General features: G+C 71.8%; 85 protein-coding genes and 2 pseudogenes (1 of these 87 running past the window's edge). 60 read left to right on the forward strand and 27 right to left on the reverse strand.

The window, feature by feature from the left end:
• The 7 genes in view from F8568_RS21475 to F8568_RS21505 are tightly spaced (at most 36 nt apart) and all read left to right on the forward strand, a layout consistent with a single transcriptional unit that may run on beyond the window.
• Nucleotides 1-1,016 carry the 3' portion of a branched-chain amino acid ABC transporter permease gene (locus tag F8568_RS21475; protein WP_151595516.1) on the forward strand. The gene continues 268 nt to the left of window position 1, outside the view, so 1,016 of the gene's 1,284 nt are visible here — the last part of the coding sequence; its start codon lies off the left edge, out of view; the stop codon is at nucleotides 1,014-1,016.
• Entirely contained in the window at nucleotides 1,013-2,341 is a 1,329-nt protein-coding gene (locus F8568_RS21480) for an ABC transporter substrate-binding protein (protein ID WP_151595518.1), read from the forward strand. Before F8568_RS21475 ends, F8568_RS21480 begins: the two co-directional genes overlap by 4 nt.
• Nucleotides 2,338-2,511, forward strand: coding sequence for a hypothetical protein (locus tag F8568_RS21485; protein WP_160573699.1), 174 nt, complete (start codon nucleotides 2,338-2,340; stop codon nucleotides 2,509-2,511). Before F8568_RS21480 ends, F8568_RS21485 begins: the two co-directional genes overlap by 4 nt.
• Nucleotides 2,508-3,836 carry an amidase gene (locus F8568_RS21490; RefSeq protein WP_151595520.1) on the forward strand — a complete coding sequence of 443 codons (1,329 nt, stop codon included), beginning with the start codon at nucleotides 2,508-2,510 and terminating at the stop codon, nucleotides 3,834-3,836. Before F8568_RS21485 ends, F8568_RS21490 begins: the two co-directional genes overlap by 4 nt.
• A 36-nt stretch (nucleotides 3,837-3,872) precedes the next feature.
• Nucleotides 3,873-4,820 carry an LLM class flavin-dependent oxidoreductase gene (locus tag F8568_RS21495; protein WP_160573700.1) on the forward strand — a complete coding sequence of 316 codons (948 nt, stop codon included), beginning with the start codon at nucleotides 3,873-3,875 and terminating at the stop codon, nucleotides 4,818-4,820.
• Nucleotides 4,813-6,039, forward strand: coding sequence for a CaiB/BaiF CoA transferase family protein (locus F8568_RS21500; RefSeq protein ID WP_151595524.1), 1,227 nt, complete (start codon nucleotides 4,813-4,815; stop codon nucleotides 6,037-6,039). Before F8568_RS21495 ends, F8568_RS21500 begins: the two co-directional genes overlap by 8 nt.
• Nucleotides 6,040-6,050: 11 nt before the next feature.
• Nucleotides 6,051-7,682 carry an acyl-CoA synthetase gene (locus F8568_RS21505; protein WP_151595526.1) on the forward strand — a complete coding sequence of 544 codons (1,632 nt, stop codon included), beginning with the start codon at nucleotides 6,051-6,053 and terminating at the stop codon, nucleotides 7,680-7,682.
• Nucleotides 7,683-7,719: 37 nt separating this feature from the next.
• Here the strand turns inward: F8568_RS21505 and F8568_RS21510 are convergent, their stop codons facing one another.
• Nucleotides 7,720-8,940, reverse strand: a complete 1,221-nt coding sequence (locus tag F8568_RS21510; protein WP_151595528.1) for an acyl-CoA dehydrogenase family protein — start codon at nucleotides 8,938-8,940, stop codon at nucleotides 7,720-7,722.
• A gap of 86 nt (nucleotides 8,941-9,026) precedes the next feature.
• Here F8568_RS21510 and F8568_RS21515 point away from each other — a divergent pair, with 86 nt between their 5' ends.
• Together F8568_RS21515 and F8568_RS21520 are read left to right on the forward strand one after the other, a co-directional pair.
• The gene (locus tag F8568_RS21515) at nucleotides 9,027-10,193 is read left to right on the forward strand and encodes an acyl-CoA dehydrogenase family protein (RefSeq protein ID WP_151595530.1); all 1,167 of its coding nucleotides are present in this window, start codon (nucleotides 9,027-9,029) and stop codon (nucleotides 10,191-10,193) included.
• Nucleotides 10,194-10,207: 14 nt separating this feature from the next.
• Nucleotides 10,208-11,323, forward strand: coding sequence for an acyl-CoA dehydrogenase family protein (locus F8568_RS21520; protein ID WP_151595532.1), 1,116 nt, complete (start codon nucleotides 10,208-10,210; stop codon nucleotides 11,321-11,323).
• Nucleotides 11,324-11,414: 91 nt separating this feature from the next.
• On the opposite strand, the gene F8568_RS21525 is transcribed toward F8568_RS21520, so the two are convergent.
• Both F8568_RS21525 and F8568_RS21530 read right to left on the reverse strand, forming a co-directional pair.
• Complete coding sequence (locus tag F8568_RS21525) at nucleotides 11,415-12,548, reverse strand: CaiB/BaiF CoA transferase family protein (protein WP_151595534.1); 1,134 nt, start codon at nucleotides 12,546-12,548, stop codon at nucleotides 11,415-11,417.
• 24 nt (nucleotides 12,549-12,572) lie between these two features.
• Complete coding sequence (locus F8568_RS21530; protein ID WP_151595536.1) at nucleotides 12,573-13,430, reverse strand: cyclase family protein; 858 nt, start codon at nucleotides 13,428-13,430, stop codon at nucleotides 12,573-12,575.
• Nucleotides 13,431-13,582: 152 nt separating this feature from the next.
• On the opposite strand from F8568_RS21530, the gene F8568_RS21535 reads away from it, so the two are divergent.
• The 5 genes from F8568_RS21535 to F8568_RS21555 all read left to right on the forward strand — a co-directional run bounded on the left by F8568_RS21535 (nucleotide 13,583) and on the right by F8568_RS21555 (nucleotide 17,645).
• Entirely contained in the window at nucleotides 13,583-14,773 is a 1,191-nt protein-coding gene (locus F8568_RS21535; protein WP_151595538.1) for a thiolase C-terminal domain-containing protein, read from the forward strand.
• A 2-nt stretch (nucleotides 14,774-14,775) separates the two neighbouring features.
• On the forward strand, nucleotides 14,776-15,237 hold the full coding sequence (locus F8568_RS21540) for a Zn-ribbon domain-containing OB-fold protein (RefSeq protein WP_151595540.1): 462 nt from the start codon (nucleotides 14,776-14,778) through the stop codon (nucleotides 15,235-15,237).
• Nucleotides 15,234-16,049, forward strand: coding sequence for an enoyl-CoA hydratase/isomerase family protein (locus F8568_RS21545; protein WP_151595542.1), 816 nt, complete (start codon nucleotides 15,234-15,236; stop codon nucleotides 16,047-16,049). Before F8568_RS21540 ends, F8568_RS21545 begins: the two co-directional genes overlap by 4 nt.
• A 79-nt stretch (nucleotides 16,050-16,128) precedes the next feature.
• Nucleotides 16,129-16,785, forward strand: a complete 657-nt coding sequence (locus F8568_RS21550) for a TetR/AcrR family transcriptional regulator (RefSeq protein ID WP_151595544.1) — start codon at nucleotides 16,129-16,131, stop codon at nucleotides 16,783-16,785.
• Nucleotides 16,782-17,645, forward strand: coding sequence for a PaaX family transcriptional regulator (locus tag F8568_RS21555; protein ID WP_151595546.1), 864 nt, complete (start codon nucleotides 16,782-16,784; stop codon nucleotides 17,643-17,645). Before F8568_RS21550 ends, F8568_RS21555 begins: the two co-directional genes overlap by 4 nt.
• A 9-nt stretch (nucleotides 17,646-17,654) precedes the next feature.
• On the opposite strand, the gene F8568_RS21560 is transcribed toward F8568_RS21555, so the two are convergent.
• Together F8568_RS21560 and F8568_RS21565 are read right to left on the reverse strand one after the other, a co-directional pair.
• Nucleotides 17,655-18,833: a cytochrome P450 gene (locus F8568_RS21560; RefSeq protein ID WP_151595548.1), complete on the reverse strand. Its 1,179-nt coding sequence runs from the start codon at nucleotides 18,831-18,833 to the stop codon at nucleotides 17,655-17,657.
• Nucleotides 18,830-20,668: an AMP-binding protein gene (locus F8568_RS21565; RefSeq protein WP_151595550.1), complete on the reverse strand. Its 1,839-nt coding sequence runs from the start codon at nucleotides 20,666-20,668 to the stop codon at nucleotides 18,830-18,832. The genes F8568_RS21560 and F8568_RS21565 overlap by 4 nt, the downstream gene beginning before the upstream one ends.
• Nucleotides 20,669-20,808: 140 nt before the next feature.
• Between F8568_RS21565 and F8568_RS21570 the strand changes: the two genes are divergently transcribed.
• The 5 genes from F8568_RS21570 to F8568_RS21590 all read left to right on the forward strand — a co-directional run bounded on the left by F8568_RS21570 (nucleotide 20,809) and on the right by F8568_RS21590 (nucleotide 27,410).
• The gene (locus F8568_RS21570) at nucleotides 20,809-21,906 is read left to right on the forward strand and encodes a zinc-binding dehydrogenase (protein WP_151595552.1); all 1,098 of its coding nucleotides are present in this window, start codon (nucleotides 20,809-20,811) and stop codon (nucleotides 21,904-21,906) included.
• An 18-nt stretch (nucleotides 21,907-21,924) separates the two neighbouring features.
• Nucleotides 21,925-23,334, forward strand: a complete 1,410-nt coding sequence (locus F8568_RS21575; protein ID WP_236008996.1) for an aldehyde dehydrogenase family protein — start codon at nucleotides 21,925-21,927, stop codon at nucleotides 23,332-23,334.
• Nucleotides 23,335-23,435: 101 nt separating this feature from the next.
• On the forward strand, nucleotides 23,436-25,238 hold the full coding sequence (locus F8568_RS21580; protein WP_151595554.1) for a flavin-containing monooxygenase: 1,803 nt from the start codon (nucleotides 23,436-23,438) through the stop codon (nucleotides 25,236-25,238).
• Nucleotides 25,225-26,286 carry an MBL fold metallo-hydrolase gene (locus F8568_RS21585; protein WP_151595556.1) on the forward strand — a complete coding sequence of 354 codons (1,062 nt, stop codon included), beginning with the start codon at nucleotides 25,225-25,227 and terminating at the stop codon, nucleotides 26,284-26,286. The genes F8568_RS21580 and F8568_RS21585 overlap by 14 nt, the downstream gene beginning before the upstream one ends.
• On the forward strand, nucleotides 26,271-27,410 hold the full coding sequence (locus F8568_RS21590; RefSeq protein WP_151595558.1) for a nitronate monooxygenase: 1,140 nt from the start codon (nucleotides 26,271-26,273) through the stop codon (nucleotides 27,408-27,410). The genes F8568_RS21585 and F8568_RS21590 overlap by 16 nt, the downstream gene beginning before the upstream one ends.
• 67 nt (nucleotides 27,411-27,477) lie before the next feature.
• Here the strand turns inward: F8568_RS21590 and F8568_RS21595 are convergent, their stop codons facing one another.
• Complete coding sequence (locus tag F8568_RS21595; RefSeq protein WP_151595560.1) at nucleotides 27,478-28,968, reverse strand: MDR family MFS transporter; 1,491 nt, start codon at nucleotides 28,966-28,968, stop codon at nucleotides 27,478-27,480.
• Between the two features lie 92 nt (nucleotides 28,969-29,060).
• Between F8568_RS21595 and F8568_RS21600 the strand changes: the two genes are divergently transcribed.
• The 4 genes from F8568_RS21600 to F8568_RS21615 all read left to right on the forward strand — a co-directional run bounded on the left by F8568_RS21600 (nucleotide 29,061) and on the right by F8568_RS21615 (nucleotide 33,434).
• A complete protein-coding gene (locus F8568_RS21600) occupies nucleotides 29,061-29,642 on the forward strand; it encodes a TetR/AcrR family transcriptional regulator (RefSeq protein ID WP_151595561.1) in 582 nt (193 codons plus the stop codon).
• A gap of 153 nt (nucleotides 29,643-29,795) precedes the next feature.
• Nucleotides 29,796-32,072 carry a xanthine dehydrogenase family protein molybdopterin-binding subunit gene (locus tag F8568_RS21605; protein ID WP_202125212.1) on the forward strand — a complete coding sequence of 759 codons (2,277 nt, stop codon included), beginning with the start codon at nucleotides 29,796-29,798 and terminating at the stop codon, nucleotides 32,070-32,072.
• A complete protein-coding gene (locus tag F8568_RS21610) occupies nucleotides 32,069-32,944 on the forward strand; it encodes an FAD binding domain-containing protein (RefSeq protein WP_151595563.1) in 876 nt (291 codons plus the stop codon). Before F8568_RS21605 ends, F8568_RS21610 begins: the two co-directional genes overlap by 4 nt.
• Nucleotides 32,937-33,434 (forward strand): (2Fe-2S)-binding protein, encoded by a 498-nt coding sequence (locus tag F8568_RS21615; protein ID WP_151595564.1) that lies wholly within the window; start codon nucleotides 32,937-32,939, stop codon nucleotides 33,432-33,434. Before F8568_RS21610 ends, F8568_RS21615 begins: the two co-directional genes overlap by 8 nt.
• Nucleotides 33,435-33,452: 18 nt before the next feature.
• Here F8568_RS21615 and F8568_RS21620 read toward each other — a convergent pair whose 3' ends face one another.
• Together F8568_RS21620 and F8568_RS21625 are read right to left on the reverse strand one after the other, a co-directional pair.
• Entirely contained in the window at nucleotides 33,453-34,667 is a 1,215-nt protein-coding gene (locus tag F8568_RS21620) for a cytochrome P450 (protein ID WP_151595565.1), read from the reverse strand.
• A gap of 9 nt (nucleotides 34,668-34,676) precedes the next feature.
• Nucleotides 34,677-34,868: a ferredoxin gene (locus F8568_RS21625; RefSeq protein ID WP_151595566.1), complete on the reverse strand. Its 192-nt coding sequence runs from the start codon at nucleotides 34,866-34,868 to the stop codon at nucleotides 34,677-34,679.
• 277 nt (nucleotides 34,869-35,145) lie between these two features.
• Here F8568_RS21625 and F8568_RS21630 point away from each other — a divergent pair, with 277 nt between their 5' ends.
• A complete protein-coding gene (locus F8568_RS21630) occupies nucleotides 35,146-35,475 on the forward strand; it encodes a DUF6355 family natural product biosynthesis protein (protein WP_151595567.1) in 330 nt (109 codons plus the stop codon).
• Nucleotides 35,476-35,567: 92 nt separating this feature from the next.
• Here the strand turns inward: F8568_RS21630 and F8568_RS21635 are convergent, their stop codons facing one another.
• Together F8568_RS21635 and F8568_RS21640 are read right to left on the reverse strand one after the other, a co-directional pair.
• Nucleotides 35,568-36,542: an AraC-like ligand-binding domain-containing protein gene (locus F8568_RS21635; protein WP_151595568.1), complete on the reverse strand. Its 975-nt coding sequence runs from the start codon at nucleotides 36,540-36,542 to the stop codon at nucleotides 35,568-35,570.
• A 60-nt stretch (nucleotides 36,543-36,602) separates the two neighbouring features.
• Complete coding sequence (locus F8568_RS21640; protein ID WP_151595569.1) at nucleotides 36,603-37,088, reverse strand: hypothetical protein; 486 nt, start codon at nucleotides 37,086-37,088, stop codon at nucleotides 36,603-36,605.
• Nucleotides 37,089-37,602: 514 nt separating this feature from the next.
• On the opposite strand from F8568_RS21640, the gene F8568_RS21645 reads away from it, so the two are divergent.
• Nucleotides 37,603-38,724, forward strand: coding sequence for an outer membrane protein assembly factor BamB family protein (locus tag F8568_RS21645; protein WP_160573701.1), 1,122 nt, complete (start codon nucleotides 37,603-37,605; stop codon nucleotides 38,722-38,724).
• A 30-nt stretch (nucleotides 38,725-38,754) separates the two neighbouring features.
• On the opposite strand, the gene F8568_RS21650 is transcribed toward F8568_RS21645, so the two are convergent.
• Nucleotides 38,755-40,761, reverse strand: a complete 2,007-nt coding sequence (locus F8568_RS21650; RefSeq protein ID WP_151595571.1) for a hypothetical protein — start codon at nucleotides 40,759-40,761, stop codon at nucleotides 38,755-38,757.
• A gap of 379 nt (nucleotides 40,762-41,140) precedes the next feature.
• Between F8568_RS21650 and F8568_RS21655 the strand changes: the two genes are divergently transcribed.
• Nucleotides 41,141-42,691 carry a serine/threonine protein kinase gene (locus tag F8568_RS21655; protein ID WP_151595572.1) on the forward strand — a complete coding sequence of 517 codons (1,551 nt, stop codon included), beginning with the start codon at nucleotides 41,141-41,143 and terminating at the stop codon, nucleotides 42,689-42,691.
• Here F8568_RS21655 and F8568_RS21660 read toward each other — a convergent pair.
• The 7 genes from F8568_RS21660 to F8568_RS21690 are packed head-to-tail and all read right to left on the reverse strand — an operon-like array spanning nucleotide 42,601 to nucleotide 49,791.
• Complete coding sequence (locus tag F8568_RS21660; protein ID WP_151595573.1) at nucleotides 42,601-44,871, reverse strand: DUF3488 and transglutaminase-like domain-containing protein; 2,271 nt, start codon at nucleotides 44,869-44,871, stop codon at nucleotides 42,601-42,603. The two genes, F8568_RS21655 and F8568_RS21660, sit on opposite strands and share 91 nt — an antisense overlap.
• A complete protein-coding gene (locus tag F8568_RS21665; protein ID WP_160573702.1) occupies nucleotides 44,868-46,001 on the reverse strand; it encodes a DUF58 domain-containing protein in 1,134 nt (377 codons plus the stop codon). Before F8568_RS21665 ends, F8568_RS21660 begins: the two co-directional genes overlap by 4 nt.
• A gap of 2 nt (nucleotides 46,002-46,003) precedes the next feature.
• On the reverse strand, nucleotides 46,004-47,005 hold the full coding sequence (locus F8568_RS21670; protein WP_328600980.1) for an AAA family ATPase: 1,002 nt from the start codon (nucleotides 47,003-47,005) through the stop codon (nucleotides 46,004-46,006).
• Nucleotides 47,006-47,044: 39 nt separating this feature from the next.
• Nucleotides 47,045-48,820 carry an NHL repeat-containing protein gene (locus F8568_RS21675; protein WP_151595575.1) on the reverse strand — a complete coding sequence of 592 codons (1,776 nt, stop codon included), beginning with the start codon at nucleotides 48,818-48,820 and terminating at the stop codon, nucleotides 47,045-47,047.
• Nucleotides 48,821-48,848: 28 nt separating this feature from the next.
• Entirely contained in the window at nucleotides 48,849-49,082 is a 234-nt protein-coding gene (locus F8568_RS21680) for a hypothetical protein (protein ID WP_328600981.1), read from the reverse strand.
• Between the two features lie 56 nt (nucleotides 49,083-49,138).
• Nucleotides 49,139-49,438 carry a WXG100 family type VII secretion target gene (locus F8568_RS21685; RefSeq protein ID WP_160573703.1) on the reverse strand — a complete coding sequence of 100 codons (300 nt, stop codon included), beginning with the start codon at nucleotides 49,436-49,438 and terminating at the stop codon, nucleotides 49,139-49,141.
• Between the two features lie 11 nt (nucleotides 49,439-49,449).
• Nucleotides 49,450-49,791, reverse strand: a complete 342-nt coding sequence (locus F8568_RS21690; RefSeq protein ID WP_151595576.1) for a hypothetical protein — start codon at nucleotides 49,789-49,791, stop codon at nucleotides 49,450-49,452.
• 383 nt (nucleotides 49,792-50,174) lie between these two features.
• Between F8568_RS21690 and F8568_RS21695 the strand changes: the two genes are divergently transcribed.
• Complete coding sequence (locus F8568_RS21695; protein WP_151595577.1) at nucleotides 50,175-50,513, forward strand: hypothetical protein; 339 nt, start codon at nucleotides 50,175-50,177, stop codon at nucleotides 50,511-50,513.
• A 4-nt stretch (nucleotides 50,514-50,517) separates the two neighbouring features.
• Complete coding sequence (locus F8568_RS21700; RefSeq protein ID WP_151595578.1) at nucleotides 50,518-53,109, forward strand: TPR repeat region-containing protein; 2,592 nt, start codon at nucleotides 50,518-50,520, stop codon at nucleotides 53,107-53,109.
• A gap of 17 nt (nucleotides 53,110-53,126) precedes the next feature.
• Here the strand turns inward: F8568_RS21700 and eccD are convergent, their stop codons facing one another.
• Nucleotides 53,127-54,521, reverse strand: a complete 1,395-nt coding sequence (eccD, locus tag F8568_RS21705) for a type VII secretion integral membrane protein EccD (RefSeq protein ID WP_151595579.1) — start codon at nucleotides 54,519-54,521, stop codon at nucleotides 53,127-53,129.
• Between the two features lie 224 nt (nucleotides 54,522-54,745).
• On the opposite strand from eccD, the gene eccCa reads away from it, so the two are divergent.
• From eccCa to F8568_RS21755, 10 genes are all read left to right on the forward strand, one after another.
• Nucleotides 54,746-58,705 (forward strand): type VII secretion protein EccCa, encoded by a 3,960-nt coding sequence (gene eccCa / locus F8568_RS21710; RefSeq protein WP_407924482.1) that lies wholly within the window; start codon nucleotides 54,746-54,748, stop codon nucleotides 58,703-58,705.
• 205 nt (nucleotides 58,706-58,910) lie between these two features.
• A complete protein-coding gene (locus F8568_RS21715) occupies nucleotides 58,911-60,986 on the forward strand; it encodes an acetoacetate--CoA ligase (protein WP_328600982.1) in 2,076 nt (691 codons plus the stop codon).
• A 67-nt stretch (nucleotides 60,987-61,053) separates the two neighbouring features.
• Nucleotides 61,054-62,256 carry an FAD-dependent oxidoreductase gene (locus F8568_RS21720; protein WP_151595581.1) on the forward strand — a complete coding sequence of 401 codons (1,203 nt, stop codon included), beginning with the start codon at nucleotides 61,054-61,056 and terminating at the stop codon, nucleotides 62,254-62,256.
• 131 nt (nucleotides 62,257-62,387) lie between these two features.
• Nucleotides 62,388-63,245 carry an enoyl-CoA hydratase/isomerase family protein gene (locus F8568_RS21725; protein WP_160573704.1) on the forward strand — a complete coding sequence of 286 codons (858 nt, stop codon included), beginning with the start codon at nucleotides 62,388-62,390 and terminating at the stop codon, nucleotides 63,243-63,245.
• Complete coding sequence (locus tag F8568_RS21730; protein ID WP_151595583.1) at nucleotides 63,245-63,679, forward strand: VOC family protein; 435 nt, start codon at nucleotides 63,245-63,247, stop codon at nucleotides 63,677-63,679. The genes F8568_RS21725 and F8568_RS21730 overlap by 1 nt, the downstream gene beginning before the upstream one ends.
• Before the next feature lie 46 nt (nucleotides 63,680-63,725).
• Entirely contained in the window at nucleotides 63,726-64,751 is a 1,026-nt protein-coding gene (locus F8568_RS21735; protein WP_151595584.1) for a fumarylacetoacetate hydrolase family protein, read from the forward strand.
• 207 nt (nucleotides 64,752-64,958) lie between these two features.
• Complete coding sequence (locus F8568_RS21740) at nucleotides 64,959-66,137, forward strand: serine hydrolase domain-containing protein (RefSeq protein ID WP_160573705.1); 1,179 nt, start codon at nucleotides 64,959-64,961, stop codon at nucleotides 66,135-66,137.
• A gap of 57 nt (nucleotides 66,138-66,194) precedes the next feature.
• Nucleotides 66,195-66,686 (forward strand): nuclear transport factor 2 family protein, encoded by a 492-nt coding sequence (locus tag F8568_RS21745; protein WP_151595586.1) that lies wholly within the window; start codon nucleotides 66,195-66,197, stop codon nucleotides 66,684-66,686.
• Between the two features lie 80 nt (nucleotides 66,687-66,766).
• Complete coding sequence (locus tag F8568_RS21750; protein WP_160573706.1) at nucleotides 66,767-67,459, forward strand: response regulator; 693 nt, start codon at nucleotides 66,767-66,769, stop codon at nucleotides 67,457-67,459.
• An 83-nt stretch (nucleotides 67,460-67,542) separates the two neighbouring features.
• Nucleotides 67,543-68,700, forward strand: coding sequence for a sensor histidine kinase (locus tag F8568_RS21755; RefSeq protein WP_160573707.1), 1,158 nt, complete (start codon nucleotides 67,543-67,545; stop codon nucleotides 68,698-68,700).
• A 102-nt stretch (nucleotides 68,701-68,802) separates the two neighbouring features.
• Here the strand turns inward: F8568_RS21755 and F8568_RS46915 are convergent, their stop codons facing one another.
• A complete protein-coding gene (locus F8568_RS46915; RefSeq protein ID WP_202125213.1) occupies nucleotides 68,803-69,090 on the reverse strand; it encodes a hypothetical protein in 288 nt (95 codons plus the stop codon).
• 234 nt (nucleotides 69,091-69,324) lie between these two features.
• On the opposite strand from F8568_RS46915, the gene F8568_RS21765 reads away from it, so the two are divergent.
• Together F8568_RS21765 and F8568_RS21770 are read left to right on the forward strand one after the other, a co-directional pair.
• Nucleotides 69,325-70,401, forward strand: a complete 1,077-nt coding sequence (locus tag F8568_RS21765; RefSeq protein ID WP_160573708.1) for a WD40 repeat domain-containing protein — start codon at nucleotides 69,325-69,327, stop codon at nucleotides 70,399-70,401.
• A gap of 118 nt (nucleotides 70,402-70,519) precedes the next feature.
• On the forward strand, nucleotides 70,520-71,500 hold the full coding sequence (locus F8568_RS21770; protein WP_151595590.1) for a hypothetical protein: 981 nt from the start codon (nucleotides 70,520-70,522) through the stop codon (nucleotides 71,498-71,500).
• Between the two features lie 233 nt (nucleotides 71,501-71,733).
• Here the strand turns inward: F8568_RS21770 and F8568_RS21775 are convergent, their stop codons facing one another.
• The 3 genes from F8568_RS21775 to F8568_RS21785 all read right to left on the reverse strand — a co-directional run bounded on the left by F8568_RS21775 (nucleotide 71,734) and on the right by F8568_RS21785 (nucleotide 74,986).
• Nucleotides 71,734-73,884, reverse strand: a complete 2,151-nt coding sequence (locus tag F8568_RS21775; protein ID WP_151595591.1) for a WD40 repeat domain-containing serine/threonine protein kinase — start codon at nucleotides 73,882-73,884, stop codon at nucleotides 71,734-71,736.
• A gap of 116 nt (nucleotides 73,885-74,000) precedes the next feature.
• Nucleotides 74,001-74,696 (reverse strand): AfsR/SARP family transcriptional regulator, encoded by a 696-nt coding sequence (locus F8568_RS21780; RefSeq protein ID WP_151595592.1) that lies wholly within the window; start codon nucleotides 74,694-74,696, stop codon nucleotides 74,001-74,003.
• 74 nt (nucleotides 74,697-74,770) lie between these two features.
• Nucleotides 74,771-74,986 carry a hypothetical protein gene (locus F8568_RS21785; protein WP_151595593.1) on the reverse strand — a complete coding sequence of 72 codons (216 nt, stop codon included), beginning with the start codon at nucleotides 74,984-74,986 and terminating at the stop codon, nucleotides 74,771-74,773.
• Nucleotides 74,987-75,029: 43 nt separating this feature from the next.
• Here F8568_RS21785 and F8568_RS21790 point away from each other — a divergent pair, with 43 nt between their 5' ends.
• The 10 genes from F8568_RS21790 to F8568_RS21835 all read left to right on the forward strand — a co-directional run bounded on the left by F8568_RS21790 (nucleotide 75,030) and on the right by F8568_RS21835 (nucleotide 82,869).
• On the forward strand, nucleotides 75,030-75,716 hold the full coding sequence (locus F8568_RS21790) for a GntR family transcriptional regulator (protein ID WP_151595594.1): 687 nt from the start codon (nucleotides 75,030-75,032) through the stop codon (nucleotides 75,714-75,716).
• A complete protein-coding gene (locus F8568_RS21795; RefSeq protein ID WP_151595595.1) occupies nucleotides 75,713-76,546 on the forward strand; it encodes a carbon-nitrogen family hydrolase in 834 nt (277 codons plus the stop codon). Before F8568_RS21790 ends, F8568_RS21795 begins: the two co-directional genes overlap by 4 nt.
• Nucleotides 76,543-77,229, forward strand: a complete 687-nt coding sequence (locus F8568_RS21800) for a DUF2848 family protein (RefSeq protein ID WP_151595596.1) — start codon at nucleotides 76,543-76,545, stop codon at nucleotides 77,227-77,229. Before F8568_RS21795 ends, F8568_RS21800 begins: the two co-directional genes overlap by 4 nt.
• Complete coding sequence (locus F8568_RS21805; RefSeq protein WP_151595597.1) at nucleotides 77,226-77,576, forward strand: cupin domain-containing protein; 351 nt, start codon at nucleotides 77,226-77,228, stop codon at nucleotides 77,574-77,576. The genes F8568_RS21800 and F8568_RS21805 overlap by 4 nt, the downstream gene beginning before the upstream one ends.
• Nucleotides 77,573-78,577 carry an ABC transporter substrate-binding protein gene (locus F8568_RS21810; RefSeq protein WP_151595601.1) on the forward strand — a complete coding sequence of 335 codons (1,005 nt, stop codon included), beginning with the start codon at nucleotides 77,573-77,575 and terminating at the stop codon, nucleotides 78,575-78,577. The genes F8568_RS21805 and F8568_RS21810 overlap by 4 nt, the downstream gene beginning before the upstream one ends.
• Before the next feature lie 29 nt (nucleotides 78,578-78,606).
• Nucleotides 78,607-79,428 carry an ABC transporter ATP-binding protein gene (locus F8568_RS21815; RefSeq protein WP_151595602.1) on the forward strand — a complete coding sequence of 274 codons (822 nt, stop codon included), beginning with the start codon at nucleotides 78,607-78,609 and terminating at the stop codon, nucleotides 79,426-79,428.
• Nucleotides 79,429-79,452: 24 nt separating this feature from the next.
• Entirely contained in the window at nucleotides 79,453-80,292 is an 840-nt protein-coding gene (locus F8568_RS21820) for an ABC transporter permease (RefSeq protein WP_151595603.1), read from the forward strand.
• 31 nt (nucleotides 80,293-80,323) lie between these two features.
• On the forward strand, nucleotides 80,324-81,544 hold the full coding sequence (locus F8568_RS21825; RefSeq protein ID WP_151595604.1) for an FAD-dependent oxidoreductase: 1,221 nt from the start codon (nucleotides 80,324-80,326) through the stop codon (nucleotides 81,542-81,544).
• A gap of 28 nt (nucleotides 81,545-81,572) precedes the next feature.
• Entirely contained in the window at nucleotides 81,573-82,511 is a 939-nt protein-coding gene (locus tag F8568_RS21830; RefSeq protein ID WP_151595605.1) for an ABC transporter substrate-binding protein, read from the forward strand.
• 118 nt (nucleotides 82,512-82,629) lie between these two features.
• Entirely contained in the window at nucleotides 82,630-82,869 is a 240-nt protein-coding gene (locus tag F8568_RS21835; protein ID WP_202125214.1) for a hypothetical protein, read from the forward strand.
• 3 nt (nucleotides 82,870-82,872) lie between these two features.
• Here the strand turns inward: F8568_RS21835 and F8568_RS21840 are convergent, their stop codons facing one another.
• Entirely contained in the window at nucleotides 82,873-83,298 is a 426-nt protein-coding gene (locus F8568_RS21840) for a hypothetical protein (protein WP_236008997.1), read from the reverse strand.
• 12 nt (nucleotides 83,299-83,310) lie between these two features.
• Nucleotides 83,311-83,409: pseudogene (locus F8568_RS51090) on the reverse strand (TetR family transcriptional regulator); the annotation flags it as partial.
• A gap of 41 nt (nucleotides 83,410-83,450) precedes the next feature.
• Between F8568_RS51090 and F8568_RS21845 the strand changes: the two are divergent.
• The 10 genes and pseudogenes from F8568_RS21845 to F8568_RS21880 all read left to right on the forward strand — a co-directional run bounded on the left by F8568_RS21845 (nucleotide 83,451) and on the right by F8568_RS21880 (nucleotide 90,494).
• Nucleotides 83,451-84,065: an ABC transporter substrate-binding protein gene (locus F8568_RS21845; RefSeq protein WP_151595607.1), complete on the forward strand. Its 615-nt coding sequence runs from the start codon at nucleotides 83,451-83,453 to the stop codon at nucleotides 84,063-84,065.
• 7 nt (nucleotides 84,066-84,072) lie between these two features.
• On the forward strand, nucleotides 84,073-85,017 hold the full coding sequence (locus F8568_RS21850; protein ID WP_202125215.1) for an ABC transporter permease: 945 nt from the start codon (nucleotides 84,073-84,075) through the stop codon (nucleotides 85,015-85,017).
• Nucleotides 85,017-85,841, forward strand: coding sequence for an ABC transporter ATP-binding protein (locus tag F8568_RS21855; protein ID WP_151595608.1), 825 nt, complete (start codon nucleotides 85,017-85,019; stop codon nucleotides 85,839-85,841). Before F8568_RS21850 ends, F8568_RS21855 begins: the two co-directional genes overlap by 1 nt.
• The gene (locus F8568_RS49725) at nucleotides 85,838-86,290 is read left to right on the forward strand and encodes an alpha-hydroxy-acid oxidizing protein (RefSeq protein WP_202125216.1); all 453 of its coding nucleotides are present in this window, start codon (nucleotides 85,838-85,840) and stop codon (nucleotides 86,288-86,290) included. Before F8568_RS21855 ends, F8568_RS49725 begins: the two co-directional genes overlap by 4 nt.
• A gap of 10 nt (nucleotides 86,291-86,300) precedes the next feature.
• On the forward strand, nucleotides 86,301-86,978 hold the full coding sequence (locus F8568_RS49730; protein ID WP_268896332.1) for an alpha-hydroxy acid oxidase: 678 nt from the start codon (nucleotides 86,301-86,303) through the stop codon (nucleotides 86,976-86,978).
• A complete protein-coding gene (locus F8568_RS21865) occupies nucleotides 86,975-87,367 on the forward strand; it encodes a RidA family protein (protein ID WP_151595609.1) in 393 nt (130 codons plus the stop codon). Before F8568_RS49730 ends, F8568_RS21865 begins: the two co-directional genes overlap by 4 nt.
• A 176-nt stretch (nucleotides 87,368-87,543) precedes the next feature.
• Nucleotides 87,544-87,702 (forward strand): annotated as a pseudogene (locus F8568_RS48415) (IS21-like element ISMyma9 family transposase); the annotation flags it as partial.
• A 166-nt stretch (nucleotides 87,703-87,868) separates the two neighbouring features.
• Complete coding sequence (locus F8568_RS21870; RefSeq protein WP_151595612.1) at nucleotides 87,869-88,369, forward strand: site-specific integrase; 501 nt, start codon at nucleotides 87,869-87,871, stop codon at nucleotides 88,367-88,369.
• Nucleotides 88,366-88,752: a tyrosine-type recombinase/integrase gene (locus tag F8568_RS21875; RefSeq protein ID WP_202125218.1), complete on the forward strand. Its 387-nt coding sequence runs from the start codon at nucleotides 88,366-88,368 to the stop codon at nucleotides 88,750-88,752. Before F8568_RS21870 ends, F8568_RS21875 begins: the two co-directional genes overlap by 4 nt.
• A 635-nt stretch (nucleotides 88,753-89,387) precedes the next feature.
• On the forward strand, nucleotides 89,388-90,494 hold the full coding sequence (locus F8568_RS21880; RefSeq protein WP_151595613.1) for a hypothetical protein: 1,107 nt from the start codon (nucleotides 89,388-89,390) through the stop codon (nucleotides 90,492-90,494).
• 102 nt (nucleotides 90,495-90,596) lie between these two features.
• Here the strand turns inward: F8568_RS21880 and F8568_RS21885 are convergent, their stop codons facing one another.
• Nucleotides 90,597-91,523, reverse strand: a complete 927-nt coding sequence (locus tag F8568_RS21885; protein ID WP_151595615.1) for a hypothetical protein — start codon at nucleotides 91,521-91,523, stop codon at nucleotides 90,597-90,599.
• Between the two features lie 118 nt (nucleotides 91,524-91,641).
• Entirely contained in the window at nucleotides 91,642-93,021 is a 1,380-nt protein-coding gene (locus F8568_RS21890; RefSeq protein ID WP_151595617.1) for an IS1380 family transposase, read from the reverse strand.
• Nucleotides 93,022-93,142 lie beyond the last annotated feature (121 nt).

The raw sequence follows: 93,142 nt of genomic DNA on the forward strand, positions 1-93,142 counted from the left end.
TGACCATGATCCTCAGCAACGAGACGGCGCTGCCGTTCGCGCTGTGCGTCGTCGCCGCCGCGCTCGTGTGCGGGCTGCTGGGGATCGCGGTCGGCCTGCCGGCGCTGCGGATCGAGGGCGCGTACCTGGCACTGGTGACCATCACGCTGGCATCGGTGCTCCCCTCGCTGGTCCGGCTGCCGGTGATCTCAGGGCACACGGGCGGCTCGAACGGCCTGTCGCTCAAGTACACGCCGAGCGCCCCGGACTTCATCGGCCAGGTGCCGACCTGGCTCGGCCACCTGCCCGGCATCGGGCCGTCCTACATCGGCACGTATGCGCTGGGGCCCGCGCAGGCCGCCTCGGTCTGGATCTTCTACCTCGTCCTCGCCGCCACGCTCGCCGTCTTCTGGCTCGTCGCCGGTGTCGTGCGGGGCCGCACCGGCCGCGCCGTGCACGCCGTCCGCGACCACGGCATCGGCGCGGCGGCGAGCGGCGTGCACGTCGCGCGGCTCAAGGTCATGGTCTTCGGGCTCAGCGGGCTCGTCGCGGGCGTCGCCGGCGGGCTCTACGCCCTGGTCTTCCGGATCGTCGCGCCCGAGACGTTCGGCCTCACCCTCGCGATCTACCTGCTGTTCGGCATGATCCTCGGCGGCCACCGGGCCCTCGGGGGCGCGGTGGCCGGCGGCTTCGCCGTCGCCTACCTCCCCGTCATCACCGGGCAGATCAAGCACATCCCGGCCGTGCCGGACCGGTGGCTGGTCGGGCCGACGGCGTCGTTCCTGCTCGGCCTGCTGCTCATCCTCTTCCCACTGGTGCTGCCCGGCGGAGTCGCGGGCCTGGGCCGCAGGCTCGGCTTCCTCCGCCCGCTCGGCACCGGCCGAACCGACGCCCCGGCCGCCTCCGGCGGCCGGGCCACGCCCCCCGAACCGGGGACCGCTCAGACTCCGGCCCGCACCGCGGAGCCGGACACCGCTCCCACCACCTCTGCACGGGCGAACGCCATGTCGCCCAACCGACGGGAGACACGATCGTGAACCGAATTCCCAAGGCGTGCGCGGGACTGGCGACGAGCCTCATGCTCGTCATCGGCGCCGGCGCGTGCTCCAGCAGCGTCGCCAAGTCGTCGTCCGGCGGCCGCATGACCGGCACGGTCGAGGTCGGCACCGGCGTCAAGGCGGACCTCGACAAGTGCCCCTCGACGTGGAACCAGACCGGAGGGATCACCAAGGACTCGATCACGCTCGGCATCAGCGCGCCGCGCTCCGGGCCGCTCGCCGGCGTCGGCGGTCTCGCCGACGGGGTGAAGGCGTGGTTCGACCACGTCAACGCCACCGACCCCGTCGACGGCAAGAAGGTCGAGGTGGAGATCCGGGACGACGCCTACGACCCGGCCCGCACCAAGACCAACGTCCAGGACATGATCGCGTCGGGAAAGATCTTCTCCTTCTTCTACGTCATCGGGACGGCGAACAACATCGCGGCGCAGCCGCTGATGAGCCAGGCGTGCATCCCGCAGATCGTGGGCGGCACCGGCAGCCTCGACCTGGTCGGCCATCCCGACAAGGACCCGTGGATCCAGGGCGGGCTGCTGCCGTACGCGACCGAGGCCGACATCTGGTGCCAGGACATCGTCGCCCGCAAGGGCAAGGGCGCCTCCGTCTCCTACCTCGCCATGGACAACGACTTCGGTGACGCCTACGCCAAGAAGCTGCAGGAATGCGCGAGCCAGGGCGACATCAAGCTGGTCAGCCAGCAGCGCCACGCGCCCACGGCGCCGAGCATCACGAACCAGATCACGACCATGGCGGCCTCCAAGGCCGACGTCGCGATCCTCGGGACGACCAGCGCGTTCTGCGGCCAGGGGCTGAGCGGCATCGCCGCCTCGTCGTGGCACCCGCAGGTCTACGTGTCCACCACCTGCGGGCAGGTGGGCGCGACCTTCTCGCCCATCGACCCCGACGGCAAGGGCACCCACGTCGCCCTGAACCGCAAGGACCCCGCGGACGCGAAGTGGGCCGACGACCCGACCGTGAAGGAGACGATCAAGGTGCTCAAGGACGAGAACCTGAGCATCGTCGGCACCCCGCCGGACGGCGTGCTGCTGGGCCGCTACATCGAGTACGCCATGCGCACCGCCGCGAAGATGGACGGCGGCCTGAACCGGGTGAACCTGCTGAAGGTCATGTGGCACTCCGACTTCCAGAACCCCCAGTCGCTGCCCGGCATCCGGTTCCAGACCGACGGGGTCAAGGACCCGCTGATCTTCGACTCGGTGCAGATCGGGACCTACGTCCCCCCGGCCGCGGGGGAGAAGGTCGGGCACTACGACATCGCCAAGACGGTCGTGAAGGGCCGATGACACAAGGCCGGCACGGCGGCGAGCCCGGCGGAGACACCGGCGGCAGGGCGGTGGTCGAGACGCTCCTGGCGCTGCACGGCCTCCGGCCTTCCGAGGACGAGGTGGCCGAGCTCGCCGCCGGGCTGGCCGAGGCCCGGCACGCCGCCGCGGCGCTGCGGGAGGAGCGGTGAGCACGGACCGGGCCGCCCGGCTGGACCGCATCGCCGGACTCGACGCCGGGCTCGGCGCCTTCGTCACCCTCGACCGCGACGGCGCCGCCGGACCGGCGGCGCCGCACGGACCGCTCGCGGGCTGGTGGCTCGGGATCAAGGACGTGATCGACGTCGCGGGCCTGCCGACGCTCGCGCAGAGCAGGGTCGAGTCCGGCGACCCCGCCGCCGCGGACGCGGTCGCCGTGGCGCGGACGAGGGCGGCCGGCGCCGCTGTCGCGGGCAAGACCTCGACGATGGAGTACGCGATCGGGGCCCCCGATCCGGACGGCCCCTTCCCGGTCCCGCGCAACCCGTGGGACCGGGACCGCTGGACCGGAGGGTCGAGTTCGGGGTCCGCGGCGGCCGTCGCCGCCGGCATGGTGAGGGCGGCGCTCGGCACCGACACCGGCGGGAGCATCCGGATGCCGGCCGCCTTCTGCGGGGTCACCGGGCTGAAGCCGTCCTTCGGCCGCGTGCCGAACTCCGGTTCCCGGGCGCTCGCCGCCAGCGCCGACACCATCGGGCCGATGGCGCGGACGGTGCGGGACTGCGCGGTCCTGCTGGGCGTCCTGGCCGGGCCCGACGACGGCGACCCCGACTCGGCCGACCGGCCGGTACCCGACTACGCGGCGGAGCTGGAGCGCGACGTCCGGGGCCTTCGCGTCGGCGTATGGCGGCCGGACGCGCCCTGGGAGGCTCCCGGCCTGTGGACGGCGTACGACGAGGCGCTGGAGGTGCTGGGCGACCTCGGCTGCCGTCCGGTGCCGGTCGAGCCGCCGGCGTACCGGCGCGTGCTGGCGGCGCACCGGGTCACCCTGCGCTGCGAGTCCCTGGCGGAGCACCGGGCGCGGCTCGCCGAACGGTGGGACGACTACTCGCCCGGCTTCCGGGAGAGCGTCGCGCCGGGGATCTACTACACGGCGGCCGACTACCTGGACGCGCAGCGGGTGAGGCGTGCCGCGGTCCGGGAGCTGCGCGGGCTCTTCGAGAGCGTGGACGTGGTCGTCTCACCGACGGCCTCGGTCACGGCCCCGCCGGTCGGGAGCGTGAGCCCCGGGTTCGAGCGCTGGATGCGCCATGTGCACACCGGGTACTGGAACTCCACCGGCTGCCCGGCGCTGTCGGTCCCCATGCGGCCGGCGGCGGACGGGCTGCCGCTGGGGTTGCAGATCGCCGCCGCGCCGTTCGGGGAGTCCGCCGTGCTGCGGCTCGGCCACGCCTTCCAGTCGCGGACGGGATGGCACCGGGCCGTGCCCGCGCATTTTTTCAACACTAGTGTTGACGACCTTGGAGGGGGTGGCTAATGTCATGCGCGTGACATGGACCGAGGAGCAGAGCGGATGACCGGCGGGCCGAGCGTGCGGTTCGGGTCCGTCATCACGGTCACCGACGAGCGGGTCGTCGAAACGGCTCGCGCCATGGAGGCGCAGGGCTGGGACATCCTCGCCACCGGCGAGCACGTCAGCTTCAACCTGCCGATCGCCAACGCGTTCGTCTCGCTGGCGGCCGCGGCCGCGGTGACGACGAAACTGCGGCTGATGAGCAGCGTCGCGCTCCTGCCGCTGTACCCCGCCGGACTGGCCGCGAAGATGGCCGCCGCCCTCGACAACGTCAGCGGCGGCCGGTTCCTCTTCGGGATCGGCGTCGGCGGCGAGAACCCCCGCGAGTTCGACGCCTGCGGGGTCCCCGTCGCGGAGCGCGGCTCGCGCACCGACGAGTCGCTGGAGGTCATCCGGCGGCTGTGGAGCGGGGAGGACGTGTCCCACGAGGGCCGCCACTACGCCTTCGAGAAGGTGCGGATCGCTCCAGCACCGGTGCAGCGGCCCGGGCCGCCGATCTGGGTCGCCGGCCGCAAGGACGCGGCCATGCGCCGGGCGGCCCGGCACGGCGACGGCTGGATGCCGTACATGTACTCGCCCGAGATGCTGGCCGAGTCGCTGGCCAAGGTGGCCGCGTGGCGCGAGCGGCCGGAGCCGATCGAGGGCGGCGCCTACCTGTGGTCCTGCGTCCACGAGGACACCGCGACCGCCGTGCGGTACGCCGAGGAGAGCCTCGGCAAGACCTACCGCCAGGACTTCTCCTCGATGGTGGACCGCTACCTCGTGGTCGGAGACCCCGACCACGCCGTGCGCCGCACCCTGGACTACATCGACGCGGGCGCGACCACGGTGATCTTCGGCGCGGCCGCCCCGCGGGCCTACGCCGAGCGGCACGTCGAGATGCTCGCGACCGAGGTCGTCCCGCGCATCCGGGCGGAGCTGGCGCGCCGGCAGGTGGCCCATGCCTGACACCACCGGGGACACCACCGGGTCCGCCGCAGGGGGCACGACCGGGCCGCTGGCCGGCGTCCGGGTCATCGACCTGAGCAGCATGATGGCCGGGCCCCACTGCGCGCGCCTGCTCGCCGACCAGGGAGCCGACGTCATCAAGGTCGAGAGCCTCACCGGCGACCACATGCGCAACCTCCGGCCGCGCAGGAAGGGCCAGAGCCGCTTCTTCGGGCAGCTCAACGTCGGCAAGCGCAGCGTCGCGCTCGATCTCAAGCAGCCGCGCGGGCACGCCGCCCTGATGGCGCTCGTGTCCCGCGCCGACGTGGTCATCGAGGCGTGGCGCCCCGGGGTCGCCGCCAAGCTCGGGCTCGGATACGAGGACTGCCGGCCGGTCAACGACCGGCTCGTCTACTGCTCGATCTCCGGGTACGGCCAGCAGGGCCCCGACGCGGGCAGGGCCGCCTTCGCGCCCGTGATCCACGCCGCGTCCGGTTACGACATGGCGATGCTGCCCTACCAGGCGCCCGGTTCGCCTCCCCCGACGACCGGGGTGTACATCGGGGACATCCTCGGCGGCACCGTCGCCTACGGCTCGGTCCTCACCGCGCTGCTGCGGCGGGACCGGACGGGCGCGGGCGGCCGCGTCGACGTCTCCCTGGTCGACTCGATGATGTCGGTGCTCGTCTACGAGCTGCAGGCCGTCCAGGCGGGCATCACCGACACGCGCGTCTCGCATCCCCCGCTGCCCACGCTCGACGGGTGGATCGCCGTCACGATCGTCAACGACACCGGGTGGTCGGCGATGTGCCGCGCGATGGGACGGCCCGAGCTCGCCGGCGACGACCGCTACCGCGACATCGGCGCCCGCACCGAGCACTGGGACGAGATGCAGGCGACGATGGCGGCCTGGTCGCGCGGGCTCTCGACCGACGAGGCGGAGTCGCGGCTGCTGGCGGCCGGCGTGCCCGCGGCCAGGCACCGGACCCCCGCGGACCTGCTCGACGACGCCCACCTGACCGGCCGGCGGACCTTTCCCCAGGTGGCGGACGCGGCCGGGGAGTTCCGGGCGATGTCGGCCCCCTTCCGCATCGACGACGCGGTGACGCCGGCCGCCGGGGCGCGCGTCCCGGCGCTGGGCGAGCACACGGTCGAAGTCCTCGAGAGCGTGGCCGGGCTGCCGGCCGCGGCCGTGCGAGAGATGGTCGACGCCGGCATCGCCGGCGTCCAGGGAAGCTGAGGAGCACAGCTGTGGCTGGTTGGAACATCGCCGACGTGCTGGACGTCGTCGCGCAGGAAGTGCCGGACGCGCCCGCCGTGATCCAGGGGGAGCGCCGCGTGAGCTGGGCGGAGCTCGACGCCCGGGCCGAGGCCCTCGGCGCGGCGTTCCTGGACGCCGGACTCGGGCATCAGGCCAAGGTGGCGCTCTACCTGCGCAACAGCCCGGCCTATGTCGAGTCGCTGCTCGCCGCCTTGAAGGTCGCGATGGTGCCGGTCAACACCAACTACCGCTATTCGGCCGGCGAGCTCACCTACCTGTGGGACAACGCCGATGCCGAGGCGGTCGTCTTCGACGCCGAGTTCACCGCCGTGGTGGACGAGGTCCGGCACGGCCTGCCGAAGGTCCGGCTCTGGCTGCAGCGCGCCGACGGCTCGGGCGCCGCGTGCCCCGACTGGGCCGTCCCCTACGACGAGGTCGCCGCCTCCGGCCGCCGCCCCGCGACGCCGCCGGTCCGCAGCGGCGACGACCTCATCCTGCTCTACACCGGGGGGACGACCGGGATGCCGAAGGGCGTCATGTGGCGCCAGGACGACGTGTTCGTCCTCCTCGGCAACGCGGCCAACGGCCGCTACGGGCCCGACCAGGACCTCGAGTACGCCAGGCGCCGCGTGGCCAGCCCGGGCAGGCGGCTGCTGCCGGCCGCGCCGCTGATGCACGGGGCGGGCGTCTTCAGTTGCGTGCCGTTCCTGGCCCGGGGAGGCGCGATCGTGCTGCTCGAAGGGCGGTCGTTCGACGCCGGGGAACTCCTCGACACGGTCGAGCGCGAGCAGGTCTGGTCCGTGGGCTGGGTCGGCGACGCGTTCGCCAAGCCGGTGCTGGAGGCGCTCGACCGCGAGCCCGGGCGCTGGGACCTGTCCGGCTGGCGGACGATCACCTCGGGCGGCGTGATGTTCAGCCAGGAGGTCAAGCAGGGGCTGCTCGCGCACGTCCCGCAGCTGCTGATCAACGACGTCTTCGGCGCGTCCGAGGCGATCACGATCGGGTCGTCGACCACGACGAAGGACGGCACGTCGGTCCCCACGGGATCGTTCACGCCGCGCAAGGGCATGCGGGTGATCCGGCCGGACGGCACCGACGTCGTCCCGGGCTCGGGCGAGGTCGGGCTGATGGCCTTCGCGGGACGCCAGCCGCTCGGCTACTACAAGGACGAGGCCAAGACCGCGGCGACGTTCCTCGTCATCGGCGGCGAGCGCTACTCGGTGCCCGGCGACTACGCCGTGGTCGCCGAGGACGGGACGGCCACGCTTCTCGGCCGGGGGTCGGCCTGCATCAACACCGGTGGTGAGAAGGTCTTCGCCGAAGAGGTGGAGCAGGTCATCAAGCGGCACCCGGACGTCGCCGACGCCGTCGTCGTCGGCATCCCCGACGACCGGTTCGGCGAGGCGGTCACCGCCGTCGTGGAGCTCGAGCCGGGGCGCGCCCAGGATCCGGACGCCCTGGTGGCGTTCGTGCGGGGCGACCTGGCCGGCTACAAGGCTCCGAAACGGGTCTTCTTCGTCGACCAGGTGTCGCGGGGCCCGAACGGCAAGGCCGACCTCAAGGACATCAGGTCGCTGGCGATCAAGCTGGCCGGCGTGTCGGCGCCGGCCGCCTCCGCCTGATCCGGCGGAGCCCGGACCCGGACGCGGTCCCGGGCGCTCAGCCTCGCGGGAGGCCGAGCAGGCGCTCCGCGACGATGTTGCGCTGGATCTCGGCGGTGCCGCCGCCGATCGTGTCCGACAGCGAGAACAGGAAGGCGCGCTGCTCCACGCCGGCCGGGTAGTCGGCCCGCCCGTTGCGCATGCCGACCCCGGGGATCCAGGCGCCCTGCTCGGCGGCGGCGCCGGCCAGAATCTGCCCCTCGGGGCCGAGGATGTCCATCATGAGGTCCATCGTCGCGCGGTGTGTCTCCGACCACCACATCTTGTTGAGCTGGCCGAGGCCCGCGGCCTCCCGGGTGCCGTTGACCGTGTCGGCGAGCGTGCGCAGCCCGTGGTAGCGCTGGATCTGGACGCGGGTCCACTGCTCGGCCAGCCGCTGGCGGATCACGGGATCGGTGTGGACGCCCCGCTCCCGGGCCATCCCGATGATCTTCCGCAGCTCCTTCTCGAAGCGGCGGTGCCCGGTGGTGGCGGAGGCGCCGCGCTCGAAGCCGAGGGTCGTCATGGCGACCTTCCAGCCGTTGTTCAACCCGCCGACGACGCAGCCCTCGGGCGCGTGCGCGTCGGTGAAGACCACCTCGCAGAAGTCGGTCGCGCCGTCGAGCTGCTCGATCGGACGCACCTCGATCCCCGGCTGCCGCATCGGGACGAGGAGGTAGGAGATCCCCCGGTGGCGGGGGGCGTCGGGGTCGGTGCGCGCGAGGAGGAAGACGTAGTCGGCCTCGTCGGCGCGCGTCGTCCAGATCTTCCGGCCGTTGATCGTCCAGCCGCCGTCGCGCGGCTCGGCGCGGGTGCGCAGCCCGGCGAGATCCGACCCGGCCTCGGGCTCGGAGAACCCCTGGCACCAGGTGATCTCGCCGCGGAGGATCTTCGGGATGAACTCCGCCTTCTGCTCGTCGGTGCCCCACCGCAGGATCGTCGGGCCCACGAGGGTGTCCCCGAACCAGTCGGCGCGCATCGGCGCGCGGGCACGGGCGAACTCCTCGTGCAGCACGACGTTCTCCAGCGGGCTCAGACCGCGCCCGCCGTACTCCTTCGGCCACGAGGCGCAGATCCATCCCGCCGCGTGGAGCTTCTCGGTCCAGGAGGCGCGGAACGCCTCGCGCTCCTCGGGGGGCATCTCGGCGCCGTCGAACCAGCCGTCCGGCAGGTTCTCCTCGAGCCACGTGCGCACCTGCCGCCTGAACTGCTCGACCGGTGCCGGATAGGTCGTCTTCATGGCCTCATCCTCCGAAACCGAGGCCCTTGCTGTCAACACATGTGTTGATATACTGTCCGGGCGTACCTACGCGAAGGAGGCCCCCTATGGCCGGCAACAGTCGGGTCGACCTGCTCGACACCGAGGCGATGATCCCGGAGGAGGAGCGCGCGATGCAGGCCGTCGTCCGGCGCTTCGCCGACGAGACCCTGCGGCCGGTCGTCGCGGGCCATTTCGAGGCGGGCACCTTCCCCGTGGAACTCGCCACCGAGTTCGGCGAGCTCGGCCTGCTCGGCATGCACCTCGACGGCTACGGCTGCGCCGGCTCCAGCTCGCTCGCCTACGGCCTGGCCTGCCTGGAGCTCGAAGCCGTCGACAGCGGGTTCCGCAGCTTCGTCTCGGTCCAGGGCTCGCTGGCGATGTTCTCGATCCACCACTTCGGCTCCGAGGAGCAGAAGCAGGAGTGGCTGCCCCGCATGGCGCGGGGCGAGGCCATCGGCTGCTTCGGCCTCACCGAGCCCGACCACGGGTCCGACCCCGGCTCGATGCGCACCCGCGCCCGCCGCGACGGTGACGACTGGATCATCAACGGGTCCAAGATGTGGATCACCAACGCGCCCGTCGCGGACGTCGCGACCGTGTGGGCCAGGACGGACGACGGCGTGCGCGGCTTCCTGGTCCCCAAGGGGACCCCCGGCTTCGAGGTCCAGGAGATCAAGCAGAAGCTGTCGCTGCGGGCCTCGATCACCGGCGCGCTGTTCCTCGAGGACGTCCGGGTGCCGTCCGCGGCGATGCTGCCCTCGGCGAAGGGGCTCAGGGGCCCGCTGTCGTGCCTGTCCGAGGCCCGCTACGGGATCGTCTTCGGCAGCGTCGGCGCCGCCCGCGACTGCCTCGAGACGACGCTGGCCTACGCCCGGCAGCGCGAGCAGTTCGGCAAGAGCCTCGCCGCCTTCCAGCTCACGCAGGAGAAGCTGGCCGACATGTCGCTGGAGCTGAGCAAGGCCATGCTCGTGGCCCTCCGCCTCGCCGAACTCAAGGACGGCGCCGGAGTCGAGCCGGCCCAGATCAGCGTCGGCAAGCTCAACAACGTGCGGGAGGCGCTGCAGATCGCGCGCACCTGCCGCACCATCCTCGGAGGGGCCGGCATCACGCTGGACTATCCGCCGCTGCGGCACGCCAACAACCTCGAGTCCGTCCTCACCTACGAGGGGACGTCCGAGATCCACACGCTCGCCGTCGGCCAGGCACTGACCGGCGTGAGCGCCTACCGCTGACGGAGAAGGCCCACATGCAGATCGGACTCGGTTTCGACACCGACCAGGAGGAGCTGCGCCGCGCGCTCAGGTCGATGCTGTCCAAGCGCAGCGACGAAGGCCGCGTACGCGAGGTGATGGCATCGCGGTCCGGGACCGACACCGTGCTCTGGCGCGGCCTGGCGGACGAGCTCGGCTGCCACGGCCTCACCGTGCCCGAGCGGTGGGGCGGAGCCGGCGCGTCGCTCGTGGAGCAGGGCGTCGTCTTCGAGGAGCTCGGCCGCTTCCTCGCCTGCGTCCCGTACGCCGCGACCGTCGGTCTGGCGCTCTCGCTGCTGCTCCGCTTCCCCGAGCAGGACCTCGTCGCGGACGCGGCGACCCGGATCGCGGCCGGTGACCTCGTCGCGACCGTGGCGCTGTGCGAGCCGGGCGGCGTCTGGGACGCGCGTGCCGTGCGCATGGAGGCCGAGCGGACCGGCTCGGGGTGGACGCTCAGCGGCACCAAGACCTACGTCCCCGACGGCCACGAGGCCGGGCTCATCCTCGTTCTGGCCCGGATCGGCACCGAGCTCGCGGTCCTGGCGGTCGACGGAGAAGCCCCGGGCCTCGTGCGGACGCAGCTCCCGACGATGGACCAGACCCGCCGCCAAGCACGGCTGGACTTCGCCGGCACACCCGCCCGGCTGCTCGCGACCGGCGCGGACGGCGAGGTCGACCGCGCGCTCGCCCAGTCGGCCGCCCTGCTCGCCGTCGAGCAGGTGGGCAGCGCGCGCCGGGTGCTCGAGGGGACCACCGAGTACGCCAAGGTGCGCACCCAGTTCGGCGCCCCCATCGGCTCCTTCCAGGCGGTGAAGCACCGGCTGGCCGACATGCTGCTCGACGTCGAGGCCGCGCGCTCGGCGGCGTACTACGCGCTGTTCGCCGCCGCCGCGGACGACGAGGAGCTGATGGCCGCGTCGAGCCTGGCCAAGGCGTTCTGCAGCGACGCGCTCGTCCGGGTCTGCGAGGCATCGGTGCAGATCCACGGGGGCATCGGGCTCACCTGGGAGCACTGGGCCCACCTGTACTTCAAGCGTGCGCGCTCCGCCGCGGTCCTGCTCGGCGACGCCGCCCAGCATCGCGAGCGGCTGGCCTGCGAGATCGGGCTCTAGCCCCGGCCGGCGTACCCGGCATGGCAGCGGAACCCGCGCCATGCCGGGTACGGCCGCGTCCGAACCGCTGCCGTCTGCCGCTGTGCCGCCCTCAGCCGAGCCAGTCGGCGACGACCTCGTCCGTGTGCTCACCCGGGACGGTCGCGACGTGGTGCACGGAGCCCGGCGTGCGGCCGAAGCGCGGCGCGGGGGAAGGGTGCACGACGCCGTCGATCTCGGTGAACGTCCCGCGCTCGCGCAGGTGCGGATGCCGGGGCGCCTCCGACATGGTGAGGACCGGGCTGAAGCACAGGTCCGGCTTGCCGGCCAGCGCCTCGCACCATTCGTCCCGCGTCCGGGTCAGGAACCGTTCGGCGAGGATCCGCTTGCTCTCCGCCCACCGGCCGCGGTCCCCCCGGCGCGGGAGCGCGCCGGGGTCGAGGCCGATGGCCTCCACGAGGTTGCGGAAGAACGGCGCTTCGATGGCGCCGACCGCCACGTACCGGCCGTCGGCGCATGCGTAGACGTCGTAGAAGTGCGAGCCCGAGTCGAAGACGTTGGCGCCCCGCTCCTCGGAGACGACGCCCTGCTGGAGGTAGCCGAACATCATCGTCATCAGGGACGCGACGCCGTCGACCATCGCCACGTCCAGCACCTGGCCCCGGCCGGAGGAGGCCCGCTCGACGAGCGCGGCCGTCACGCCGAAGGCCAGCAGCAGGCCGCCGCCGCCCATGTCGCCGACCAGGTTCAGGGGCGGCGTCGGCGGCTCGCCGCGCCGCCCGATGTGGGCCAGCGCCCCGGCGAGGGCCACGTAGTTGATGTCGTGCCCCGCGTGGGCCGCGAGCGGGCCGTCCTGCCCGAAGCCCGTCATGCGCGCGTAGATCAGCCGCGGGTTGTCGGCGGTGCAGGCGTCGGGGCCGATGCCGAGCCGCTCGGTGACGCCGGGGCGGAACGGGTCGATGAGGACGTCGGCCGCCGCGGCGAGCCGGCGCACGAGCGCCCGGCCGCCGGGCGTCTTCAGGTCCGCGGCGACCGACCGCCGTCCCCGCTGGACGATGTCCTTCTCCGGACTGTCGGGCGCGGTCGCGCCGGCCCGGTCGACGCGGACCACGTCCGCCCCGAGGTCGGCGAGCAGCATGGCGCCGTACGGCCCCGGGCCGAGGCCGGCGAGTTCGAGCACGCGGACGCCCTTGAGCGGGCCCCGGCGCTGGTCGCCGGCCGCACCGGCCGTGTTCGTCCCGGTCATCGGACCTCCAGGCGATCGGCCGTCCTACAGGACGGCGGTCGGGGCGACGGGCGAGGCGCTGCCGCCGACGATGTTCAGCGGTGAGACGACGAGCAGGAACGTCGTCGCCGACAGCTCGGCGAGCCGTTCCAGGTCGAGCAGTTCGAGCAGGAAGACGCCGCGGTCGCGGATCAGCGCGACGTGCAGCGGCAGCGTGCAGCCGGGGTCGCCGGAGGGCTCCACCTCGACGGAGATGTTGTCGGCGCCGACCAGGGCGATGCCCCAGCGGTCGACGAGATCGACGACCGACCGGTCGATGCCCGGCCAGGTCGTCTTCGAGGCCGTGCCGGCCCGCCAGCGCGCGAGCCATCCGGTGCGGATGAGCAGGGCGTCGCCGGGTTCGGGCCGCGCTCCGGTGGCGGCGACGGCCGCCTCGACGTCGGCGGCGCCGATGGGGGAGCCGTCATCGCGCGGGAGGTCGAGGAAGAACGCGCGGGTGACGACGGGGCCGACGGTCTCGATGCCCGCCTTGCGGGCGCCGCGGCTGGTCACCTCGGTGGCGGGGAAGCCGTTGTACATCAGGCCGTCGCGCCAGACGTGCGCCAGCGCGTCCAGATGGGTGGTGCCGTGGCAGGCGACGATCAGCATGTCGTCGGCGTACCCGAGGCCGGGCCGTTCCGGCAGTCCGGCGGCGTAGTCGCCGCCGTCGCGCAGCATCAGGTGCTGGACGTCGGGCCGGATCGCGGCGTGCGGAGCGGCGCCGGCCCGCAGCGGGAGGCCCAGCGACACCGGAAGCGCACGGCGCATCGCGGCCACGCCGCGCCGCCGTGCGCTCTCGTCGACGAGGTTCAGGGCGCCGCGCTGATCCTCGGAACCCCAGCGTCCCCAGTTCCCGTGGGCCATATGCGGATCGCTCCCGTCCTGCCGAACTCCCGCTCCGGTGCGGGTACACCGAATGTCTAGCAGTGGCGGATCAAGCTGTCAACGTACCTGTTGACTCGCTGGCCGTTCTCCGACCATGATGAAGGCACTGGCCACGACCACGGAGGTTCTGCATGACCGCATCCACGAGCGGCCACCCGCTCTCGGGCAGGGCGGCGATCGTCGGGATCGGGGAGACCGGCTACGTGCGCGGCGCCGACGAGACGGTCCTGGAGATGGTCCTGGGCGCGAGCATGGCGGCGATCCGCGACGCCGGGCTGACGCCGGCCGACATCGACGGCATCCTGCCGCCGCCCGGCTTCGTGGCATGGGACGAGATCGCGGCGCACCTCGGGATTCCCGACGTCCGCTACACGTCCACGCCCCAGATGGGCGGCGCCAGCCCGACCGCGGCGCTGACCACGGCGATGATGGCGATCGCCTCGGGCGTCGCCGAGACCATCCTGGTGCCGATCGGCTGGAACGGGTACTCGGCGCTGCGGCCCCGTCCCGACGCCAAGCCGAGCAAGCGCCGCTTCAGCGCGGCGTTCTTCGAGACCGTGCGGAACTACTACGGCCCCTACGGGCTGCGGTCGGCCCCCTGGTGGTACTCGCTGTACCTGCAGCGCTACGTCGAGCTCTACGACGTGCCGCCCGAGGCGCCGGGCGCGGTGGCCGTGGCGGCGCGCAAGCACGCCCAGCTGCGGCCGAACGCGCTCATGCACGGCCGCGCCATGACGATGGACGACTACCTGGCCTCGCCCTACATCACCGAGCCGCTGCGCAAGTTCGACTGCTGCGTGGAGACCGACTGCGCGGCAGCTGTGGTCGTCACCTCGGCGGAGCGGGCCCGGGACCTGCCGCACCGGCCCGTCCTGCTCCTGGGCGGCGCGGAGGGCCACGCCAACCCCGCGCACGAGCTGACCAACCGCGCGGACGTGCTCGACCTCGGACTGAGCCGCGCGGCGCCGCGCGCGTTCGAGATGGCCGGCGTCACCGCCCGCGACATGGACTTCCTGCAGATCTACGACTGCTTCACCCATGTCGTCCTCCTCCAGCTCGAAGCCCTCGGGCTCGCCGAGCGCGGCGGGGCTCCCGACCTGGTCAAGGGCGGCGCCCTCGAACTCGGCGGCGCCTATCCGCTGAACACCGCCGGCGGGATGCTCTCCCAGGGGCACTGCTGGGGGCTGAACCTGGTCGTCGAGGCGGCGCGGCAGCTCCGCCACGACGCCGGCGACGCGCAGGTGCACGGCGCCGAGCTCGGCCTGGTGACCGGCTACGGAGATCTTGGAGACGGCAGCATCGTGATCCTCGGAAGGGGCTGACCATGAGTACGGCGGACAAGCAGATACCGCGGCCCGCGGAACTCGACCTGGAGTTCTTCCAGGCGGCCACGTCGACCGGCGAGCTGCACGTGCAGAAGTGCGCGGACTGCTCCGACCACCACCACCCGCCGCGGCTGTACTGCCCGCGCTGCTTCTCGGACCGCTACGTGTTCGAGAAGGTGTCGGGCCGGGGCACGGTGTACTCGTACACGGTCTCGCACTTCACGACCGAGAAGGCGTGGAAGGACGAGGTGCCGTGGGCCACGATCGTCGTCCAGCTCGACGAGGGACCGCGCCTCGTCGGCACGGCGAGGGGGATCGACCCCGGCGCCATCCGGATCGGCCTGCCCGTGCGGGTGGTGACCGAGACCGTCACCGATGACTTCGCCTACCTGTGGGTCGAGGCCGATGCCGGGGCCGAGCCGGAGAAGACCGGCAATGAACGCGCCGAGGAGGCACGATGAGCGACGGCCTGCCCGTCATCCACGAGGTCGCCGAGGGCGTCGCCGAGGTGACCCTGAACCGGCCCGAGAAGATGAACGCCCTCACCCCGGAGATGATCTGCCGCCTGGCGGACGCCTGGGACGCGGTCCAGGCCGACCCGCTGGTGCGGGTGGCGATCCTGACCTCGGCGGGCGACCGGGCGTTCAGCGCCGGAGCCGACCTCGGCCGGCTCACCACCCTGCTCACCCGCTCGCGCGAGCCGGAGGACGAGTGGGACGAGCGGCTGCGCGCCGAGCCGAAGCTGCTCAACCGCGCGATGCTGCGCCGCACCGACATGACCACCCCGGTGATCGCCGCCGCCCGGGGCGCGGTGGTGGGCGGGGGCATGGAACTGCTCCTGGCCTGCGACCTGCGGGTGGTGTCCGAGAAGAGCGTCCTCGGGCTCACCGAGGTGAAGCGGGGCCTCATCCCCGCCGCCGGGGGAGTGGCCCGGGTCGCGCGGCAGGTCTCGGCCGCCCACGCCGCCGAGATCCTGCTCATCGGCGACAAGATCGACGCTGCCGCGGCGTACCGGATGGGGCTGGTCAACCGGGTCGTGCCCGCGGACCAGGTGCTCAAGGCGGCCCGCGAACTCGCCGCCGCGATGGCCGAGAACGGCCCGCTGGCCATGCGCGCGGCCAAGGACGCCATGGTGGGGTCGTCGGGCGCCTCGCTGAGCGAGGCCTTCGGGATCGAGGACGAGCTGATCAAGGGCCTGCTGCGCTCGAAGGACGCGCGCGAGGGGTCGAAGGCCTTCATGGAGAAGCGCCGGCCGGAGTTCACCGGTACCTGACCGGCGTTCGGTCGATCATGTGCACCGCGAGTCAACACCTGCGTAGACTTTCGTCCGCGGTAACGAGAGGACTACGAGCGTGGCCAACAGTGGCATGGGCAAGCGGCGTGCGGCGGCGAAGGCCGAGGGCGGCGCGGCCTACCAGCAGCGCCGGCAGGAGATACTGAAGATAGCCGCCGGCGTCTTCAAGGAGAAGGGGCTCAAAGGCGCCAGCCTCGGTGAGATCGCCGAAGCGGTCGGGACGGACCGCGCGTCGCTCTACTACTACATCGGCAGCCGCCAGGAGCTGTTCGACGACGTGGTCCGCAAGGCCGTGGAGGCGAACGTGGCCATGGCCGAGGCCATCCGGGGCTGGGACGCCTCCGCCCCGGTCAAGCTGCGCGAGCTGGCCGTCGGGCTGATGAAGTCGTACGCCGAGAACTACCCGTTCGCCTACGTCTACATCCAGGAGGACCTGAACCAGCTCGGCGACCGCAACGAGGCCGCGCACGCCCTGAACCGCAGGTACGACGCCGCGGTCATCGGCATCATCCAGGAGGGCCTGGACGCGGGCACGCTGCGGTCGACCGCGAGCGCGCGGACGATCGCGTTCGGCTTCATCGGCATGCTGAACTGGACGCACCGGTGGTACGACCCGAGCAAGGAACCCGACGCCGAGAAGATCGGCAACGCGTTCGCGGACATGGTCCTCGAGGGTCTGCAGGTCAAGCGCAACCATCGTCGCGCGAAGCCGTGACCCGCGGTGCGGTCCGCCCGGCGCGGCCGCGCCGGGTCGCGCCGGCCGGCAGCGCGCAGTCGCTGCTGCTGACGGTGCTGGGCGAGTTCGTGTGGCCGGCGCGCGACGAGGTGTGGACCGCGACGCTCCTGCGCGTCCTCGGCGCGGCCGGCCTGGGCCCGAGCACCACCAGGCAGGCGCTGTCGCGGGCCGGGGCGCGCGGCTGGCTGGAGAGCAGCCGGACCGGGCGGGAGGTGCGGTGGCGGCTGACCGCGGCCGGCGAGGAGCTGATGGCGAGCGGGTTCGAGCGGGTGCGGTCGCTCACCCGGGAGCCGGTCCCGTGGGACGGCCGCTGGTTCGTCCTCGCCGTCAGCGTGCCGCACGAGCGGACGGCGATCCGCCGGAGACTCGCGCGCCGCCTCGTCTGGGCCGGGTTCGGCAGCCCGGCGCCCGGCCTGTGGGTGAGCCCGCACGCCGAGCGCGAGGCGGAGGTGACCGCGCTACTGGACCAGCTCGAACTGCGCGACCAGGCCATCTCCGTCGTGGGGCCGCTCGCCATGGCCGGGATGTCCGCCGAGGAGACGGTGCACCGGGCCTGGGACGTGGGCGACCTGGTCACCCGGTACGAGTCGCTGCTCGCCGAGCACGCGGACTACGAGCCCGGTGAGGGCGAGGACCTCCTGGTCTCCCACATCGGGGTGGTCGACGCCTGGCAGCACCTGCCCTACCTCGATCCCCAGCTGCCGGACGCCCTGCTGCCGCAGCCGTGGCCGGGACGGACGGCCGCCCGGCTGCTGGAGCGGCACCGCGCGTCGTCCCACCAGGCCGCTCAGCGGGAGTGGCGCCGCCTGGTGGCGGAGACCGCTCCCGCCCGCCGGTGACGGTCCCGGTCAGCCGCTGACGAAGGCGACGGCCTCCGGGCCGCGGACGGCGCCGCTCGTCCAGCGCACGGATCCGGGGTCGGGCACCTCGAAGCGCGGCATCGCGTCGAGCCACGCGCCGAGCGCCGTCTTCAGTTCGAGGCGGGCGAGGCTCGACCCGATGCACCGGTGGGCTCCGGTGCCGAAGGCCAGATGCCTGTTGCGGCGGCGGCCGAGGCGCAGCGTGTCCGCGTCCTCGAAGACGCCGGGGTCCCGGTTGGCGGCGGCGAACGGTGCGATCACCCGGTCGCCGGCGCGGACGCCGCGCCCGCAGAGCGTCAGGTCGCGGGTGGCGGTGCGGGTCACCGTGACCGGCGCGTAGTACCGCAGGATCTCCTCGACCGCGGTGTCCATGAGGGACCGGTCCGCGGCGAGGGCGTCGCGGTCGGCGGGGTGGTGGCCGAGGTGCCACAGGCCGGCGCCGATGGCGCTCCACGTGGTGTCGGCGCCGGCGAGCAGGATCACGAAGGCGCTGCCCAGGCGGTGCTTGTGGGTGAGGTGGTCGCCCTCCGCCGTCGCGATGTGGCTGAGCAGGTCGTCGCGGGGGTCGCGGGCCCGCTCGGCCAGCAGGCCGTCGAAGAAGCCGAGGATCTCGTGGACGGTGCGCGCCCGCAGGTCGGTGTCGAGCGGGCCGAGCCGGAACATCCGCACGGTCCAGTCGATGAAGGTCGGCTGCAGGTCGATGGGCACGCCGAGGATCCGCGCGAGGGTGGCGACGGTGAGGTTCTGTGCGAAGTCGGCCACGAGGTCGCCCTCGCCGCGTTCGGCGAGGGCCGCCGCCAGGGACTCGGCCTTGGCGCGGACGAACGGCCCGCGCGCGGCGACGGCCTTGGGCGTGAACCACGGCATCAGCAGGTCGCGGTGCGCCTTGTGCTCCGGCGGGTCGGAGGTGATCGGCGGGATGAGCAGCCCGCCGCCGGGCTCGGCGACGGTCGGGCCGGTGATCTCCGAGGTGCGCGAGGAGTAGTCCTCCGGGTTCCGCGCCACCGAGCGGATGTCGTCGAACCGGACGGGCATCCACGAGCCTCCCAGGCGGTCGCTGTGCGCGACCGGGCACGCCGATGCGCGCACCGCCTCGTAGGTCCGGTGGGGGTCCTTGCTGAACTCGGGCGAGAAGAGGTCGTAGCCGTCGGCGGGGAAGGGGGTCATCGGGGCGTCTCCTTGGTGGCCGTCCTGCGCTCGGGCGCCTGCCAGTCGGGCTTCAGCGAGCCCGCGGCGATCGCGTCGCGGAGCGCGAACTTCTGGATCTTGCCGGACGGCGTCGCGGGGAACTCCTCGACGAAGAACCACGCGCGCGGGGCCTTGAAGGCCGCCATGTTCTCGCGGCAGTAGACGTAGAGCTGCTCGGCGGTGACGGGCGGCCCGGCCGGGTCGCGGCGGACGACGGCCGCCACCCGCTCCCCCCAGTACTCGTCCTGGAGCCCGATGACCTCGGCGTGCGACACCGACGGGTGCGCGAACAGCGCCTCCTCGATCTCGCGGGGGTAGATGTTCTCCCCGCCGCGGACGATCATGTCCTTCAGGCGGCCCGTGACGGTGAGGTAGCCGCGCTCGTCCATCACGCCGAGGTCGCCGGTGCGCAGCCACCCGTCGACGATCGTCGCGGCGTTCTCCTCCGGCAGCTCGAAGTAGCCGGTCATGTTCTGGTAGCCGAAGGTGCGGATCTCGCCGGAGACTCCGCGGGGCACGACCTGTCCCGTGGCGGGGTCGGTGACGCGCACCCTCATGTGCGGCAGCGGACGCCCGATCGTCTCCGCCTTGTCCTCGGGCGAGTCGGTCAGGGAGGTCTGCGTGACGACGCCGTGCACCTCGGTCTGCCCGAACCCGATGGCGATCTCGCAGCCGAGCAGGTCGCCGGCGCGGCGGCTCAGGGCCGCCGGCGTCGTCGCGCCGCCCATGAGGATGGTCTCGAGCGCCGACAGGTCGCGGTCGGCGACGCCGGGCGTCTCCACCAGCGCGAGGAGCATCGTCGGCACGAGCAGGATGTTCGTGCCGCGGTACCGCTCCAGCGCGTCGAGCACCAGGCCGGGCTCGAACCGGGGGAGCAGGACGTGGGTCTCGCGCAGCGCGAGGGCCGCGACCGCTCCCTGGACGCAGCTGCCGACATGGAACATCGGCATCGTGTTGACGAAGACGCCGCCCTCCACGTAGCCGGCGTTCCGGCCGGCGTTGAGCGCCGTGTTGACCACGCCGAGGTGGTGGAGGACCGCGCCCTTCGGGGCGCCGGTGGTGCCCGAGGTGTACTGGATCTGCGCGGGGTCCTCCGGTCGCACCTCCGGTAGCGCGATCGCCGGGTCGGAGGTGTCCACGAAGGCGTCCCAGTCGGACATCCCGACGACGGTCTCCAGCTCGGGCAGTTCCGGCGCCAGGCCCTCCACGATCGCGGTGCGATCGATGCCGTGGGACCGTTCGAGGTAGAAGAGCCCGCGCGAACGCGACTGGCGCAGCACGTGGGCGAGCTCGTCGCGCCGCAGGGCGGGGTTCACCGTCACGAGGACGAGCCCGGCGAGCGCGGCGCCGTACTGGATGAGCGCCCATTCGGGGGTGTTGGCCGACCACATCGCGATCCGGTCGCCCGGCCGGAACCGCAGGAGCAGGGCCCGGGCGATCCGCTCGGACTCGGCGAGCAGCTCGGCGTAGGTCCACTGCCGCCCGCTCCCGAGGGGGTCGCCGTCCACCAGCGCGGCCCGGCCGGGCACCTCGCCGGCGACCCGGCGGAGCAGGTCACCGAGGGAGAGCCTGACCAGTGGTGTGCGCCCGGGTGTTTCGACGTCGGAGTCAGCCGCCAAGATGATCGCCTCCTCGGGGCACGAGGCGGCCGCGTCGGCGGCCTCCTCCAGCAGGTCGTCGGGCAGCGCCGCGCGTCCCGCCGTCTCGCCGGTCAGCCGTGAGCGGCCGGTCTCGTCGAGTTCGAACAGCGCCGGCGAGAGCGCCGCGCACAAGCCGTGCCCCTGGCATCGGGACGTGTCCACGGTGACCTTCATCAAACCTCCTCGGCCCGCCGGGCCGTCGCGGGAGCTTCAACACAGGCGTTGATTGGCGACCTTTGAGATGGGAGCATACATATCGCGTTTCAAAGAAACCAGATCTGTAGAAGATCGGATGCGATCCGGGGAGTGGCCACATGACGCAGGCGGCGGTGCTCGAAGCACCTGGGCGGATGCGTGTCGCGGACGTCGAACTGCTTCCGCCGCGCAGGGGCGAGGTGATGGTCCAGGTCCGCGCGACGGGAATCTGCCATTCCGACCTCTCCTGGCACGACGGGCTGCTGGGCGCCGCGCTGCCGGCCGTCCTCGGCCACGAGGCGGCGGGCGTCGTCGCCGCCGTCGGCGAGGACGTCACCAGGGTCGCCGTGGGAGACCGGGTGGTGCTGTCCTGCCTCGCCCCGTGCGGCGGCTGCTTCCACTGCGTGCGCGGCCGGCCGACGCTCTGCGAGGTGGCGGGCGGCGCGATGGGCGGGGGCACCCTCCTCGACGGGACGACGCGCGTCCGGCTCGGCGGACGGCAGGTGCACCAGGGCGCCGGGCTGGGCACGTTCGCCGAGCACTGCGTCGTCCCGGAGGGCGCGGTCGTCGCGCTGCCGGGCACCGTGCCGTTCGGGCACGCGGCGCTGATGGGGTGCGCGGTCCTCACCGGGTTCGGGGCCGCCGTGAACGCGGCGGGCGTGCAGCCGGGCGAGTCCGTGGCCGTGATCGGCTGCGGCGGTGTCGGGCTGAGCGCCGTCCAGGGCGCCCGCGTCGCGGGCGCGTCGCGCATCGTCGCGATCGACCCGCGGGCCGGCCGCCGGGACCTCGCTCTCAAGGTCGGGGCGACCGACGTCCTCCCCTCCGGGCCCGGGGCGCTGCGGGAGATACGGGCCCTCACCGGCGGGCGGGGCGCCGACGTGGTGCTGGAGGCCGCCGGGGTCCGCGACGCGGTGAAGCTGTCGGTCCCCGCGGCCCGTCCCGGCGGCCGGGTGGTCCTCGTCGGGGCGGGCGCCCCCGACGTCCGGCTGGACGTGGCGGCCTTCACGGGCCTCGTGCTCCAGGAGAAGTCGGTGCGGGGGAGCCTCTACGGCTCCGGCCACCCCCGGGAGACGATCGAGCGCCTCCTGGCCCTGTACGCCGCCGGGGCGATCGTGCTCGACGAGATGGTGAGCCGGGAGTTCGCGCTCGCCGACATCGCCGAGGCCATCGACTACTGCCGCGCGGGCACGGGCGCCCGCGCGCTGATCACCTTCTGATCCGTGCGAGGAGCTCACATGTACGTTCCGATGACGATCGCGGGCGAGGACGTCGACGCGCGAGAGCGGATGGCGGTGCTGAACCCGGCCACCGAGCAGGTCGCCGGCGAGTGCGGTGTCTGCGGCCCGGAGCTGCTCGACCGCGCGATGGAGGCCGCGCGGGGGGCCGCGGACGCGTGGGCGGCCGACCTGGAGCGGCGCCGGCGCGCGCTCGCCGAGATCGCCGCCGCGGTCCGGCGGGAGGCCGGCGAGCTCGCCGCGGTCCTGACCGCCGAGCAGGGCAAGCCGCTGAAGGCCGCACTGTTCGAGGTCGGCGAGGTCGCCCGCTGGTTCGAGGCGTTCGCGGCGATGGAACCGGCTCAGGAGGAGCTGGCGACCGAGGACGGCGGGCACGCCGTCGTGCGCCGGGTCCCCCTCGGAGTCGTCGCCGCCATCACCCCGTGGAACTTCCCCCTGCTGCTCGTCGGCTGGAAGGCGGCACCGGCCCTTCTCGCGGGCAACACGATGGTGCTCAAACCCTCGCCGTTCACGCCGCTCAGCACGCTGCTGCTGGGGCGCGTCATCGCCGCCGCGGTGCCCCCCGGCGTCTTCTCCGCGGTCGCCGGGGGCGACGATCTCGGGGCCCGGATGACCGGCCACCCCGTCCCGCGCAAGATCAGCTTCACCGGGTCGGTCCGGACGGGCGCCGCGGTGATGCGGGCGGCCGCCGAGGGCCTGAAACGGGTCACTCTGGAACTCGGCGGCAACGACGCCGCGATCGTCCTCGACGACGCCGATCCGGACGCGGTCGAGAGCCCGCTGTTCTGGGGCGCCTTCGCCAATTCCGGCCAGATCTGTGCCGGGATCAAGAGGCTGTACGTGCCCGAGTCGCTCGCCGATCCGATCCTCGAGCGGCTGGTGGACCGGGCGAAACGGACTCCGATGGGCGACGGGACCGACCCCGCGGTCAAGCTCGGCCCGATCCAGAACAGGCCCCAGTTCGACCGCGTCAGCGCCCTCACCGCCGACGCCGTGGCCCGGGGCGGAACCGTCGCGGCCGGCGGGCACCGGCTCGACCGGCCCGGCTACTTCCACGCGCCGACGATCGTCACCGGCGTCGGTCCCGGCGTCCCGCTCGTGGACGAGGAGCAGTTCGGGCCGGTGCTGCCGGTGATGGTCTACCGGGACGTCGAGGACGCGATCGCGGCGGCCAACGCGACCGAGTACGGCCTGAGCGGCTCGGTGTGGAGCGCCGACGTGGACCGCGCGGCCCGTGTCGCCGGACGGCTCGACGCGGGCACGGTGCGGGTGAACGACCATCTGACGTTCAGCCCGCGCGTGCCCTTCGGCGGTCGCGGCGTCAGCGGGCTCGGCGTGGAGAACGGCCCCTGGGGGCTCGACGAGTTCTCCGACCTCCAGGTGCTCAGGACACCGGGACCGCGCCCCTGAGCGATCTCGTCAACGCAACTGTTGACAGATGTTCCGTGTCGGGCTTCAATGAGCCGCAGGCTGGGGTCGTCCGGCCGTGGGCCAGTGCAGAGAGGACTTTCATGAGCGTGGTCGAGGCACCGCCGTCACTCGACGTCGAGTCCGCGTTCGGTTCGTGGCTGGCGCGGTTCGATCAGGCCGTGACCGGTGGCGCCGCCGAGGCGGTGGCCGGCGAGTTCGAGCCGGACGGGTACTGGCGCGACATCCTGGCTCTGACCTGGCGCTACCACACCTACTCCGGCCGCGGCGAGATCAGGCGGGCGCTGGGCGCCGGACTCCTGGCCCAGCACCCGCGGAACCTGCGCCCCGCCGCGGACCGCACTCCGCCGCGCCTGGTGAAGCGGTCGTCGCGGATGGTGATCGAGGCGTACTTCGACTTCGACACCGACCTCGGCCGGGGAACCGGGTTCGTGCGGCTGCTCGTCGAGGACGACCGGCTCGCCGACGCCCCGGTGTGGATCCTCCTCACCGCCCTGCAGGAACTGGCCGGGTTCGAGGAGCGCACCGGCAAGGCCAGGCCGACCGGGCTGGAGTACTCGCACGGGTTCGCGGGCGGCAACTGGCTCGACCGCCGCGAGGAGGCGGCCGAGTACGCCGACCGGGACCCCGAGGTGATCGTCGTCGGCGCGGGCCAGTCCGGGCTGGTGCTCGGCGCCAGGCTGAACCAGCTCGGCGTCGACACGCTCCTGCTGGAGCGCACGCCCCGGGTCGGCGACGTGTGGCGCAACCGGTACCACTCGCTGACGCTGCACAACGAGGTATGGGCGAACAGCCTGCCCTATCTGCCGTTCCCGCCCACGTGGCCGACGTTCCTGCCCAAGGACAAGCTGGCCGGCTGGCTCGAGGGCTACGCCGAGTACATGGAGCTGAACGTCTGGACCGCGACGGACTTCGAAGGGGCCGCCTACGACGAGGACCGCCACCGGTGGACGGTCCGGGTGAACCGCGGCGGCAAGCAGGAACGCGTCCTGCACCCGCGGCACCTCGTCCTGGCCACGGGCGGCGTGAGCGGCACCCCGCACCTGCCCGAGGTCCCCGGCCTGGACGATTTCGCGGGCACCGTGGTGCACTCCAGCGCGTTCGGAGACGGCCGGCAGTACGACGTCCGCGACGCGATCGTGCTCGGCACCGGCAACAGCGGCCACGACGTCGCGCAGGAACTGCACGCCAGGGGCGTCTCGGTGACCATGATCCAGCGCAGCCCGACGTGCGTGGTCAGCCTGGTGCCGAGCGGCACGATGGTCTACGCGCTCTACTCCGAGCACGACCGGATCGAGGACATCGACCTGATCACCGCCGCCATCCCCTACCCGGTGCTGCGCGAGAGCTACCAGTTCCTCACCCGCAAGACCTGCCGCCTCGACCAGCAGCTCCTCGACCGGCTGAACGCCGCCGGATTCGAGACCGACTTCGAGCCCGACGGGACGGGCTTCCACATGAAGTACCTGAGGCGCGGCGGCGGCTACTACATCAACGTCGGCTGCTCGGACCTCATCGCCGACGGGGAGATCAAGATCGTGCAGGCGCGCGACAGCGACGGGTTCGGGCCCGCGGGACTGCGGCTCAAGGACGGCCGGACCGTCCCCGCGGACCTCGTGGTGCTGGCGACCGGCTACGAGAACCAGCAGGAGTCCGTGCGCCGCCTCCTGGGCGACGCCGTCGCCGACAAGGTGGGTCCCATCTGGGGCTTCGACGAGGACCACGAGCTGCGGAACATGTGGCGCCCCACCGGCCAGGAGAACCTCTGGATCATGGGTGGAAACCTGCTCGAGAGCCGCCTGCACTCGCGCTTCCTCGCGCTGCAGATCAAAGCCGACATCGAGGGTCTCACTCCGACGGCGGCCGCCGGCCATGACGGACGCTGAGCCGCGGACCGGGCGGGCGGGCTCCGGCGAGTGGACCCGGCCGACGGTCGAGCGCGTCGCCGAAGGCGTCCACCGGGTACCCCTGCCCTTGGAGGGCGACGCTCTGCGGGCCGTCAACGTGTACGTCCTCGTCCACGACGGCGGCGCCACGCTCATCGACTCCGGATGGTCCTTCGGAGCGGGGATGGACACGCTGGAAGCCGCCCTGGGCACACTGGACCTGTCGATGTCCCAGATCGACCGGGTCCTGGCCACGCACTTCCACCGCGACCACTACACGCTCGCGGTCCGGATGCGGCAGCGGTTCGGCACCCGCATCGCGCTGGGCGCCGGCGACCGGGAGTCGGTCGAAGGGGTGCTCGCCGGGCGCTCCGACGGCAGGCGCTCGTGGCTGCGGCACTGGGGAGCCGAGGCACTGCGGCCGGACCTGGACGCCCTGCCCGCGGAGCCCCCTTCCGTCTACGAGCCGCCCGACAGCTGGATCGAGGGCCCGGTGGACGTCGTGGTCGGCGATCGGACCCTGCGGGCCGTCCCGACGCCGGGGCACACGCGGGGCCACCACGTGTTCGCCGACGTCGACCACGGCCTGCTCTTCGCGGGCGACCACGTGCTGCCCGAGATCACGCCGTCGATCGGTGTCGAGGTCAGCCCCGCCGAGCTCCCGCTCGGCGACTTCCTGTCCTCGCTCCAGCTGATCCGGGAACTGCCCGACCTCGATCTGCTCCCCGCGCACGGCCCGCTCGGCCGCCGTTCGCACCGGCGCGCCGGCGAGCTGCTCGACCACCACCGGCTGCGCCTCGCCGCGACCCGCGCCGCCGTGGGCCGGGGACCGCGCAGCGCCTACGAGGTGGCGCGCCTGCTGCCGTGGACCCGCCGCGAACGCCACTTCACCGACCTCGACCCCCGCAACCGAGTGCTCGCCGTGTCCGAGACGGCCGCCCACCTCGACGTGCTCGTGCGCGACGGGGCGCTGGACGCCGGATCCGACGACGGTGTCCGTGTCTATACCGAACCCCTACCGGAGGTCACGCCGTGCGCACAGCCATGAGCGACCTGCTCGACTTCGACGTCCCCTTCTTCGCCTTCTCGCACTGCCGCGACGTCGTCGCGGCCGTCACCAACGCCGGCGGCGTCGGCGTGCTCGGCGCGGTGGCCCACACCGCCGAGGACCTCGAGATCGACATGAAGTGGGTCGAGAACGAGATCGGCCCGGGCGCGACGTACGGCGTCGACCTGCTGATGCCCTCGAAGTTCACCGGCGCCAAGCAGGGCGGGCTGTCCCGCGAGGAGCTGCGCGCCCAGATCCCCGAGGAGCACCGGGCCTTCATGGACGGCCTCCTCGACCGGTACGGCATCCCGCCCCTGCTCGACGTCCCCCGCGAGCAGCGGGTCAAGCGCGCCGGCCTGCAGGTCGACCCCAAGAGCATGACGCCGCTGCTCGACATCGCCTTCGCCCACGACATCAAGGTGATCGTGTCCGGGCTGGGCTCCCCGCCCGCCGAGGTGATCGAGCGGGCGCACGCGGCGGGCGTGGTCGTCGGCGCCCAGGCCGGAACCGTCGAGCACGCGCGCCGGCACAAGGAGGCCGGGGTCGACTTCGTCATCGCCCAGGGCACCGAGGCCGGCGGGCACACCGGCGACATCACCACGATGGTCCTCGTCCCCCAGGTCGTGGACGCCGTCGCGCCCCTTCCCGTCCTCGCGGCCGGCGGCATCGCCAACGGCCGCCAGGTGGCGGCGTCCCTGGCCCTCGGCGCCGCCGGCGTCTGGTGCGGTTCGGTCTGGCTGGGCACCGAGGAGGGCGAGAGCACGCCGGCCGAGCGCGAGCGCTTCATCGCCGCCCGCTCGCAGGACACCACGCGTTCGCGCTCGTTCACCGGGAAGCCCTGCCGCGTCCTCAAGAGCGCCTGGACGGAGGCCTGGGAGCAAGAGGACGCCCCGCAGCCCCTCCCCATGCCGCTGCAGAGCATGCTCGTGGACCGGTCGCGTCGCCGGGTGCAGCGCGTCGCGCACAAGAAGGACTCCCGCGCCCCCGAACTGCTCAGCCCGTTCATCGGCCAGATCGTCGGCCAGATCACGAGCATCAAGCCGACACGCAGGGTGATGACCGAGATGATGGAGGAGATGGCCGAAGCGATCGCCCGCCTCGACGACATCATGTCCGAGGACTGAGCCGTCCACCGTCACCTGGGAAGAGACCACCGGCTGATCCGCCGGGTCGGGGGGCCAAGGGCCCGGGTCAGGCGGCGGGAGTCGTGTCCGCTCGGACGGTGTCGCCGGTTTCCCGCCCGGCGGGCTCGGCGGGGGCGGGCCTGGCGCGTCCGGGAAGGAGCAGGGTCAGCGGGACGGCCACGGCGGTGAACCCGACCGACCACCAGAACGCCGCGGCGAAGGCGTCGGCGAGCGCGTCCGGCGTCCGGGCGCCGGACGCGGTGTGCTGCAGGATGACCGCGAGCACGGCCGTCCCCACGGAACCGCCGATCTGCATCGCGACGCGGGAGATGATGCTGGCGTGCGGCACGTCGGCGCGATCCAGCCCGGTATAGCCCGCGCTGGCCAGCGGGATGTTCACCGCGCCCATGCCGAAGCCGCGGACCAGCAGCGCCGCCATCAGCGGCACGATGGAGGTGCCGGCGGTGACGAACGCGAACGGCACGGTCGCCGCCGCGACGACGGCGAAGCCGGTGAAGGCGATCCAGCGGGGCCCGTACCGGTCGGTGAACCTGCCGACGAGCGTGCGGGACATCAGGGTGCCGACGCCCTGCGGGATCAGCAGCAGCCCGGCGCCCAGCGCGTCCTCACCGCGCACCTGCTGCAGGTACAGCGGAAGCAGCAGCATCGCCCCGTACAGGGTGGCGCCGGCCAGGAAGCTCAGCGCCGACGACGACGCCAGCGGACGGTGCCGGAACAGCCGGACGTCCACCAGCGCCCTGGACGAGCGCGGCACCGCCCACGCGACGAACCCGCCGATGAGGGCCAGGCCCGCCAGCACCGGCAGCACGACCCGGAGGCTGGCGACGCCGTCGCCGCCCTCGACCTGGGACAGCCCGTAGATCACCGCGGCGACGCCCGGGGAGAGCAGCAGCAGCCCGACCGCGTCCAGCCGGACGCGGCTGCCGGCGGGGGCGGGGCGGTCGTCGGGCAGGTTGCGCAGCGCCAGCCAGGCGCCGACGGCGCAGAACGGGATGTTGACCAGGAACAGCCAGCGCCAGTCGCCGAGGTTCAGGATGATCCCGCCCAGCACCGGGCCCAGGATCGGCCCGAGCGCGGCGGGCAGGGTGACGGTGGCCATGACCTTGCCGATGTTGCGGCCGCCGGCCGCCTGCATGATCAGGGTGATCATCAGCGGCATCATCACGCCGCCGCCGACGCCCTGCACGACGCGGAAGGCGATCAGGCTGGGCGCGTCCCAGGCCAGCGCGCACAGCACGGAGCCGAGCAGGAAGATCCCCAGCGCGGCCGTCCACAGCCGCTTGCCGCCCAGCACCGACTGCGCCCAGCCGGCGATCGGGATGGTGACGAACATCGCCAGCAGGTAGCCGGTGCTGATCCACTGGATGGTGCCGAGGGACGCGCCGAGGTCGCGGCCCAGGTCGTTGATCGCGACGCTGACGATGGTGGTGTCGAACACCACGGCGAGCGCGCCCACGATGACGGTGAACGCCAGCCGCCAGACCGCCGGGTCGACGCGGTCGTCGGGAACGGCGGTGGTTCCTTGGGGAGCGCTCACGGAACTCCTAAGGTACAGAGATGTGTCTTGTAGCTCCGACCGTAGGCGCTGAGCATAAGATGCGCAAGTGTTCCCTATTTGTGGAGGGTGAGATGGGCGAGCGGCGCCGAGGCCGGGCCCTGGAGGACGCGCTGCTCGACGCGGCCTGGCAGCAGCTGACCGAGAACGGCTACGCCGCCTTCACCATGGAGGCCGTCGCCGCCCGTGCCGGCACGAGCCGTCCCGTGCTCTACCGCCGCTGGGCCGGCCGGCACGAACTCCTGCACGCCACCCTCGCCCACGTCAAGGACCGCACCCACCTGAACCTGCCCGACACCGGGACCCTCCGCGGCGACGTCCTGGCGGTGATGAAGCAGGCCAACGGCACCAGCACCGGCCTCACCGCCGTCATGACCGTGCACCTGGCCGACTACTACGAGGAGACCGGCACGAGCCCGGCCGAACTCCGCGAGCTGCTCCACGCCGGCCGCCGCCCCCTCCTGGACGCCCTCTACGACCGTGCCGCCGAACGCGGCGAGATCGACCCCTCCCGCCTCACCGACCGCATCAAGTACCTGCCCTTCACGCTGCAGCGGCACGAGATCCTGATGACCCACAAACCCGTCCCCGACGCCACCCTCGAGGAGATAGTCGACACCATCTACCTCCCCCTCGTCCGCGCCGGCGGGGCATAGCGATGCTAGCGAACGTTCACTTACTCTGTTAGTGTCCAAAAAATGGTGGACATGCGACGGATGTCACCGCTTGCGCAACCGAACGGGACCGCCACCGGGGCGGCCGCCGCCCGTTACTCCGGCGCCCGGGTGTCGCGAGTGGAGGACGCCCGGTTGCTCACCGGTCGCGGGACCTTCGTGGACGACGTGGTGCGGCCGGGGATGCTGCACGCGTGCTTCGTCCGCAGCCCGCTGGCCCGTGCGCGCATCCTGGGGATCGACGCGTCGGAGGCCCTGGCGCTGGACGGCGTGCACGCGGTGTTCACCGCCGAGGATCTCAATCCGGACGTGCGCGAGCAGTGGTACACGCTGACCGGCAAGGACGTTCCGGACACGCCGCGTCCGCCGCTGGCCGAGGACGAGGTGCGCTTCGTCGGGGATCCGGTGGCGCTGGTGGTGGCCGAGGACCGGTACATCGCCGAGGACGCGGTGGAACTGGTGTCCGTGGACTACGACCCGTTGCCGCCGGTGGTCGACTATGTGACCGCGCGGGACGCGGAGGCGCTGGTGCACGCCGGCTATCCGCGCAACGTCGCGGGGGAGACGGCGGGACGTCCCGCGGCGGAGCTCGATCCGATCTTCGACGGCGCGCCGGTGGTCGTGCGGGAGACGATCTACCAGCAGGCGTACGCGCCGGTGCCGATGGAGACGCGGGGCATGGTGGCCGAGTGGTCGGCCCCCGACGGCGAACTGACGATCTGGGCGGCCACGCAGTCGCCGCACGAGGTGCGGCTGTTCTGCTCCCGGCTGCTGGGCCTGCCCGAGCACCGGGTGCGGGTGGTGATGCGCGACACCGGCGGCGGGTTCGGGCAGAAGGTCATGCCGCTGCGCGAGGACATGTGCGTCATGCTGGCCGCGCGCAAGCTGCCCGCCGCCGTGAAGTGGATCGAGGACCGCCGGGAGAACCTGATGTCGGCGGGGAAGTCGCGGCACGAGCACGGCGACGCCCGGATGGCCTTCGACGCCGATGGGACGATCCTGGCCGCCGCGATGGACTTCGTGCAGGACGTGGGCGCCTACCCGACGCCGTGGCCGGTGGGCACCGCCGGGGTCATCGGGATGCTCTTTCCCGGGCCGTACCGCATCGCGGACGCCACGTTCTCCTCGACCTGCGTGTTCTCCAACACCACCGGCCGCGCGGCGTACCGGGGGCCGTGGCAGTTCGAGTCGGTGGCGCGCGAGGTGCTGCTGGACATCGCGGCTCGCCGGATGGGCATGGACCCGGCCGACCTGCGCCGCAAGAACCTGCTGAAATTCGACGACCTGCCGTTCAGCAACCCCAACGGCATGGGGGTCTACACCGACGTCACGCCGCTGGAGACGTTCGAGCACGGCCTCACGATGCTCGACTACGACGCGTTCCGCCGCGAGCAGAAGCGGGCCCGCGAGCAGGGCCGCTTCCTCGGCGTGGGCACATGCAGCTACGTCGAGCCGACCACCGCCGGCATGAACCTGCTGAGCACGGAAGGCGCGACGATCCGGATCGAGCCGTCCGGGAAGGTCAACGTCTACGTCTCCGGCGGGTCGTCCGGCAACAGCATCGAGACGACGGTCGTCCAACTCACCGCCGACGCGCTCGGCGTCGACATCGCCGACGTCAACACCGTCCAGGGCGACACCGCGGTCACGCCCTTCGGCGGCGGCACGTCCGGCAGCCGTTCCGGCTCCATGACGGCCGGAGCCGTGGCCGAGACCGCGTCGGTGCTGCGCGAACGCATGACCGCCATCGCCGCGCACTGCCTGGAGGCGGCGGTGGGGGACATCGATCTGATCGGCGGACGCGCCGCCGTCCGCGGGGTGCCGTCGGCCGGCATGTCCGTCGCGGAGATCGCCCAGATCGCCTACTTCCAGCCCGACGCGCTTCCCCCCGGCACGCCGCCGGGACTGGAGGCCAGCGGGCGCTACCGGGCGCGCGAGCCGATGATCTGGACGAACGCCACGCACGTGTGCACCTGCGAGGTCGACCCGGTCACCGGAGCGGTCACGATCCTGCGGTACATCGTCAGCGAGGACTGCGGTCCGATGATCAACCCGAACGTGGTGGAGGGCCAGATCGCCGGCGGCACCGTCCAGGGCATCGGCGGCGCGCTGTACGAGCACCTCGCCTACGACGAGGACGGCAACCCCGTCACCACCACCTTCATGGACTACCTCCTTCCCACCGCCGTCGAGGTCCCCGCCATCGAATACGGTCACCTCGAGACTCCCGGTCCCGGCGAAGGGGGATACAAGGGCGTCGGTGAAGGCGGCGCGATCGGCGCGCCGCCCGCGGTCGTCAACGCGGTCGCCGACGCGCTCGCGCCGTTCGGCGTCGAGATCACCCGGCTCCCGATAACGCCGGAGTCGATCGTCGCGCTGGTCCGCGGCGCGCAGAGGACGGTGACCGGATGAAGCCCGCCGCGTTCGACTACCACGTTCCCTCGACCGCGGCCGAGGCGGTCTCCCTGCTCGCCGAACTCGGCGAGGACGCCAAGGCCATCGCGGGCGGGCAGAGCCTCGTCCCCATGCTGGCCCTGCGGCTGGCCGTCCTGGAGCATCTGGTCGACCTGCGCCGGGTGGAGGGGATGCGCGGCATCGAGCGGCGCGACGGATCCCTGTGGATCGGCGCCGGCACGACCCAGGCCGCGATCGAGCGGGACGCCGAGGTCGCGTCGGCGGTGCCCCTGCTGGCGCGCGCCACCCCGCTGATCGGGCACTTCCAGATCCGCAACCGCGGCACCATCGGCGGGTCGCTCGCGCACGCCGACTCCGCCGCCGAGTACCCGGCGGTGGCGGTGGCGCTCGATGCGCGGCTGGAGGTGCTGTCGCCGCGGGGTGCGCGCACCGTCCCCGCCGGCGAGTTCTTCCACGGCATCTACAGCACCGCCCTGGAGGCCGACGAACTGCTGACCGGGATCGACATCCCCGTGTGGGACGGCCGCTGCGGCTTCGCGATCGAGGAGTTCGCGCGCCGGGCCGGAGACTTCGCCATCGCCGGCGCCGCCGTCGCCGTGCAGGTCGACGGCGACGGGAAGGTGTCGCGCTGCGGCATCGGCCTGCTGGGGCTCGGCTCGACGCCGCTACGCGCCGTGAAGGCCGAGGCGGCGGTGCTCGGATCCCCGGCCGCCGACGTCGCGCCCGCCGACGTGGGCGACACCGCCATGGCGACGCTGGAGTCGGTCCCTTCCGACCTGCACGCGTCCGCCGACTACCGCAAGCACGTCGGGGCCGTCATCGTGGCGCGTTCCTGGCAACGGGCCGTCCGGGAGGCGACAGATGCCTGAGGTCCAGATCAGGGTCATGGTCAATGGGCGGCCGCGCACGGCGACCGTGCCGCCCCGGCTCACGCTCGCCGACTTCCTGCGCGAGCACTGCCGGCTCACCGGGACCCACCTCGGCTGCGAGCACGGCGTGTGCGGCGCCTGCAGCGTGCTACTGGACGGCGAGGCCGTGCGGGCGTGCCTGGTGTTCGCCGTGCAGGCCGACGGCGCGGAGATCACCACGGTGGAGGGGATCGCGGCGGCCGACGGCGAGCTCTCCCCGGTCCAGGCCGCCTTCCGCGAGCACCACGGGCTGCAGTGCGGCTTCTGCACGCCGGGCTTCGTGGTGTCGGTCACCGCGTTCCTGCGCGACAACCCCGACCCCACCGACGAGCAGATCCGCGACGGCCTGTCCGGCAACCTGTGCCGTTGCACCGGCTACCAGGGAATCATCGAAGCCGTCCGAGCGGCGGCGGAAAGGCCGGCCGAGCACACCCGTACCGCCGGAACCTGAACCCGGACGGCCTTCGCGTCAGACCATCACGGCCGTGGGCTCGGGTGCGAAGTCGATGCGGACCGGGCCGCGGACCGACCAGCTTTCACTGAACTCGAAACCGCGCACGTCGTAGCGGGGATAGCGGCTCAATATGCGTTCGAGGCCGATGCGCACCTCCATGCGGGCGAGGTTGGCGCCCAAGCACAGGTGGGCCCCGTGCCCGAAACCGAAATGCGCGGCCGAGCGGGAGCGGCGGACGTCGAGCACGTCGGCATCGGGGAAAACGTCGGGGTCGCGGTTGGCCGTCCCCGTCATCAACCAGACGCTCGCCCCGTCGGGGATCACCTGGCCGGCGATGGTGATCGGGCCGTTGACGACCGACCGCGGGACGGACAGCGACAGCTGCTCGAGCCGGAGCACCTCCTCGATCGCGGCGGGGATCAGGCCGGGGTCCTCGACCAGCAGGTCGCGCTGGCCGGGGAACTGGAACAGCTTGACGGCGCACTGGGCCAGCAGCTTGGCGGTCGTGTCGTTCCCGGCGATCAGCAGCAGCACCGCCGTCTGGATGAGCTCGTCGTCGGTCATGGCGCCGCCGTCGTTCGCGGCGACCGCCTGGCCGAGCAGGTCGTCGGCGGGGCGCGACCTGCGCCGGGCGATCTCCTCGGCGAGGAACTCGCGGATGAGCCGGGACGCCTCCTGGGCCCGGGCCAGCTTCTGCCGGCCGAGGTCGGAGACGTCCGTCGTCCCGCCGCCGACGCCGGTGACGATGTCCTCGCTCCACGCGTGGAAGGCCGCCCGCTTCTCGGGCGGGACGCCCATCATCTCGGCGATGACGACCGAGGGGATGTGCCAGATGAAGTCGTCGACCAGGTCGACGCGCCCGCCGCCCGCGACCTTGGCCGCGAAGCGCGCGAACAGGTCGTCGATCAGGGCCGTCACCCGGGGCTCCCAGCGCGCGAGGCCCCGCTTGGTGAAGGCGCTCTGCAGCGGGTTGCGCAGCCGGTGGTGGTCCGGCGGATCGTTGGCGATCATGCTGTCGGCGATCCACGGCGCCGACTCCTTCATCACCGTGGACGACAGGTGCCCGGTGTCGGTGAGGCAGCGCGTCACGTCCGCGTGGCGGTGGACGTGCCAGACCGAGAGCGCCTCGTTGTAGACGACGGGTCCCGCCTCGCGGATCTGCGCGAAGTGCGGCCACGGATCGGCGATGACCTCGGGGGCGTAGAAGTTGACCGAAACGGTCGGTGGCACGGATCCTCCTCAGTCGCCCAAGCTGATCGCCTGTTCCGGGCAGAGGTTCACGGACTCCAGTACGCGATCTCGAAATTCGGGTGGCACGTCCGGTTGCAGGACCACGCTGTAGCCCTCTTCGTCGGTGCCGAACACCTCGGGGCAGTGCGCGACGCAGCGCTGGTGACGGAAGCACAGCTCCCCGTCGATGGCGACGCGCATGGCCCGACCGCACCTCTCTTCCGGGCAGGTTTGTAAGTGAATATACACTTTCTTATGCGCCTGTAAACGCCTGGACGGCCCGTCGGACGCGACCCGCCCACTATCCAGACCTGTTACTTAAAGTCATGTCAAGCGCGCAGAGAGTTATACTGGTGTCGACGCGATGCGCGAGAGGCGTCGTACTTTCCGGCAGGGCAGACCATCTGGAGTGTTCATGAGGCTCTCTCCTCGCCCACTGCGAGCGGCCTTGGCGGCAGGGTCAGGTGCTGCCCTGACCATGACGGCCTTCTTCGGTCCGGCTCACGCCGAGGTCGAGCGCGGCACGCAAGTGCGTCAGGCGGGTGCGGACGCCTTTGCCGCTCCTCCCTGTGGGTTCTTCCGCTACAACGTCCGCGCGTCCGAGTTCGCCGCGTACAACCACTGCGGCTCGACGACGGTGCGGATACACGTCGACGTCAGAGGAGGCGGTAGTACGAACGACTATCACCTCTGTGTCAGCCCTGGCCGCACCCAGTTTCCGGGCGCAGGTCCGAACTATCTCAACGCGTACTACATCGGCGGCGCCGGCTGCCGGAGCGGGGAGCGTACCGGGCACACCCGCCACTGATTTGCGATCAACTACGAGTCGGCGGTGCTCGCGCCCACCGGAGTGAGGAGCGGTCTGCCGAGCGCGGCTGGACGAGATCCGCCCGGCGGTCGCTACCTCGGCGGACGCATCGCTTCGCGGTAGTCGCTGGGCGAGGTGCCGTAGGCGCTGCGAAAGGCCCGGGTGAAGGCCGAATGGTGGGTGAATCCCCAGCGGGCGGCGAGGTCGCGAACGGGAATCTCGTATTGGGCCGGGTCGGCCAGATCCTGGCGGGCGCGTTCCAGGCGCTGATGGCGGATCAGCGCCCCGACGGTGACGTCTTCGTCTTGGAAAAGGCGGTAGAGATAGCTGGTGGAGATCTGATGCGCGGCGGCCACGGTCTGCGGAGTCAGGTTCGGGTTCTGCAGATTCCGGTTGATGAAAGCGCGGATGCTCAGCGTCAAAGTCCGGCGGTGCGCCTCGGGGGAGAGACTGCGGCCGGCGTCGAGACTGTGGGCGAACAGGGCCGAGGCGAGGTCGGCCAGGACGGCGCCGAGCCGGGGGCCGTCGGCGGCGCGGTAGCCGGCGGTGTCGGCGATCAGGCCGGTGACGAACCCGGCCAGCAGGGCTCCGACGCCCTTTCGCGCCGAGAGCGGCCGGCCGGTCGCGCGGTCGGCGCTCTTGCGAGGCAGCGCCAGCAGGTCCTTGGGGATCTCGACCCCCACGCACCTGACGGTCTGGCCGGGCCGCCCGACCTGGACCGTGCAGGGCTGCGATGAGCTCTGACTGTGCAGGTCGTAGGGCCCGTATTCGGCCTCCTGGCGGTTCCAGGAAGCGCCCGCCGTGCCTTCGAGGACGAGCGTGAGGTTGTACGTCTCGGGGTCGGCGCGCCTGATCAGCTTCGCGGTCCGCCGGGACAGGAGCGGCTGGAGCGTCGACGGCCAGACGGTCACCGCGCCGAGCCGCAGGATGCGTATGCGCGCGTGGTAGTCCGCGGCGTGCTCGCTGCTCAGATCGACCGGGGCGTGCGTGCTCCCCATCCATTCCCGCCACCGCTCGAATCGTTCGGCGGGGGGAAAGTCCTCGGTCCGGTGCGCCACCTCGATCATGGCTTGTCCAGGTTCGCTCGGTACGACCAAGAGGTCTCGTCGAAGACGAATTATACGACCTCAGTCTCCGCGCGCGGCAGTCGGGTAGAAACGCGGACCCGAGTCGGTCACTTGAAGTGACTCCTTGACATTGGGGTAGATTTCGCACTGATATCGCGTCGGCCGGTTCAGCGGAACCAGTTCGACGGCGGGTATGTCCGAGCAGCGCACCTGGCGGCCGGTCACGTTGTTGCCCCAGTAGAAGCGGATGGCACCTTCGCGGGTGATCACCCCCATGGCCGGGACGGCATCGTATTCGACCAGGCCGGGCAGGAAGCCGGCGCCCTTGATCGTGACGGTCCAGGGAACCTTGACGCCCCTATAGGTCACCGTGCACTTCACGGTGGTACCTGGCCCGGGTTCGGGGTCGCCGCCATCGCACTCGGCGCTGGTCTTGCCCATCGCATAGGCCATCTTGACGGTCTTGACGCGCAGCTCGTACTCGAGGTTCTCGATGGGCGTGGCGTCGTCGCCAGGTGAGGGTGAGAGCTTCACATCGCCGAGCACTCCCCGACCCGTAGGGGAGGGGACGACGTTGGGCAGCGGGGTGGCGGACGGTCTCGGGGCGGCCTTGTCTGTGTCCGTGTCCGTGCATCCGGCGCTCAAAACGGTGGCCGACCCTATCAGTACGAGCACATTGATCCATCGCATGAGCCGGGAGCCTACCGATATGCAGCGCTACAACCCTTCCTTTCGGCTCACACCGGCGCCTTGTGGAACTCCGGCCATATGCTCGGGTATGCATTGTCAAGGAAGTGTGGAGGCCGTGTTAAGGACATGCGGGCGGAGTGCTGGCAAACTGAACGAGCATCGGCCGTCCGCACCTCATTGAGAAGGTCGCCGTGACCTCTGCCGTCCACTTTGCAGAAAGGCGGACATCATGAGGGGCTGTGCGCGGCCCCGGCTCTTGCCGGTCGCCGTAGTCCTGGCCGCTGTGGTCCTCGCCGGGTGCGGCGGTGGAAAGAAAGACCAGAAGCCATCGGAGCGGAAGCCTGCGGCGTCCGCGGCCACCAAGAGGGCGGTGCCGCCGCCCGCGGCCCCGAGGTTCGACCCGCCGGTCAGGTTCGATCCGCGGGCCGAGAAGCCGATCTCCGCGGGGGACGAGCCGGTCCTGTGGGAGCGGTTCGTCTTCCGGACGGCGGACACCTGGAACGAGCCGGAAGAAGGGAACGCGCTCCAGGCCCTCGACCTGCTGACGGGCGAGGAGAGCTGGAGGCTGGTGCCGAAGACGCGCGTCCGGAGCAGCTCGACCAGTCCGCTGGTCGTCTCGCTGGGAGGGCGCACGGTGGTGCTCGCGGCGTTCGGTGCGGAGATCCCGGGCGTGGGCACCCTCCCGGCCAAGCTCGCGGTGGAGCTCATCGCGGCGGATCCGGGCACCGGCAAGCTCCTGTGGACGAGCACGGTGGAGGTCGGGAACGGCAAGGGGTGGCCCGACCGCGGAGTCCGGCTCGTGGGCGCCGATGACACGGCGATCGTCATCGCTCTCGGTGAGGATCCCGCGTACACCATGGTCGTCGACCCCGCGACCCGGAAGGCCCGCTGGATCCGAGAGCTGTCCGCGGAGGGATACACCGCCGGGCGGGTCTTCGGAACGGCCGGGGAGTCACTGGCCGACCGCGTCGAGACATGGGATGCGAAGACCGGCCGCAAGCTGTGGGCGGCCGGGTTCGATCCCGGGAGGGAGCCGTACGACTATCCCGGCGGACCCGGTGTGATCGTCCAAGTGCGGCTCGCGGAGGTCGTGTTCCTGGACGCCGCCGACGGCAAGGTCCGGGGCCGCTTGGGCGGCAGTACGGCCTTCCCCGGCACAGCGTGCCTGTACGACGAAGTCTCGGTCCTGGTCTGCGATGTGCGGAAATCGGGTCTGGTCGGGACCCAGGACCTCCTTGCCGCCTATGACGTGACCACGCTGAAGCAGCTCTGGAAGCTGCCGGCGAACGGGCGCACCAAGCCCGGCCTCACCGGCGCGTGGCACGGCGTGGTCTACGCGATGTCGGAGAACGGCCCGGTCGCCCTGGACGCCCGTTCGGGCGCGGACCGCGAGCCGAACGCCGGCGCGGCCCCGACCCTGGTCTCCGCGAACGGCGGGCTGATCGCGGCACCCGGCCGCCGCGTCTGGACGGCCGTCCCGGCCGTCGGCTAGAGACCCGCGAGCCGCGCCGGCACCCGGAGATCATCCATCTTCGGGTGCGCCGACGCCGGACCGGAACCGGTGCTCCAGGCACGCCTTCAGCGGTTCCAGCGCGAACCGCACATCGCGATGAACCACTGGACTGGCCAGGAGTTCACTGACGAACCCCAGGTCACGCGGGGTGAGTCCGGCCATCGGACGCTCGAAGAGCGCGCCCGCCTCCCAGAGCGGCACATGGTAGATGTCGATGTCGCCGTTGATGAAGCCCACCGCGACGAAGTCACCGCCGGGTGACACGGCGAGGCAGGCGATGTGCCGGCGCTCACTCGGCCTGTGAGTGGAAAAGCTCTCCGTGCGCTCGCCGTCGCTGACCTTGATCTCATCGCCGTATCCGGCCACGACGACGTGCCCGGTTCGCGGCAGAACGAGGAATTTCGCTTCGCGAGCGTCGGCAAGGCCGGGATACTCGGAGCGGAGCCGTCCGTCCGGTAGCGACACGCGTGCCACGCGCCGCTGTACGTCGCCGACGAGCGTGTCGGCGTCGAGGAACTGCGCGCGCCAGAGCGGTGTCGCAGGGCCGACGGTGGTGAAGTCCCCAGTGGAGCCGTCGATCAGCACGATGGTGGACTCGAGCACGGCGAGCCGTCCGGAATCGCGATGGGCGGCGAGCCGCGGCCCGACTGCGGAGCGGCCACGATGCGGGATGTACGACGACAGCGCTCGCATGTCGAGGTCTCCGCTGCGTCCGCCCCGCAGCAGCCGGTTCCCCGTGGCCGCCGCGAAGCTCCCGTCATGGCCGGTCAGCTGCAGTGAACTGACCGGCGTGGAGGTGGTGAGCAGCTCTTCCCAGCGGCCTTGTGAACAGCGCACCAGGCGGTAGCGGTCCGGCTCGTCCATGGGGAACACGTCGAACTCGGCGGCGATCAGCGTGCCGCCACCGATGTGCAACAGCCTCTCGACTGGCATTCTGAGCGAGTAGTACTCGATCTGCAGTTCAGTGCGCAGGTCGTACACGCGCGCGTCGTATCCGCCGACGGCGAGGAACGGGCCGTCGGGGGCGAAGGACAGGGCGGGCGCGCCGGGTGTCAAGGGGCCGACCCACCAAGTGGTCGCCGGCGCGCGCTCCCGGATGCGCCTCATGCCCGCTCGGACGTTCTGGGGCAGCGCCTCACGCAGCGAGGTGTAGAGGTGGCGCTTGTCGTCGCGTGGAGCCCAACGCGGATCGAACAGTCGGACCAGCTCAACGCACGTGGTGATGGGCAGGTCGAGGACGAATGCCCACAGCTCCTCCCAAGCACGGCGGTCGGCCAGCTGCTCGGCCAGCCAGCGGACCTCCTCGTCGGACAGTTCGGCGAGGCCGGCGCGGCGGTCTTCGCCGACGATGACGCGGACGGGGTCCAGACCGCCCGCGATGAGCATCGCCTCCCGGGCATGCACGCGTTCGACGTCTGTGGCACCCGCGTAGGCGAGTGCGAGCAGGCTCCCGTCCCGGTCGAGGGCGCGGTACCGCTCGAACTGCCTGGTGACCAGGTAGAACAGGGCGCGCCGGACGGGAGCGACGGGGGCGAGCCCGTGCTCGGCGCACACAGGGGCCAGGTCGGGGTTCGCGGGCGTCGCCTCGCACACCTCGTCGACCAGACCGGGATCGTCCAGAGCGATGATCTTTTCCGCCGTCATGAGGGCGAGAGGGTGGCCGCTGAGCCGCAGCGCCTGCTGGAGCGCCTGCCGGTGGGACGGATCGCCCAGGGCGTCCGGACCTGCCGCCAGCGCGATGACGCTGAACGGCCCGTGTTCAGGGTCCGTTGCGGGCAGGCCCCACCGCAACAGCGCTTCCACCAGCGGCTCGGTCGGTGAGGCGAGCCACTCGGCCCATAGCGCGTCCAAGGCCGGGCTCGGCGGCGCCTCGTCATTGCGCAGCACTACTTCCACCAGCGGCGAGTCGCGGCGGGGGCCTTCGACCAGCCAGGCCGCGATCGACGTGCGTGCCCTGTCATGCCATGGGTGGGACGGTGTCCCGGCGATCCGGACAACGTCCTGCAGGGCGGTCACATCGCCCTTCCGCGCGGCTGCGAACAACCGTCGCGCTCGTAGCGTCCACCTCATCGACGGCCTTCTCCATGAGTCGTTGCCGTGGTCGGACCCGGCCCGGCTCCGCTCGGCGGGCTACCGCGACGAACCGGTGGCGAGGCTCCGTCCGGCCGGCACCGGGAGCCGGCGCCTCCGACGAGGCGGCAAGGGGCGCTCGAGCTTTCGTGCCCCCGGCACGGTATGGCCGGTCGGTGAAACTCCGGTGGACGGCCGGTGCCCGGCGGGCGGCGGGACACCGAAAGATCGCGTGCGCGCCGCCCGGTGCCTCGTGCGAGTCCCGCCCCCGCTGCACACTGAACGAGGGTCTGCCGAACCAGTGTGAGCGGGGAGGGCGCCGGCCATGCCCAGCGACGGGGAAGCACCGAGCCTGGTACCCGGGCACCGCGACCTGTCGGTCACGCGCCGCAGCGCGGGCGCGGTCACCTACCGGGCCGTTCACGAGGAGTCCGGGGACGTGGTCACCCTGCGGGTGCAGCGTGACGGCGGGCAGACCCCGCAGCCCGAACTGGACGCGCTCGGCCGCGCCTCCCACGACGAGCACCTCCTCACGGTGCTGGGCACGGGCACGACCGCGACCGGGCGCCGGTACGTGGCGCTGCCGCACCACGACGGGGACACCTACTCGGGCTCGGGGGCCATGCCCGTGCGGCAGGCGGTCGAAGTGGCCGCCGCCGCGGGAAGGGCGTTGCAGGCCCTCCATGAAGAGGGGCTCGTCCACGGCGACGTGCATCCGGGCAACATTCTCCGGGGTGACCGCGGCCCGCTGCTGACCGGCTCGGCCACGTTGCGCGGGCTTGCCGCCCACTCCGCCCGCGGGGTTCTGGAGCCGGTCGACCTCGAACGCGTCGACGCCGCTCACGCCGCCCCGGAAGCGCTCCAGCGGCAGCGGCAGACGCCGGCGTCGGATGTGTACGGCCTCGGCGCGACCCTGTGGACGCTGCTGGCCGGGCGCCCGCCCTATGCCGGCGGCGACCTGTGGACCATCCGGCAGCGCGTGCTGAGCCAACCGGTTCCGCCGCTGCCTCGCGACGACGTGCCCGGCTGGTTGGCCGGTGCGCTGGAGACCGCGATGGCGCCCGAGCCCGGCGACCGGTTCCCGTCGGCCGCGGCGTTCGTCCAGACGCTGGCCGATGGGCTGCACGGACTCCCGGAGGCCGCCGGCCCGGTCCGTGTGAAGCCGTCCCGTCCGGAGCCGTTCCGTTCAGAGCCGCTGCTTCAGGAGCCGCTGCTTCAGGAGCCGCTCCGACCAGAGCCGCTCGGTCAGGAGCCCTCCCGCGCATGGGAGCGGCTTCCCGGCTGGGCCTGGGACGGGGACGGACTCGGCGGCACCGCCGACAACGGCGGGCGCGGCCAGGGCGCGGCCGAACGCGCGCCGGACTCGTCCGCGCCCGTACGGCCGGAGCCGCCGGAACCGGAGGAGCAGCGCTCGGCGCCGCGCTCGCGCCGCCGCCTCGGCCCGGTGGTCGCGGTGGTGGTCGCGCTCGCGTTCGTGGGTGCCGGAATCGGCGTGACGGGCCTGCTCGCCGGCGCGCGGACGGACGCGGAGCAGCCGCGGGCCGAGCCCTCGCCGGTGCCCACGTCCACGCCGACAGCGGTCCATCCGGTCAAGGAGTACCTGCCCGGACGGGTGCGGATCGTCGACGGCCGGGTGTCGATCGAAGTGTCCTGGCAGGACCGCAGCGGGGGCAGGGCGGCGTACTACGTCGTGGGCGGGCCCCGGGGCCGTCCGGCGTCCACGCTCGCGAACGTCCCGGCGGGGACGGAGAAGGTCGTGGTCTCCGCGCTGAATCCGAGCGTGGACTACTGCCTGACCGTGGTCGCCGTCGTGGACGTCGACCGCGTGGCCCACGCCGAGCCCGTCTGCACCCGCCGGGTCAAGCGCGACGACTGAGCCGACCACCGCAGCGGGCGCGGGTCCCACCACCATGACGCCCGCCGCCACCACGGCCGTGACCTGCGCAGCTCGCGGATCAGGGAGCGCGCCTCGGTGACCGCGAGAGAGGCGTCCTGCGATGTGACCGGCCCCCCGAAACCCGCCGCGTTGACGATCCTGGCCGTCCGCTGGAGCCGTGCCGCGTCCGTCCCCGGGATCGAGCGTTCGAGGTGGGCCGTCACCTCGGACGCGGTCGCGGCGGGCGGGGCGGGGACGCCGGCGAGCCGCATCGCCACCAGCACTTCCGTCCAGGCGGTCAGGGCCTTCCGGGCGCAATCCCTCATCCGGCGCATCCTCCGGAGCCGCCGCCACCGCAGCAGCGGCACGGCGACGAGATACAGCGGCAGGACGGCTGCGACGGCGAGGCCCGCCACCGGCCACACGGGCGTCCCCGGCCGTGAGTGCGCCGCCACTGCGCGGGGCGGTGCCGGGGTTCGCGCGCCGCCGCCCGGGCCGGGCCCGCCGGAAGCGCCTTCGCCCGTTCCCGCACGCTCGGCCGCCCCCGAGCGGACACGCGGATTGGGGTCGTACGGCACCCAGCCGAGGCCCTCGTAGCAGATCTCTCCCCAGGCCACGGCGTCGCCGGTACGGACCACGCGTCCGCCGTCGCCGCCGGTGCCCGGCCCGAACCCGACCATGATCCGGCTCGGCAGGCCCGCGGCCCTCGCCAGGACGGCGAACGCGCTGGCGAACTGTTCGGACGTCCCGCCGCCGCCCTTGCGTCCGGGCTCTACGAGAAGCTCGTTCAGCTCGGCGTAGCCGTGCCCGCCGCGTGCCGCGGGGCCGATGGTGTAGCTCTCGCGAAGGTACTCGGCCAGGCGGGACGCGCGCTGGTGCGGGGTGCCGTCCCCGGCGGCCTTGCGGGCGATGTCGATCAGCCGTGCGGGCGCCCCCTGCGGCAGCCGCGCGTACCGTTCGAAGCCCGGGCCGAGAGCGGGCGTGGCGCGGGACGCCTCGCCGCCGCTCAGGTCGGGGACGGAGCCCGTCGCGCGGTACGTCCGGCCCGCGACGGGCCCCTTGGAGGACAGGGCCGTGCCCGAGGCCGCGTCGTAGCCGAAGTCGAGCCCCTCGATGCGCGTCGGCGTTCCGGGGACGGGCACCCAGTCGCCGGGCAGGTCTCTGACCGCGACCTCCACCGATGCGCGCTTCGCCCGCGGCGGCCGCACGCCGGGGGGCGGCAGCGCGGGCCCCGACGGCCGGTACGTGCTGTCCGGCAGCCAGGTCGGGCCGGTGAACTCCGCGAGCGCCACCCACCGCAGACCGGTGCGCGGACCTCGCACCGTCATGAGGGGACGGTTCGGCTCGGCCGCCCACGCCGAAAGGTACGCCAGCGGGTTGCGCACCTCGCGCGGCTCCTCGGGGGAGTCGACGACGGTTCGCGGGTCGGCGGCCCGTACCGGCCAGTCGTCCAAGACGCCGGGCGCCGCCACCACCATCCCGAACGAGGGGACGGCGACCGCGCATGCCAGAACCGCCCCCGCGGCGGCACGGCGGGACGCGGACCGGCGCGGGGCCGGCCGGAATCCGCCCGCGAGCACCCGCACGGTGATCCCCGCCGGCGCGGCGGCAGGACGTTCCGGCGGCGAGAGCACCAGCAGCACCGCACCGGCGACGGCGAGCAGCGCGGCCGACCGGTAGCCGGCGCCGACCGCCTCCGGGTTGAGCGTCGCCGCGCCCGCGAGCAGCAGCGCGCCCGGGAGCAGCGCGGGCAGCCCGCGCCCATCGCGGCGCAGCGCCGTCCCCGTCGCGCCCGCCAGCCACACCGCCAGCAACGGGAACGCGATCAGGTCGACGGTCAGCGGCGCCTGCGAGGTGGTGGTGAGGATCCGGGCGCCCGAGTGCAGGACGGCGTCCAGCGCGGCGGGCACCGGCTCCCGCACCGGTCCGGGCCGGCGGGCGGCCAGCGCGACCAGCCCGGCGAAGGCCACGGGCAGCCCGGCCAGGAGAGCGAAGGCCGGGCCGAGACGCGGCAGGACCCGGGCGGCGCCGGCGGTCACCGCCACGGCGGCCACGGCGGCGGCCAGCAGCACGGCCGCGGCGGGCCCCGGGCGGTCGTAACCTGCCGCGAGCAGCGCGATCGCGGCCCCGGACGCCGCCACGACCGCGGCGGCGTCGGCCGCCGCGCGCAGGCGGCTCACCGCGCCCACCACGGCGCCCGGTTCCAGCGCTCGGCGAACGCCGCCGCGTCGGGCGCCTCCAGGAGCCGCACGCCGCGCCGCGCCCCTCGCTCGTGTGGCGGCTCGGCGCCGCCGGCCGTCCCGATGACGCCCACCAGGGAGAGCGCCGTGCGTCCGGCCAGGGCCGCCAGCGCCGTGGCCGCGTCCCGGGACGCCGTGGCCGGCAGGAGCACGACCGCCCGCCCCGGCCCGGTGCGCAACCGTCCGCAGGCAGCGGCGAAGTCCGCGTCCGGTCGGGCCGTGGCCTCCGCCAGCAGGTCCAGATGCGCTGTCCGGCCCGCCGTCGCCGGCGAGCGCGCGCCGCCCGCCAGCCGCAGGTCGACCGGGATCGCGGGATGGTGCGCCACGATCGAGGCCGCGACCTCGGCCAGCGGGTCCAGTTCGGCGGGGCCGTGGCGGTCGTCCACCAGCACGGTCAGGCCGGCCCGGAGGGTGTCGGCATGCTCGCGCACCACCAGCCGCCCGCGCCGCGCCGAGGTGCGCCAGTGCACCTGGCGGACGTCGTCGCCCGGCGCGTGGTCGCGCAGCCCGGCGAAGGCCCCCTCGCTCGCCCGGGTCGCCGCCGTCGACGCGTCCCGTCCGCCCGTCCCGCCCGCGGGCACGGCGGCCAGCGGATGGTGCCGCGGATGGACCAGGACCCGGACGGGCACGTCGTCGGCCGGACAGGACGTCCGCGCCGATCCCAGCGGGTCGGTCCGGACGATGCTCAGCGGGCCGATCTCCAGCACGCCGCGCCTGTCGGCCGCCACCTCGTACCGCGTCCGCGTGCCGGCCGTCCCCAGCGGGACCACAGCCTCACCGCCGGGCCCCCGCACCCGGTCGAACGCCTCGGCACGCGGCGGTTCGTCAAGGTCAACGGTGATTCGCACCGGCTCGCCCGCCCGGGTGCGGACGGCCGAGCACCGCCTCCGGACCCGGACGGGACGGGACCGCCCGGCCAACAGCAGGCCCGCCGCGACCGCCGGAAAGGCGGGCGCGCCCAGCGCGGCGAGCGCCGGATAGCCCAGGCCCAGGCCCAAGCCGCACAGGACGGTGCCGGCGGCGAGCAGCCCCCAGCCGCGGGCGGTGGGGCGGGGAGACCCTCCGGCCACCGCTAGCGCGGGTTCTCGTGCGGGCCCGGAGCCGGGACCTCGGCCAGCACGCCGTCCAGCAGCTCGGCGGCCTCGTCCGCGCCGGCCGGGCCCGACAGCGGCACCAGTCGGTGGCCCCACACCGGCGGCACCAGAGCCTTGACGTCGTCGGGCGTGACGTACGCGCGGCCGTCGGCGAGGGCGTGCATGCGGGCGGCGCGGCACAGCGCGATGGTCGCGCGCATCGAGACGCCGGCGCGCAGCCCGGGATGGCGGCGGGTGCGCTGGGCGAGCCGCAGCGCGTACTCGTAGACGGGCTCGGCGACCGACACCCGGCCGGCGATCTCCCCCAGCCGCGCCGCCTCCGCGGCGTCCAGCACCGGGCTCAGGTCGCCGGGCGCGGTCAGGGACCCGCCGCGCATGAGCGCCAGCTCGGCCTCCTCGCCCGGGTAGCCGAGCGTCAGCCGCATCAGGAACCGGTCGAGCTGCGCCTCGGGAAGCGGGAAGGTGCCCTCCATCTCCACCGGGTTCTGCGTCGCCGCCACCAGGAAGGGGCGGGGCACCGGGTGCGGCGTGCCGTCCACGGTGACCTGCTCCTCCTGCATCACCTCCAGCAGCGCCGACTGCGTCTTGGGCGAGGTCCGGTTGATCTCGTCCACGATGACGACGTTGGCGAAGACGGGACCGGGGTGGAACTCGAACTCCCGGCTGCGCTCGTTGAAGATCGTCACCCCGGTGATGTCGGACGGCAGCAGGTCGGGTGTGCACTGGACCCGCCGGGACGTGCCGCCCGTGACCGCGGCCAGCGCCCGGGCCAGGGTCGTCTTGCCCATGCCGGGGAGGTCCTCCAGCAGGACGTGCCCGCCGGTCGCGAACGCGGTGAGGACCAGCCGCACCGTCGCGGGCGCGCAGCGGGCGGCCGACTCGATGGCCGCCGCCATCCGGTCGAAGGTGTCGGCCGCCAGCACCGCCTCCTCGTCGGTCGCGGTGCCGGCCATGGTGGGGGACGCGGCCGTGGTGCTCACCCTTCTCCTCTCGGTTCGTACGGGCGCATGGCGGGCGGGTCAGCCGCAGTTCGCCCAGCCCGCGGAGGTGCTGCCGCCGTTCGCGCCGCCCGAATACCGGACGCAGTCGCCGGGCGCGAGCAGGTACACCGGGCCGGCGTAGTACTTGAAGGAGCCGCTGTCGGAGGCGACCTTCCCGCCGTTCTGGCTCTCCAGCCGGACCCAGGCGGTGGACGCCGTTCCGATGCCGGACGTCTTCATCGCGACCGCGCAGTTCTTCTTGGTGGCGGCGCTGTAGAGCTGGTAGACGCGCCCGCCCGCGAAGGACGAGGACCGCTGCACCTTGTAGTCGCCGCCCTGGCTGTTGCAGACCTGCTGCGGCGAGTACGGGTTGGCGGCCGGAGGCGGAGACGCGGCCGGGGCGGGAGCCGGGTTCGATGCGGGCCGCCCGGTGGACGGCTGCGTCCGCGGCGCCGGCGAAGCCCCCTGATCCCGTGGCGCGGACTTCGGGCTCGGCTTCCCGGACGGCTTGGGCGACGGTTTGCCGGGTTTCGCCGACGGCGCCGCGGGCGGCTCGTCATCCGGGACGTTCGGGCGCAGGTCGACCACCGGCCGCCGCGTGTCCGCGGGCTCGGGGAAGCTCGGCGCGGCCGGTGGAGCCGCCACGCGCGGTGGAACCGTCCCCGGCGGCGTGCCGGGACCGTTGCCGCCGCCCTGCCCGGTGCCGTCCCCGTACTTGCCGACCGTGCGGGCCCGGCCGTCGGAACCGACGACCTGCGCTTCCGGGCTGCCCGGAGCGTTGACGAACAGGCTGCCCTCCCGCACCTGAAGCTCGAGGTCGCCCCGCCCGGACGGCATCGTCAGCACGCTCGTCTGAGGACCGGACGGGTCGTGCACACGAACCTGGCCCGTCTCCCGGGCGGCCACGTACACCTTGCCCGCGAACGGCACCGCCGGCTCCTGCACCGGGTCGCGCAGCGGGAACGAGCGGATCGGACCGCCCTTGCCCACGTCCGCGACGGTGACCACGGCCCCGGCTGCGGGCACGGTCACCGCGGCCAGCGCCCCGTAGGTGCGGTCCGGCATGATCGCGCCCGCCAGTGGCACCGGGGCGGTCAGCCGGCGGCGGTTCCCGTCACCGCCCGCAACGACCAGATCCCGGCCGCCGCGGTCGGCCACCAGCGCGCCCCGGTCCAGCACGGTCAGCGCGAGGTCGCGTCCCGGCTCGGCGACCTCGATCGTCCGGACCACGGCGGGCCCTTGCGCGGTGACCTTCAGCCCCGCGACGGTGCCCTGCTGCGGCACCGCCACCCACAGCAGGCCCGAGCCGTCGAACTCGCCGCCGACCAGCGGCCCGGGCAGCCGCAGCACCGAGCCGGTGGGCCGCAGCGTGGCCGGGTCGACCGCGCGCACCTCACCGCCGGTGCGCTCGATCACCGCGGCGGCGCCGTTCCCCATCGCCAGATGCGGGTCGCCCCGCGTGCCCACGTCCGCGCGCCCGGACAGGCCCAGCGAGTTGAGATCGAGCGAGGACACCCTGCCGGTGTCCAGATCGTGGATCAGCAGATGCCGGTCGTCCTGCGTGACCCGCACCCGGTTCCCGCGCGCCCCGGGAACCGCCAGGGTGCGGTCCACCCGCCCGGTCTGCGCATTGACCTTGCTGACCGTCCCGGCGGGCCGGCTCCACAGCCACGCACTCCCGTCGGAGGCGGTGGTGGCGTGCCCGACCCGGCCGCCGCCGAGCATGCTGGCCAGCAGCGCCAAGGCGATCACCGCCGCGGTGGCCCAGCCCCCGACCCGAGCCCGTGCCAGAACCCCGGTCCCCTGCTGCCGCACTGACGGCTCCCTTTCGTTCCCCGGACGGCTACGGCACGACGGTCGACGTCGCGCCTCCGCCACGCAGTTCCTGCTCCCGATTCAGCTCCCGCTGCCGCTGGAACGCCGCGGCCAGCGTGAGCGCACCGACGATGACGGCGAGGACGACCGCCCCCGCCACCACGGCGGGCCAGATCCGCTGACGGCGGCGCCAACTGCGGCCCGACCCGTACAGCAGCGCCCCGTTCAGCTGGCGGCGGCGCAACGCGTCGGCCTGCAGCACGTACCGCTCGGCCGACGGTGTCGCCTCGAACGCGCCGCCGCCGCGTACCGGTCCCGTCAGAACATCCCTTCCAACCGGCGACCCAGCGCGGCGTACTCGTTCCCGGCGCCCTCGGTACTGGTGACCAGCTTCTGGAACGCGGCGTTCACCTGCTGGAAGTGCTGCTGGTACTCGTCGAACAGCCTGGCCGCGTTGCCCTGGCCCGCGCCCTCCCACTTGCTCAGCGTCGTGCGCGCCTGACCGTCGATCGCGGTCAGCAGGGCGCGCAGCTTGCCCAGGTGCTGCGCCTGCTCGCCGGCCAGCCCGGACAGCTTGCCGGAGTGGCCGTAGACCTCGAAGCCCGCATTGTTGCCCATGGGATGCCCTCTCAGACCGTGATGGGACGTTCGAGCGAAGTGAACTGGTTCTTGGCCGCGCCGAAGTCGTCGACCGTCTGCGTGACGGTCTGGCCGACTTCGTTGTTGGCGGTGACGAGCTTGACGCCGTTCTGGTCGCACCAGCGGATCAGCTCCCCGCAGCGCTCCAGCAGCTCGCCGATCGCCCCGTTCAGGGAGGACAGCCCGGCCCCCTGGATCGCCTCCCCGGCCCGTTCCATGTCCGCGCCCAGCCTCTGCACCTGGGCGAGCAGGTTCCGCGCCTCGGCGCTGAGCTGGTCGCCGCCCTGTCCCAGGGCCTCGCCCTGGGTGAGCCCGATGAATTCGGCCCCCATACCGCCTCCAAGTCGCATCCGATCGCCCCGGTACTCAGACCAGGACCCGTCGGGTAAGCCAAATCCATTCAGGTGATCAGCAAGCGACGTGTGGGTGAACATCCGTCTACCTGCCGCGTCCATGAAACGGTCACCGGAAAGCGGGAGGAGAACGGGCCGAGGGCGCCACAGGCAGCCGCCCGTCGCGGATCCGCGACGGTCCATATCCGGACTCCTCCCTCCGCCGATCGCCGATGACCGCCCAGCCAGACCCTCCGACGGTCGATTAAGCGAGGGTGTCCACCAGGTGAATATTTCCTACTGAAATGTTTACCCGGCCTTCACGGCGCGGCCTCCCAGAATCGCCTATTTTCTGGAGGAAAAACTCCAGAAGGGGAGGCTGAATGACTGAGGTCGGGGCGAACCCAACCGCAGCGGCGGCCGACGGGCGGCTCGCGGGAACGATCGCCATCAGCTTCGCGAACGTCACCTTCATGTTCGATCAAGTAGTGAGGGGCACGAGGGACGCCGCGGCCGAACCGCCGATACAACCCGGCTATCTCTCGTACGGCGAGCAGTTCATGACAACGATCGCCGAGGTTGAGGCGCATGGAATAACGTTCAGCGGCAACATCACGTCCGCCGCGGTCCAGGTCCACAACAACGACGCCGGGATCACCGCCGATATGGACGCCCGCCAGGCGCTGCTGCGGTCGATCAACCTCGAGACCGTCCGGGAGTGACCTGATGGCCTTCGACCCCCCCGACACCGCCGCGAACCCCGACGCGCTCGACGCGCACGTGGAGGACTTCTGGAGGACGGCCGGCTACATCCTCGGCCGCTCGGGCGACCTGAGGGCGGCCCTCGACGGCGCGGCGATCAGCTTCTCCGACATCATCGCGCAAGAGATCTCGTCGCAGGCCGGTTACAACGAGGGGCTCTGGAAGTCCGCCACCCAGGCCATCTACTACGGTGCCGGCGTGACGCAGGTCTGGGCCAACGCGGTCCGGGAGTACAAGCGCAAACGCCAGGATCTCATCAACGAGTGGAACACCGCTGAAAGCACGAATTTCGGGGTCGTGCACCGGGACCTGTCAGATCAGGAAAAGACGCTTCCGGCAGACCAGCAGGCTGCGCTGGCGAAGGCGAACACCGAAAGCTACAATTTCAGTTTTAACCTGGCGAAGCAGAGCAAACTCACGGAGTTGACCAACCTGGCCACCCGGGAATGGAACACCCTGCAGGAGACGGCCTCCGATCTCGGTAAGCGTCTCACCGAAGGGCCGACCCCGGAGAACGTACGGCGTCTCATCGTCCAGGAGGCGCTGTCCTGGGCCCCGTACAACGTGAACGGCCCCGCGGCTCCGCTGCCGTTGAACCCGGACAAAGCCGAGCTGGACGCCGACAGGTTCAAGCAGTACCTGAACGGTGAGCTCCCGCCCGACGCGGATTACGCCGCCATGATCGCGGCGCTGAACGCCGCGTCCTTGCAAGGCCGCCAACTTCAGGCGAGCGGCGGGCAGCTGGACTACCGGACGATCGCGTACCTGGAGAAGTTCTACGGCACGCTGGGCGAAGATCTGTTCACAGAGCTCCCGGCCTTCATCAACGGCAAGGGCGACTCGTCGCTAGGCGACGATCCGCTCCTCAGGAGGGACACGCTTCAGGCGCTGGGCGACGGCCTGCTGATGCTCTCGAACGAGAGGCTCGGCGGCGGCTACGACAAGCTGCCCCAATCAGTCCGGGACGTGTTCGGCCGCGGCCTGCCGTACACCTATGAAGGCTCGACGACGGAAGAGAGCTGGGGCCGGGACTACGTCACGATGGCCCAGTTGCTCGACGGCACCACCGCCACTGGCGGGAAAGAGTTCTCCACCCAGCTCGTGACCGCGTCCCTGTACTACATGGATCACGACAACCGGTCCAGCGCCAAACGGGACACGGCGTTCGCCGACCTGCCGAACGACTGGCCCATTATCCGGATGCTGCATGTCGCCACGCGCAACATCGAGGCCGATCACGCGATCCTCACCGGTACATTCGATCCGGGGCTCGGAGGCAAGGAGACCGTAGACCTGCTGACGAGACTGTACACCTTCGAATGGAGCGATGGCGGAAGTGCCGCGAGTTCCCTCACGTCCTGGATCCACGAGGACAGCCCCTACTATCAAAACGACCTGGAAAGGTATCTGGCGGCCGACGCCGCCACCGCTCTCATCAACACCGTCACCGGCGTCGGAGAAGATGGACTCTATTCGACCCTGACCGACATCCCACCCGTACACGACGGTGCGGCCTTCACCGACTTCGCCACGGAACTGAGGGGGATTTTCTTCGGTCCTTCCTCTGATCCGGACGCGCCGTCCGTGGGCATGGTCAATCCCGAACTGTCCCGAGAGTTCGCGAAGATCGCCGGCCAGTATTTCGATGACTTCGCCTCCGAGCCGAGTACGGCGACCTCCACCACGTACGAGAAGGGTCATCTGGACATTCCGCCGCGTGCCCGCGCCCGGTTCTTCGAACTGATCTCCGGCGACCCGGGCGCCGCTCTCCAGCTCGCGACCGCCGTAGAGTTGTACCAGAAAGACAATATTCATCAGTATTATGAGCAGGGCGACCCGAACACGTACGGGTCCGCCAACGGCAGGCTGCGCGCCCTGCTGCACGCGGGCCTGGTGGCCGAGGCCATGGACCGCACCGATGACCTGCACGCCGCCCGGGTCGACGCCGCCAAACGGGAGTATGCAAGCAAGATCGCCCTGTCCGGCACGGCTAAGGAGATCCTCGGTAACTATGCCCCGCTTCGCTTCGCCGGCCTCGCCGGAAAAGAATACAAAGATCTAATAGGGGCCAGCATCAAGACCGTATTCGGTTCGGCCGCCTCATGGTACTCGTATCACGAGTACGTGAACCAGAAGCTTCCCGAAGTCGAGATCCTGGATCCCCACGTGGTTCCGAACAACGGCCGTTCACCTCTGGCTCGCCAGACGGAACTGACCCTGCTCGAAGCCGCGGTGCAGAACGGTGACGTCCCTGTCGGCGATATCCCCGCCGTGCAGAGCCCGGACCCTGAGAGCCCTTATCCTGCCGCCGACCTCAGCTTGCTGACCGGCGACCCAGAGCGTCCGGTCAAGAATCTTGACGAGATCAATGCCAAGCTGCAGGACGAAGCGATGGACGCCATCCTACCGGTATTGGACAGGCCCGACGTGGCACCGAAGCGTCAGCAGTTCTTGGACGCACAGAGCGATGCCTACCTCGACTTCTACGACAAGTACGTCCCCTCCAGCCCCGAGGAGTACAAGAGGTTCGTGACCGAGGACAAAAACATCCCCTGACCCCGGCGGTCCGGCGGTCAGAACGGCAGGGGGCCGAGGTGGTCGAGGAGGCCGAAAGTGTAGGCGGCGGTGACGACCATCGCCGCCACCACGGCCAGTTCGGTCCAGTCGAGGAGGCGGCGCAGTCGGGCGCGGGGCACGGGCGTGAGCGGGACGGCGCTCAGGCCCGCGACGGCGAGTGCCGCCGCCAGGGCGAGGGCGGGCGTCCAGCCGGAGAGGGAGCCGGACCCGGAGGCCGCGGCGACGGCCGCGGCCCCCAGGCCGGCGACGCCGGCCAGGCGGGGGCCCAGGGCGTGCGGGACGCGGTCGAACAGCCGGGAGCGCAGCAGCAGGGCGAGTGAGGTCACGGCGGCCAGCAGCCGGTCGCGGCCGTCGCCGGCGGCCAGCAGCGCCAGCAGCGCGCAGGCGCCGCCGGACAGCCCCGCCAGTGCCCCGATGAGCAGGTCCTCGGTGGTGCGGAGCCGGTCGTCGAGGCGGACGGTGGGGACCCGTCCGTCGTCGCGGGCCCGCCGGTCGACGCCGGCGAGCCCGCCCAGCGTCATCGCGACGCGGGGGAGCGCCCCGGCGGCGAGGACGAGCAGCACCGCGCCCGTGCCGAGGCCGAGGCCGGGGTCGCGGAGGAGGTCGCCGGCCGCCACCACGCCCGCCGCCACGACGACCACCGCGGACCCGCTCAGAACCGGCAGCGCGGACGGGGCGAGGGACCAGGCGAGCCCCGCCGTGCCGAGCAGCCCGGTGGCGGCCAGGACCGCGAGGACGGACGGTTCCGGGGCGGGTTCCGCCGCGGCGGCGGCACCGAGCGCCGCCGCCAGCGCTCCCCACGCGCATCCCGCGCCGGTCATGAGCCGCGCGAGGGCCGTCCGGCCGCCGGACGACCACGCGCCCGCCACCGCGAGCAGGGCCGCGAACGCCGCGCAGGCCGCCCGCCCGGCGGCCGTTCCCGCCGGGACGTCCCAGGTGGTGGCCCAGCCCGCGGCCATGGCGGCGGCGAGGGGTCCGAGCGCGGCCAGCACCATTGCGAACCCGTGGGTGGTGGACGGCTTCCACAGCCAGGCGCCGTCCACGTGGTCCTCGACGGCGCCGCGCACGTCCTCGATCTCGGCGGGCCGGACCCGTACCGCGCGGGGGTGCAGCATCAGCACCTCGCCGTCGGCGATCCCGACGGTGGCCAGTGAGGCTCCGGCGGGCAGGTCCCGGCCGTCGAGGCGGGCGAGCCGCCAGGATGCGGGGTCCGGGTCGCCGCGGTCCGGCACGCAGATCGTCATCAGCTGCGGGATCAGCACCGCCACCGGCACTCCGGCGGGCAGCACCAGGTCGGCGCGGCGGCCCGGCCCCGCGACCGTGACCCGGCAGTACCCGCCCGGCGTGGTGTCGCCTCGGGCCGCCCCTTCGTGCACCGCCGCGGGATTCACCCCTGAGCACCTCCGCCCGTCACGGCCTGCTCACCTCTCGTTCGCCGGCCCGTCGCCCACCGGTTGGATGATCAACACCCTGCTGGAACGATCGACAGCATCCTGGCCGCCGTTGACGGGGAGCCGTCCGGCCGGTGTACGGGAGGAGAACTCGGGTGGCGACGACCCCGGTGCGACGACCGCCGCGGCGGCCGGTGCCCGATCCGGGCGGCGAGCCGCTGGCGCTGGCCGCGCCGCCGCAGCTGCCGGAGAACGCGCCCGTCGGCGGGATGAGCGCGACGCTGATGATGCCGGTGGTGTCCGGCGCGGGCGGTCTACTGGTGAGCATCACGATGGGCCGCCGGCCGCTGTTCGCCGCCGCCGGGCTGCTGTTCATGGTGGCCAGCGTGGGCGTCGGCCTGGTGATGTTCATGGCGCAGTACAACGGGCCGCGGCGCCGCGTCCGCGAGCAGCGGGAGCGCTACCTGGACTACCTCGACGGGCTGCGCGGCACGCTACGCGAGGTGGTGGCGGCGCAGCGGGAGGCCGGCGCGATGCGGCATCCGCCGCCCGAGGCGCTGCCCGACCTGGCCCGGCTGCCGTCCCGCCGGTGGGAGCGCCGCCCGTCCGACCCCGACTTCCTGCGGCTGCGCGCCGGGACGGGCACCGCGCCGCTGGCGCGGCCGCTGACCGACCGGATCGACCGCGACAACCCGCTCACCGTCTACGACCCGGTCTGCCTGGACGCCGCCGACCGCCTGGTGGAGCACTACGGCCGGGTGGCGGGGGAGCCGCTGGAGCTGGCGCTGGCCGAGGCCGGGATGGTCTCGATCGTGGCCGGACGCCAGGCCGGGCGGGACCTGGCGCGGGCGCTGGTCGCCCAGCTGGTGGCGACGGCGTCGCCGGGCGATGCGGGATTGGCCGTGGTCCGCGCGGAACGGCTCGCGGTGGAGTGGGACTGGCTGAAGTGGCTGCCGCACAACACCGCCGACGGGCTGCTGGACGGCCCGCTTCCCGCCCGGCTGGTCGCCGCCGGCACGCTGGGCATGGCGGAACTGCTGGAAGGCGAGATGGAGGAACGCGCCGTCGCCTGGCAGCGGCGGCGCGGCCGGCCGCCGGGGCCGGGAACGCGCCGGCTGGTGGTGGTCGTGGACGGCGAGTACCAGGCGACCCTGGCCGGGCTTGACCCGGTGCCGCCGGTGCCGTCGGCCGCCGTGCTCGGCGTGCACGTCATCGTGCTGGTCACCGACCGCCGGGAGGAGCCGGACGGGGTCGAGGTCCGGGTGACCGTGGACGACGACGGGGGCCTCACCCTGGAGCGGCTGACGCACGTCCCCGGCGAACTCTCCGGCGGAACCTCCGGGGAGGCGCCCGACGAGCCGCCGCCGCTGCCGGCGCCGGTCACGGGCGTGGCCGACCGAGCGGGGACGGCGCTGCTGACCGAGCTGGCACGGGAGCTGGCCCCGTTGCGGGCGTCCACCGACGACGGCGGGGACGCGCTGCACACCACGATCGGGCTGGCCGACATCCTGGGCGTCCCCGATCCCGCGGTGCTCGATCCCGCCCGGACCTGGCGGCCCCGCCCGGCGGGCGACGTCCTGCGGGTGCCGATCGGGGTGGGGCCGGACGGACGGCCGGTGCTGCTGGACCTCAAGGAGTCGGCGTTCGGCGGCATGGGCCCGCACGGGCTGGTGGTGGGCGCCACCGGTTCGGGCAAGTCGGAGATGCTGCGGACCCTCGTCGGCGCGCTGGCCATCGCGCATCCGCCGGACCGGCTGGCGCTGCTGCTGGTGGACTTCAAGGGCGGCGCCACCTTCGCCGACCTGGCGGGGCTGCCGCACTCCGCCGGCATGATCACCAACCTGGCCGACGACGACGCCCTGGTGGACCGGTTCCACGAGGCGCTGTACGGCGAGCTGATCCGCCGCCAGCAGCTGCTGAAGGACCTCGGCGCGCTGCCGAACGTGCACGCCTACGCCGAGCTGCGCGACGGCGGCCGGACCGACCTGGAGCCGCTGCCGCACCTGCTGGTCATCATCGACGAGTTCTCCGAGCTGCTCACCGCCCATCCCGACTTCGCCGACCTGTTCCTGGCGGTGGGCCGGATCGGCCGCTCGATCGGCGTCCACCTGCTGCTGGCCACGCAGCGGCTGGAGGCCGGCAAGATCCGCGGCCTGGAGTCGCACCTGTCGTACCGGATCGGGCTGCGCACCTTCTCCGAGGGCGAGAGCCGGGAGGCGATCGGCGTTCCGGACGCCTACCACCTGCCGCCCGAGCCCGGGTCGGGGATCCTCAAGGTCGACACCTCGGTGTTCGAGCGGTTCAAGGCCGCCATGGTGTCCGGGCCGTACACGCCGCCGCGCGCGGGCGGCGGCACCGAACTGCCGGTGCTGCCGCTGCTGCCCGGCAACGGCCTCGGTCCGCTGCTGCGCGCCGGCCCGGTCCCGGCCGAGGAGGGGGCGCCGCCGGAGGCCGGCGCCGCCGGACGCAGCGTGCTCCAGGTGATCGTGGACCGCATCGCGGACGCCGGCGCGCCGCCCGCCCGCCCCGTGTGGGTGCCGCCGCTGCCGGACGCGCTGCCCCTCGACGCCGTCGGGGACGAACCGGGCGGCGACCCCGACCCGGAGGAGATCATCGCGGTGCTCGGCCGCACCGACCTGCCGCGCGAGCAGCGGCAGGAGCCGACCCGGTGGGACTTCGCGGGCGGCGACGGCAACGTCATCGTGCTCGGCGGCCCGCAGACCGGCAAGTCGGTGCTGCTGCGCACGCTGGCGGCGAGCCTGGCGCTGCGCTACCCGCCGGGCCGGGTCGCGATCTACTGCCTGGACTACGGCGGCGGGTCGCTGACCCCGCTGGAGCGGCTGCCGCACGTCGCGTCCGTCGCGACCCGCTCCGACCCCGAAAGGGTGGAGCGGGTGCTCTCCGACCTGACCGCCCTGCTGGACGAACGCGAACGCCTCATGCGCCTGCACCGGCTCGACTCGCCCGCCGCGCTGCGCCGCGCCCGCGCCGACGGCCGGCTCCCCTCCTCGGTGTACGGGGACGTGTTCCTGCTCGTCGACGGGATGGCCGCGGCGCGCGAGGCGTCCGACGACCTCGACGAGAAGCTGGCGGGCCTGGTCACCAGGGGTCCCGCGCTGGGCCTGCACACCATCGTCACGGCCGGTGCCGCCTCGCAGGTGCGGGCGCGGACGCAGGCGGCGTTCGGCGGGCGGATCGAGTTCCGGCTGACCGACACGTTCGACTCCGCGCTGGGCCGCAAGGCCGCCGAGCGGCTGCCGCGCGACGTGCCGGGCCGGGTGCTGCTGCCCGGTGAGCGTTTCGCGCAGGTCGCGCTGCCCCGCATCGACGGCGGCACCGGGCTCGACGACCTCCCCGCGGCCGAGGCGGAGTTGATCGACCAGGTGCTCGCCCGCTGGTCGATGCCCGCGGTCGCGGCCGTCCGGACGCTGCCCGTGAAGGTGGAGCTGGCCGGACTGCCCGGCGGCGGACGCCCGGACAGGGTGACCTCCCCGCTGCTGGGCATCAGCGACCGCGATCTCGGCCCGGCCCGGCTCGACCTGCTCGCCGATCCGCATCTGGTGGTGTTCGGCGACTCCCGTACGGGCAAGTCGGCGCTGCTGCGGACCCTGCTGCGGCAGATCGCCGCCGTCCCGTACGAGGAGGTGGGCGTCGTCCTGCTCGACCCCCGGCGCAGTCATCTGGGCCTGATCGACACCCCGCACCAGCTCGCCTACTGCACCGAACGCGTTCAGGCGGGGCAGGTGCTCACCGAGGTCGCCGAGCAGATCCGCAAGCGCCTGCCCGGCCCGGACGTCACCCCGAAGCAGCTGCGCGAGCGGTCCTGGTGGCGGGGCCTGGAGATGTTCGTCGTCGTCGACGACCTGGACCTGCTCACCGCGGCCGGCTCCGCCAACCCGCTGACGCCGCTGCTGGAGTTCATCCCCCAGGGCGCCGACCTCGGCCTGCACGTGGTCGTCGCACGGCGGACGGGCGGGGCGGCACGCGCGCTGTACGAGCCGGTGCTGCAGGCGCTCACCGAGATGTCGTCGCCGGCGATGCTGTTCTCCGGCGACCGCATGGAGGGCCGGCTGGCCAACGGCGTCGCCTCGCGCCGCCTGCCCGAGGGCCGGGCGCTCCTGGCGCGGCGAGGCGTCCCGCCCGAGCAGATCCAGGTCGCTTGGACCGCCCCCGTGACCGGCTGAGGCCGGCCGGGGCGCGTCTCCGGCCGGCCATGGTCGAAGGCGTCCCGGTGCCGGAGCGCCGGTCGGACGCGGCATGGCCGCGGTCGCCGGGTATTCGGTCAAGCCGTGTGACCGGTTGGCTGTACCGGTCGGCGCGGCGGCCTTACCGTGCGAGGGCGCCTTGAGGTGAGGCGTTGCGGCCTGCCCGACCAGTGGAGAGATGAATGTGAACCGCCCCTTCGCATCGCTGTCACCTGATTCCGGGTCCGGCTCGACACCGCGCGCCGGCGGTGTCCCCGGCGACACCGGTCATGCCCGTACGGACTGCGCTTCCGCTGAGCCCGAACTCCTCTACGAGCCCGACCCCGACAGCGTCCGGCGTGCCCGGGTCCAGGACTATCTGCGCTGGTTGCGCGAGGAACGCGGACTCGACTTCGGCTCCTGGGACGAGCTGCGGCGCTGGTCGGTCGACGCGCTAGAGGACTTCTGGGAGAGCATCTGGCAGTACTTCGGTGTCAGAGCCCACTCGCCTTATGACGCCGTCCTGGTCGAGCGCACCATGCCCGGCGCGGTCTGGTTCCCCGGCGCGACGCTGAACTATGCCGAGCACTGCTTCGGCAGGCCCGAGGACGCCGACACGACGGCCGTTGTCGCCGTCTCCCAGACCCGTCCGACCGTCGAGCTCACCTTCGCCGAGCTCGCCGAGCAGGTGCGCCGCGTCCGCGCGGGCCTGCAGCGCCTCGGCGTCGGACGAGGCGACCGGGTCGCCGGCTATCTGCCCAACTGCCCCGAGGCACTGGTCTCCTTCCTGGCGACCGCGAGCCTCGGCGCGATCTGGGCGAGCTGCGCCCCCGAATTCGGCGCGCACAGCGTGATCGAACGCTTCGAGCAGATCGGGCCGAAGGTCCTGCTCGCCGTCGCCGGCTACACCTACGGCGAGAAGGAGATCGACAAGCGCGCCGATGTCGCGGAGATCCGCGAGGCCCTCGGCACCGTCGCACACGTCGTCCACGTGCCCTACGGACCGCTGACGATCGAGGACTCCACTCCCTGGGAGGACCTGACCTGCGACGCGCAGGCGCCACTGGAGTTCGAGCCGGTGCCGTTCGACCACCCGCTCTACATCCTGTTCTCCTCGGGCACCACCGGCCGGCCGAAGCCGATCGTCCACGGCCACGGCGGCATCCTGGTGGAGCACCTCAAGAACCACGGCTTCCATTGGGACCTGGGACCGGGCGACCGGCTCCTGTGGTTCACCACGACCGCGTGGATGATGTGGAACAGCCTCGTCTCGGCGCTTCTCGTCCGCAGCGGCGTGGTGATGATCGACGGCAACCCGCTGTACCCGGACCTGCGGTACCAGTGGCGGCTGGCCGAGGAGACCGGCGCCACCCTGATGGGCGCCAGCCCCGGTTACCTGATGGCCTGCCGCAAGGACGGCGTCCGTCCCGCCGAGGAGTTCGACCTCTCCAGGCTGCGCCAGCTCAGCGTGGTGGGCAGCCCGTTCCACGCCGAGGGCTTCCGCTGGGTCGCGGAGCAGTTCGGCGACCGCGTGCTCCTCAACGTCGGCAGCGGTGGCACCGATGTGTGCACCGGCCTGGTCCAGGCCTCCCCGCTGACGCCGGTCTGGGCCGGCGAGATGTCGGGCGCGAGCCTGGGCGTCGACGTGCACGCCCTCGATCCGGACGGCAAGGCCGTCGTGGGGGAACTCGGCGAACTCGTCATCACCTCCCCGATGCCGTCGATGCCGCTCGGGTTCTGGGGCGACGAGGACGGCGCCCGGTTCCGCGCGGCGTACTTCGAGATGTACGACGGGCTCTTCCGCTTCGGCGACTGGTGCCGGTTCTCCCCGGTCGGTTCCTGTGTCATCACGGGCCGCTCCGACGCCACGCTGAACCGGGGCGGGGTACGGCTGGGCACCGCGGAGTTCTACCGCGTCCTGCAGGACGTCCCCGAGATCGCCGACAGTGTGATCGTCCACCTGGAGGACCCCGATGCCGGCAAGGGCGAGCTGATCCTCTTCGTGGTGCCGGCGGCGGGCCGCACGGTCGACGACTCGCTCAGGGCCAGGCTGGCGGCCGAGATCCGCGGTTCGCTCTCACCGCGCCACGTACCCGACATCATCGTTCCGGTCTCCGCTGTTCCTTACAGCCGCACAGGCAAGAAGCTCGAGGTCCCCGTCAAGAGGATCCTGCAGGGCGCCGCACCTCACGACGCCGCCTCACCTGGAGCGCTGACGGACCCGTCGGCACTCGACGCCTATGCGGAATTCGCCCGGCGGCACAAGGGGAGCGGGCGATGACGGCGACCGGTCGGGCGACGGCCGCCGTAACCATGATCATCGGCGTGGGAGCGACGCGGAGGAACCAATGACGACAGGACCAGTCATCGTGGTCGGCGCCGGTCCGGCGGGTATGGCCGCCGCGCTGGCGATGCATCGGATCGGGCACGAGGTCATGCTGCTCGAGCGCTACAGCGAGGCGCTGCCGGCGGGCAGCGGCCTCAGCCTGTTCGCTCCCGTCGTGAAGGCCCTCGCGGCTCTGGGGGTGGACACGCGGGACCTCGGCGCTCCGTGCTCGGTCGTGTTCGAGCGGCAGGACGGCCGCGTCCTCGCCGACATCAAGTTCCCACCCGAGGTCGGTGCGTACGGCGGCGGGTTCTTCGGTCTGCTGAGGCCCGCGCTGTACCGCCGGATGAGCGCCGCGCTGCCCGCGGGGGTGCTCCAGCCGGACCGCACCGTCACCGGGATCAAGGACCGCGGCGACGACGTCCTCGTCGAGCTCGCGGACGGGGAGCGGATCTCCGCCGCTCTCGTGATCGGCGCCGACGGGATCAACTCCACGGTGCGCACCACGCTGTGGGGCCCTTCGCCCATCCGCGAGCACCGGCTGCACGTGCTGTGCGGCTTCACCTTCGACCTGCCCCCGAGTGCGCGCCGCGACGTGTGCGCGATCGGGTTGGACGGCGTCATCCAAGCCTCCTACAGCGAGATCGTCGACGACGGCCGCCGCGGACACCAGTGGTGGATCATCGAGGCCTGGGACCCGGAGACGCCCCCGCCGGCGGACCTGCACGAGCGAGCGGCGAAACTGGCGGCGGACTACGGTTCGCCGATGCCCGATCTGGTCGCCGCGACCCGTCCCGAAGACGTCTTCCGGTGGCAGATACGCGACCGCAAGCCCATCAAGAAATGGTCGAAGGGACGGGTGACGCTGGCGGGCGACTCCGCGCACGCGACCTCGCCGTACGCCGCGTACGGCGCGGGCATGGGCATCGGCGACGGCTACTTCCTCGGCCAGGTGCTCGCGGGCGTCGACCTGGCGGACCGGGACGCGGTCACCGCCGCCCTGCGGCGGTACGAGGACCACCGCGTCCATCACACCTCCAGCCAGGTCCAGCTCGCCTACATCCTCGGCCAGGTGCTCCATCGTGTGCCCGCGCCGCTGCGGCCGGTGCGCGACCTCTTCCTGAACCGGAGCGGGATACTGCAGAAGCGAGTGGGCGAAAAGAGCCCCGGTGAGATCGTCGCGCAGCTCGAGGAAATGGATGACCGCGTTTTCTCCTTGCGGTGATCGAGCCCCCGGGTTCGCGTCACGCCGATTGACCAAAACGTTGATCCGGCCGGGCGGCGGAAATAGGTTCACCAGCGATGTCCGCGCGGCCGAGCGGACCAGCCGTGAACCCGACGAAGGAGCAGCGGACCGTGTCGAACAATGAGCCGTACAGCGCCAAGAAGATGTACCGGACCCACTTCGAGGACTACAGCCGGCGCTGGTCGGAGTACTTCACGATGCGCCGCGAGGACGGCATCATCGAGGTCAGGATGCACAGCGGCGGCGGACCCGCGAAATGGGGCCTGGAACTGCACCGCGCCTTCATTCCGGCATTCGCCGACATCGGGCACGACCCCGAGAACGAGGTGGTGATCTTCTCCGGCACGGGCGACCGCTTCCTCGGTTCGATGGACCCCGAGGGCTGGGAGCGCTACGGCTTCACCAAGGAGTACACATTCGAACTGGGCTACGAGTACTGGTACAAGGACCAGGTCCACGAGCCGTTCGCGCTGCTCAACCTCGAAATCCCCGTGATCGGCGCGATCAACGGCCCGTTCTTCATCCACCAGGAGCTCGCGCTGCTCAACGACATCGTCATCTGCTCCGAGAGCACGACGATGGCCGACGGCCACTACACCGGCATGGGGATCGTGCCGGGCGACGGCGTCCAGACCATCTTCCGGGAGCTGATGGGGGTCAACCGGGCCAAGTACTTCCTGCTGACCGGGCAGGAGATGAACGCCGAGGAACTGCTGAACCTCGGCCTGGTCGGCGAGGTCGTCCCCGACGAGCGGCTGCTCGACCGGGCCTGGGAGATCGCCCGCACCGTCTTCAAGCCCCGGCACCCCTCCGCGCGCCGGATGGCGCGTGCCCTTCTCGTCCAGCCGTGGCGCGAACTGCTGGTCCGTGAGCTGCCGGCGGGCCTGGCCAACGAGAGCTGGGCCACGCACGGCTACTGGGGCATGGCGCAGGAGAACTACGACGTCGAGAACCTGAAGGCCGAGTGATGACGGCACTTCGCATCGCGCACGCCAACATCCGCACCCGCGATCTGAAGGCTTCGGTGGCCTTCTACCGGGAGCTGGGGCTGGAGATCTCCGGGTGCCTCAGGCTGGGGGAGGACGCGACGCTCGTCTACCTGGCCGCGCCGGGCGCTCCCGACCTCACGATCGAGCTGGCGGCCCACCACCATGCCCCGGCGGACTTCGACCGCAGCCCCGGCAGCGGACACCTGGCGCTGGCCGTCGGAGATCTCGACGCTCTCGTCGCGCGGCTCGCCAAGGCCGGTGTGCAGCCGGAGTCGCCCCCTTACCACCCCGGTGACCGTCCGGACCTGCGCGTCTGCTTCGTACAGGATCCCAGCGGAGTGCGGGTCGAACTGATCGAGGGGAGTTTCCCGACGCCGAAGGACGAGCTGCCCGCCGGATTGTCCGGCGCATGACCGTCGCCTGCTCACCACCTCCGACCGGCCTGAAAGGGGGCATCCGATGAAACTCGTGACATTCGAGGTCTCGACCCCGGTAGGTCCGTTCGCCCGTATCGGCGCGCTGACCGACGCGGACGCCGCGATCTGGGACATCAACTTCTGTGTCGCACGGTCGCTGGCCCTCGGGGGACGGAATGCGCCGCTGGAGCGCGCCGACCTCGACGCGCCCGCCGACATGATCGGTTTCCTCGGTCTCGGAAGCGCGGCGACCGACCTCGCGGCCGACGCGATCGGCCGGGCCGGGGAGGCGGATGCGACGGTGTGGGAGGGGCGGCGCCTCCGTTACGCGACGTCCGAGGTCCGTATCCTGGCTCCGGTGCCCCGTCCCCCGACGATCCGGGACTTCCTCATGGTCAAGGAGCACGTGGAGAACTCGTTCGCGCGCCTTCCCGCCGACAAGCGGCCCCCGCATTCCATCGCCGACATGGCCCGCGCTCCGGGCCACTGGAAGGGCAACCCCCGCAACGTGTTCGGGCCCGGCGCGGAGATCCCCTACCCGTCCTACACCGACGAGTTCGACTACGAACTCGAATTGGCCGTCGTGATCGGGCGACCCGGGCGCGACATCAGCGTCGACCAGGCGCCCGAGCACATCGCCGGGTACACGATCTTCAATGACTGGAGTGCGCGCGATATCCAGATGGAGGAGATGAAGGTCGGTCTCGGGCCCGCGCTCGGCAAGGACTTCGCCTTCTCCATCGGGCCCTGCATTCGCACGGCCGACGGCTTCGACCCCGTGACGGCGGTGATGACCGCGGCCGTCGACGGGGTCGAATGGTCGCGCGGGACGATCGGCGACATGCTCCGCAGTTTCCCCGAACTGGTCTCCTGGGTCTCCCGGGCACAGGAACTGCAGCCCGGCGACATCATCGGCGGGGGAACGATCGCCAACGGATGCGGGCTCGAGCTGGGCCGGTACGTCCCGCCGGGCAGTGTCGTCGAGCTCGCCGTCGACGGTATCGGGCGCCTGGAGAACCGGGTGTCGGCCAAACCGGAGAGTTCCAACCCGTCGTGGCACCGAGGCTGAAGCGCCGAACACGACGGTCACCCGCCGTGCCGTCCACCTCGACGTTTCCGCCTCGGTAGCGGCGAACCTCGGACGGGATCGATTTGTTCACGCCGTATGACCGCTTGCCGTTAGGTGCGTCACAGAAGCCGTAGCGTAATCCTCGATGCCGCAGGCCGCTCGAGTCGGGGCCTGACAGCCGAACATCCGCACATGGTGGGGGAAGCAGTGAGCAGTGAGTTGAGGGGCGCCGACCCCGACGCGGCCGGACTCGACGAGCAGGCCCTCGGCCGCCTGAGCGGCAAGGTCTCCGAGGACGTGAAGTCCGGCCGCTACCGTGCGGCGTCCTTCCTCGTCGCGCGGGGAGGAATGGTCGGATACCGCGACCACATCGGGGAGGTGTCCCCGGGGCGGCCCGCCCGGCAGGACGACATCTACCTCCTGATGTCGCTGTCCAAGGCGTTCACCGCGGCCCTGGTCCTGCGCGCCGTCGACGAGGGCAGGCTGGGGCTCGACACCCGTGTCGCCGACCTCGTCCCCGGGTTCGGGGTCCGCGGCAAGGAGAGGGTGACCGTCCGGCACCTCCTCACCCACTCCGGCGGGACGTATTCCGGGTTCCCGCCACCGCCCCCGCTGAGCATGGCCGACGCCGGGGACCTCGGAAAGAACGTCCAGGCGGTCTCGGGGCTCCCGCTGGCCTTCACCCCCGGCACGCAGGTGGTCTACAACCCGTGGGCGAGCTACGCGCTGCTCGGCCAGTCGCTGGTGAACATCGACCCGCGGCACCGCGGCTTCCGGCAGATCGCCCAGGACGAGCTGTTCGGGCCGCTCGGGATGGACGACACCGCGTTCGGGCTCGCCGTCGACGAGCCGCGCCGGGTCCCGGTGTCGGTGGCGGACACCGACGGCGCCGTGGTCCAAAGGGCCGTGTTCGAGAGCCTGAACACGGTCATGGACGACAAGGCCGAGCATCCCGCCGGAGGCGCCTTCAGCACGGTCGACGACGTCTTCAGGTTCGCGGAGGCGCTGCGCCGGCGAGGCGCCGGGGCCGGCCACCGAGTGATGTCGCAGGCGATGTTCGACTACGCCGCGCGCAACCACACCGGAGACCTCCGCAACGGCTTCTGGGACTTCGACTGCGAGGCGCGCGGCATCGAGCCCTTCCCCGCCAAGTTCACCCTGCTCGGCGGCTACGTGCGAGGAAGCGGCCACCATCTGACTCCGTTCGGTCACACGGCGTCGCCCCGGACCTTCGGCGCGGTCGGCGGCGGTTCGACCATGTGGCTCGTCGACCCCGAGCGTGACCTGACCTTCGTCTACTGCAGCGCCGGCTTCCTCGAGGGACTCGACCATTTCGTGCGGCTGCGCGAGGTCGCCGACCTGGCCCTGGCGGCCTGCGTCGACTGACGGGAACGACGTCTCACCGGCACTGAACCGGGCACCACCGAAAGACGAGGAGCCACCATGACCAACGACGCCGTCCAGGAGCTGATCGATCGAGTCCAGGTCGCCGACACCGTGAAAGAGTACTTCTGGGCCTTGGACCACTTCGACTGGGACAAGGTCGCCGAACTGGTGGCCGACGAGTTTCTGCTCGACAGCGACGCGCCGGGCGCGGCGCCGCATCCCGTCCCCCGCGATGAGTTCATGCGGACCCTGAAAGAGCGCAACGGGGGCTTCACGCACACGCTGCACATCAACGCGGGCCACCTCGTGACCCTGGACGGAACGACCGCCACCGTGCGCGCTCACATGTGGGCGGTCCACTCGGTCGGCGACGCACCCGGTGATACGTTCTGGGGATACGGCACCTATGAGTTCGAGCTCGTCCGGGACCAGGGCAAATGGCGGCTGCGGCGGCAGAAGATCACGGTCGTCGGCAAGGGCGGCGAGGGCAGCCCGCCCGACATCTTCGCGCGATCGGCCGAGCGGTACGCGGCCGGTCTCGGCCGATAGCGGGCCGCCGGGACGGACCGGTCGCATCGGCTTGGCGAGCACGCACAGCGCCGGGATCGGCGAGGGGGGAGGTCCCGCACATGACGACGAGCCTCCGCGTCGTGATCGTCGAAGACGATGCGGTCATCTCCCGCGTCTACGCCACGTTGATCAGGGCGATGCCGCACTTCACCGTGGTCGGGACGGCGCGCACGGCGGCCAGCGGGTGGACGAGCATCGACACGCTGCAGCCGCACCTCGTGCTGCTGGACTACGGGCTGCCGGGCGGCGCCAGCGGCGTCGACCTGCTGCGCAGGATCCGGGCGGAAGGCCGGCGCGTCGAGGTCATCGCCATCACCGCGCACTCGTCCACCGACCTGGTCCGGGAATCGATGCGTCTGGGCGTGGTCGACTATCTCGTCAAGCCGTTCACCGAGGACCGCCTCAGGCAGGTGCTGAGCAAATGCGTGAGCATCTTCGCGCAGGCCACCTCAACGGCACTCACCCAAGAGGACGTCGACCGGACGCGCAAGTTGGTCGCCCCGGCCAAGCCCTACATCCCCGCGGAACTGTCCGCGGACAAACTCGACACCGTCCGCGGCGTCCTGCGCGCCGCGGCGGGTCCGCTCTCGGCCGAAGACGTCGCCAACCGTATCGACAGCTCTCGCGTCACGGCCCGGCGGTACCTGGAATTCCTGGTGTCGCTGCACGAAGTGGACGTCGACCATGCCGCCGACAAACCGGGGCGGCCCCGGAAACTGTACGTCGCCCGCGCCCGCCACGGCGAGAAGTGATAAGCCGACCGGTGCGGTCGTGTGGCCTGAAAGGAGCTCGGTGCCGCAGATCCCGAATACCTCGCGTCCCACCGGAGCCTGTGGTGGATGACCACGAGGCGACCTTGCTGGCGAGCCTCGCCCAGCTCATCGACTGCGCGACCGATGGCGATATCGACGAGACCCTCACCAGGATCGTCGACGTCGCCGACACCGTCATCAGCGAGTCCGTGGCGGCGACCATCGTCCTGGTCGACGGCCGGGTATCGAGCGGACTGCGACTTGCCGCCTGCCACGGTCTCTCCCGCCACTATCGCGACACCATGGAGAACGACCCCGACCAGTTCCGCGCCAGCCTCGCCGCGCGCGCGATCCGCGGGCACCGGGCACTGCTCGCGCGCGACGTACTGGGGGACCCCGAGTTCGAGCGCTGGTGGAGGTTCGCCCGCGAGGAGGGCTACAGGTCCATCCTGGCCTCCCCGATGCTGGTCAACGGATCGGCGATCGGCTCACTCAACATCTACCGCGGAACCACTGACGACCTGCGAAAGGACGAGGTTCTGCTGGTGGAGATGTTCGCCCGGGTGGCAGCGGGGGTCCTGCAGACCTCGCTGCTCCTCAACGACCGGGACAACCAGGTGACCGCGCTGGCGCGGCTGGTCCGAGCCCTCCAGGACCAGGCGCACGAGCACTCGAACCGGCTGCAGGCCATCAGGGGCCTGATAGCGATCGGCGAGGCCGCCGAAGCCCTGAACTTCATCACCGAGATATCGCATGCGACCTCGAAACTCAGGTCGGAGGTCGGCACGAGGATCAATCAGCCGACGATCGCCGGACTTCTCGTCGCGCTCAGCGAGGTCGCGGCGCAGCAGGACATCGCCGTCGAGATCGACGAGGACAGCAGCCTCGATCGGTTGCCCGCGACGCTCAGCGATTCGCAGATGGTCACCCTCGTCGGGAATCTCGTCGACAACGCGATCGCGGCGGTGGCCGATGAGCCCGCCGATCGTCGCCGGGTACGCGTCTCCGTGCGGACGGGCGACGGCTCGCTCAACATCACCGTCCGCGACTGCGGATCGGGCATGTCGATGCCCCTCGAAGACGCGACGGCCTGGGGCGCTTCGTCGCGTGCCGGCCATCTGGGCGCGGGCCTGAGCCTGGTCAGCCGGATCGTCAAGTCGGCGATGGGAGTGATCGAGGTGAGCAGCAACGGCAGCGGAACGACGTTCGTCGTCCGCGTGCCCCTCCTCGACGACCGGTGATGTCGTCGTACGGCGCGGAGAGCGCGATGTGCTCGTCGGCCTCGCGGCCTGAGGCCCGTCTGATCAAGCTGCTCCGGCTTGCTCGTGCCGACCCACGGGACGTCACGTCCCATTGATCGCCCGGCGGCCGACGACGCCGCGGGACAGCCCGACGGCCTGGCCGATCTCCGTCTGGTCGAGCCCGACGTCCAGCTCCCCGCCGCCCGGAACGGCGAGCCGCAGGAACTCCGCCTCCGCTCCCGTCTCGCGGACGACGGTGCGGAAGCGGACGGCCGGCAGCAGGACGTCACCGGGCCGGAACCGCCGGGCGGACCCGGCCGCGACGGGCCTGTCCCAGACGTCCGCGCCCACCGTCACCACCGCCCTGACCCGGAACTGAAACCGGATCAAGTATCCCTGCGCATGGGCCGGCCGCGACGGCCGGGCTCTGCCACGCCGCACGTACAGCCGCCTTCAAGCGGACCTGCATCCGACGGAAGTGCCCTATTCCGGCTACATTATTCCGATGAGCCATGGCGCCCGGCGACTCGCCGAACCCTCTCCGCAGTTGGCCGGCGAACTCGTAGAGGAGGACGGGAACGATTCCGCTCCCTCGGGCCATCGAATGGCCTCCAAGGAGCATTTGTGGGCGATTTAGAAGATGCCACGGCGCCCGATGCGTCGAAAGAAGCACCTGTCGACGCGGCAGCCGCGTCGGTACGGATACCTCTGACCGAAACCGTTCCAGGGTGGCGCTGGCTTGTTGCGGGGGTCGCGGTCGCCGTAGCGGTCGGGGCGGCGATCTTCATCGGCGTCCAGATGCACACTGCGCGCGCGACACCCACCGAGAAGCCGATCGCCGCCCTGACCGGGAACACTGATTCCATACAGGCGCTGGCTTTCAGCCCCGATAGCAGAATCCTCGCCAGCAGTAGCGGTAAAACAGTAATGCTGTGGGACGTTGCCACCGGTCGGAAGATCGCCACCCTGCCGTCCGGCGGAGTCGATGTGATGGGGCTGGCATTCAGCCCGGACGGCCGGACTCTCGCCGGGGCCGGAGAGTCGAGCGGCGGCGTCGTGTGCCTGTGGGATGTCGCCGCCCACCAACGGATCACCGTCATCTCCGGCGCTCTCTCCTATGGCTGGGACATCGCGACCTTCAGCCCGGACGGGAAGACCATCGCCGCCGCCTCCCTCGAAAAGGACGCGGCCGCCTGGGATGTGGCGACCCGCCATCGCCTCCCCCTCCAGCCCGAAGGCAGTCCGCAGCCGGCAACCTTCCCCAGCGAACAGGACACCTCTGGCAAACCTGAAATGCTGCAGCAATGGACGCTTCCAGACGGAGAGCATCTGGCGGCGCTGACCGGTGCCGGTGCCGGAGTCGACGTCTTGGCCTTCGATATGGGCACCCTTCCCAGTCACGGCCCTCGTCGACCGACGTTGCGTCTCCAGGATCCAGCGAACCGGCGCCCGGTGGCGAACCTTGCGGACGCCACATGGGCCTACCGCCGGATCACGCTCAGCCCAGACGCCGGCCTCGCGGCAGGCTACGAACTCGGCGGCCCCCTGCTGGTCGAAGACCTCGTCCGGCATCAGCAACTCGCGAAGTTGGGCGGCACGGACCCGCCGGCGGACGCCATCACCTTCAGCCCTGACAGCAAAATCATCGCCGCCGGGGACAGGGACGACAGAATCCTTCTCTGGGCCACTCCTCGCTCCTAGCCCCGATTTTTCGTGAGGCTGGTCGGGTCGCGGAGGTTTTGGTCTTCGGCGGCGGCACCGGGAGCGGCAGCCGTGCGTCATGCTCAGGGCGGGAGTACCGGAGCCGAAAGGGGCGCCTGTGTGCAGTGTCTGCGGTGACTCCGATCCTCGGCTGATCGGCCTGGCCTACAACCAGGCCGCCCCACTCCAGATCCTGCTGCGACTCCTGGAGTCGGGGCCGCACGATGCCAAAGCCGCCCTGCTGTCGGATGCCGACCCCAAGGTGCGGCAGGCCGCCACGCAACGCCAGGCCCCTACGGCGATCATCGAGTCCGAAACCGAACTCTCCCGTTGGGCGCCACAGCGGGTGATCCTTGCGCGACCGCTGGCCGAGCGTCTCGCCCCCGATGGCGATGCCGACACACGTGCCAGGGCGGCCGCCGAGCCGAGCCTGCCGGCCGATCTCGTCGACGAACTGGCGATCGACCCGGATTCGAAGGTGCGGCTCGCCGTGTCCCGGCGGGCCGATCTCACTGAGGAGCAGCGCGCGGCCATCGACTACACCGACGATCCCGGCCGGCTCTTCCATCCACTCGAGTGGGTGACCGAGGCGTGCGACGACGCGGAGATTATGCGCCGGTGCGCGACCTCGGCGCATCCCGCGTTGAGGCGCAGCGCCGCGCACTGCCCGCATCTCCCGCCAGACCTCGTGCAGACGTTGGCCAACGACGAAGATTTCCTGGTCCGGCTGTTCCTGGCTGAGAACCATCCAGATCCCCCCGGCGAGCTGCTGCTCAGGACGGTTCTGGAGTTCGAGGGGTATACCCGGGCCAAGATGTTGCGCCACCCGAACTTCCCGCGCTCCGGACTGCACCGCTACGCCACCTCACCCGACCCGCGTGAGCGCGCGTTGGCGACCATGGACCCGCACATCCCGCCTCAATCGATCGAGGCGCTCAGCCACGATGCCGACCTGACGGTACGGCGTTCAGCGGCCGCCGACGCCCGACTGCCCGCAGCGCGGCTCCTGGAAATGCTGGCCGACGACGGCACCGCTGAAGCGGCTGCGCGCAATCCCGCATTGCCGCTCCAGACCATGGAAGAAATCCTCAACCGATGACTGCGGCCCGGTAGCTCCCTGGCGGCGGCCGGCCCGGCCGTTTCGGCCTAAACCGGACAGCCGGTCGGTTCGTTGTCTTCGGTGCGCCATGCCATTGGTCGCGTAGGTGAAGGGCCATGGACAGCATGGCGTCGTCGGTACGGTGGCGCCGCCGATGGTCTTGTTCGCCTTGCTTTGGGTCCGGTGTGGTGTGGCGTCCCGGGCGGCCCACCCCGTTCGTCCCGATTCGCTCATCAGGCATGCCAATGTTCGACGTCCTTGCCCTTGGCGAGGTCACGGACGACGATCTTGCCGCTGGACGTGCCGAACAGAACGGATCTGCCGTCGGGGCTGAGCGCCGCGGTGGTGAGGATGGAACCCGTATCGGACTCGGGCAGCTCGGAGGGCGAGCGCTGAAGTGACGGGGACAGCCGCCACTCCTCGAGGCCATCCTCGCCTTGGGCGAGCAGGTGGGTGCCGTCCGGTGTGAACAGCAGCCGGTCGATGGCCTGGGAAGTGTCGAGGGTGCCGAGCTGCCGCCGGCGGTCGACGTTCCAGAGGGTCACCGCCGGATAGCCGTCCAGGGCGAGGCTGTGGCCGTCGGGGCTGAAGGCCATGTTGTTGGGCGGCTCGGTGGTACCTGGTGGGGTGACCGCGCCGATCTGTTTCCGTTCGGAGACGTCCCACAGCGTGACGCCCGGGCCGTGCATGCCGGTGCAGGCGAGCGTGGTGCCGTCGGGGCTCACCGTGGAGATCACACAACCCTCGTCCGGGACGATCTGTTCTGTGCGCGGGTCCTTGCCGATGCGCCAGACGAGGTGGTCTCCGTGCTCGCCGAATGCCATGAGCCTTCCGCCGCCGGAGTCGAAGGTCAGGCGGCTCGCGTCACTGAAGTCGTTCGTCTTCGCGATCTGTTTGTGAGTCTCGAGGTTCCACACCGCCGTAGCCCCGTACGACGGTGACATGGCGAGTTCTCGGCCGTCCGGGCTGAGCGCCATGGCGACCGGATCCTCACCGCTGTCGCCGCCGAGGTGAAGCGTCGAGATGCGCCGGTGGGTCCGCACGTCGTAGACCCGGATCTGCTTGTCGCCGAGGGCGATCGCGACCGTCCGGCCGTCCGGGCTGAAGGCCGCGCCGGTCGGGTGAGGGGGGGCCGAAGGGGCGGCGGACGGGGAATCCGTGGAGTCCGGCGGGTCCGTGATCAGGTAGCTGGGGAACGGCTCCGGAGAGCCGGTCGCGCTGCCGGCCGATGGGTCGGTGTCAACGTTGAGCAAGGCCGCGAGGCTCGCGAAGCCCACCAGCACGCACACCAGGACCGGCGCCAGCCGCGGAACCCGTTTCTGCCGAAGCGGGGTGGGCGGCTGCTTGATCGGCGGCACCGGCCGCGTGGTCACGTACCTGGTCCTCGGCTGCGGCGCGGCGGACGCGGGCGCTGCGGCCGACCTGGGCGGTGGGGTGGACGCGGTGACGGCCGAGCCCGCATTGCCGGCGGGCGGGGAGGGCGCCTTTCCGGCGCCGGCCGGCGACGCGGGCGCAGCCGGTGCCGTCGGCGTCACCGGCGCGGGCGGCGGGGGCGGCGGGGCGTTCTCCGGGGCGGCGCGGAGGATGCGGTCCAGGGCGGCGGCGACTTCGTCGGCGTCGGCCCGGCGCTCCGGGTCGCGGACCAGGAGCGAGGCCAGCACCGGGGTGAGCGGTCCCGCATTGCGCGGGGCGGGCGGGTCCTGGGTGAGCAGGGTCAGCAGGATCGACGCGTAGTCCGGGCCCTGGTAGGGCGGGCGGCCCTCGACCGCGTTGAAGAGTGTGGCGCCCAGCGACCACAGGTCTGCGGGCGGCCCGGCGGCCTCGTTGCGGGCCTGTTCGGGGGCGACGAACGCCGGGGTGCCGCTCATCTCGCCGGGTGCGCCGGGAGTCCGCTGCCCGCTCTGCCGGGCGATGCCGAAGTCGGTGATGACGACCCGGTCGCGGTCGGTGACGAAGACGTTGGCGGGTTTGAGGTCCCGGTGCACGATCCCGGCCGCGTGGGCCTCGCGGAGGGCGGCGAGCATCTCGGCGCCGATCTCGGCGGCCCGGCGCGGTGGCAGCCTGACCTCCTCGCGGAGGATTTCGGCGAGCGAGCGGCCCTTGAGCAGCTCCATCACGATCATCGGGGAGCCGTCGTGCTCGATGACGTCGAACACGGTGACGATGCCCGGATGGCTGAGCGCGGCCGTCGACCGCGCCTCGTTCATGGCGCGCTCCGCCAGTTCCGCGGGCTCGTCCTCGGCCGCGAGGAGGATCTCCTTCACCGCCACGTCGCGGTTCAGCAGCTCGTCCCGCGCCCGCCAGACCCGGCCCATGGACCCCTGCCCGATGACCGAGAGCAGCCGGTAGCGACCGTTGATCAGTTCCCGCCCGGCGTCAGGCACGCCCCGTCACCCCGTCCACCAAGATCTACGACCCAGCGTGCCTTCGACGCCATGCCCATGGCAACAGTTCCCGGTCGGATCACGGTCGGCGGCGACATTTCCCCTGCGCCGCGACGTCATAGGGAGTCGACCGCGCGGGCCGGGGACGGGCAGGATACGGGGGCCGCGCCGCCGGCCGCGGCCATCCCCGCGCGATCAACAACCTGGCCATCCAATCCCTGCTGGCCACCTTCATCGCCGACGACCTGCACACCACGGCCCCGCCAGGACGCCCGTTCGAGGGTGGCGAGCGCCAGTTCGGGTTTGTCTTCCTTGACGAGCTGGACGTAGTGGCCCAGGGCGTCGACGACGGTGCGGCGGAGGTGTTCGCGGTAGGTCTCGGCCCAGGAGAATCCGAAGTCCTCGGCGAACCCTCCGGTATAGAGGTCGCTGACCTGGGCGAGTGCGTTGATCCGGCTGTCGGTGTCGTCGGCTGCGGCTCGCTTGGCGTCTGCGAGCGTGGCGGTCAGTTGCCAGAGGTCGACGTCGACGAGGTCGTGATCGATGCGGTATCGGCCGGCGGTGTGGATGAGGAACCTGGGTTCGGTGAGGCCGGTCGCGGTTCGCAGGACTCCGCGGATGCTGGAGGTGGCGCTGTTGAACGCGTTGACCGCGGACTGGGGCGTGGCGTCTGGCCAGAGCGTACCGATTGCTTGATCGCGGGTGGCGCCCTTGGGGTGCAGAGCGAGGTAGGCGAGCAGGTGCTTGGCGCCTGTGCGCAGGCCGGTGGTGATGGGGCCGTCCGCGGTGTGCAGGAGGACCGGCCCGAGCACGTGAAGCCGGGCGGGAGCCTTCGGTGACGCGGCGGGGCGGCGGGACGAGGCTGGTGACGTTGGGTGGGACGGGTTCAGGTGGCGTGTCGGTGGCCTGCGGGGACGCGGGCGCGTTCGGGTTCGCTGCCGTTGGCGGTCTGGATGGTCTGCAGCATGCCGGCGGCGTCGTCTGCGGTGATGTGGAACAGGCGCGCTTGCGCGAACTGGTCGGCGTCGGGGCCGTGGGCGGCGGTGACGGTGCCGTCCGCGGCCAGGTGCAGGGGGTCGCGGCCGTGTCCTCGTGCGGTCAAAGGGTCTTGTGGGACATGTCCACAGGATGTATACAAGTTGCCTATGAGCAGTGTGCAGAATGTCGGCAGACGGGCGGGGTCCGCTCAGGACCTCGCCTACGACTGGCTGAAGAGGCATATCTCCGAGCTTCCCCGGGACGGTGGGGTGTTCCTGAGCGAGTCGGAGGTGGCCCAGGCGGCGGGCACCTCGCGGACGCCGGTACGCGAGGCTCTGCTGCGGCTGGAGACCGAGGGGATGCTGAGGATCATCCCGAAGAAGGGCGCCTACATCCCGCCGGTCCCCGACAGCGAGATCGAGAGCGTGATGCAGGCGCGCGGGCTGGTCGAGGACTGGTGCGTCCGGCGCGTCGTCCCGGCGGAGCCGGCGTTCGTGGCCGAGCTCGAACAGATCATGGACGAGCAGCGGGCGCTGATCGACGATCCGGTCGGGTTCATCGACCGGGACCGGGCCTTCCACCGGGCGATCGTCCGCCAAGCGGGCAACCCCGTGCTCGCGGAGTTCTACGAGTCGCTGCGCGAGCGGCAGATCCGCATGGGGCTGCGCGCCGTGGCGCGAGAGGAGAACCGCGCGAGGACGGTGCTGGACGAGCACGCGGCGATCGTCGCCGGCCTTGTCGCCGGCGACGCCGGCGAGGCCCTCGCCGCGCACCTGGCGAGCACGCTGGCGGTCCTGCGGCTGCCGGTCTCCGGCGAGCGGGCCGGCGGGCGCTCGGTGAGCGGGCTGTCGTGAGGGTCGCGCTGGTCCAGGTGGACAGCCCGGCGGGCGAGCCCGCCGGGGAACGCCGTGCCCGAGTCGGAGACCTCGTGCGGTCCGCGGGCGAGGCCGATCTGGTGGTCCTGCCCGAGCTGTGGGCGGCGGGATACTTCGCGTTCGACGATTATGCGGCGGAGGCGGAGGATTTCGAGGGCCCGACCTTGGCGGCCGCACGCGGCTGGGCCGGAGAACTGGACGCGCACGTCCACCTCGGCAGCTTCGTCGAGCGCGACGCGGACGGGCGGCTCTTCAACACGGCGGTGCTGCTGTCGCCGGAGGGCGAGGTCGAGCATGTCTACCGCAAGATCCATGTGTTCGGTTACCGGTCGCGGGAGGCCGAGCTGCTCACCGCGGGCGACGATGCACCGGTGGCCGCCACGGCGATCGGCCGGGTCGCCGCGACGACCTGCTACGACCTCCGGTTCCCGGAGCTGTGGCGGAGCCTGGTCGACGGCGGCGCCCGCACCGTGATCGTCCCGGCGGCGTGGCCGGCGGCGCGCCGGGAACACTGGCGGCTGTTCACGTCCTGCCGCGCGGTCGAGGAGCAGATCGTGCTCATCGCCTGCAACGCCGTCGGCGTCCAGCACGGCGTCGAACTCGGCGGGCACAGCCGCGTCGTCGACCCCTGGGGCACGGTGCTCGCGGAGGCCGGCGCCGAGCCGGGCGTCACCTGGTGCGACGTCGACACGGCGGTCGTCGACCGGGCACGAGCCGAGTTCCCCGTCCTCGCCGACCGGCGCGGCGATCTGCCCTTCGCCGGAAATGCCCCTGCCCCCCACTCTGGAACGGCGGCCCCACGCGCATGACGTCGAGCACACTGCTGAACCTCACCATCGCCGGTTCCGGCGAGCCGCTGCCGGTCAGCCCGGAACGGCTCGTCGTCGCCGGATACACGGGCGCGGACGAGACGGCCGTGGCCAGGCACATCGAGGAGCTGGCCGCCATCGGCGTCCCGCCGCCGGCGGCGGTGCCGATGTTCTACGACCTCGATCCGGCGCTGCTCGGCACCGGCGCCCGCGTCGAGGTGGGCGGGCCCGCCACGTCCGGGGAGGTGGAGCCGGTGCTGATCCGGCACCGGGGCGCCTACTTTCTGGGCGTCGGCTCCGACCATACCGACCGGGCGCTCGAACGGAGCGACATCGCGGCCGCCAAGGCGGCGTGCCCCAAACCAGTCGGCACCGCCGTGCTGCCGATCGGCCCCGACCCGTCCTTCCCGGAGTGGGACAGGATCGAGGCGAGTTGCGCGGTGGACGGACGCGCCTACCAGGCGGGCCAGGCGTCCTCGCTGCGGCATCCGGCGGATCTGGTCGAGCGCATGACCGCCGTCCTGGGCGAGGTCTCCGGCGACCTGGTGCTGTTCTGTGGAACGTTCCCGCTCCTGGACGGCTCCTTCGTGCACGGTGAGACCTGGTCGCTGAGCCTGCGGCTCCCCGGGCTCGCCCAGCTGACGCACACCTACACGACCGCATCGAGGCAGGAGCGCCCATGAGCAAGCCCGAACACGAGTTCTTCCCGGTCGCCGACGTCGACTTCACCGTCTGCCCAGGCGGCGACCCCAAGATCACCGAGCGGATCCTGGCCGCGGACGGCGACTCGGGCGTCGCCACCCGCGTCCTGCGGTACGAGCCGGGCGCCGACTCGACGCCGATGGGCGTCCAGCGGCACGACTTCTGGGAGGAGGTCTACATCCTGGAGGGCTCGTTCGTCGACCTCACGCTGGGTGAGACCTTCACGGCCGGCATGTACGCGTGCCGCCCGCCGGGCATGCCGCACGGCCCCTGGCGGACCGATGAGGGAGTGCTCACCTTCGAGGTCCGCTACCGGGACCGGTCATGACCGTCCGGTCGCGACGCCGCCGCTTGCTCTCGCCGGTCCTGGCCGCCGTGCTGGTCGCCGGTGGGTGCGGCTTCGGGACGGGGCCGGGCGACAAGCTCACCTGGAAGGTCGGAACGCTCCAGTGCTCGACCGACTGCGGCTTCCTGAAGATGGCCGAGGAGAAGGGCTTCTTCAAGCGCCGCGGCGTCCACGTCGAGTTCGTGACGCTGCAGAGCGCCTCGCAGGCGCTGCCCGCGCTGGCCTCCGGCGAGGTGGACGCGGTCGAGCAGAACGCCGGTGCCTTCTTCATCGCCTCCGAGCGGGGAGACCTCGACGCCTCCATCATCGGCTCGACCATGATCGGGCTGCCGTGGGCGATCTACGCGAAGAAGGGGATCACCAGCCTGGCGCAGCTGCGGCGCAAGAGCATCGCGATCTCCTCGCCGACGGGACTGCCGACGACGATCGCGAACGTGATGTTCGCACGGGCCGGCGTCTCGCCCGCGTCCATGCAGCGGCTCAACGGCGGCGGCAACGCCGACCGCTACCGGGCGGTCGTCGCGGGCACCACCGACAGCGCGTCCTCGCCCGCCGACTATGTGCCCCGGGCCCGCAAAGACGGCGTCAACGTGGTGGCCTTGTCCACCGACGTCGTCCCGGACTACCCGCGGTACTCCATCATCGCGCGCAACGACCGGCTGGCCGCCAAACCCCAGGCCGCGCGCCGCTACCTGGCCGGGCTGATGGACGGGTACCGCTACGCCTACGCCCATCCCCGCGAGACCAAGGCGCTCGCGGCCAAGGAGGCCGGCACCACCGCCGACGACCCCTATGTCACCTACATGTACGACCTGATCGCAGGGAAGCGGCTCGTGGACCCGGACGCCGGCGTCGCCCGGCCGCGGCTGGAGTACCTGTCGAACCTGCTGGTCAAGACCGGGCAGCTCAGCCGCCCGGCCGACCTCACCACGCTGGTCGACGACGGCCCGCAGCGGGACGCGCTCGCGATGGCGCGTCCGTGACCGACCCCCTCGCGGAGAAGGAGAAGCCCATGGCCGCAAACCAGGCGGGCGTGTCGATAGAAGACGTGTCCAAGACCTTCGTCACGCGCACCGGCAAACAGGTCGACGAGGTCCATGTGCTCGACCACGTCTCGCTGCGCGTCGAACCGGGCGAGATCGTCGCTCTGACCGGGCTGAGCGGCTGCGGCAAGACGACCCTGCTGCGCATCCTGCTCGGACTCGAACGGGCCGACTCCGGGCGCGTCCTCGTGAACGGCTCCGAGGTGACGGGATGCGGCGCGGACCGCAGCATGGTCTTCCAGAACGCGCAGCTCTTCCCCTGGCGCAGCGCCCTGGGAAACGTCGAGTTCGGCCTGGAGGCGCGCGGCGTGCCGAAGAGCGAGCGGCGGCGGACGGCGCTGGAGAAACTCGAACTCGTCGGACTCGGCCACGCCACCGACCGCCGGCCCGACCAGCTCTCCGGCGGGATGCAGCAGCGCGTCGGTCTGGCCCGGGCGCTGAGCGTCGACCCCGCGGTCCTGCTCATGGACGAGCCGTTCGGCGCGCTCGACGCGCAGACGCGCGAGGGCCTGCAGGCCGAGGTGCTGCGCATCCACCGCGAGACCGGCAAGACGATCATCTTCGTGACGCACGACCTGGACGAGGCCGTCCTGCTCGCCCACCGCGTCGTCCTGATGGCCCCGAACCCCGGCCGGATCGACCGGATCTTCCCGATCGAGCTGCCGGCGCCGCGAACCGACCTCGTGACCGTGCGGGGCCGCAAGGAGTTCGGCGCGCAGCGCCACGAGATCTGGCACCGGCTCATGACCGGGGCGTCCGCGCAGGCCGCGGCGGAACCGGCGACCACCTAGCCCGCTCCCGGACGGAGTACAGACATGACCACCACCGAGCACGGCGAACAGCGAGCCGCCCGCCCCGCGGAGCCCGCCCGCACCCGGCCCCCGTTCCACCGGCGGCACCGCAGCGGCCTGATCACCACCGCGTCGATCGTCGTCGTCCTGGCGTTCTGGGAGATCACCGGACGCCGCATGAACCCGATCTTCTCCTCCTACCCGAGCGCGATCGTGCGGAAGTTCGACGTCCAGGTGCGGTCCGGGCTGCTGCCGCAGGCACTGCTCGACAGCCTCCAGCCGCTGCTGCTCGGCTTCTGCGTCGCGGCGCTGATCGGCATCCCGGTCGGCCTGCTGATCGGCCGCTACCGCGCGGCGGACGCCGCGCTGGGCGTCTACGTCACCGCCGGCTACGCCATGCCGCTGGTCGCCCTGATCCCGCTGTTCATGCTCTGGTTCGGGCTGGGGTTCACGGTCAAGGTCGTCATCGTCGTGGTGATGACGGTGTTCCCGATCGTGATCAACACGCGGGCCGGGGTGCGCGCGGTGCCGCGCGCGCTGACCGAGGTCGGCACGTCCTTCATGGCCTCGGAGTTGCACATCGTCCGGAAGATCATCCTGCCGGCCACCGTGCCGCACATCATGACCGGCCTTCGGCTGGGCATCGGGCGCGCGGTGATCGCCATCGTCATCGCCGAGTTCTTCACCGCGATCGGCGGACTCGGCGGGCAGATCATCCTGGCCGGCCAGCGGTTCGACACCGCGGGTCTGTTCGTGCCGGTGACCGTGCTCATGGTCCTCGGCGTCGGGCTCACCCACCTGGTCGGCTGGCTGGAGACGAAGGTGGCGCCCTGGGCCGGGCCCGCGGACACCGACCAGGACTGAGCCCGACGACCACGCCTCACCGAGGGAGACCATGTCAGACCGAGAGCACATCATCGTCGCCGGCGCCGGCCCGGTGGGCGCCGTCGCCGCCCTCGCGGCCGCGCAGCGCGGGTTCCGCGTCACGATCATCGAACGGAACGCCGGCATCGAGACCGACAACGCGCCCCGCGCCGCGACGTTCCACCCGTCGACGCTGGAACTCATCGACGAGATCGGCGTCATCGACGCGTTCATCGCCGCCGGACTCGTCTGCCGGTACTTCGACTTCTGGGACAAGACCACCGGAACCCTTGTCGCCCGGATGGACCACGACTTCCTGCGCGACGACACGCCCTTCCCGTACGTGGTGCAGACCGAGCAGCACAAACTCGTCCGGATCGTCCTGGACCGGCTGCGCCGGATGCCCGGCGTGGACATCCGGCTCGGCTGGAGCGTCGACTCGATCGGCCAGGACGCCGACCGCGTCACCGTGCGCGCGAGCCGCGGCGCGGACACCGACGTCCTGACCGGCGACTGGCTGTTCGGCTGCGACGGCGGCCGCAGCACCGTCCGCAAGGCCATCGGCACCGAGTTCGAGGGATACACCTGGCCGGAACGGTTCGCGGTCCTGACCACGCGCTACGACTTCGGCGCCGAGATGGGATGCAGCACGCGCAGCTACTTCGCCGACCCCGGCCAGTGGGCCAACCTGTTCAAGGTCGCCGGCGACGACATGCAGGGCCGCTGGCGCGTGGTGTTCGCCGCCCACCCCGACCAGACCGACGAGCAGGTCCTCGGCGACGAGCACGCGGAACGGGTGATGTCGGCGATCCATCCCGCGACCGGGCCGCGGACGCTCGTCCACCGCAACATCTACAACGTCCACCAGCGGGTCGCCGCGGCGTTCCGGGACGGCAGGGTCTTCCTGGCGGGCGACGCCGCCCACGTCAACAACCCGATCGGCGGGCTGGGGCTGAACTGCGGCGTCCACGACGCGATGGAACTGGTGCGCACCGTCGATCAGGTGGCCGCGGGCCGGGCGGACGCGGCGCTCCTCGACCGGTACGAGCGCCGTCGGCGAACGATCAACATCGAGTTCGTCCAGCAGCAGACCATCGACAACAAGCAGCGGCTGGAGGAGAAGGATCCGGCGGCCCGGCGCGCCCGGCTGGACCGCCTCACTGAGATCGGCAACGACAAGGAGTCGCAGCGGCTGTTCCTGCGCAGGACCTCCCTGCTGGACGCCGTCGTGCGAGCCCGAGAGATCAGCTGACCCACCGCCGTCCGAGGAGGACGAGACCTTGCGCATCGCCGTACCCGACCTGATCTCCCCGTCCTACTTCCCCGCCATCGCGGCGGTGGATCTCGGCCTGGCCCGCGACGAGGGGCTGGAGGTCGAACTCGACCTGCTCTACCCGGTCACGGAAGCCGCCGAGGCGCTGCGCGCCGGGAAGATCGACTTCCTGGCCGGGGCGGCGCACGCGCCGATGCACGCCTTCCCGGGCTGGCGCGGAGTGAGACTCGCCGCCGCCCTGTCCCAGCGCACCTACTGGTTCCTGGTCATGCGCGCGGACCTGGGCATCGCCCGAGGCGACCTCGGCGCGCTCGGCCGAGTCCGCATCGGAGCCGCCCCCGGCCCCGACCTCGGCCTGCACCGGCTGCTCGCCGCCGCCGGGATCGACACCGCTCGGCACGGCATCGAGGTCGGCCCCGTGCCGGCCACCGAGGGCACCGGCACCTCCTTCGGCCTCGCGGCGGCGCGGGCACTGGGGGACGGGCTGATCGACGGGTTCTGGGCCAACGGCATGGGCGCCGAACTCGCCGTACGCGAAGGCACCGGCGCCATCGTTCTCGACGCCCGGCGAGGCGATGGCCCCGCAGGCGCCGACGCCTACACGTTCCCCGCGCTCGCGGTCACCGAGGAGACGATCGAACACCGCCCGGACGACGTCGCGGCCATGGTCCGCGCCATCGTCCGCGCCCAGGACGTACTCCGCGCCGACCCCGGCCGTGCCACGGAGGTCGGCGAACGGCTCTTCCCCCCACGCGAAGCGTCCTTGATCACCGAACTCGTCCGCCGCGACGCGCCGTTTTACGACGCCCGCATCGACGAGCCGACGGTCGGCGCCCTCCTGGACTTCGGCCGCGACTGCGGCATCCTCAACGACCCCGTCACCTACGACGCCGTCGTGGCGACCCGCTTCGCAGACCTCTGGAACCAAGCGGAAGGAGGCACGTGACCCGAGCGCCGAGCCAAGGACCGGACGGGCTTGATCGGGGCACGCGTGCACGTGACGTGTATCCGCAAGCCACATAGGCGATGCGTTGAGTGGGTCGCGTGGGGCGCTTTCCGCCCTGGTGCACTCGCGCGACGAGGAGGTGCTCGCGGCTGCGGAGCGCACCGCGATCGACGCTGGCGTGAACCTGGCGTGCAACCTCACCGGCGGGATCCTGGTCAACCAGTCCGCGGCGGTCAGCGACTTCCACGGCACCGGTGCCAACCGGGCGGCGACCGCGTCGTTCACCGCCCCGGGCTTCATCGCAACCCGTTTCCACGTCGTCCAGTCACGGCGGCCCGCGGAAGGGGGAGGCGGGTGATCGTCACGGCACGGCCAGCGCCGCCAGCACGGACTCGGCGAGGGTGCGCCCGACGCGCTTCGCGGACCACCCGAGGGTCGAGGTGAGGTCGACGATTACGCGCTCGTCGAGCAGCGTGACCCACACGAGCACGGCGTACTCGACGTCCTGTGGCGGCAGGACCTCATCCGCGACGAGCTCCTCGATGATCGCTGCGAGCTCCTCGAAGAGCGCCGACGTCGGCGGATCGTCGCGGCGCACGCGTTCGAGGAAGCCGTCCGCGCTCCGGATGTGGGTCGCGGCCCGCCCCCAACCGGCGGCCAGGGCGACCCAGCGCGCGCAGGCGGCTTCGAACCGGCGCCGGCCCCGCGTCCGTGCGGAGAGCCCGGCGAGCTCGGCGACCAGCTCGTCGATGAGCCGCTGGTAGAACTCGGCGAACACGTCGTGCACGCCCGCGAAGTGGCGGTAGACCGTGGCCGTCGCGACCCCGGAGGCACGGGCGAGGTCGGGAAGGGTGAACGCGGTGCCCCTTTCGGCCAGCAGCTCTCCGGCCGCATCCAGGAGCCGGTCGCGCGTCTCGGCGGTGTCGCTTCGCGCTGGCCATGGGAGACCCGGTCGGCGCCAAGGTCGCCAAGAGCCTGGACCGGCCCGGCGCGGACGTCACCGGCAGAGTCGACTACGTCGATCCCAAGATCGTGCTCGATCAGATCATGAAGATCTCGCCCGCGCCCAAGCGCCTCGGCACCGTGTACGACCCGTCCAACGAGAACATGCACGTCTGGGTGGCCGCGCTGCGCACAGCGGCCCGTGCCCGCGGGCTGACCCTGGCCGAGAGCACCATCTCCGGGCCGGGCGACGTGCCCACCGGCATCCGGGGACTGGTCGGGCGCGCCGACACCGTGCTGATCGGCCCCGACGCGACGGTGTTCGCCGGCCAGGCCGCCGTCGGATCGATCGCCGCCACGCAGCACATCCCCGTCTACCTGTGCGGCGGCGACGCCGACACCAGCGGCATCCTGGCCAGCGTCGGGCCGGACTACCGGGCGATCGGCCGGCTGGCGGCGGACGCGGCGAGCGCGGTACTGGGCGGAAAACCGGCCGGGTCGGTGCCCTTCGGACGGCCGAGCGGCGTCGGATTCCAGATCAACAAGAAAACCCTCGGAGTGCTCAAGGTCACCGTGCCGCCGAGCATCCTGTCGTCGGCGGTGGTCAAATGACCGGCACGTGCACGCGGAGGCGATGATGGACCGCATCCTCTTGGACGCCCTGGTCACCGGGTTGCCCATGATCCCGGTGTTCCTCGGCATCTACACCGTCTTCCGGCTCCGCGAGGACTTCGACCTGACCGTCGAGGGAAGCTTCGCGGCCGGCGGTGCGGTGACCACCGTCACGCTCATCGCCGGCCTCCACCCGGCTCTGGCACTCGTGGCCGGAGCCCTCGCCGGAGGCGTCTGCGGGGTGCTCACCGCCGGCCTGCACCTGTGGCTGCGGATCCCGGTGCTGCTCGCGGGCCTCGTGATGAGCATCGGGCTGTTCAGCGTCACCCTGCACATCCTGGGCACGCCCACGAGGAGCCTGCTGGCCGTTCCAACGGTCTTCACCTGGTTTCCGGCGACTCCCGGCGCAGGCGCCGACCTGCGCATGTCCATCATCCTCGCGGTGTTCGTGACCGCGCTGGTCACGGCGTACGCGTGGTTCCTGCGGACCGAGGTCGGCCTGGCCCTGCGGGCGACCGGTGTGAACGCGCTGATGGCCCGCAGCCAGGGCGTCAACGACCGCGCGATCACCGTGCTGTCGCTGTTCCTGGCCAACGCCATGGCCGGGTTCGGCGGCGGACTGATCGTCCAGACCCAGGGCTACGCCGACGTGAACATGGGCATCGGCACGTTCGTCGCCGGGATCGGTGCCCTGCTGCTCGGCGAGCTGCTGGTACGGCCCGGCCGCTCGACCGTGCTGCGCATCGTCGTCTGCGTCGCCGCCGGCACCCTCGCGTACCGGCTGATCCTGGTGGTCGCGTTGCGGGCGGGCCTGCCGGCGGGCGACCTTCGCGGGGTGACGGCGCTGACCCTGGTCGTCGCGGTCGCCGCGCAGCGTCACCTGCGCGACGCCGTAGGCGCGCTGCGAGCCCGGATGACGCCGGACCCGAAGCTGGAAGGGAGCACGCGCTGATGCTCGAGCTCGACGAGGTCGGCCTCGTCCACAACCATCGGCGTACCGACGAGGTCGTCGCCCTGAAGGACCTGTCGCTCACCGCCCCCGCCGGGCAGTTCGTGACGGTCATCGGTAGCAACGGCGCGGGCAAGAGCAGCCTGGTACGGGTCGTGTCCGGCGCCGCGCGCCCGACCAGTGGCCGGGTACGGCTGTGCGGCCGCGACATGACGCGGCTTCCCGACTACCGGCGCGCCGGCCTGGTGGCGCGAGTCTTCGACGACCCGCGCGCCGGTACCGCCCCGGAGCTGAGCGTCGAGGACAACATGGCGCTGGCGATGAGCCGCGGCGAGCGGCGTACGCTCCGCTTCGCGCTCTCGGCCAAGCGGCGTGCGCTCATGCGCGAGCGGCTCGCGGAGCTGGGCCTCGGCCTCGAAGACCGGCTGCCCGACCGGGTCGGGCTGCTGTCCGCCGGGCAGCGGCAGAGCCTGACCATGGTGATGGCCGGGCTGACCCGCCCAGAGGTCCTCCTCCTGGACGAACACCTCGCGGCGCTCGACCCGGGCACGGCGCAGCGAGTGCTCGGCCTGACCGCCGAACTCGTACGCGGTGTCGGCTGCACCACGCTGATGATCACACACAACATGGACCACGCCCTCGCGCTGGGGGAGCGGTTGCTCGTCATGAGCCGCGGGCGCGTGGTGGCAGACCTGGACCAACGGGACAAGCGCGCCGCGTCCGTCGCCGACCTGGTCGAGCTGATCGCAGGCGCCGGCGACACCGTGAGCGACCGCATCCTGCTTCGCGAGGACACACCGATCGAAACGACGAAAGGGCAGCAGTGACGGACGCCATCGCCGGGACGCGCACCTTCTACGGAGCCACCGAACGCTTCGCGACCCTGGACGAGGTCGTCGACGCGTGCCGCTCCGCCCTGTCCGACGACGTCTGGGACTTCCTCGAAGGCGGCGCCGGCGCGGAGACCACCCTGCGCGCGAATCGCGAGGCGTTCGGCCGATGGACGTTCCGGCCCCGAGCCATGAGCGGACGAGAGCGGCCGTCGACCGCCACGACCTTCCTCGGAATCTCGCTGGCACTGCCCCTGCTCACCGCCCCGTTCGGCGCCGACGGGCTGTTCCACCCCGACGGGCAGATCGCGGTCGCCCGCGCGGGCGCGGCCGAGGGCGTCGCCGCGATCGTCCCCGAGGCGGGCACCCATCCGCTGGAGCGGGTCGCCGAAGCCGCACCCGCGTCCGCGCATCGCCCAACTGCACCCGATGGGGCCGCCGGATAACTTCCTCACGATGCTGCGCCGGATCGAGGACGCGGGCTACCAGGCGGTGTGCCTGACCGTCGACTGCCCGACGGGCGGATGGCGCGAACGCAACATGCGCAACCGGTTCGACCCGGACCCGGCGGTCATCACCGGCAACTACCCCATGGACGGGGACGTCGCGCCCGAAGAGGTCTTCGGGCAGCTGTTCACCAAGACGGCGCGCGTGTGGGGCTGGGACGACCTCGCCGGCCTGATGGCGCGCACGCCGCTGCCGTGGATGGCCAAGGGGATCCTGACCGGCGAGGACGCCGACGCGGCCGTACGCGCCGGGGCGAGCGCGGTGCTCGTGTCCAACCACGGCGGCCGGCAGCTCGACGGCGCGCCGGCCGCGTTCGACCAGCTTCCCGAGGTCGCCGAGGCAGTCGGGGATCGTGCGCGGATCGCCCTCGACAGCGGCGTACGGCGCGGGTCGGACGTCGTGAAAGCACTCGCCCTCGGCGCGGACGTCGTGAAAGCACTCGCCCTCGGCGCGGACGTCGTGGTGCTGGGCCGGCTCGCCGCGTACGGGCTCGGCGCGGGCGGCGAGGCCGGGGTCCGCCGCGTCCACCAGCTCCTCCGCGGCGAGATCGAGACCATCCTGACCCTGCTGGGCCGCGGCGGCGTACGCGACATCGGCCCGGACGCCGTACGCCAGAGCGCCTCATGATCACCGTCGAAGGGCAGAGCCCCGCCTTCTCCGGCGCGGTAACGGCGGGCTCCCTGGTGTTCACCTCCGGTCTGGTCGCGCCGTCCGCGCTCGCCGGGAACGCCCTCGGCTTCGCCTGCCAGGCACGCGAGGTGCTCGATCAGCTGGGCGCGCTGCTCGCCCGTGCCGGCAGCGACCTCGTCCACGTGCTGCGGGTGGAGGCATTCCTCACCGACGCGTCGTACCTGCCCCGGTGGAACGAGGTCTTCGCGCAGGTCTGGACGGACCACCGCCCGGCGCGTACGACCGTGCTGGCCGCGCTGGCGCTCCCCACCGCCCTGATCGAGGTCCAGGCCGTCGCTGCGACCATCGACGGCGATCAGGACGCGGTGACCAGGCCGGCGTGGTAGGCGATGACGTCCCACCCCCACCCGTGAGCACTTTCGAGACAGAGAGCGATCCGCCATGTCAAATAGTGATTTTCCCGGGCCTGAACTCAACACCGCGGCCACGGTGTCCGTCGCGGCCAGGCTGAACCGGCTACCCAGGACGCGCATCCATCGTGGCGGTCATCTGCATGGGGCTCGGGCAGTTGGCGAGTCCGCCGGTGATGGTGTCGGGGTATTCGCGGTGGATGATGGCGCGGATGCTGCCGTCGCGGGCGGCCGGGGGCCTGTTCGCCGGGATGTGGGCGCTGCTGCGCGCGCTGGGCGGGGTGCCCCGGTCGCTGGTGTGGGACAACGAGGGCGACGAGTTCGAGACCTTCTACAACGCACACCGCCCGCACCAAGGCATCACCAACGCCCGCCCGCTGAAGCCGCTGCCGCCACCGATCACCGAACCAGACCAGATCGCCCACCTGAACATTCGAAGAAGAGAACGTCTGGGCGGCATCCTCAACGAGTACGAACATGCCGCTTGACCTGCTCAGACGAGGGTTTCGGCAGGGACAACGTCGATCTGGAACCAGCGGCACCTGCTTCACGCGCTTTGTGAGTGTTACGGCGTCGACGCTGCACCGGATTCGGGCGATGTTGCGCGCGGCGTTGAATGCCGTGCTGCGGGCGAGGCTGATCGAGGAGAACCCGGCGTCGCTGGTGGTGCTTCCATCGGCGCGGCGGCCGCGTGCGGTGGTGTGGACTGCGAGCCGGGTCGAGCAGTGGCGGCGGACGGGGGAGCGCCCGAGCGTGGCGGTGTGGACGGTCGCGCAGACTGCGCAGTTCCTCAACGGCATCCGGAGCCATCGGCTGTACGCCGTCTACCACCTGATCGCGCTGCGCGGGCTGCGGCGCGGCGAGGCGGCCGGATTGCGGTGGTGCGAGGTCGACCTGGACGCAGGAACCGCGGTGATCTGCCGGCAGGTGCAGCGCAGGAACGGCCGGCTGACCGCGTACGCGCCCACCAGCGGTTGATCGCTGAGCAGGCCATGCCGCCGATCCGGTTGCACGATCTGCGGCACGGCCCCGCGACACTGGCCCTGGCCGCGGGGGTGGAATTGAAGGTGGTGCAGGAGATGCTGGGGCATTCCAGCATCGTGCTGACCGCCGACACCTACACCAGCGTCCTACCCCAGGTCGCCCACACCGCCGCCGAGAAGACCGCCGCACTGCTCATGCACGCCGCCGGCATCGTGCCCGGCACCAACCGCCGCCGCGGCAAAGGCCCGACCCGCCGCAAGCGGTACGCCCCGCGCAACGGACAGGCGCGGCTGCCCCGAAAGCGCACCAGTAGGACGAGCAGGCCTACGCGTGCGCGCCCCCGGGCTCGACCGGCCGCGAAGCCTCCCGCGTTGTAGCGGGCGCTTGTACGCGACTCAGAGCTTCGGCCCTCGACATGAGATCTGCGACCGGAAAGGACAACCACATACCATCTCCGCACCTGACGACCGGACGGTGCGCGATCCAACCTGCCCGAACGGCGGCCTAGGGGAGAAGAGCCCCTTAGTAGGTCTCTGTGCCTGGATCCCCGTCCCCAGGAGGGCCTCAGCCCGGCCCCAGGCATGATCAGCCACGCGCGGTGTAGAGCGCGTTTGCCCTGGTCAGGGATGGTGGGTCGCGTGGGACTCGAACCCACAACCTACGGATTAAAAGTCCGAAACTGTCGTTTCGGAGTGGCCTGCTCGGTGTCGGCTGGTGTCGATCCGTCCGCATCGAGCCCGATTCGCGTGCCGCATGGTGCCGCCGTGTACCGATCCGGTTCGGAACCGCCGAGCCGACAACGAGCCGACACGGACCGCTGGCGGCTCTGCGGCTTCCTCGACAGCTGAACTTTTGGACCTGCATGGATGGCGCTTTCAGCATACGCAACGTCACTGCCCTGGTACGGGCGGAGATCAGTCGATGCGGCGGTTACTCCTGCCGGCTCAGTTATGCGCTTCGGTTGTAGGCGCCGCTCGAGCGTGCGGTAGGCGCGGGAAGTAGGGTTCGATGTGTGCCTGAGCCCGATGATGTTCTCACCGAGGGTGCTGCGATACGCCTGGCCGGCGACAACGTCATCGGCCGCGAGACCGTTGGGGCCTCCGTCATGCTCGGCGACGCCGCAACGGTGATCATCGCAGACCCGCTGGACGGGCTCGACGTGAGCGGCGTATGGAACGGCAGCCGGTTCCACCTCCACGGACCATTGGTCGGCGACGTCGGCGTCCGCCTGTTCGGCCACCCTCCGGACTCTCCGAAATGGAGTTGGACCCGAAGCTCGGACGGGCGGCCGGTTCACCTGCTGACCCGGCTGCCGGAAGGCTGCGTATACCTGGGAGTCGGCAGGCCGGTGCAGGGCGGCTACGCGGACGGATGTCTGACCTTCGCAGCCCTGACGATAGAGCCGGAACTGACGCTGGAACTCTTGGACCGGGTCAGGCCGCCTTCCGAGCTCGGGACATTGCCGAATCTGGACTGGCTCGCGCGCATGACCGCGAGTCCGCTGGAGGCGCTGGCGCAGTTCGTCGAGGGCTGGATTCCCGAAATCGACCAGGACCTCGGCGACTTCGTGGCGGCGCCATGGGACGTGCCCGAACCGCTTGCCGTGTTCTATCGGCTGGCTCGGCGTCGGCCTGCGCTACTCGGTGTTCAGAACCGCCTGCGGTCTCCCCGCACCTGGGAGGAGAGGCGCGACGGTCTGATCGCCTTCGGCGATGAGAACCAGGGCGGATTCATCTGGCTGTTCGATCCGTCGCAGCCTGACCCTGAGGTATGGATCGACGAGGACGGGGACGGAGTGCGCCGGGAGCACCAGCCGATGAGCGGCTTCCTGCTCCAGTTCGCCCTGTTTGAGGCCATGATGAACGCTCCCTACAAGGCCCTGCACACCGCTCTGGCCGTCGAGCACGTCGACAAGCTGGCGGCCGCGCTGACTCCGGTGCCGTGGGAGCCCTGGCGCTGGCCGAACGACTCCACACGCTTCTACGTCGCACCCGGTGTGATCGCCACGACGATGGACCAGTGGCACGGGAACACTTCAGCGTGGGTCGGTGCCGTACATCGCAGCGTTCTCCGGCCACTGAGGCAGCTCGGCATCCCCTGGGAACACTTCGACGGCTGAGCCACCGAAAAGACCGAGCCGATCCACCGCCGCACCTGGCGCACCCGCGGCCAAGCCGAGTACACCGGTCGTAGCACCACGAGGTGCAGCCGGACGGGCATGTCAGGAAGCCGGGCAGAGGTCATCGGTGGCCGCGTTCTTCGGGAGCCCCCGCAGTTCCTTGCCGCGAAGCTCCCGTCCACCCAGGATCGAACAGATCCGTGCGATCTGAGTTTTTGGGGAAAGTGGCACCTCGAACGGCTTCCACTTCGCCGGGCTTCCACCATGCACCAGCGGAGTCAGTTCCAGCGCTGTCGCGTCGACGCCGTGATAGAGCGTCTTCTGCCAGCCGTCGCCGGATCGGGTGAGGACCAGCGTGAGCGTTCCTCCGTCTGTTTCGAAGGCTATCTTGCGACCGCCGTTGAGCCAGGCGAGGCCAACCGCCGTCGTCTCGTTGTACAACCGGAAGGACTCGGTGCGGCTGAGCCGGACATGCTCGATACGGACGGGGTGCGCGCCCAGCCGCCATATCGAGGCCCAGTCGCCTGTGATCGCCGCGAGGTGCGTTCCGTCGGGCGACAACTGGGTCACCGCCCCGTCTTGCGGGGTCGGTCCCTCCCGGGTGTCCACGGGCACGTGCCCGACAAGTTTCCTCCGCTGCAGGTCCACGATGTAGAGCCCGTCCCGTCCAGGAGTCTCGACCGAGGCCGTGGTGCCGTTTTCGGCCACGCGGAGTTCGATTTCTCCAGAAGATTTGATGAGACGACCGACGTCGATGTTGGTAGCGATCGGGTGTCGGCCCTGGGTGTATTTCGTTTGGACCAGGGTGCCATGCTGGACGAGTAGACCGCCGTCGGGTCCGGCGCCGATGGTGGTATCAGGCAGCGTTCGCCTCTTGAGCTCGGGCACGCTAAAGGAAGCGGTGGCCCCCTCGGTGGCTATCAGATGGGTGTCGTCCGGGCTGAACCGCAGTTCGGGGCCCAGCTCATCGGTCAGGGTGGCCTTAGCCTCGATCTTTCGTGAGGTCGGTTGGGTCGCGGAGCGACCCAACCGACGCTTCGATTTCGGCGGTGGGTCAGCCGTTGGGCCCGACTGTCGCGTCGGGTGGGCGGGGTTCCACGGGCCCGGGGGTTCTCCTTCCTGGTGTTGATGGGACGGTTCAAGCTGGTCAGGGCGCCGGGAGCATCTGCAGGCGCCCGATCGCCGAGGCGATCAGGCCGGTCCAGGGCCAGTGGCGGGCCAGTCGGAGCCGGAGTCGTCTGCCGCCCCGTGCCAGGCGTCCGGCGGCCGAGAAAACCCGCAGGCGCAAGCGTTTGGGTTCCCAGCGGCGGGCCGGGTGATCAGCGAAGGCGAGCATCTGGGCCCAGGCGGTCAGGTCGGTGGCCAGTGCCACCAGTTCGAGCCAGATCTGGTTGGCCGCGAAGCTGTGCAGGGGCAGGTTGCGCAGGCCGGTGTCCTTGGCGCAGCGGATGCGGTCTTCGCAGCGGGCGCGGCGGCGGTGGCGTAGTTCCAGGTCGGCGAGCTGTCCGTGCCTGCCGCCGGGCCGGGTGCCGGTGACAAAGCAGGTGAAGCGGTGCCCGTCGAGGTCGGTGAACCGCAGCTGCGCGCCGGGGTGGGGGCGTTCGCGGCGGACGATGACCCGCATCCCCTTGGGCCAGCCCGTCAGGTCCAGCATCCCGGTCAGCTCGGCCACCCACGCCCCGGGGCGGGGCCTGCGGTCGGCGTCGTAGGCGCACTGCCAGATGTGCTCGGGCAGGGCGAGGATCGCGGCGCAGATGTCGTCGGTGAGGGTGAATCCGATCGAGTACTTGATGCGGCGGGCGGTGACCCAGTCCAGGAACTCGTGGGTGCCGCCGCCTGAATCGGTCCTGATCAAAACTTGTTTGTGCAGGCGGGTCGGGATCTGGTTGAGGGCCAGGCGCCCTGCGGTGATGTGGTCGGCGGCGGTGTTGGATCCGGCGTTGCCCGGCCGCAGCACCAGCGCGGCGGCCTCGCCGGTCCCGCCCGCACCGTGGTCGATGAACGCGGTCATCGGATGGAATCCGAAGGTGCGCTTCCACGTCGGGGCCGCATTCTCCTTCTCCGAGTGCGCGAGCACGACCGTGGCGTCCAGATCCACCGGGATCAGCCCGCCGCCTGTCCCAGGGGCGTGCTCGCCGGCCAGGTCCCAGGCCCGCTCGCGAGCCGCCGCCCGGGCCTTGCGGATCGCCCGCAACGCCTGCGGGCCGGCCTGGGCCAGGGTGGTGACCAGCCGCGACACCGTCGGATCCGAGGGCACCGGCCCGAACAGCTCCGGCTCGGCCCGCAGGACCGCGATGTCGGACAGGCAGTCCCCGCCCAGCGCCAGCATCACCGCCAGGTCCGCGACGACCTTGCCCGGATCATGGGTCGCCCGCGGCCTGCGCCACCGCTCCAACCCAGCCGAAAGAGCCTGGTCGAGCCCGGTGACCCGGAGCGTCTGGGTCAGCAGCACCCCGCCGGCCTGACCGACGATCCCCGCGCCGTCCGAAGACACCGCGAGCTTGACATGGCGACCTGTAGTCTTCACGCGAAAAGTGCTTTCGGACTGGCGCGGACAGGACTCTCGACAAGCCCTATCCTCCCAGCTCGGGGGCACTTTTCTTGTCTAAACGGTCACTCTCGACCCGCCGCCCGATGAAAGCCCGAGG

It is taken from the genome of Actinomadura physcomitrii, from assembly GCF_008923205.2.
GTDB classification, from domain to species: Bacteria; Actinomycetota; Actinomycetes; order Streptosporangiales; family Streptosporangiaceae; genus Spirillospora; species Spirillospora physcomitrii.

Coding starts and splice junctions, on each gene's coding strand:
- F8568_RS21485 (WP_160573699.1), top strand. CDS start 2,338: ATGACACAAGGCCGGCACGGCGGCGAGCCCGGCGGAGACACCGGCGGC.
- F8568_RS21495 (WP_160573700.1), top strand. CDS start 3,873: ATGACCGGCGGGCCGAGCGTGCGGTTCGGGTCCGTCATCACGGTCACC.
- F8568_RS21500 (WP_151595524.1), top strand. CDS start 4,813: ATGCCTGACACCACCGGGGACACCACCGGGTCCGCCGCAGGGGGCACG.
- F8568_RS21510 (WP_151595528.1), bottom strand. CDS start 8,940: ATGAAGACGACCTATCCGGCACCGGTCGAGCAGTTCAGGCGGCAGGTG.
- F8568_RS21515 (WP_151595530.1), top strand. CDS start 9,027: ATGGCCGGCAACAGTCGGGTCGACCTGCTCGACACCGAGGCGATGATC.
- F8568_RS21520 (WP_151595532.1), top strand. CDS start 10,208: ATGCAGATCGGACTCGGTTTCGACACCGACCAGGAGGAGCTGCGCCGC.
- F8568_RS21525 (WP_151595534.1), bottom strand. CDS start 12,548: ATGACCGGGACGAACACGGCCGGTGCGGCCGGCGACCAGCGCCGGGGC.
- F8568_RS21530 (WP_151595536.1), bottom strand. CDS start 13,430: ATGGCCCACGGGAACTGGGGACGCTGGGGTTCCGAGGATCAGCGCGGC.
- F8568_RS21535 (WP_151595538.1), top strand. CDS start 13,583: ATGACCGCATCCACGAGCGGCCACCCGCTCTCGGGCAGGGCGGCGATC.
- F8568_RS21540 (WP_151595540.1), top strand. CDS start 14,776: ATGAGTACGGCGGACAAGCAGATACCGCGGCCCGCGGAACTCGACCTG.
- F8568_RS21545 (WP_151595542.1), top strand. CDS start 15,234: ATGAGCGACGGCCTGCCCGTCATCCACGAGGTCGCCGAGGGCGTCGCC.
- F8568_RS21560 (WP_151595548.1), bottom strand. CDS start 18,833: ATGACCCCCTTCCCCGCCGACGGCTACGACCTCTTCTCGCCCGAGTTC.
- F8568_RS21565 (WP_151595550.1), bottom strand. CDS start 20,668: ATGAAGGTCACCGTGGACACGTCCCGATGCCAGGGGCACGGCTTGTGC.
- F8568_RS21570 (WP_151595552.1), top strand. CDS start 20,809: ATGACGCAGGCGGCGGTGCTCGAAGCACCTGGGCGGATGCGTGTCGCG.
- F8568_RS21575 (WP_236008996.1), top strand. CDS start 21,925: ATGTACGTTCCGATGACGATCGCGGGCGAGGACGTCGACGCGCGAGAG.
- F8568_RS21580 (WP_151595554.1), top strand. CDS start 23,436: ATGAGCGTGGTCGAGGCACCGCCGTCACTCGACGTCGAGTCCGCGTTC.
- F8568_RS21585 (WP_151595556.1), top strand. CDS start 25,225: ATGACGGACGCTGAGCCGCGGACCGGGCGGGCGGGCTCCGGCGAGTGG.
- F8568_RS21600 (WP_151595561.1), top strand. CDS start 29,061: ATGGGCGAGCGGCGCCGAGGCCGGGCCCTGGAGGACGCGCTGCTCGAC.
- F8568_RS21610 (WP_151595563.1), top strand. CDS start 32,069: ATGAAGCCCGCCGCGTTCGACTACCACGTTCCCTCGACCGCGGCCGAG.
- F8568_RS21615 (WP_151595564.1), top strand. CDS start 32,937: ATGCCTGAGGTCCAGATCAGGGTCATGGTCAATGGGCGGCCGCGCACG.
- F8568_RS21625 (WP_151595566.1), bottom strand. CDS start 34,868: ATGCGCGTCGCCATCGACGGGGAGCTGTGCTTCCGTCACCAGCGCTGC.
- F8568_RS21630 (WP_151595567.1), top strand. CDS start 35,146: ATGACGGCCTTCTTCGGTCCGGCTCACGCCGAGGTCGAGCGCGGCACG.
- F8568_RS21635 (WP_151595568.1), bottom strand. CDS start 36,542: ATGATCGAGGTGGCGCACCGGACCGAGGACTTTCCCCCCGCCGAACGA.
- F8568_RS21655 (WP_151595572.1), top strand. CDS start 41,141: ATGCCCAGCGACGGGGAAGCACCGAGCCTGGTACCCGGGCACCGCGAC.
- F8568_RS21685 (WP_160573703.1), bottom strand. CDS start 49,438: ATGGGCAACAATGCGGGCTTCGAGGTCTACGGCCACTCCGGCAAGCTG.
- F8568_RS21690 (WP_151595576.1), bottom strand. CDS start 49,791: ATGGGGGCCGAATTCATCGGGCTCACCCAGGGCGAGGCCCTGGGACAG.
- F8568_RS21695 (WP_151595577.1), top strand. CDS start 50,175: ATGACTGAGGTCGGGGCGAACCCAACCGCAGCGGCGGCCGACGGGCGG.
- F8568_RS21700 (WP_151595578.1), top strand. CDS start 50,518: ATGGCCTTCGACCCCCCCGACACCGCCGCGAACCCCGACGCGCTCGAC.
- F8568_RS21720 (WP_151595581.1), top strand. CDS start 61,054: ATGACGACAGGACCAGTCATCGTGGTCGGCGCCGGTCCGGCGGGTATG.
- F8568_RS21730 (WP_151595583.1), top strand. CDS start 63,245: ATGACGGCACTTCGCATCGCGCACGCCAACATCCGCACCCGCGATCTG.
- F8568_RS21735 (WP_151595584.1), top strand. CDS start 63,726: ATGAAACTCGTGACATTCGAGGTCTCGACCCCGGTAGGTCCGTTCGCC.
- F8568_RS21745 (WP_151595586.1), top strand. CDS start 66,195: ATGACCAACGACGCCGTCCAGGAGCTGATCGATCGAGTCCAGGTCGCC.
- F8568_RS21750 (WP_160573706.1), top strand. CDS start 66,767: ATGACGACGAGCCTCCGCGTCGTGATCGTCGAAGACGATGCGGTCATC.
- F8568_RS21790 (WP_151595594.1), top strand. CDS start 75,030: ATGAGCAGTGTGCAGAATGTCGGCAGACGGGCGGGGTCCGCTCAGGAC.
- F8568_RS21800 (WP_151595596.1), top strand. CDS start 76,543: ATGACGTCGAGCACACTGCTGAACCTCACCATCGCCGGTTCCGGCGAG.
- F8568_RS21805 (WP_151595597.1), top strand. CDS start 77,226: ATGAGCAAGCCCGAACACGAGTTCTTCCCGGTCGCCGACGTCGACTTC.
- F8568_RS21810 (WP_151595601.1), top strand. CDS start 77,573: ATGACCGTCCGGTCGCGACGCCGCCGCTTGCTCTCGCCGGTCCTGGCC.
- F8568_RS21815 (WP_151595602.1), top strand. CDS start 78,607: ATGGCCGCAAACCAGGCGGGCGTGTCGATAGAAGACGTGTCCAAGACC.
- F8568_RS21820 (WP_151595603.1), top strand. CDS start 79,453: ATGACCACCACCGAGCACGGCGAACAGCGAGCCGCCCGCCCCGCGGAG.
- F8568_RS21825 (WP_151595604.1), top strand. CDS start 80,324: ATGTCAGACCGAGAGCACATCATCGTCGCCGGCGCCGGCCCGGTGGGC.
- F8568_RS21845 (WP_151595607.1), top strand. CDS start 83,451: ATGGGAGACCCGGTCGGCGCCAAGGTCGCCAAGAGCCTGGACCGGCCC.
- F8568_RS21855 (WP_151595608.1), top strand. CDS start 85,017: ATGCTCGAGCTCGACGAGGTCGGCCTCGTCCACAACCATCGGCGTACC.
- F8568_RS49730 (WP_268896332.1), top strand. CDS start 86,301: ATGCTGCGCCGGATCGAGGACGCGGGCTACCAGGCGGTGTGCCTGACC.
- F8568_RS21865 (WP_151595609.1), top strand. CDS start 86,975: ATGATCACCGTCGAAGGGCAGAGCCCCGCCTTCTCCGGCGCGGTAACG.
- F8568_RS21870 (WP_151595612.1), top strand. CDS start 87,869: ATGCCGCTTGACCTGCTCAGACGAGGGTTTCGGCAGGGACAACGTCGA.